A 113,939-nucleotide genomic window follows, 5' to 3' on the forward strand; every position below is an offset into this window, starting at 1 on the left:
GGCGTCGATCTGCTTCTGGCCGGCCAGGAACCGGCCGGTGTCGGTGACGTAGCCGAGCAGCTTGCCCGGGCTGTCGTCGGTGCCCAGCCAGTCGGCCGAGGCCACCTGCTCCGGGGTGAGGAACACGCCCTGCCGCAGCTGCGCCCCGGCGTCCGCGGCGCTGATGCCGAGTTCGGCCGCGACGGACTTGACGGAGCCGTCGGGGTCGGACGCGAGCAGGCGCAGCGCTTCGGCCTCCGCCTTGCGCCAGGCGTCGATGGCCTGCGGGTCCTCGGCGATCAGGTCGTCCGAGACGACGGCGAGGTCGAGGGTGGGTTTGCCCGCACCGCCGACCTCCTTGCTGCTGGTGAGCTGGGTGCCGGTCGCGCGCAGCTCGTCCAGGGTCGGCAGCCAGACGTAGGCGGCGTCGATGTCCCCGCGCTGCCAGGCGGCGAGGACGGCCTGCGGCTGCAGGTCGACGAGCTCGACGTCGGACGCCTTGAGCCCGGCCGTCTCCAGCGCGGCCAGCAGGCTGTAGTGCGAGGTGGAGGCGAACGGCGTACCGATCGTCCTGCCCTTGAGCCCGGCGACGTCGGAGATCCGGGTGTCCTTGCGCACCACCAGGGCCTCGTTCTCCCCGGCGACGTCGAGAATCCAGGCGACCTTGTACGGGATCGGCGAGCTGCCGGACACCCCGCGCGCGAACGGGCTGGAGCCGAGCGCGGCGATGTCGAGGGACTTGCCGATGAAGGCCTGGTTCACACTGGCGCCGGAGTCGAACCTGATCCAAGTGATCTCGTAGTCGGGGAGCGCCTTCTCCAGCAGCTTCTTGTTCTTCACGATCAAGTCGCCGCTGGGGAAGGCGAAGTAGCCGATGCGCAGCCGCTTGGAGCCGCCGGACGTGGCGGCCTCGCTGCCCAAGGAGCAGCCGGTGACGGCCGCGGAGACGGCGGCCAGGGCGCCGGCGAGGAGGAGACGACGCGACGGACTTTGCGTGACACGGGACATGGCGAAGCCGTTTCTGTGCACAGGGAGGTGAGGGGGTTCTACGCGCGACCGCGCCAGGGAACGACGGCGTGTTCCAGCCGCAGCAGCAGGCCGTCGATGATCAGGCCGGAGACGCCGATGGCGATGATGCCGACGAGCACGACGGGGGTGTTGTTGTAGTTGGCGGCGTCCTTGACCATGCCGCCGATACCGGGCAGGCCGTTGACCAACTCGGCGGCGACGAGGGAGGAGTAGGCCACACCGACGGCGAGCCGGACACCGGTGAGCGTCTCCGGCAGGGCGGACGGCACGATGACGTCCCGGACGACGTCCCACCGCGACGCGCCGAGTGCCCGGGCCGCCTCGATCAGGCTCCTCGGCACGGCGGCGACGGCGGTGGTGGTGGAGACCGCCACGGGCGGGAACGCCGCCACCGCCAGCAGGGTGACCTTCGGCTCCTCGTTGATGCCCAGCCAGATGACGAGCAGCGAGAAGTACGCCAGCGGCGGCAGCGTCCGCAGGAAGGTGATCCAGGGCTCGAACAGCGAGCGCAGCCAGCCGACGGTGCCCATGAGCAGCCCGGACACCACCCCGAGTGCGATGCCGAGGCCGGCTCCGATCGCGATGCGGCGCAGGCTGATGCCCAGGTGCTCGACGAGGGTGGTGCCGTTGTAGCCCCGCACGCCGTCATGGGTGGTGGACACGGCGACGAACGCGTCCCACACCTCGGCCGGTGACGGAACCAGTGTCCCGCTCCACGTCCCGCTCGCCGCCAGCAGCTGCCACAGGACGAGGAACAGCAGCAGCGAGCCGAACGGCAGCGCGACATGGCGCACGCGCGCCCACGCCCTCCCCGCCGGGAAGCGGCGTTCGGGCGGGACGCCGGCGGGTGCCGCGGAGGTATCGGGTGTGAGCAGGCGCGAAGTTGTGGACATGGGGCGTCCTCCAGGGGGGCGCCCGGGACGTGAGCAGCTGCCGTCGACGGACAGGGACGGCCGGCCCCGAGCGGAACGGGTGCTGGACGAAGCAGAGGGAGCACCCTGCGGCCAGGGTGCGGGAACGGCCCCCGCCGGGTGACATCACCGGACGACGGAGCGCGTCAGAATGGCTGGATCAACAACAACACGAGCCCGCGCGTCGGCACAGGTCGATGACCAGGCGTCGCACCAAGGGCTCGGGAATCATGGCCCAGTTCTACAACAGCCCCGGCGATGCACCAAGAGGCGTCCACGTAGTGGAACGGAGTGTCCATCGGGAGGTGACCGGCGGTGTGACCCCTTCTTCACCTCCAACAGCCCCCTGACAAGGGCGTGGACGTGGCGGCGGGCGATCAAGCAGACGGCGAGTCGGGGGAGGGCTTCGTGGCGGTCGTCGCGCCGCTCCCGTCGGGCGCCCAGGCGACGGAAACCCGTGGAGCCGGCCGTCTCACGGCACGGCTCGGCTCGAAGCCTTGGCATAGTGGCAAGTTCTTCACCGCGGCCGAGGAGGTGGCCCGGACGGTCATGCGGAAAGAGGACACGAACACGATGCGAGCCCACCAGGGGCTGGACGACCGCTCCTGGTGGGAACCGCTGAAGGAACGGGCCGCCCGGTGACCCGCACGCCCTCTGCCCCACCCGCTCCTCGCCCGCGGCGACCACTCAGCAGAAAGGTCCGACCAGATGAACTTCAGGGTCCAGCCGACCGCCCAGGTCGACGAGTCGGCCACGATCGGCGACGGGTCGACGGTCTGGGACCTGGCCCAGATACGGGAGGACGCGCGGCTCGGCAGCAACTGCATCGTGGGCCGGGGAGCCTATGTCGGCCCCGGGGTGCGGATCGGCGACAACGTGAAGCTCCAGAACTATGCGCTGGTCTACGAACCCGCGGTGCTCGGTGACGGGGTGTTCGTCGGGCCGGCGGCGGTGCTCACCAACGACCACTTCCCCCGGTCGGTGGACAGGGAGGGCCGGCTGAAGCGTGGCGGCGACTGGGAGGCCGTGGCGGTCGTGGTGGACGAGGGGGCGTCGCTGGGGGCCCGTTCGGTCTGTGTGGCCCCCGTGCGCGTCGGCCGTTGGGCGCTGGTCGCGGCGGGCGCCGTGGTGACCCGGGACGTGCCCGACTTCGCTCTCGTGGCAGGCGTTCCGGCCCGCCGGATCGGCTGGGTCGGCCGGGCCGGCGTCCGGCTGGTCGCGCGCGAGGGCGCGCCGGACGTCTGGGAGTGCCCGGAGACGGGGGCGCTGTACGAGGAGAAGGCCGGCCGGCTCGTGGAACGACCGTGACCTCTCGTGCCGACTGTCGTCTCCAGCTGTTTTCAGCTGTTTCCCTCAAAGGGCAAATGCTCGAACATCTACCGGCATAAGATGTGTGTGAAGTGTGCAGGCCAAGCACAGTAAGCACACAAGCCAGTGGTGCTCAGGGGGGTTACGGGGTGATGGGGACACCTGTGTCTGAAGCCGGGAGCGCCTGACGTCTGCCTTTCACCGTCCGGCCGGTCGTGGCCCGACGGACACCAGTCGGTTCAACACAGGACCCACAGGGGGGTTGGTGTGTCCGAAAGATGACCACTTCACGTCTCGCGACGCTCGGTCGTGACGAACCGTCGCTGCTCCCGCTGGCTCAACGACTGCTTTCCTTGGCGGAGTCGGGCCTGCCCGCGATGCTGTTACCCGGCCAGGAGGCCTTCGCCTTCACCATGGCCGGGACGAAGGCACCCGACGGTTCCTGGAGTCTGGAGCGGCGCGGGACCAGCACGCGGTACGCGGCCATCACCGCTCTCGGGGTCCGCCATCTGCCCGAGGACCGTCAGCGTGTGGTGCTCGCGGGGCGTACCGCCCAGGAGTTCACCGGCTCGCTGGTGGAGTCCCTGCCCTCGGTGACCAACCTCGGCGACGCGGCGCTCATCGCCTGGGCTGCCGCCGAGACCGGGCATCCCAAGCTCTCCGACGCCCTGGCCGGAGTCGAGGCGTTGGACGACCACGACCGGCCGCAGTACACCGTCGAGGCGGCTTGGGTGCTGTCCGCGCTCGCGGCGGCTCGTGACTCGGCCGACGTCGAGAGGCCTCTCGCCGCCGCGCGCGACCGTCTGCTGCGGGCCCGGATCGGAAACGGCCCGCTGTTCCCGCACGCCACCGGCCCCGGCCTGGTGCCCTGGTACCGGGCCCATGTGAGCTGCTTCGCCGACCAGACCTACCCGCTGCAGGCTCTGGCCCGGGCCCACGCCGGCGGCGACGGCGATCCCGAGGCGCTGGCCGCGTCCGAGGCCTGTGCGGCCCGCCTCTGCGAGCTGCAGGGCGAGGGCGGCCAGTGGTGGTGGCATTACGACGCGCGCACCGGGGGTGTCGTGGAAGGCTATCCGGTCTACAGCGTCCATCAGCACGCGATGGCGCCGACCGCCCTGTTCGACCTCGCCGATGCCGGCGGCAGCGACTTCGGGGCGTCGATCCGCAAGGGTCTGCGGTGGATGACGGACGTGCCGGAACTGGCCGGACACCCCGCCGCCCAGGAGCCGTTGATCGTCGACGGGCTGAGCGTCACCTGGCGCAAGGTCTACCGGGGCGATCCGAAGAAGGCCGTACGCGCCGCCCGCGGACTGTCCACGCGGGCCGTCCCGGGCCTCCGGTTGACGCCTCTGGACCGGGTGTACCGCCCGCTGTCCGTGGACCACGAATGCCGGCCGTACGAACTCGGCTGGATGCTCCACGCCTGGCAGGGGGGCCGGATATGAGCGAGCGGCAGTCACTGTTCGGGATCGAGCTGGACCCACTGACCATGGACCAGACCGTGGAGCGCTGCCTCGCCGCGGTGCGGGACGGCGGACAGCTGGAGATCGGCGTGGTCAACGCGGCGAAGCTGGTCACCATGCGGCGGGATCCGCGGCTCGCCGAGGCGGTGGCCGGCTGCGATCTGGTGCTCGCCGACGGGCAGGCCGTGGTCTGGGCCGGGCGCATACTGCGTGCTCCACTGCCGGAGCGGGTGGCGGGGATCGACCTGTTCCTGAGGCTGCTGGCGGAGGCGGAGTCGGCGGGCATGTCGGTGTACTTCCTCGGTGCCAGGCAGGAAGTGCTCCAGGAGATGCTGCGCCGGGTCGCCGACCGGTACCCCGGTCTGAAGGTGGCCGGCAGCCGCCACGGCTACTTCGACGACTCCGAGCAGGAAGCCATCGCGGACTCGATAGCCCGCAGTGGCGCCCAGATGCTCTTCCTTGGCATGACCTCGCCGAAAAAGGAGATCTTCACCGCCGCCTACGGCGCGCGTACGGGCGCCCGTGTCGTGCACGGGGTCGGCGGCTCCTTCGACATCGTGGCCGGGGTCACCCGGCGGGCCCCCGAGTCCTGGCAGCGCCGGGGACTCGAATGGCTCTACCGGGCCCTCCAGGAACCGCGCCGCTTGGGCCGGCGCTATCTCACCACCAATGCTGCCTTCGCCCTCATGACGGCGCGCGAGCGCATCCGGCTCACCCCGTCGATCGCTCCCGCGAACAGGAGTCGCTGATGCGCGTCGTCGTGGTCGGACAGGGATACGTCGGCCTGCCGCTGGCCATCCGGGCCGCCGAGGTCGGACACGAGGTGATCGGCTACGACGTCGACGCCCTGCGGATCAAGAGCCTCACGGCCGGCGAGTCCTTCGTGGAGGACGTCTCCTCCGAGCGGATCCGCGCGGCCCTGGACAACGGCACCTATCGCCCGAGCGAGTCTGCGCGTGACTGCGGCGGTTTCGACGTCGCCGTCGTGACGGTGCCGACCCCGCTCCACGAGGGCACCCCCGACCTGCGGTACATCAAGGAGTCGGCGGTCACCCTCGCCCGCTATCTGCGCCCCGGAGCCACGGTCGTCCTGGAGTCGACCACCTACCCCGGCACCACCCAGGACCTGTTCGCGCCGATCCTGGAGGAAGGTTCGGGTCTCACCGCGGGCAGCGACTTCCGGCTCGGCTACAGCCCGGAGCGGATCGACCCCGGTAACGCGGTGTGGGACTTCACGGCGACTCCGAAGGTCGTCTCCGGTGTCGACGAGTCCTCGCTGAGGGCGGTTCAGGACTTCTACGCGCAACTCGTCGACACCACCGTGCCGGTGAGCTCGCCCAAGGAGGCCGAGCTGGCCAAGCTGCTGGAGAACACCTTCCGGCATGTGAACATCGCGCTGGTCAACGAGATCGCGATGTTCGCCCATCACCTGGACATCGACGTCTGGCAGGCCATCGAGGCCGCCTCCAGCAAGCCGTTCGGCTTCATGAAGTTCACTCCCGGGCCGGGTGTCGGCGGCCACTGCCTGCCGATCGACCCCTCGTACCTGTCCTGGCGGGTGCAGCGCGAACTCGGCCAGAACTTCCGCTTCGTGGAGCTGGCCAACGACATCAACAACCACATGCCCGAGTACGTGGCACGGCGGATCGGCGACCTCTTCAACGCAAGACGCCGGTCCGTCAACGGTTCGCGCATCCTGCTGCTCGGGCTGGCCTACAAGAAGAACACGGGTGACGCCCGCGAGTCGCCCGCGCTGCGCATCTCCCAACTGCTGCTCGACATGGGGGCGCAGGTCAGGGCGGCGGACCCGCACGTCGTGGAGAGCCTGCCGGTGGACACCCGGCTGGTGCGGGTCGATCTCGAAGCCGAGGAGCTGGCGGCCGCCGATGTGGTGGTCCTGCTCACCGACCACGACTCCTTCGACTACGAACTCGTCGCCGAGCACGCCCCCGTCGTCCTCGACTGCCGGCGGCGGCTGCCGTCCCGACCCACGATCGAGGTGCTCTGAGAGATGCCGCGCATCATCTGTGTCGCCGGGGCGCGCCCCAACTACATGAAGGTCAAACCGGTCATGGACGCGCTGGAGCGCCGAGGCGCCGAGGTGCTCCTCGTCCACACCGGACAGCACTACGACCCGGCCATGAACGACGTGTTCTTCGCCGATCTGGGCATCCGGCCGCCGGACCGCTTCCTCGGCGTCGGCTCCGGCAGCCACGCCGAGCAGACCGGCCGGGTGATGACCGCGTTCGAGCCGTTGCTCGACGAGGTGTCCCCGGACCTCGTCGTCGTGTTCGGCGACATCAACTCCACGCTGGCCTGTGCCCTGGTCACCGCGAAGGCGGGCCCGTTGCTGGCCCATGTCGAGGCCGGTCTGCGCAGCCGTGACTGGAGCATGCCGGAGGAGGTCAACCGCGTCGCCACCGACCGGGTCAGCGACTATCTGCTGGCCCCCTCGCCCGACGCGGCCGAGAACCTGCGCGCCGAGGGCTACCGGGAGGACCAGATCCACCTGGTGGGCAACGTCATGATCGACACGTTGCTGGCCAACCTGGAGCGCGCCCGGGCCTCGGACGTCCTCGACCGGTTCGGTCTGACCAGGGGCGGGTACGGCCTGGTCACGCTGCACCGGCCCGCCAATGTGGACGACCCCGGGGTGCTCGCCGGACTGCTGAAGGCGCTGGGCGAGATCGCCGGCCGCTGCCCGCTGGTGCTGCCGGTGCACCCGCGCGCGGCCGGCCGGCTGGCCGAGCTGGGTGTCCCCGGAGGCATTCGACTCGTTCCGCCCGCGGGGTACGTGGACTTCATCGCGCTTCAGGACGCGGCGAGCGTCGTGCTGACCGACTCCGGCGGTGTGCAGGAGGAGACCACTGCGCTGGGCGTGCCGTGTGTGACGCTGCGGGACAACACCGAGCGGCCCATCACCGTGGAAGAGGGGACCAACGTGCTGGCCGGGCGGGATCCGGCACGCATCGTGAGCACCGTGAACGGGGTACTGGACGGCCCTCCCGCGCCGCGCCGGCCCGAGCTGTGGGACGGCCGGGCGAGCGACCGCATCGCCGACGTGCTGCTGCACGGAGGCACCGCGCGCACGCGGCCGAGACCGACCGACCGGCCGGGACCCGTCCATCGCCCGGACCTCATCGGCCGACCGGGGCGCACGGACCGCACGTTCCCCCTATGATCCGCTCGCCACACACGACCGTCGCACACTTGGTCGCCAGGGGGGACCGCCATGGATCTCGCTGAGATCTTTCGGGTCATGCGCAGACGCTGGTATGTCCTGCTGCCCGGACTGCTGCTGACCGCCGGCCTGATCGTCGGCGTGACCTCGACGGTTCCCGTCAGCTACCAGTCGCAGAGCACGGTGGTGCTGCTGAACTCCCAGAAGGCCACGCTGGCCTACGACGGCAACCCCTTCCTCAGCACGCAGACCTCGCTCACCGGCATGGCCGACAGCCTGGCCCGCAGTCTCAACTCCGACGACTCGCTGAAGGAGCTCAGGTCCCGCGGCGCCAGGGGTACGTTCGAGGCGAAGATCGCCGACAACGCGCAGGGGCCGCTGATGTGGCTCACGGTCACCGGCACCGACGAGGCCTCCGTCCTGGCCTCGGACAGGATCCTGACCACCTATGCCGAGGAACGGCTGGGGCAGTTCCAGGAACAGCAGTCGGTCGCTCCGAAGGCCATGATCCGGATGACGACGATCGTGCCGCCGCAGAAGCCGGTGGCGCAGACCAGGACGCGGATCCAGTACATGGTCATGGCCGGGGCCCTGGGCCTGGTGCTCACCCTGGTCACCGCCTTCTACGTGGAGGCGCGCAACAGGTCGCACCCGCCCGGGCCGGTGGCACGGCCCGTCGAGCCGGAGGAGGAGACGACCACCTCCACCCCGCCGGCCGGGGAATCGGTCCCGGACGAAACGCTCGCCATCCGGCGGCCACCGAGTTGGTCACAGTCCGCCGGGGACGGTCCGGTCGCCGCAGAGGCCGAAGCGCCACGGCCCGTCATGGCAGTGGCGTCCGCCGTGGAGCCGCTCGACGAGGAGTCGACTCATGGACATCACCCGCGCACCGGACAGCGGGACGGATGAGCCGGGCGACGCATCCGCTCCTCCCGCTCCCGCGGCCCCCGCTTCCGACTCCCTCGGCCGGAAGGTCCGTTCGGCGGCCCGGTGGAGCCTGATCAACACCGTCGTCCTGCGCCTGGGCAACTTCGCGACCGGCATCGTGCTGGCGCGCTTCGCCCTGGGCCCCGCGGAATGGGGTGTGTACGGCATCGCCCAGACCGTGCTGCTGGTCCTGCTGTCCGCGAACGAGCTGGGCGTGGGCCTGGCCATCGTGCGCTGGGAGGGGGACGCGCGGCGGTTCGCGCCGACCGTGCTGACCCTCAGCACCCTCTCCAGCGGCCTGCTGTACGTGGCACTGTTCGCGGTGGCTCCGACGGTGGGCGGTCTGCTCGGCTCGCCGGGCGCCACGGACGTGCTGCGGGTGATGTGTCTGTGCGTGGTGATCGACGGGGTGGCACAGGTGCCCGGCGGCTTCCTCACCCGTGAGTTCGCCCAGGGCAAGCGAATGATCATCGACGCCCTCAACTTCGTGCTCGGCACCGCGGTGACGCTGCTGCTGGCCTTCGAGGGCTGGGGCGCGATGAGCTTCGCCTGGGGAGCCGTGGCGGGTAACCTCGTGACGCTGATCGGCTGCTGGCTGGCGGCACCGGGCACCCTGAGATACGGATGGGACCCCGAACAGGCCCGGGCCCTGCTGAGGTTCGGGCTTCCGCTGGCCGGGGCGAGCATGCTGGCCCTGGCTGTGGTCAACGTCGACACCATGGTGCTGGGCGCGACGCTGGGTCACGTGTCGCTGGGCTTCTACGTGCTCGCCTTCAACATGTCCGGCTGGCCGGTGAGGATCATCTCCGAGGCCGCCCGCCGGGTCTCCTTCGCCGGATTCTCCCGTCTGGCCGACTCGCCGCGGGCGCTCGCCCAGGGTTTCGGCCGTGCCCTGGGCATGCTGATCACCGGCACCGTCCCGCTGTGCGTCCTGCTGGCCGGTTTCGCGGAGCCGGTCGTCCGGCTGGTCTACGGAAGCCAGTGGGCCCCCGCTGCCGCGGCACTGCCCTGGCTGATGGCCCTCGGTCTGATCCGTATCGGCAGCGAACTCGCCTACGACTGCCTGGTCGCCGTCGGACAGCGCCGCTCGCTCTTCCTGGTGCAGGGCCTGTGGCTGGTGGCCCTGATCCCGGTGCTTCTCGTCGCCGCCCGCCTGAACGGCATCGTCGGAGTCTCCCAGGGCCACGTCCTGGTCGCCGGCGGCCTCGTGGTGCCGGTCTTCCTGATCGCCCTCCGCCGTGGCGGCATCGGCCTCGGCCTGATCGCCAGGGCCTGCGCGTGGCCCTTCCTCGGCGGGGCCGTGATGGCGGCGATCGTCCTCGGCCTGCAACTCCCGTTCGGCGACGGGCCGCTCGCGCTCCTCGTCATCGGCACCATCGCCCTGGCCGGCTACACGGTGTGCGTACTGCCCAGCCGCGACTTCCTGCGCGGCGTCCGCCCCGACGACCGGCCTCACCGCGTCCGGCACCGGGCGTCCGCACCGGGTCGCCCTACCCGACAGGACATGAGGTGAGCCCGATGTCACGGCGTACCGGCCGGATCCCGCTCGCGGGGCTGCTGCTCGCCGCCCTGCTGGCGGTCATGGGGACGGCCTGCTCGGGGTCGGAGAGGTCCGCCGCTCCGGACTGCCCGGACGATGCGCCGACCTGCCCCGCGAGCGCCTCCCCGGCGCCACCGAGCGCCGCACCGTCACCGCCGGCGCAACCCACCGCGACGGCCGGCCCGAGCGGTGCGTCCGCAACACCCGCTGCCCGGGCCGCGTGCCCCTCTCCCAGCGCCTGCGGCTTCCCCGACGCCCGCACCACCGGACCCCGCATCGCCCTCAAGCCCTCCAAGACCGGCGACATGACCGTCCGTACCGACGGGATGGTCCTCCGGGGCCAGGACATCACCGGCTCGCTCGACATCTACGCCAACGACGTCACCGTCATCGACACCAGGATCACCTCGGCCAACTGGTGGGGCATCAACCTGCGCCCCGGTTACCACGGCCTGCGGGTCCTGCACTCCACCATCACCGCCGTGCCCGGCAAGGGGCCGGACAACGGCGGCGTGGACTACGCGGTGTCGAACATGGGGGTCAGCTCCATCGAGGTGGGCTGGTGCGACATCTCGGTGTTCGGCGACGCCCTGTCCATGGGGCAGGGCGATCTGCACGACAACTACGTGCACGACATCGCCCCGTTCGTCAACCAGGGCGGCGAGTGGCAGCACACCAACGCGGTGATCAGCGGCGGCGGCAACACCGGGCATCTGATCATCCGCCACAACACCCTGCTGAACCCGACCGGCCTGGAGCAGGGGGCTTCGGGGAGCATCGGCCTGTTCGCGGACTCCGGGGCGGTCCGCAACGTCACCGTCGACCGCAACTGGATCGCCGGCGGCGCGTACGCGCTGTACGCCGGTGGGACGGGCGCCACCGGAATCAAGGTCACGGACAACGTCTTCTCCACGCAGTACCACCCCGCCTCCGGCGGCTACAGCGTGGTCGCCCACTGGAACGCGGGCGGCGCCGGGAACGTGTGGCGGAACAACCGGATGTCCGACGGCCGCCCGGTCCGGCCGGAGCCGTCCTCGTGAGCGGCGTCATGACGCGTCGGGTCGCGCGGGCGCCCTGGTCGCTGCTCAAGGCGTTGTTCGGCTGGCTGGTCCTCTTCGAGGCCAGGAACAAGGTCGTGCTGGCCCCCACGGCGGTGCGGCTGCGCCGGATCGAGGACGCCGAGACCCGACGGCTGGCCGCCGGCCTGGCGTCGCCGCCGTCGGCGCTGGTCGCCACGGTGATCGCCACCCACCGACGTCCCGAGGCGCTGCGTTCCGCGGTGCGCTCGGCCCTGGACCAGACCGTTCGCGACCAGGTCGTCATCGTGGTCGACGACGGCGCCGGACTGCCCGAGCTGCCGCATGACCCACGACTGTTCGCCGTCTCACTGGCACGCAACACCGGGGTGGCCGGGGTGGTGCGCAATGTGGGCATCCGGCTGACGCGCTCGCGGTACGTGGCCTTCCTGGACGATGACAACCTGTGGGAACCCGACCACCTCGAACGGACGTTGGCTTTGCTGGAGTCCCCCGGCGGGCCCGACGGCGTCTACACGGCACTGCGCCGCGTCCTGCCCGACGGCAGCGAGACGGACGTCCTGTCGGTCCCCTACGACCGGCGCCGGGCCGCCCGCACGGCTTTCCTGGACACCAACGCCTTCGTCGCCCGCCGCAATCGCTCCCTGCACTTCAGCCGCCTGCGCCGGACACCCGAGGTGCTGCCCCGGGAGGACTGGGAGCTGATCCACCGGTACGGCCGCAGGCACCGGGTGCTCCATGTGCCGCACCCCACCGTCCGGTATCTGATGAACCCGGCCAGCTTCTACACGCGATGGCAGCAGCCCAGTTGAGGCTCACTCCCTTTCCACTCCGACCACAGGTGGTTGATCCCATGCCCCGCTCCCGCGCCCTGAGGAACAGATTCGTCGACGCGCCCGGCTCGCTGGGCGAACGGCTCCGCGTCGCCCGCTGGGAACGGTTGCGACGCTGCTTCCCGGGCATCGAGAACATGAGCGTCGTGGACCTGGGCGGGACGGCCGAGATGTGGTTGCGCGCACCGGTGCGCGCCAAGCACGTCCACCTGATCAACCTGGAGGAACACCCGGCCGAACTGCCCGACTGGATCACCGCGGAGAACGCCGACGTCACCGACCCGGCGGTCGCCGCCGAACTGGGCGGCAAGGGCGGCTACGACCTGGTGTTCTCCAACTCGACCATCGAGCACGTGGGCGGTCACGGCCAGCGCCGGAGGTTCGTCTCCGCCGTCGAGCGACTGGCGCCGCTGCACTGGATCCAGACGCCCTACCGCTACTTCCCCGTCGAACCGCACTTCGTGGCACCCGGCTTCCAGTTCCTGCCGCTGAGCGTCCGGGCGCGTCTGGTACGGCACTGGCCGCTCGTCCACAGCCGCCCCGACAGTCCGGAGTCGGCGATGAACGCCGTGATCAACATCGAGCTGCTCACCCGCGCGGAGATGCGCTACCTGTTCCCCCGGTCCCAGCTCCTCAGCGAGCGGGTGCTCGGTGCGCCGAAGTCGCTCATCGCCGTGAGAACGAGGCCGGCACGCTGAACAACCCGGTCGACGGACATGACGCGGCCGGCTGCCGCGCAAGGCGCGGAAGCCGGGCCGGACCCGGTGCAGCGGTACCGGCGGTACCGGCTGTACCGGCTGTACCGGCTGTACCGGCTGTACCGGCGGTGATCGAACGGACGGGACCTGCTGTGCGGCACCGGCGGACGAGCCGCTCCGGGCGAACGGTCCGCACCACCGCGGCGAACGCGGCGCCGTCGTGGCTGGTCGCGCCCACGCGGCGCCGCATACCGGCACAGGCCCGCGCCCTTCGGGGCGCCCCGAACCGCGTTCGCCGTCACGGTCCCGGTGTCGTGCGCAGGGCGCCCGGTCTGGCGAGCGCGGCCGCGGCCGCCCGGCTGGCCGGGCGGCCGAGGGCGGCGCGTGAGGTCTCGCGGAGCAGGACGGCGGCGCGGAAGGCGGCCGTGGCGAGGGCACCGTGCCGACGCCGGTACAGGCGGACGCGGTTGAGGGTGAGGAGAGTCCAGAGCCGGGGCGACACCTGGGAGTCGCCGCCCAGGTGAACGGCCTCGGCCGTCGGCTCCAGCTGTGTGACGTATCCCCGCTCTCGCGCACGCAGGCAGTACTCGGTCTCCTCCGAGTAGAGGAAGAAGGACTCGTCCCACCGACCGCAAGCGGCCAGGCACTCCCCCGAGATGGCCATGAGTGCCCCGGTCGCCCAGTCCGCGCGCGTGCGCCGCCGATATGCGGCGGGGTCGGTGACGAGCTCACTGAGGACCGGGAAGCGCCCGGCCCGGGTATTGCCGATGACGGCCTCACCGAGCGCCCGGAGCACACTCGGCTCGCGGCGCAGCGAGTGATGGGGCGTGTCCCTGCCTTCCTCATAGAGGAGGGGTACGGCGATCCCGACTCCGTCCCCCAAGCCGTCGACGAGACGTTCGGCGCAGCCCTGCCGCATGCGGATGTCGGGGTTGCAGATCAGAGCGGCCCGGTACTCACCGGCCGCACCCAGCGCCGCATTGACCCCGGCCGCGTACCCGGCGTTGCGGCCGGTGCGGACGAGGGTGGCGTCGGGGGCCAGCGCCCGGAGAACCTCGACGGTGTCGTCGCAGGAGTCGTTGTCGGCGACGACGAGCCGCCAGTCGAGGCCGGCCATGCCGTCGGGAAGCGCGGCGAGGAACCCGGGGAGCACCGGGGCGCTGTTCCAGGTGACGACGACGACGGCGACGGGGCTCATCGGGACCCCGCGAGTCGGGGAAGCCGGGCTTCGGATGCCTTACCGGGGGCGGGGACGGCAGCGGCAGCCGCCTCGCGGCGGATGAACCCGAGACAGCTGCCGCCTGCCCCCAGGATCAGGAAGAACATCCCCGCGTACATGGGGAAGCTGAGCGCGTCGAAGGTGGCACTGATGACCAGGGCGACCAGGGCCGAGGCGAGAAAGGCCTGCCCGAGTTCCCGGTCCGATTCGGTGCGGCCGAGTCGGCGAATGACACCGCCGGTGTGTATCCCGGTGACGAACAGGAAAAGCAGTGCGGTCAGTCCCACGATGCCCATTTCGGCCAGAGTCAGCATGTATTGGTTGTCCGTGAAGAAGTACAGGTCGGGGATGAAGGTGCCGAATCCGCGTCCGAACCAGGGGCGTTCGCCGAGATAGGGGACGATCGCGCCGTACTTCACGGTACGTGCCTGGGTGCTGCTGTCGGAGTCGGACAGGAAGCTGGCGAACAGGTTGGTGATGGTTCCGATCAGCCCGGGAACGATCACCTTGAAGCCGGCCACCGAACCCAGGATCAGTCCGATCGCGGCCCAGCGCCGCTGCGGCTTCCAGCGGGGCACCATCACCAGGATCACGATGAAGGCACCGATGATGGACGTCCTGGACACCGTCAGCGGAAGAGCGCCCGCCATGATCGCCACCGGGGCCCAGCGCCGCAGCGCGCCGGCGTGCCGGCGTGCCGGATCGAACGCCTGGTGGACGGCGAAGGGAACCAGGATGGCCAGCATCCCCCCGAACTCCAGCGGATGGGCCGTGGTGGAGCGCGGCCGGGTGAACGAGCCCCGGTCCATGGCACTGATCCCGGCGTTGCTCGCCTGCAGGCCGGGGATGTCGAGGGAGTCGGCGATGTTGGTCGCGGCGAAGAAGTCGTAGTAGCCGATCAGGGCGACCACCGTGCCCAGGACGACGAGCCGCCGCATCAGGGTCTCCAGCCGGCTGCGCTCCTGGATACCGGCCGAGGCCAGCACCACCAGCGCCACCCACACCAAGAGCCCGATGAGCCCCCGGTCGGCTGCGAGGGCCTCCTCGTGCGAGCTGTCGCGGGTCGCGGCCGCGAGGTACGACAGCAGCACCGCCGCGGCGAGCACGCACATCGCCACGCGCGGCAGCCTGGTGCCCTTCGCCGGAAGAACACGGCCGCCGAGCCAGGTCGCGAGGTACCAGAGAAGTCCCAGCAGGGCGAAGACGTTGGCCGGGGTACCGACGCCGCCCAGCGCGGGCAGGGTGAGGTTCGACGGGACGAAGACGGCCAGCACCAGATAGCCGGTGAGGATCGTCGTGGCGTCGAGTCTGCGTACCAGCAGGCCTCTGGGCCGCTCCGGGGCCCGGGCCCGATGGCGCCGGGGCACGTACCCGGCCAGGGCGCGTCCCCGGCGGCGGACCGTCGCGACGCCTTCGGCCAGGACGGACAGCAGGAACGCGCTGACGAGCCCGACGATGACGACCGCCGCTATCCCCTGGTACCGGCTCTTCGACTGCGGGACCGGTGTCTGCGGCAGGACGACCGGCGCGGTCTGCACCGTGTACACCGCCGGCACCTTGGAGGCGGCCTGCAGGGCCGTCAGCTGCTCCCCGGCGAACCGGGTGAGGGTGGTGGTCTCCCGGAGCACCTTCGCCCGGTCGGTTCCGGTGACGCTCAGGGTGAGCAACGGGCCGTCGGTGTCCGGCGCGAAGGCGACGGAGTACGGGTCCGTGACGCCGCGGGAGCGCAGTTCCCCGGCCGAGTCGCTCGACTGGAGCGTCCTGATCAGCACGTCGGCCGTGATGACCAGCGGACCGCCCGCGTTCGACAGGGGGTTGCCGAAGGCCGGCGCCAGTTCGACGGTCGCCGTGGAGTCGAGGAGCGTGACGGAGCTCTGCGACTCGTAGGACACCGGGATGGTCCGGTACAGGTATCCGCCCGCGAGAAGACTGAGCAGGGTGAGGGGCCCTATGAAGTACCAGCGCCGGCGCATGATCGCCAAGAGGTCGGCAAGGCTCATGAGGTCTCCCCCCGGCCCCGTGCGGCAGGACCTGGCGTCCGTGCCCGGGCCCAGCACGACCCGCGTGATGTGGTGGCGGCCGACCCCGGCGCCTGCGAGGATCGGTGCCGACGGAAGGAGTCCCTGTGTCGCCCCGTGACGTCGCCGAAGCGCTGCTGCGCCGCTGGTACGTTCTGCTGCTCGGGCTCCTGCTGACGGCCGCCGGAACATACCAGGTGCTGCGCCCGGCCCCGCAGTACGTGAGTTCGGCGGTGGTCGTCCTCAAGCCGCCGGTGACGGGGAACCAGCCGAACCAGCTGACGAATCTGCAACCGCCGCTCGCCACACTCTCCTACGGGGTCGTCCAGCAGCTCGAATCGCCCGCCGGGCGCGAGGAGCTGAACGCCGCCGGCGTGCGGGGGGCGTACCAGCTGATCCCGCGCAACAGCGGCACCAGTGCGACGCCGCGCTATCTGATCCCCTCGGTACAGGTGCAGGCGCGGCGGGCCGGCGCGGTCGAGGCCGACACGGCGGTCCAACGGGTCGTCGACGTCTACACCAGGCATGTGGCGGACTTGCAGGATGCCCAGGGGATCGCGCCCGGACTGCGGATCAGCGCGTCCGTCCTGGTCGCCCCGAGCGCCACCCCGGTGCAGGGCTCCCGAACCCGGGCACTGGCCGGTACGGCGCTGCTGGGCGGAACCGCCGCGATCCTGGGCGCGCTGTGGTGCGACCGGTACGCGCTGCGCCGCAGGGAGAGGAACGAGAGCTCGCCCGGCCTGCTCCGTCACGCCGACGGCACTCCGGTGACAGGCTGAGTCGCACTGACGGGGCATCAGATACCGCGCCGCTTCCACGACTCCCACCAGAGCCACTCCCGCCCGCGCTCGGCCACGGCGGACCAGACCAGCGGCTGGAGGTACGGCATGGCCCTCGGGCCGATCCGCCTGCGCAGCCGCAGCGCGCGGTACTCGGGCAGCGCCGCGTATCCGGGCAGGCACTGCTCGGCGAAGGCCACGCACTCCTCGACCGGGACGATCGCCGTGCGGCCCCGGTCGTAGGCGCGGTACGCGCGGCGCAGGGCGAAGCGGGCGAGCCGGGTGTGCACCTCGTCGGCCAGGCGGTCGGCGTGCGGCAGCCGGTCGCCGCACTTGGCGAGCACCGAGTCGAAGGCCACCAGCCGCTGGCGCAGGTCGTCGAGCTGGCCGCCGAAGTCGGTGGTCGACATGTTGTTGCCGTGGACCCGGTAGAAGGCCTGGTCCGCGCCGCGTACGTAGCCGACGTCGGCGTGGGCGGCGAGCCGCATCCACATCTCGATGTCACCGGCATGCGGCAGGGCCGGATCGTAGCCGCCGACCGTGCGCTGCAGGTCGGTGCGGACGACGACCTCCGGCGAGGTGATGCAGCCGGTGCCCTCGCGGAACCGTCGCCGAAGCCACCACTGCCCGGGGTAGACGACCGAGCCGGTGCCGCGCGTGCGGGCCTTGGGCAGCGGCCCGCCGTGCTGGAAGCGCAGGGGGCGCCCGTAGGCGAACCCCGCCTCGGGGTGGGCGTCGAGGAGCGCGGCCGCCCGGACCAGCGCGCCCGGCACCAGCCGGTCGTCGGCGGAGAGGAGGGTGACGTAGTCGCCGTCGGCCCACTCCAGGAGCCCCTCGTTGTAGGTGGCGATGTGGCCCTTGTTGGTCTCGTGGACCCGGACCTCGATGCGCGGGTCGGTGGCGGCCAGTTTGTGCGCGGTCTCCGCCGAGTCGTCGGGCGAGGCGTCGTCGATGACGAGCACCCGGACGTCGACGCCGTCCTGCTCGTCGAGGACGCTGCTCACACAGTCGGCGAGGAAATGGCCGTACTTGTAGCAGGGGATGACAACACTGACGCTGCTCATCGGTGGGAAAGCCAATCCCCGGTGATGGTCGTCGCCTTGGCCGGCTCGGGCCACCACCGGTGCGTCGGGACCGTTCAGTTCTTCGGGTGGCGGACGGTCTTGGCGGTCAGGGTCCAGCTGCGTGACGTCACCGTGTGCCGGTGCCGGTCCTTCGCCGTGACCGTGACCTCGAACCGGGTGCCGTCCGGCAGGGGCGCGGTCAGATGGACGGCCGCCTTGCGGGTGGCCCGGTCGTAATGGGTGACGGCCTTGACACGGAGCTTCTTCGCGGTGGCCGCCTCGGATCCGGGAAGGACGGTCAGAGTCGCCTTGACGGACGACGGCCCGGCTCCGTCCGGAACCCTCGCCACGAGCGGGCTCGCCGCGTCGGCGGTGTACCTCACCGTGGAGGTGGTCGGCTCCGAGGAGGTGACCGTCGCCGGGGAGGCGCTCGGATCGTCGGCGGTGAGGACGGGTCCCACCCAGTAGTTCGCGGATCCGTAGGAGCTGGTGGGGAAGGCCGGGTCGGAGCCGTACTGGTAGAGCCCGTTGTGGTGGGCGGTGGTGTCGGCCGTGGCGGTCAGCGGGTAGGACTGGTGGGCCGCGGCGAAGTAGCCGCCGTTCACCGCGTACCGGCCGTGGGGGGCGTGGTACGAGGCGACGTACGCCGTGCCGGCGGTGATCTTCACCGGGGTGCCGAAGACCAGCGTCTGCCAACCGGCCTCGGTCTCGTTGACGAACGTGCCACTGGCGAGCAGCGTGCCGGCGCCGGACCACAGGCTGCCGGTGTGGGTGCCGGTGTTGCCGGTGCCCTTGTAGAAGGTGATGCCGGTGACCCAGCCGTCCGCCGAGGAGGTGAAGCGGGTGCCCAGTTCCACGGAGTTGGTGTCGGTGGTCATGTCCGTGACGGCCGGCTCGGCGGAGGGCCTCCACAGCGTGCAGGGGCAGGTGACCGGGGGTGGTGTGGAACTGGTGGTGAACGACCAGGTCACCGGTCGCGCCATGGTGTTGCCCCAGACGTCGGAGCCCCGCACGGAGGCGGTGTAGGTGGTGCGCAGCGACAGTTGGCTCGACGGGGTGAAGGTCACCTTGTCCGCCGCGGGCACGGTCACCGTGCCCGGCACGGTGTTGCCGCTGGGGTCCTTCACGGTGAACGTCAGGTCGTCGGAGTCGACGGACGCGCTGAACACGGCCGACACCGCGGATGTGATCGACGTGTCGGTCGCCCCGGAGGTCGGGGAGGTGGAGGTGACGGTGGGCGGGGTGGTGGTGGCCGTGGAGGTGTCCAGCACCACGTCGACCCAGTAGTTGCTGCCGATGGACTGGGTGGACGGGAAGGCGCTGGTCGACGTGTACCGGTAGACGCCGTTGCCGCCGTCGGTTCCGGACTTCAGGGCGGTCAGCGGTGTCAGGCCGGCGTCGGAGCCGGCGAAGTAGGCGGCGTCGTAGGAGTATCCGCCGTGGGGCGCGAAGTAGGAGGCCACGTACGTGGTGTTGGCCTTGACGGTGACCGGGGTGGCGAAGTTGAGCTGCTGCCAGCCGGAGGCCGTCTCGTTGCTGAAGGTACCGGTGGCCAGCCGGGTGCCGGAGGCGCTCCACAGGCTGCCGGTGTGGGTCCCGGTGTTGGCGGGCGACTTGTAGAAACGCACCGCGGTGATGGAACCGGCGACCGTGGTACGGAACTTGACGCCGAGCTCGACCGAGCTGCCGTCGCCCGCGTTGACGGTGCCGGGCACGGCCGAGGCCGGCCAGACGGTGCAGGGGCAGGCCTGGGGGCCGACGGTCACCGGGATGGTGGTGACGGTGCCGATGTTGACGCTGTCGTCGACCGCGCGGACCTTGACGGAGGCGGAGCCCGGGGTGGTCGGGGTCCAGCTGTAGGTCCAGGAGGTCAGGCCGGTGGCGGCCCTCCAGGTCGCTCCGCCGTCGGTGGAGACCTCCACACGGGCCACCACACCGCCGCCGCGGTCGGTGGCGGTGCCCTTGATGGTGACCGGCTTCAGTGCCGGGACGGTCGTCCCGGAGGCGGGGGCGGTCACCGTGACGGCCGGACCGGTCGTGTCGGTGGAGGCCGTGGCGGCGACGAGGTCGCTCTGCGGGGTCAGCGGCTGGACGCCCATGTCGGCGAGGATGTTCACGGTCGCCTGCTGCATCCGGGCGTCCTCGGTGACCACGGTGTCCTCGGGGTCGTACGTCGGGATGTTGGTCAGACCCCATGCCCACTGCACGGTCCCCGCCCCGAACACCAGGGCACCGGAGTCCTGGTCGCGGAACTCGACGAGACTGTGCGTGGCCGTGCCGTTGCCGTAGACGTTGCCCCAGTCCATGCGCAGCTTGCCGTCGTTGATGTCCACGGTGGTGGACGACACGTCGATCGCCCCGGCGGGCCGGGTGCTGTTCTCGATGTCGCTGTCCCACTCGTAGCCGAGGGTGCCGGTCGGGAAGGTGGCGGTCCGGCCCGCGGTCAGGTCGGCGATCGAGGTGTCCCGCCAGATCCGGTTCCTGCCGTACGAACCGGGCACCGTGATGGCGTCGCTGCGGTAGCCGTTCACCGTGAACATGGAGCCGGTGAGGATGTTCGGCGGCTGGTAGTCCTGTCCGTACCGGGTGCTGGCCGGGTCCATCCAGGTGCCGGTCCAGGTGCCGCTGGGGTCGGCGACGCCGTTGTTCTGGGCCATCTTGGTCATCTTGTAGCAGACCAGGGTGCGGCCGTCGGTGTTCGTGCCGTCGATGCTCGGGGCCAGCCGGGTCTTCCAGAAGACCTCGTTGCCGCTGAAGTAGGCCTGCCGGACGCCGGCCTTCCGGGCCTCGAGGACGTGGGAGTACTGGCTCTGCGTCCAGTACTCGTCATGGCCGGAGGACATGTACACCTGGTGCTTCTTCAGCAGGGTGTCACCCTTGGCGGACACATCCACGCCGGACAGGTAGCTGACGTCGTATCCGTTGCGTTCCAGCCAGGACAGCATCATGAACTCGGAGCCGTAGATGCCGTTGTCGCCGCCGATGTCCAGCGGCCGGTTGTAGCTGACCTCGTAGGCCCGGCCGTCCGGTGCGGGTCCGGCGCCGCCGTAGAGGTCCTGGCCGCCGTAGTCGTTGTACGCCTGCCAGGTCTGGTCACTGGTCTGCACGACGATGTCGGAGGTGCTGTCGTCGTCGCGCACGACGAACGGGTACGGCATCATGCCGTCGCCGTCGGTCTGAGCGAGGTTCGCGATGTACAGGCCGGAGACGGCGTCGCCGGGCACGGTCCAGGTCACGGTCACCGGCCAGTTACCGCAGTCGACCAGGCCGGTGCTGCTCCTGGTCTCGCAGCCGGCCGGGCTCGTCGTGTAGTTGGCCGGGTACGTCACCGCCGCCTGGGCGGCGGTCGACATCAGGCGCGCGCCGTCGCCCCCGTACCAGCCCAGGCGGTAGACCTCCACGCGGTACGGGGCCGGCGACTGGATCTTGAACCGGACGGTGTCACCGGCCTGCACGCTCTCCTTGGTGGAGAAGCCCTTGATGTCGCCGTAGGCGTTCGGGGCGAACCACTCGGACGTCGGACTGCCCGTCTTGGAGTTCTCGCAGACGATCGGGTTGGCGCCGGGGCCGCACGGGTCGGATGCCGCCTGCGCGGCCCCGGACTGCGGGAGCACCGCCCAGATCAACGCGGCCGCGACGGCGAGGCGGGCGCCCCGGATCCGTCTCCTCCATCTGTTCATGTGTACCTCTCAGCGGTGCCGCGTCGGCCGCCGAGCGCGTGGGCGAGTACGTCCACGACACGCTGCTGCTGGTCCGGGGTGATCTGCGGGTAGAGCGGGAGGGACAGCATCCGGCCTGCCGCCTTCTCGGCGTGCGGGAAGTCACCCCGGGCGTGGCCGAGGTGGCGGTACGCCGGCGTGAGGTGCACCGGATCGGGGTAGTGCACCCCGGCGCCGATGCCTTCGGCGTTGAGCTTGCCGACGACGGCGTCGCGGTCCGCGCCGGTGATCTGGACGACGTACAGGTGCCATACGTGTGCGTTGCCCGGTGCCGTCGCCGGCAGGACGACCCGGCCTGCCGCCTCCAGGCCGGAGAGCAGCGCGTCGTAGCGGGCGGCGGCCGCGCGGCGGGCCGTGTTGGCGTCCGCCAGCCGGGTCAGTTTCGCCCGCAGGACGACGGCCTGGAGAGCGTCCAGCCGGCTGTTGAACCCGGGTACGTCGTGGCGGTACTTGGCGACACCGCCGTGGTTGGCGATGGCGCGCACCCGGCCGGCCAGTTCCTCGTCGTCGGTCAGTACGGCGCCCGCGTCGCCGTAGGCGCCGAGGTTCTTTCCCGGGTAGAAGCTGGTCGCCGCGACACCGCCGCCGCCGGGCGTGCGGCCGTCGCGGGTCGCGCCCTGGCACTGTGCCGCGTCCTCGACGACGTGGACGTGCGCGGGCAGCCGGTCGGCCAGTGCGGTGGCGTCGGCCATCTGCCCGTACAGGTGGACGGGGACGACCGCGCGGGTGGCCGGGCCGACCGCCGCGAGGGCCGCCTCGGGGTCGAGGAGGTGGCTGTCGGGCAGGCAGTCCGCCAGAACCGGGCGGGCTCCGATCCTGGCCACCGCGCCGGCCGTGGCGATGAAGGTGTTGGCGGGCACCACGACCTCGTCGCCCGGACCCACCCCGACGGCGCGCAGGGCGAGTTCGACGGCGTCGGTGCCGTTGGCGACGCCCACGCAGTGCGCGACGTCGCCGAAGTCCGCGTACTCGCGCTCGAAGAGGCGGACCTCCTCGCCGCCGACGAACGCGGTGTGGGCCAGGATCCGTTCGAATCCGGCCCGTACCTCGTCGGCGACCTCCTCGTGGGCCGCCCCGAGGTCCACCAGCGGTATCCGGGTCATCTGACAGGTCCCCCCGTTGTTCGCGTGTCCAGTTCGGCGAGCGCGGTCGCGTCCGCCGTGCGCAGCCGACGGGCCGGGCTCCCCACCCAGACCTCGCCCGGCGGCACATCGCCGAGCACGCTGCTCCCCATGCCGATCAGCGACCAGGCGCCGACCGTCGTGCCTTCCCTGATCAGGGCCCCGGACCCCGCATAGGCGCCCCGCTCCAGCCGTGCGCTCCCGCCGAGGCGGACACCCGAGGCGAGCGTGGCGAAGTCCTCGACCACGTCGTCATGGGTGAGCACGACCTGCGGCATCACCGCGACGTGCGCGCCCACCCGTACCGCCGCGGTCAGCACGCAGTGCGCGAGCAGGACCGTGCCGGGCCCGACCGTCGAGGTGGCGGACACCACGGCCGTCGGATGGACGACGGTGGCGTAGCGCTCCTCGGGCAGGCCGAGCCGGCGGACCAGGCGGGCGCGGGCCGCGTAGTCACGGGGGTTGCCCGCACAGATCACCACACGGGCCCCGGGCAGGGCGTGGACGAGGTCGCAGTCGCCGAGCACCGGCACGCCGTCCACCTCGGTTCCGTGCAGGGCCGGGTTGTCGTCGAGGTGCCCGAGCAGCGTGAACTCGCCCGTGTCGTGCGCCGCCCGGGCGGTCTCCCGGGCGAATCCGCCCGCGCCGACGATGACGAGCCCGGTCATCCAGGGGCCTGTTCGCGCAGCGCCGCCACGACCCGGTCCTGCTGGGCCTCGGTCATGGTGTGGAACAGCGGCAGGATCAGCGAGTCGCGGCTGATCCGTTCGGTGACCGGAAGCGGCGCGCCCGGGTGGTCCGCGTAGGCGGGTTCGAGGTGCGCGGCCATGATGCCGCGCCGGGCGGAGACGCCGGCGTCGGCGAGCGCGCCGAGCAGGCCGTCCCGGCCGCCGGGGAAGTCCTCGTCCAGCAGCAACCAGTAGGACTGGAAGTTGCTTCGCCCGTGCCCGGGGTCGCGCACCGGGGTGAGACCGGGCACGTCGTGCAGCAACTCCTCGTAGCGGGCGGCCAGTTCGCGGCGGCGGGCGATCATCGCGTCGAGTCTGCCGAGCTGGACGAGGCCGACCGCGGCCTGGATGTCGGTCATCCGGTAGTTGAACCCGACCTCCAGATAGCTCTCCAGGACGGGCCGGCTGCTCGCGTGGCGCTGGGCCGCCGACGTGTTCATCCCGTGCTCGCGCAGCCGGCGCAGCCGGGCCGCCCATTCGGCGTCGTCGGTGGTGACCATGCCGCCCTCGCCGGTGGTGACGAGCTTGCGGGGGTGGAAGGACCAGGCGGCGAGCAGCGCGCCGTGGCCGACGGGTTCACCGCCGACCGCGGAGCCGATCGCGCAGGCCGCGTCCTCCACCAGGGGCAGCTCCCAGTCGGCGCAGGCGGCGCGCAGGGAGTGCACGTCGGCCGGTACGCCGCCCTGGTGGACGGCGAGGACGGCCTTGGTGCGGGGGGTGCGGACCGCGTCCACGGTCGTCGTGGTCAGGTTGCCGGTGGCGAGGTCGACGTCGGCGAACACGGGCTCCGCGCCGGCGTACCGTACGGCGTTGGCGGTGGCGATGAACGACAGCGAGGGCACCACCACCTCGTCGCCGGGCCCGATGCCGAGCACGACGAGCGACAGGTGCAGGGCGGTGGTGCAGGAGCTGACCGCGACGGCGTGCTCGGCGCCCACCCGCTCGGCGAAGGCCCGCTCGAAGGCCGCGACCCTGGGTCCTTGGGCGACCCATCCGGACAGCACGGCGTCGGAGGCGGCCCGCGCCTCCTCCTCACCGAGCCACGGGATCATCACCGGGATGCGATCGGTGCTCACTTGACCGCCTCACGCTCCGCGCGCCACCACTGGACCAGGTCGCGCAATCCGGTGCGCAGGTCGATCCGTGCCGTGAACCCGAGTCGTTCGGTGGCCCGCGAGGTGTCCGCGAGCCGCCGTGTCACGCCGTTCACCGCGCGGGCCGGCCCGTGCTCCGGCTTCAGGCCCTGGACGCCCATCGCCTCCAGCAGGCCCTCGGCCAGCTCCTTCAGGGAGGTCTCCGTACCACTGGCGATGTTGAACACCTCGTCGGTGAGCTCCGACTCGGCGGCCAGGACGTTGGCCCTGGCGATGTCGCGGACGTCGACGAAGTCCATGGTCTGGGTGCCGTCGCCGAGGATCAGCGGCGGCTCGCCCGCCTCGATGCGTTCCATCCAGCGGATGAGCACCTCGGTGTAGAGGCCGTGGATGTCCATCCGGGGGCCGTAGACGTTGAAGTAGCGCAGCGCCACGTAGTCCAGGTCGTACATGGCGTGGAAGCTGCGCAGCATGCCTTCGTTGAAGGCCTTGGCCGCGCCGTAGAAGGTGTCGTTGTTGTAGGGGTGGTGGCGCTCGGTGGTGGGGAAGGTCTCGGCCATGCCGTAGACGGATGCCGAGGAGGAGGCGACGACCTTGGCCACGCCGGCCCCGGCCGCCGCCTCCAGGACGTTGAAGGTGCCGTCGACCAGGACCTCGTTGGCGAGCCGGGGTTCCTCCGCGCACTGGGTGATGCGGATCGCGGCGAGGTGGAACACCAGATCGGCGCCCTCGGTGACCTTCCGTACGGTGGCCGCCTCCCGGACGTCGCCCTCGACGATCTCCACGACGCCGCTGGGCAGGGGCCGGGCGAGGTTGGCCCGCCGGCCGCGCACGAAGTTGTCCAGCACCACGATCTCGCGGGCGCCGCCTTCTGCCAGAAGGTCGACGAGGTGGGAGCCGATGGTGCCCGCTCCCCCCGTGACCAGGATCTTCTTGTCTCGTACGCTGCTCAACTGCTGTGCCCTCCCAGTGTGGTGGAACCGTCAGCGCCCGGCGCGCAGGCCGACGACCGCGCCTTTGAACTCCAGGCTCCGGGACGCCGCCTCGAGGATGTCCAGCACCCGCAGGCCCGCCCGGCCGTCGGTCAGCGGCGCCCGGCGTTCCCGGATGGCGTCGGCGAACTCCTCGACCATGCTGCGCAGCGCCTCCTTCTCGCCGATGGCGGGCGCGACCATGTCCCCGGAGCGGTACGAGACGAGCATGTCGCGGCGCTCGTCCACGCCGATCTCCTGGGGCGAGGCGAGGTCCACGCCGCGGTCGTAGATCGCCACCCGCTGAAGGGGGTTGAGGTCGTCCCAGACCAGGGTGCGTTTCGCGCCGCCCACCATGGTGGTGCGGACCTTCGTCGGCGAGAGCCAGTTGACGTGCACGTGGGCGATGGCCCCCGTGTTGAGTCGGAGCGTCAGATAGGTGACACAGGCCTGTCCGGTGCCGATCGGGTCCGCGCCGTGAGCGGCGACGGCGACCGGCTCGACGTTGTCGGGGAGGATGAAGTCGAGGATCGACAGGTCGTGCGGGGCGAGGTCCCACAGGACGTCGATGTCCTTCTGGACGAGGCCGAGGTTGATACGGACCGAGTCGACGAAGTGGATGTCGCCGAGTTCGCCGGAGCGGACCGCCTCCCGGATGCGGCCCACGGCGGGTGTGTAGCAGTAGGTGTGGTCGCACATCAGGGTCAGGCCGCGCTCCTGCGCCTCGGTCACCAGGCGTGAGCCGTCGGCGTAGGTCGCCGCGAGCGGCTTCTCCACGAGGACGTGCTTGCCGGCGCGCAGGGCGGCCAGGGCGATGTCGAGGTGGGTCCCGGCGGGGGTGGCCACGGCGACGGCGGCCACCTCCGGGTCCGCGAGGACGGCCGCGTAGTCCGCGGTGGCCTGGACGGTCGAGTAGCCGCCGAGGACCCGCCGGGCCCGCTCCACGTCGAGGTCGCACAGCCAGCGCAGCCTGAACTCCTCGCCGGCCTGGAAGTTGCGCACGAGGTTGGGGCCCCAGTAGCCGGCGCCGACCACGGCGACCCCCAACGGCTGCTGCGTCACGGTTCTCCTTTTTCCCCGGTCCATCAGTAGGCCCCCGTTCCTCGCACCACCGCGGTCCCGGTGCGCAGCAGGATCGACAGGTCGAGGCTCATCGACCAGTTGTCCACGTATCCGAGATCGAGCCGGACGGCCTCGTCCCAGGGCAGGTCGGAGCGGCCGCTGACCTGCCACAGTCCGGTGAGGCCCGGTTTCACGAGCAGCCGGCGCTTGAGGTCCGGCGAGTAGTCCTCGACCTCCTCGGGCAGCGGCGGGCGGGGGCCGACGAGCGACATGTGGCCCCGGACGACATTGAGCAGCTGCGGGAGTTCATCGAGGGAGCTGTGGCGCAGGAACGATCCGACGCGAGTGATGCGGGGATCTTCCTTCACCTTGAACAGCAGGCCGTCGCTGTTCTGGTTGAGATGGGCGAGCTCCGCCCGCAGGGCTTCCGAATCCAGGCGCATCGTACGGAACTTGAGCATGGTGAAGTGGTCGCCGTAGCGGCCCACGCGCTGTTGGCGGAAGAACGCCGGCCCGGAGCTGTCCAGCCGGACGACGAGGGCGATGAGCAGCATGGGAAGCGCCAGCAGCAGCAGGAGCACGGCGGCGAGGGAACGATCCAGCAGTTCCTTGGGCAGCCGGGCGGACCGCGAGAGGTTGGGTGCCCGGATCCGCACCAGCGGCACTCCGTTGGTGGGGCGGACCGCCAGCCGTGCCGCGGAGACGTCGCAGAGCATGGGGACCAGCAGGAAGTCGACGCCCTGCGCGGCCACCGCCCAGGACATCCGGCGCAGGGCGAGGGCGTCCAGCTCGGGCGCGGGGAGCACCACCACGGTGGAGATGCCCATGGCCCGGACCACGTCGTTCATGTCGTCGACGCCGCCGAGCACGGGCAGCCCCGTTTCGCGTAACTCCGTGGCGTTCTCCGGATCGCTCAGGCACACTCCGGCGACCTGCATCTCCTCGACTCTCCCGCGCCGCAGCACGGCGACCAGGTCCAAGATGTCGCGCGCCGGGCCGACCAGGAGCGCCGAGCTGCGGTCCCGGCCCCGGCCCCATCGCCGGTGCAGTCGGTGGCGCAGCGTGTACCGGACCGGCAAGCCGATCGCGGCCACCGGTAACGCAGCCATGGCCATGTCATGGAAAAGGGCCGCATCACGGGTGAACAGCCAGTACCCGGCCGCGGCCAGAGCAGGCAGCGCCACGGCACCGCGTAACACCCGTCGGTACTCCTCGGTCCCCAGACCCAGCGCGCTGCGGTCGTAGGAACGATGCGCGAGCATGATCGCGATCCACGTCGGAGGCAGCACCAGGGCCACCGCCCACCGGCCGTACGCCCCGTGGATCAATAAGGCCGCGACAACGGCCACGAGGCCGTCCGCGACCAGCAGGACTGTCCGGTACCCTCGGTCCCAGGGTCTTCGGCGAGTTGTTGGACGCCGGTGTTCCACATCCGCCGGCTCGTGCGTGACCTCAATGGTCATGGCCCCCCACCACACGCGCAGCTACCCCCGACCGCGAGAATGCGGGACGCACGGTCACACAACCGCAGCCAGGGCTGGATCGGCGCCGACGTGTCTCCTCCACACAACGGCACCGACATACGAGAAAGCCGTCAGCGGTTCCCCAACCGCCTTATAGCGCTTGCATGTTGGTTACTACGTGCTGTCCGAACCGGCTTGCAGGGTCGCGCCTCGACATGACGTCAGCGGCACGTTCCCCTCCCTCACCACCGGCCCGGCGAACGTCAATCTAGACCATTGAACTCAGTCCCGGGAACAGTTGGACGAAACACACCTCACAAGGGTGACACCGACGGCATACTGCCCAGGTGACGAGCATCGTGATCCCGGCGCACAACGAGGCGCGTGTGATCGGCCGGCTCCTCGATTCCCTGCTGGCCGACTCCGCCGAGGACGAGACCGACATCGTGGTCGTGTGCAATGGCTGCACCGACGACACCGCGCGGACCGCCGCCGAACGCGGCCCACGCATCAGGGTCGTCGAGATACCCGTCCCCTCCAAACACGCCGCCCTGCGAGCGGGCGACGACCACGCCCTCGGCTTCCCCCGGCTCTACGTGGACGCCGACGTCGTGGTCACGGGCGCCGGCGTGCGGGCCCTGACCGAACCCCTGACCGACGACACCTCCGGCATCCTCGCCACCGCTCCCGAACGGCGGATCCCGCTGGCCGCCTGCGCCTGGCGGGTGCGGGCGTACTACCAGGTGTGGCAACGTCTGCCAGCCGTCCGTGAGGGGCTGTTCGGCCGGGGCGTCATCGCGGTCTCCCAGGCCGGACACGCCCGCGTCGCCGCACTGCCGCCGCTGATGGCGGACGACCTGGCCGCGTCCCTGGCGTTCACCCCGCAGGAGCGGCTCGTGATCGGCGCGGCCGAGGTCGTGATCCAACCGCCGCGCACCTGGCGGGACTTGATCAAGCGACGCGTCCGGGCCGCGGTGTCCACCGCCCAGGTCGAACAGCGGCAGGGTCCGCAAGGCGCCTCGGCGCGCACCAGCGTCGCCGATCTCCGGGCCGTGCTCCGCGAGGAACCGAAGCTCCTCACCAGCATGGCCGTCTTCGTCGCGGCGGCGATCGTCGCCCGCCGCAGGGCCGGGAAGGCCATCCGGGCGCGGGACTTCGGCACCTGGCTCCGGGACGACAGCAGCCGGCAGAACTGAGCGCACCGCACATGTACCTCACCGACCGCTCCGCGGCGCCGGCGGCGGACACCGGGCCGGGTCGAAGACGCGGCCCGCGGCCCGGGGTCACGCCGGTCGTGCTCGCCCTCGGCACGGTCAGCCTGATCACCGACATCTCCTCGGAGATGGTCACCGCCGTCCTCCCGCTCTACCTCGTCACCACGCTCGGCTTCAGCCCGCTGGCGTTCGGCACCCTCGACGGCGTCTACAACGGCGTCAGCGCACTGGTCCAGCTCACCGGCGGCCATCTCGCCGACCGGATGCGCGACCACAAGCTGCTCGCGGGACTCGGCTACGGCCTGTCCGCGCTGTGCAAGCCGCTGCTGCTGTTCGCCGGCGGCATCGGCACGCTCGGCGCGGTCCTGGCGCTGGACCGGACCGGCAAGGGCCTGCGCACCGCCCCACGCGACGCGATGATCTCCCTGTCCACGCCGACCGCGCACCAGGGCCGGGCCTTCGGTGTGCACCGGGCGATGGACACCACCGGCGCGATGCTCGGCCCGCTGGCCGCGTTCCTCGTCCTCGGCGCGGCCTCCGACGGCTACGACGCCGTGTTCGGCGTGAGCGCGTGCGTCGCAGCGCTCGGCGTGATCGTGCTGGTGCTGTTCGTGCCCGGCCGGCGACGGGACCCGTCCACGGACACGACGGGCGGGCCGAGCGGGGCGGGCGCGAGCGAGGCCAGGCCTCCCGTCCGCGTACGCGAGGCGCTGGTGCTGCTGCGCCTGCCGCGGCTGCGGGCCCTCACCTGCTGTGCCGCGCTGCTCGGTCTGACCACCGTCAGCGACGCGTTCGTCTATCTGCTCCTGCAACGCCGGGCGGGCGTCGGCGAGGAGTGGTTCGCCCTGCTGCCGCTGGGCACCGCCGCGATGTTCCTGCTGCTGGCCGTGCCCGCGGGCGCGCTGGCCGACCGGATCGGCCGGAACATCGTGTTCCTCGCCGGGCACCTGGGTCTGCTCACCGCCTACGCCCTTGTGCTGTGGGCCCCGGCCACCCCGCTGCTCGTCCCGCTCGTTCTCGCCCTGCACGGCACGTTCTACGCGGCCACCGACGGGGTGCTCCCGGCCGCGCTGGCCGGCATCGTGCCCGAGCACGTGCGCGCCAGCGGCCTCGCCCTCGTCGGCACCAGCCAGGCTCTGGCCCGGTTCTGCTGCTCGCTGGGCTTCGGTGCCGCCTGGACGATGTGGGGGGACGGTCCTGCGCTGGCCGGTGCGGCGATCGGCCTGCTGTGCTGTGCGACCGTCGCCGGCCTGGTGCTGCGGCCCGCCCGCAGGATCCGACGGCCACGATCGCGTCCCGACGAGCGGCAAGGACCCCTATGACATCGCTACGCCGCCGCCTGCTCGTACTCGTCGCGGCGGTCCTGGCGCTCGCGGGCGTGGCGACCGGCATGGTGCTGCACGCCGCCGACCGCGCGGAGCGCGCGGACCGGCCCCGGCCGGGCGACCCCGCCGTGGTGGCGGGCAAGGTGACACTCCGGCACGCGGACCGACTGGTGTTCGTCAACGGGGCCGCCGGCCCGTATCGCAAGGCGGTCGCCTCGGTGCCGTCCGCGGCCCCCGGAGACGGCCGGGTCGCCTCGGACCTCGAGTGCGTGCGCTTCCACGCGGCGGCCGGCACCGGCGTCTGCCTCCAGTCCGACCCCGGTGTGCTCAAGCAGAGCAACCGCGCCCTGCTGCTCGACTCCGACCTCCGCACCCAGCGCACCTTCGCGCTCGCGGGGACGCCCAGCCGGGCCCGGGTCTCGCCCAGCGGCCGCTTCGCCGCCTGGACCGTCTTCGTCTCCGGCGAGTCCTACGCGTCCGCCTTCTTCTCCACCCGGACCTCGATCCTGGACACCCGCACCATGCGGCTGATTCCCAGCCTGGAGACGTTCTCCATCGTGCTGGACGGCAAGCCCTACCGCGCCGCGGACGTCAACTTCTGGGGCGTCACCTTCGCGACCGACGACGACACCTTCTACGCCACCCTGAACACCGCCGACACGACCTATCTGGTGCGCGGGTCGGTCTCCGGGCGCTCGGTCACCACCCTGACCGAGAACGTGGAGTGCCCCTCGCTCTCCCCCGACGGAACCCGGGTCGTCTACAAGAAGCGGGTGCTGTCCCGGACCAACCTGTGGCGCGAGCACGTCCTCGATCTGCGCAGCCTGCGCGAGACGCCCCTCGCCGAGCGTCGCAGCGTCGACGACCAGGCCACCTGGCTGGACGACGACACCGTCGTCTACGCCCTGCCCACCAACGGCGAGGTCGGCAGCAGCGACCTGTGGAGCGTGCCCGCGGACGGTACGGGGAGCCCACGGCGGCTGATCACCGGAGCCTCGTCCCCCGCACCGCTGTAGAGCGCGGCACCGGCCCGGGACCGGAATGCCCCGGGCCGGGACGCATGGCTCCACGCCCTGAACCAGGGTGTCAGCGACCCCGTCGAGTCCGGGTCGACGAAACGGCTCAGGTCATCCCGCAGCGGATCGGCCACCCCGCCGTGCCAGCGGGGCTCGCCGACGACACTGCGGACATCCTCGGTTCGAGCCCGGCCGCGCTCCGCGTCAGTCCGGACGTCCAGCGGGTCCTCGGCCGCGCCCCGCGCCCCTTCGCCGACTGGGCCGCCCGCAAGGTCGCCGCGTTCCGCCGAGACTGGTCAGCGCCGCCGGCCACTGCTTTCGTGTTCGGCGATCCACTGCTGACGGTCGAGGAATCCGACCCGACGCCGACGCCGACATGACCCCCTGTCGGGCCGGGAACGACGCTGCAGCCGCGATGAAGAATGTCGCGGGGCCCTCTCGAATCCCACCCGCGAGCAGCCCGGATACAACCCTCGCGGCCTGTCGCGAGTCAATGATGCCGCGATGAGGTGAGGGCCTTGGCGCAACCGGACCACGGGAATGGCATACGATGCGCACGACCCTCATAAAGATCACGTAAGAGGATGTACACGTCATGGCATTCCATGCCTCGCATCGTTCCCTTCGCGGCATATCCGCCGTTGCCGCCCTGCTCGCGATCGGCGCGGTGGGATGCTCGGACGTCTCCGACGCCGTCGACAGCGCCAAGGACGGCGCGAAGAAGGTGGCTCGCCAGCAATCCGTGTTCTCGCTGGACATCGGCGACTGCTACAACCCGAACGGCAAGGCCGAGGGGACCGCGTACGCCGTCGAGGTCGTGCCCTGCGACGAGGCGCACGAGGGCCAGGTCGTGGGCGAGTTCGCGATCGGCGAGGGCAACGAGTACCCCGGCGACGACGGGGTCTCGACGATCGCGGACAACCGCTGCCCGGTCGAGGCGCAGAAGTACGCCCCGGACACCTGGGCGCTCCCCAAGGGCGTCGCCCTCTTCTACTACACCCCGACCAAGGAGAGCTGGGCGACGGGTGACCGCGCGGTGAGCTGCACCTACACCGTGGAGAAGGGCACGTTCAGCGGCTCGCTGGACACCGCGAAGTCCCTCGAGCCCGAGCAGACCACGTACCTCAAGGGTTCGAACGCGGTCTACGAGGCACTGTGGGCGAACCAGCCCGAGAAGGACACCGTCGAGGACGACCTGGCCGGCTACAAGGCGCAGGCCAAGGCCGTCGCGGCCGCCCTCGACGCACACGTCGAGGCTCTGGACGGCATCGAGGGCACCGAGGTCGGCAAGCTCCGCGCGACGCTGACGAAGGCGGCCGGGAACTGGAAGAAGGCCGCGAACGCCGCCGACGCCGACGCGTTCTACATCGCCTACGACCCGGCGTTCACCGACATCGACCCGAACAAGTCGGTCGCCGCCCGCAAGGAACTGGGCCTGGCCACCACCGTCCCGGCCGACGAGGCCGAGGTGTGGGCGGGCTGACGTCCCGTCGGATTCACGGGGCCGTGTCCGTCAAGGACCCGGCCCCGCTTCCCAGGGCGCCGGGGCGTACTCGAACCAGTCGAAGGCGACCGCGCCCTCGGTGGCGTACATACCGATCACACGGCCGGTGAAGCCGCAGGCGACCTCGGTGGAGAGGTAGCGCCCGTCCAGTTCGACGAGCGTCTGGGCGTCGGGGGCGTCGGGATCGCCGAGATGGAAGGCGACGGTGTCAGGGCCCGTGGTCCCGCCATCGGTGAGTTCGGGCGACGCGGGCACAAGGTCGGACGTGCGGATCGCCACGGTGAGGGTCAGCGGCCCGGACGGGACCGGTTGGCTGACCACGGTCTGGCGCAGCGGACCGATCCGGGCAACGACGCCTACCTCTCCGTTCCCGACCTCCAGTTCGTAGTGGTGGGCCTCGTCCAGACGCACGCACAGGCCGCCGCGTCCCGTGCCCGGGTCGATCGCAGCGGTGACGCGGCAGTCGTGGTGCTGCTGGCGGCGGCCGACGAAGGTGTACCCGGGGCGGTCGAGGGTGGGGCCGGTGGCGCTGAGGGTCAGCCAGCCAGGGCGCTCGGTGAGCGACCAGGAGTCCTTCGGGCGGGCGAACGGCGAGACCCAGTACGGCGCGAGAGCGGGCTCCTCGAAGTCGTCGCGGCCGGGCAGGGCCGGAACGGGGTGCCAGGCACCGCCCGGGGCCGCGTGGCTCTCGGGAACGGGCGCGACGACGGGCCAGCCGTCCTCGTCCCACTCCACGGGGGCCAGGAACGTCTCGCGGCCGAGCACATGCACGTCGGGCGTGAAGCCGCGGGGGCGGACGCCGAGCAGCACCATCCACCAACTGCCGTCGGGAGCCTGCACCAGGTCGGCGTGGCCGGTGTTCTGGATGGAGCGGGCGGTACCGCCGTGGGACAGCAGCGGGTTGGCAGGTGCGCCCTCCCAGGGGCCGCGCGGTGAGCGGCCGCGGGCGACGGACACGCTGTGGCCGCGTTCCGTGCCGCCTTCCGCTATCAGCAGGTACCACCAGTCGCCGATGCGGTAGAGGTGCGGCGCCTCGGGGTACTTGAGGCCGCTGCCCGACCACGTGACGAAGGGCCCCTCCAGCACCTCACCCTTGGCCGGGTCGATCCTGGCCATGTTGATGCCGCCTTCGGGCCCGGAGAAGGCGCACCAGCAGGTGCCGTCCTCCTCCCACGCCAGATCGGGGTCGATCCCGGACAGGTCGATCCACACCGGGTCGCTCCACGGCCCCTCGGGCCGCTCGGCCGAGACGACGAAGTTGCCGCCGCCGTCGATATTGGTGTTGATGACCCAGTAACGGCCGTCGTGGTGGCGGATCGTGGGGGCGTAGAGACCGCCGGACGCCTTGGCGCCGGGGAGAGGCAGTGGCAGTTGCTCGGGCCGGTCGAGCACGTTGCCGATGTGCTCCCAGTGCACGAGGTCCTTGCTGTGGAAGAGCGGCAGCCCGGGGAAGTACTCGAAGCTGGAACACACCAGGTAGTAGTCGTCACCGACCCGGCACACGCTCGGATCGGGGTGGAACCCGCTGATCACGGGGTTGTCGTACGTATGCACAGGAACGTGTTCCCTTCGAGCCGCCCGATGCCGTGAGCGAGTCTAGGCACGTTCCCACCGTGTGCCGGCAGGTGCCCGTCCCCACCGCACACGCGGAAGTGGCGCACACGGCCTCCGCAGCAACCGCTCCCCCACCTCCCGGCAACCTCAAGCGCATCGTCGCCGCGTCCCTCATCGGCACCACCATCGAGTGGTACGACAACTCATTCGATCAGCGCTGCGACCTGCGCATTTTCCGAGTCTGGCCCTTCGAAGCCAGCACCAAACCAGCACCGGGAGATCACGTTGGGCGCAGAACTGTGAGGAACCTGCCCGTACGAGCACCTGACCGCGCCAACGACCAACGCGAACGATCACTGCCAGTAATGAATGACATCTACCGCCGGCCCGCCCTCCGATTGGCGCGGCTGTACACCGAGGCGGTCCGCAAGGCACCCTCCGCGGGGCCAGGCCATCGGCCTGGCCCAACAAGCGCAGCTGCCTCGGCGTCGGCATCGACGACGCGGCCACCGGCCTCACCGCTCAACTCGATTACTCCCCACGCAGGGGCAATCGGTGGAGTGCGTGCGTCGGGCCGTGAACTTGATGCCCCGCCAGATGGACGATCTCGTTTCGAGAGCCGACGACCGCCTGCGTCCCCCACCCGCGGTGTTCATGAGGAGCCCGGTGGATCACGGAGAGCTGGGTAACCCGACCTCGATGAGGACGGCGACCATCTCAGGGGCGGGGAATGTTTCGCAGGTTGGCGCGGGCCAGGTCGAGCATCTTGCCGACGCCCCCGTCGAGCACGGTCCGCCCTGCGGCGAAGGCGAATCCCTTGACCTGGGCGGCCGAGATGTGCGGCGGGATCGACAGCGCGTTGGCGTCGGTCACCAGGTCTACCAGGAACGGCCCGTCGTGAGCGAGCGCCCGCTTGAGTCCCTCGACGACATCCCCGGGGTGCTCGATGCGGATCGCCTCGATGCCCGCGCTGCGGGCGATCGCCGCGTAGTCCACCGGCTCGTGGTCGGTCTCGTGCTCGGGCAGCCCCTCGACCAGCATCTCCAACTTCACCATACCCAGGGAGGAGTTGTTGATGACGATCGTCTTCACCGGCAGATCGTGCAGCTTCACTGTGAGCAACTCGCCCATGAGCATGCCCAGTCCGCCGTCACCCGACATCGAGATCACCTGGCGGCCGGCGTATGCGAACTGCGCGCCGATGGCGCGCGGCAGCGCGTTGGCCATCGTGCCGTGCAGGAACGAACCGATCACCCGGCGCCGTCCATTGGGGGTCAGATAACGCGCCGCCCAGACGTTGGACACGCCGGTGTCCACGGTGAACACTGCGTCGCCGGCCGCGAGTTCGTCCAGGACGGAGGCCGCGTACTCAGGGTGGATCGTCGCACGACCCAGGGTCACGTACGAGGGGTCGACGGACCTTCTTGGCCAGGAATACGACAGCCACGGAACAAGGTTCCCCTCTCTGTCCCGGAGCCTCTCCTGCCCTCACGCATCAAGCCCTTGACCACCGTCGTCATCGCCAGCCGCCTGCGCAAAGACTGGCTGGACCACCTGACCGCCGTGCACGCCAGCCTCGCCCGGCAGTCCGTACCGTGGGAGGCCGTGGCCGCACTCGACGGCGCCTCTCCCGACCGCCTGCCCACGCCGCTCGCGCAGGACCCCCGCATCCGCACTACTGGCACCTGCGGCCGGCTGTGCTTCGTAGGCTCCAAGAGCGTGCGCGAGCCTCTGCCTTCAGGCGACCGTGTCTGCAAGAACGGCCCTGGTACGACACGTGTTCCTCGATACGTGGTGTGAGGTCACGGACGGGGGCGCTTGGGTTTACGGCTTCTGGCGGCCGGTGCCGTACCGGGCGAGCATCGTCTCCACGGCCTCGTCGATGACGTAGTCCGTCTCCCGCGCGGTAGGGGCCCAGTCGGTGAGCAGCATTCGGGGCCACAGGACGAAGTTGGCGATCATGCCGAGGAACTGGTTTGCGGCACTCTCCGCATCGGGCACGCGGGCGGTGCCGGCCTCGCGCTCGGCCTGAAGGTAGAGCCGCACGGAGTCGAAGTAGGGCAGCTTGCCCAGCTGGAACTGCATCCTGCCCAGCTCGGGCAGGCGCGGCAGCTCGGCGATCACGATCCTGAACAGGGCCGTCATGCCGGGCCGGCCCATCAGCTCGGCGTACTGGCGGCCGATGGCCGCCAGGCCCGCACGCAGGTCGCCTGCCGGGGGCCGGACCGGCGCCTGGCCAGACCCCTGCTGCCAGGACTCGGTAACGATGGCCTCGAAGAGGGCCGCCTTGGTCGGGAACTGCTTGAACAGCGTCGACTTCGACACCCCGGCTGCCTCGGCGATCCGGGCCAGTGACGTCCCGCCGTATCCGCTCTCCAGGAACAGTGCGGTGGCGGACGAGGTGATCGCCTCCCGCTTCTGCTGGGCCAGCCGTCGGTGGTGGTCGGAGAGTCCTTCTGTCATGGGGACAGTATGCCTCTATGGCGAGGCGAGTCACTTGACTCGCCCCTGGGGTGGCCCTACGGTGAAGGAGGCGAGTCGGTCGACTCGCCATCCGCGCCGCAGCAGTGAGCCCGGCGGTCTCCCTCCCTTTCTTCGCCCGAGGAGCAGTTGCATGGACAGCAAGAAGATCGCGCTGGTCACCGGTGCCAACCGGGGGCTGGGCCGCAGTACGGCGGTGGCGCTGGCGCAGCGTGGAGCTGGGGTGATCGTCACATACCGGGGCGACGAGGCGGGGGCGCAGGAGACGGTTGAGGCGGTGCGGGCGGCCGGGTCCGCCGCTCTCGCGCTTCGCCTGGACATCAGCGACATCGCTTCTTTCCTCCCCTTTGCGGCGGAGCTCGGCGAGCATCTGCGGCTCTGGGACGCTACGCGGCTCGACATCCTGGTCAACAACGCCGGGGTGGGGATCTTCAGCCCCCTGGAACAGGTAAGCGTCGCGGACTTCGACGCGATGATGGATACCAACGTCCGCGGGACGTTCTTCCTCATCCAGGCTCTGCTGCCGCTGCTTGCCGACCCCGCCGGCGTCATCAATGTCTCCAGCTCCCTGACCCGCCACACCAGCCCTGCCACCGCCGTCTACTCGGCGTCCAAGGCCGCCATCGAGGCACTCAGCCGCACCCTCGCTCTGGAACTGGGTCCGCGCGGTATCCGGGTCAACTCCATCGCCCCGGGGCCGACCGCCACCGACTTCAACGGCGGAGCCATGCGCGACGACACCGACATGCGAGCGGGGCTGGCGGCGCAGACCGCTCTGGGCCGCGTCGGCGAACCCGCCGAAATCGGCGACGCCATCGCCACACTCGCCTCCGACAGCCTGCGCTGGGTCACCGCCCAGCGCCTCGAGGTCTCCGGAGGCGCCCTGCTCTAGCGGCATGGGCAAGCACCGGTGGTCGAGGGGGCGGCCGCATGCCCGGACCTGCCCGGCGAGTCCGGGCCGCAGAACCACTCACCTTCGGTAGCACTCGCAGAACATCTGCCCGAGTTTGAAACGAAGTTGGCCCGCGACGCCGCCCCGCTACCGGACTGGCCCGAACAACTCACCACCGCCCGCCTCCCGGTCCTGGCCGACCTGGCCAAAGCCATCCGCGAGGACCAACCCGCAGTCGTGCAGGGCATCACCACCCCGCTCAACTCCGGCGTCAACGAAGGCCGCATCACCGATCTGAAGCTCCAGAAGCGGATCACGGCCGGTCGCGCGGGGGTCCCGCTGCTCCGCCACCGCGTCGTCCTCATGGCCCTGCTCCGACGCGCAATCTTGCCAGGGCCGCGTTCACGTGTACGCCGACGCTGGTGTTAGCGTCGCCGCCATGGCGAACCGTTCCTACCTCTACTCCGCAGACTCGATGCCGAGCGAGACGGAGCTCCCCCAGCGAATTCGGTGCATATCCGAGCACAACTGGGACATCCCGCTCGCGCACAAGCTCCTGGCGGGCCGCGGGACGACGATCGTCCCGTCCATGATCTGGAACCCTCCGATCGGCATCGCCGCGGAGTACGCCGCCGGAGTGACCCTGCTGCTCGGTCTCCTACGTGCGGTCGGCGAGGGCCTGGAGGGCGACCCTGAGTTCACCGAATGCGTGGCCAGGACCACGGCCCACCTAGAGAAGCAGCGGGCGAAGTACTTCGTCCTGGAGACCGGGGAGATTGTCTCGATGGCGGGCGACGATCCGGCAGCGAGCGTGTGGCATCTGACGTCCGAGGACATCCCCGACACCGTCGCCAAGGCCGAGGCGGCGCTCGCCGGCCAGAACGACGCCTGGCTGGCCTCGGTCCGAGGTGACTGGCAGAGGCACTTCGCGTCCTTCTACAGCGAGGCGCTCTACTTCTCCTTCCCCGACTGACGAGGCTTGCGGTGCGGTGCCGGTCGATCCCGGCCTGCCCCCAAGGACACGACCCAGGCGTCTCAGCAGAGCAAGCACGCCAGGGAAGAGTCCGATGATCTGCTCACCGCGCACAAGCGCGAGTAGTAAGCGACAGGTCAGGCTGACCTGCTCCGAGGTCGCTGGAACCGCTGGACGAGCAGTTCCGATGTGACTCAGTGACCGTGGGCGATATGTGACCTGGTGGCGGGCGCCGTGAACGCCGCCCTCACGCTTCCGTACAGCAACGGCCCCACCGAGGGCGTCAACACCAAGACCAAGCGGATCGCGCGCCAGATGCACGGACGCGCAGGCTTCACCCTTCTTCGCCACCGCACCCTCCCCGGATAGCAGCACTCTCCGTCACCACCGAATGTGAGACAGGGCCACTCGGTTGACAGACCCCACTGACGCGACGAACGGAGATACGGCGAAACAGCCCAGATCGGGCTCGGCGAGGACTATCGTGCGCGCCAACTCGAATACACAACACGACAAGTCCAGTGCTCATCGAACAGATACAGTGCTCATCGAACAGATACAGTGCTCATTGAACAGATACAGTGCTCAGTCACATGCACGAGCGAGGTCGCTGAGATGGGGCTCACGACCAGATTCGATCACATGTTCGATTTCTTGCCATGTCCGGCCAGGCAACTTGTGACGTTCAGCGATAGTTGGCCATGTGCAGCGATAGTTGGCCATCCGTGTCCTGACTCTTGATCGATCCAGCTGCCGCGGTACCCCTCGGAATCGCGACATACCGGGGCCTCGCCAGCTGCTCACCCCAAGCGCCGGATGAATTCGGTTGTGGTGGGCCCGGTGAGGTACCTCCATGGGCGGTGCCACAGATCAGGAGCAACGGGCGAGGGCAGGAAGAAGCCACACGATCACGGGGCAACCGGCTCCGTGGCGGAGGCTGGCCGTGCTCGTGGCCCTGATGCTGGCCGCTTTCACCTTCAACCCCGACCTTGACCGTAGCCGGGCCAGGCCGCTGACCAGCGATCCCAGCATCCGACAAGCCGGCCGTCGGCCACTCCGTCTGACGTCCCACGGCCGACACCAGTCAGGTTGGAAAGGGCTCACTGACACCCGTAGGCTTTCCGAGATCAGCTCGGGTCGTAATCCGCTGACCAGCGTAGACGACAGGTTCGAGAGAGCTCAGCGTGGACTCCGCGCCGAATGGCGGCCGAGCCGGTGCGGTGTCAGACCTGGCCGATCCCTCCGTCGACAGGGAGGTCAATTCCGCTGACGAAGCTCGAGTCCACGGACGCGAGGAAGAGCGCCGCGGTGGCGATCTCCTGTTCGGCGCCAAGGCGGCCGAGGGGCACCAGCGAGGCGATCTGGTCCCTGAATCCCGGCGGGAGGTTCGCGAACGCCGGGGTGTCGATCGCGGCGGGACTGAGGACGTTGACGCGGATCCCCCGCTCCTTCAGGTCGGTGGTCCAGGTCCGCGCGAACGACCGCAGCGCAGCCTTGCTCGCCGCATAGATCGTGGTTCCCGGATCACCTTTCTCTGCGGCGCCCGACCCGATGAGCACGATCGAGGCGCCGTCGGACAGCAATGGCAGGAGTTTCTGCACGGTGAAAAACGTTCCGCGCACGTTCACGCCGAACACGGCGTCGAACGACTCCTCGGTCACGTCGCCGATGCGCTCGTTCCACGTCCAGGCCCCGGCACTCGCGACGAGGACGTCGACCCGGCCCAGTTCGGCCGCCACGACATCGGCCAGGCGGACCACGTGGGCGACCTCGCCGACGTCACCGACCACACCGGTCACATCGTGGCCGATCGCGGCCACCGCGGCGTCCAGCTGCTCTTGTCGCCGGCCGGTGATGACCACGTGCGCGCCCTCCGCGACGAACAACTTGGCGGTCGCCAGCGCCAGTCCCGAGGTCGCGCCGGTGATCACCGCGACCTTCCCGCAGAGCTTCGCCATGCCGGATCTCCTCCATAAAATGAGTACACCATCATTTTCGATACTTCACGACCGTAGCAAAGATGAGGCAGGGCTCAAAGTTGAGGCATGTCGCACTTTTGCTACCGTGATCTCATGTTTTCCCGAAAGAACCCACCGCCCGCGCGCAGGGATGCCCACCGCAACCGTCAGCGGCTTCTCGAGTGCGCCCGGCGCGCGTTTGCCGAACGAGGCGCGGAAGCCGCTCTCGACGGCATCGCCCGGGAGGCGGGCCTGGTGGTCGGCACCCTCTACCGGCACTTCCCCACGCGCCTGGACCTTCTGTGCGCTGTGCTCGAACCGAAGTTGCGCCGCGTGATCGACGAGGTGGCGGCCTCACTCGACCAGGAGGACCCGTGGGAGGCGTTTCGCGGCCTGCTGGAAGTTCTGTGTTCGGCCCAGGCCGGAGATCGGGCATTCGGTGACTTCCTGGCGCGGAGGTTCCCCGGCGACGACCGCACGAAGGCCGCACACAATGAGATCTGTGCACATGCACAACAGGTTCTGCTGCGCGCACAGGGTGCGGGCATCGTGCGTCCCGACGTCACCGGCGCCGACCTGCTCGTGTTGTTGTGGGCGAGCGACCGTGTCTCCGAGACCACGCAGCACGTCGCACCGTCGATGTGGCGTCGGCACCTGCACCTGGCGATGGATGGATTCCGGGCGTCGAACCGCCTCGACCTGCGGGAGCCTGCGTGGGACCTGGAGCTTTTGAACCGGGCGATGACCGTCCCGAGAGCACAGGGGCACTGAGGCTTTTCATCATCGGTCTGAGCTGGTCAGATGAAGGGTGAGGATGGCCTGGACGAGGCTGGTGATCCGGGTGGTCGAGCACCGGAGGTTGCGGAGGGACTCGGCGAGTGAAGTGACCCCTTGCGACCGCGTCGGCAGCAGCCGGGCCGACTTCTCACCCGGCGGGCAGGCTGCTGTGAATTCCGCCAGCACTGCCCGGCCGCACCCACCACCTGACCGCGGCCGGCACCCACCGCATCTTCCGAATCTGCGCACGCCAGGGGGGTTGCTGCTCATGATGTACCGCCAGCAGACGAAGTACCATTTGGGACCAACGTGCACCGCGCCCAAGCACAGCGCCTTTGCCAGTGCCGACGGCGGCTGAGCGGCAAGGCCGGACTCGGTCTCTCAGTCCGGTCGCCCAGCACCAAGTCAGCACGGGAGTCGGCACCGCGCCGTCGAATCACCCTGAACTGCGCGTCCCGGACGGCGCTCGTGTCGACCACCGCCGTTCCTCTGAGAGCCTTTCCATGAGTCGGCATGGTGGCCGCACGCATAGCCGACCCTCGAACTATGTTGCCCCGCCACATGTGCGCCTGACCTGCGGATTCCTACGGTGTGGCGACACGCAAACGTCCCCGTCACACCCCGGGAAGTGGTGCCGATGTCGTCGCCCGCAGCCGCTCCATGGCGGCCTTGCGGATGCGTGCGTTCACGCTCTCGATGGCGTTGGTCGTGCAGATGATCTTCCGGATCTCCATGTCGAAGGACAGGAAGGGCACGAACTCGGCCCACGCGTTCTCCCACAGCCGGATGGCCGCGGGATACTTCAGCCCCCATTCCTTCCGGAATTCGGCGAACCGCTCGACCGCCGCAGCCTCGGTCGGCGCCGTGTAGACCGGCTTGAGAGCCTTGGCCATCTCCTGCCAGTCCTGCCTGCCCGCATAACAGAAACTGTTCCGCAGGAAATGAACGATGCACGTCTGGACCACGGTCTGCGGCCACACGTTGTTCACCGCCGCGGGCAGCTCCTTCAGACCGTCGCAGACCAGCATCAGGACATCGCGCAACCCCCGGTTCTTCAGTTCGGTGAGAACCTGCTGCCAGTACTTCGCCCCTTCACCGCCCTCGCCGGCCCACAGGCCGAGGATGTTCCTCGTGCCCTCCGCCGTGACGGCCAGCACGATGTAGACGGGCCGGTTCGCGACCTGGCCGTCGCGGATCTTCACGTGCACGCAGTCGATGAACACGCCGGGTAGACACGGTCCAGCGGTCGGTTCTGCCACTCCGTCATCGCGTCGACCACGCTGTCCGTGATCGTGGAAATGGTCTGCTTCGACACCTCCGCGCCGTAGACCTCCTGGAGATGGGCGGAGATCTCCCCGTGGGTCAGGCCCTTGGCCGACAGCGACAACACCATCTCGTCCACCCCGGTCAGACGTCGCTGCCGCTTACGCACCAACTGCGGATCGAACGAGCCGTTGCGGTCCCTGGGCACCTTGATCTCCACCGGCCCGACCTCGGTCGTCACCGTCTTCGCGCGATGCCCGTTGCGGTAGTTCCCGCTGCGGCCCTCGTCGGCCCGCTCCCCGCTCTCCCGCCCAAGGTGATCGGTGAGCTCACCCTCCAGAGCTCCCTCGACCACGAGCTTCGTCAACTGCGCCAGCAGGCCGCCTTCACCGGTCATCCGGATCCCGTCGGCCTTCGCCTGGGCCACCAGCCTACCCACGAGAACCCGGTCCAGCTCTGACTCAACGGCCTCGGCCGCCGGCTCACTCGAACGCGCATTCTACTTCATGATGTTCCTCCCCGGGAGATTCACCAGCCTTAACTGTGCCATCTCATGACATTGGTTCCTCGCTGTCAGGCTTGGCGGGCGTAGGACGCGAGGCGATCGGCGAGCGCGGTGACGAGGTCGCGAAGTTCATCGGGGCGCTCGATGACGAACGGCCGGTCGAGTGAGGCGAGTACTGGAGGCAACCAGTCGAGCCGCTCCGCCCGCAGCTCGACGCGTAGCCAGCGCTGGGTCGCCCGGTCCTGGCCTGCCGCGGGCTCGTGCTCCTCCAGGCTCGCGACGCTGGCGGGAAGGTGGGCGCGGATCTGCTCGACCGTCCCGTGGATCCGCAAGGTCACCTCATGCCGGTAGTCAGCCGTGGCGAAGCCTGACAACACGCGCTGTGCCGGATCGGGGCCCGCCGGCGCTTCGAATGAACCGGGCAGGGTCCGCGCGTCTGCGATGCGATCGAGCCGGAAGGTTCGGTCCTCGCCGATCCGGGCGTCCTTGCCCGTGACGTACCACCGGCCCGCATGGGCGACGATCCCGTACGCGTGCAGCCTGCGTTCGCTGCGCCGTTCGTCGCGGTCGGTGTAGCGGATCGAGACCGGTCGGCGGTGGCGCACCGCATCGGCGATGGTGAGCAGGACCCCGGCGTCCGGGGTGTCGAACTCTCCGGGCTGGTCCGTGAAGGCGAGGGATTCCAGGAGTGTGTCGAGCCGGCGGGCGATGTGCTTGGGCAGCACCCTCCGGATCTTGGCCGATGCCGTCTCGCTTGCCGTGTGCTGCGTCGTTGTCAGCCCTGCCCGGCGGCCGGCGACCAGGCCGAGCAGCACGGCCAGCGCCTCGTCGTCGCTGAGCATGAGCGGAGGCAAGCGGTACCCGGGGGCGAGCCGGTACCCGCCGTAGCGGCCGCGCACCGATTCCACGGGCACGTCGAGGTCGATCAGCTGGTCCACATACCGCCGCACGGTGCGCCCTTCGACGCCGAGCCGGTCGGCGAGTTCGGCCACCGTCCGGGTGCCGCCCGACTGCAGCAGCTCCAGGAGTGTCAGCACGCGGCCAGCGGGTCGAGGCATGTGCACAACCTAACGCGAATACAGGACCGATTCTGTCCACTATTTCTCCTAGTCTGCGACGTGCACGACTCCACACAGCCAAGGAGATCCCCATGGACTTCGTCTCGATCCGCATCATCACCAGCGACGTAGCGCGTCTCGTCGAGTTCTACGAGCGAGCCACAGGAGTGCGGGCGACGTGGGCCACCGAGGACTTCGCCGAGCTCAAGACCCCGGGCGCCACCCTCGCGATCGCCGGCACCCGCACCGTTCCGCTGTTCGCCCCGGGCTCTGCCCGCCCGGCGGACAACCACAGCGTGATCACCGAGTTCCTCGTCGACGACGTGGACCGCGTTCACCGGAACCTGACCGGCTTCGTCACCGACTTCGTCAACGGGCCCACCACGATGCCCTGGGGCAACCGGTCGCTGCTGTTCCGTGACCCCGACGGCAACCTCGTCAACTTCTTCACCCCCGTCACCCCGGCGGCCATCGAAAAGTTCGCACGCTGACGCCACGCACAGCCGCTCACGCGGGAGCCCTGAAATCCCGGGGTTCCCGGTGAACGCGGCCGCCGAGTCCAGGAGCGCCACCAGCAGGGGGCACCGGAACGCACCGCTGACCCCCGAAGGACGTCTGCGCTTGTGCCTGCGGATCGACGCCGGACGTCCGATCGCGCACGTCGCTGCGGAAGCCGGGATCTCACGCCGCTGCCTGGCCAAGTGGTACGCCCGCTGGCGGGCGCACGGCGAGAACGGACTGCTCGACCACTCCTCCCGCCCCGCTACCAGCCCCGCCCGCACCCCCGAGGACATCGCCGACCTGGTGGAGGCACTGCGGCGGCGGACCAAGCACGGGCCAGCCCGGCTCGCCGCCGACCTACAGCGGCTGCACGGCGTCACACTCGCGCCGGCGACCGCCCACCGCATCCTGGTGAGGCGAGGACTCAACCGGCTCCGGGACCTCGACCCACCGACCGGCGAGCAGCTGCGCGAGGTCATCCGCTACGAGCACGACCGGCTCGGCGACCTGGTCCACGTCGACGTCAAGAAACTCGGCCGCATCCCGACCGGCGGCGGCTGGCGGATGCACGGCGTCGGCACCGAGTCCGCCCGCGCCTCCAAACGCACCGGCCCCGACACCGGCAAGGTCGGATACACGTACCTGCATTCGGCGCTCGACGACCACTCCCGGCTCGCCTACACCGAGGGCCTGGACGATGAGAAGGCCGTCACCGCGGTCGCCTTCTGGCACCGTGCCGTTGCCTTCTTCGCCGCCCGCGGCTCACACCGATCCGCCGCTGCCTCACCGACAACGGTGCGTCCTACCGGTCTACGACCTGGGCTGACGCGCTCGCCGCGACCGGCACGAAGCACAAGCGGACCAGGCCGTACACGCCGCGCACGAACGGGAAGGTGGAGAGGTATAAGGGGACGTTCTCCCGCGAGTGGGCGTACGTCCGCGACTGCACAACCGAGCGTGACCGACGCGTCGCACTCGTGGAGTTCGTGAACTACTACAACCACGAGCGGCCGCACGCCGCGCTCGGCGGCCGACCGCCCATCAGCCGGACCGCCGGGAGCGACTACCGGATCGTCTTTGACCAGCCGCCCGAACCACTCTCGGACATCCCGCAGCAGCTCACCTTCGAGGACTTCGTGTAACCAAGACCCCGAGCCACCACACTTAACTGGCTCTTCCTGCCCGGGAGTTACACCACTCACCGTACAGACCCGCACTCCGTCAGCGTCCCGCACCGCCTCACTGTGTGGGGCCGGTCAGGCGGCCGGCACGGTGCCGGGCTGGTCATGCACGTTTGCTACCGCGCTGATCTGATCTGTGCCCGCCTGGGTGAGGAAGACCCACGTCCCGTAGACGCCCCACATGAGGCCGAGCAGCGAACTCGCGGCGTAGAAGCCCATTCCGTTGGTGGAGCCGACGGTGGCGAACAGTCCGGCGGCGGCGATACCTGCCGCGAACACGACGAGCGCGACGACGAGGATGGGCCGCGCATGCTGGGACGTGCCACGGCGGGCTGCGTGGTCGAGCACCGAGAGCAGACTTGCGCTTGCTGCTGCGGCGACCAACAGTTCGACCCCGAGCGCCCAGGTTGGTTGTGGCAGGGTGACCAGCGATGCGGTGACTGTGGTTGTCAGGAACAGGGAGACGGTTTGCGCGGCGCGGTTGCGGTATTCCTGGGAGGTGGCGACGACGTCGAAGCGGAAGGCGACGACGATGAAGGTGAGGCCGGTGAGGCCGGCGGCGCTTCCGCCGACGGTTGCGGCGAACGTGGTCCACATGGCGGTTGCTCCTGTGCGATCCGTGCTGGGGTGGAAGGTCTCGGTGCGATGAAGTGAGGTGGGCGGCGGCCGTCGCGCCGCCGCCCACCTCGCGGAACTACCTTGTTTCGACCTTGGCCATCGGGTCTTCACCGTTCTCCAGGGCGTTCACCGCGTTCTTCCAGGACGGGTCGGCCGAGTAGAGCTGGCTGCGCAAGTAGGCCCACACGAGAGCCCGCAGAGTCGCCACGCGCTCGGGATTTTCGTCGTTCGTCTCTGCCGCGTCGTATCCGGATATGCCACCGAAGATGTGACCAGCGCCGTACATGGTCACCATGGTTTTGTTGCCGCCGGGGCTGGCCGAGTAAGCGTCAGCACGGTAGCTGAGCCGATTGGAGAAGTTGGGGTTGAGGTCCTGATCGCCCACGATGATCAGGCCGGTGCCTGTCATCTGCTCGAAGTCGGTGTAATACAGCACCGTGTAGTTCGTCTTGGCCCACTCGGCGAAGTGCTCGTCGTTGCCGATGCCGGGAGCTCCGATGAGCACTCCCGCCTTGACACGGGAGTCGGAGAGGTCCTTCGGCCGGTCGTCGTCCGGGTCCAGCATCTGGGCTCCGAGGAGGAGGGAGACGGTGTTGCCGCCCAGGGAGTGTCCTACGGCACCGACGCGGTCCCTGTCGATCCGCCGTTCGGCAAGACCAGGGACGGCGACCTCGATGTCGTCGAGGCGGTCGAGGATGTTGTGCATGTCGGTGGCGCGGTCACGCCAGAACAAGGGCGCGTCCTTGAGGTCGGTGTCGCGCAGACCGAGGGCCGTCGAGTCCAGGTGGGTCGGCTGGATGACCGCGAACCCGTGGGCGGCGAAGAAGTTCGCCAGCGGCCCGTAGCCGTTGTAGGAGGACAGGAAGTTCGCCAGCCCGTGCCCGTGGGACAGGAGGATGAGCGGCAGGTCGGTGCCGGTCGCGGGGATCGACACCTTGACCTCCAGCGGCACGGGCCGGCCGGGAACGTCGAGGGTGACCGGGTGGTAGGTGAGGACGGGTTGCGAAGCGTTGACCGGAATGTTGGCGGCGTCGCTGTACGGCTTGCTCATCGGAGCCCTTTCGAGATCGGTGTTGACATAGCGCCTGTCGTAACCGGCGGTAGGCATGGAATCGGGGGTCGTGGCCGCGAGCCTGATGGGCCAGGGACGGCCGCCCGGCACCTGGGTCGGTGTGGACGGCGATCTCCGCGGCGGTGCACAGATCTCGTCAGGTGTTCGTCCCGCGGTCTGACGGCAGGGGGAGGGCGACTGGCTCGACCATCGACTGTCATGCCTCCCTAGCCCGACGGGTGCACTTGTCTACCGGAAACTGTAAGATCAATCGAACAAACTGAACTAGGGCGAAAGTGACATGGCTGAGTCCGCAACCGATGGGCGTCGCAGAAGAGCACGGTTCGGAGTCGAGAGCCTGGTTGTGCGCGCTGCCGATGGTGACTTCCCGACCGTTGTGAACGGCGGGTACACCGTCAAGATCACGCATGGCGGCTCCGCACCCCCTTTTCAGTACCTCGGGCGGACCCAGAGCCCCCCTGTTCCTGGCGCGGTGACGGTGATCGAGCCCCATGAGGTCGTGAGCTGCCTCGAACAGGACAAAGCCGCCGCTGACGGCCAGGCCATTGTGCAACTGATGTTCCTCGACGCCGATCTCATGCCGGTCGGCACAGGCCGGCCGCGCTTTCACGAGGTGACCTATTCAGACCGCGGCCTCTTCGACGGCATCGCTGCGCTGCACAGGGATTTGGCGCACGGCGAGGACGAGTTGGATCTCGAGTCGTCGCTGATCCGCTTGCTGAACGTTCTGCTCGCCAGGCATGCGGATGCTCCCGGCGCAGCGAGTCCGGCACTTCGTCCTCGAGCGCTTCGTCAAGTACGGGAGATGCTCCACAGCCAACTGAACTCCAACATCAAGCTCGACGACCTCGCGGCAGTCGCCGGTTGCAGCAAACGCCACTTGATCAGGAGTTTCCGGCAGGCTTACGGGGTTCCACCCCACCATTACCGGACCCTGTTGCGCTTGGCACGCGCCAAGTCCATGCTGGCAGCGGGACGATCCGTGGCAGAGACCGCCGCCGAGCTTGGTTACTGTGACCAGAGCCAGCTCAATCGGCACTTCCGGCGGGAATTCGGCATGAGCGCAGGTGGCTATGCCAGAACCGTGCGGTAGGTAGACCTGCGATGTCTGGGCTCAACTGCCACCTTGCCGGCCCCCATGGGAAAGCGCTGACCGGTGGGCCGGGTCACGTCCGCTCCGCACAGGCGGAGGTGAACCGAACCCGTCGCCGGGCCATTCCGTCTCGTACTCGTCCGCTCCGCGCAGGCGGAGGTGACCCGGCCGGATCCAACACGGACGTGATCCCCCTCGTGTCCGCTCCGCGCAGGCGGAGGTGAACCGTTCTGCGATGCGCGGCAGCGTCGGGTCACGTCCGCTTGCTCCTATGTCAAGCAGCTGCTGCGAGGTGGGTCTGTGGCTCCTCGACAGGGCGAGCGTCGCGGCGCAAGGCCCGGTAGACGACGTCGGAAAGCCTGCGTTTGAGGGCGCGGATTGATTCGGTACTGGTGTCGCCGGCTTGACGGCGGCGCTGTAGGTAGTCGGGCCTTGACCCGGAATCTTGGACACGGGCTATGCGGCTTGGGCCAGGGTAGTTGATGTTGTGTCGAGTGCTGTCTCGTAGGCGATGGGACTGTGTTGTCCGAGGCGGGAGTGACGGCGTCGGGTGTTGTAGCGGTGCAGCCAGCGGAACGCGTCGAGGCGGGCCTCGCGCTCGCTGGGCCAGCGCTTTCGGCCCTGGAGCGTCTCGCGTTTGAAGGTCGCGTTGAAGGACTCGGCGAGTGCGTTGTCGGCCGAGCTGCCGATCGCGCTCATGGACTGACGGACGCCGGCTTGGCGGCAGGCGTCGGCGAAGGCCCGGCTGGTGTATTGGGCCCCGTGATCGGTGTGCATGACCACCCCGGTGAGGCTGCCGCGGGTTTGTTCGGCGGCGGCCAGGGCGTCGGTGACGAGGTCGGTGCGCATGTGGTCCGCGATCGCCCAGCCGGCCAGGCGGCGTGAGGCGAGGTCGATGACGGTGGCCAGGTAGAGGAACTTCCCGCCGTCCACGGGGAGATAGGTGATGTCGCCGACGTACTTCGTGTTCGGCTTGCGTTCCGTGAAGTCGCGGCCGATCGTCGCCTCGGGCCGCGACTGGTACAGCGCGACCGCGTCCGCCTTGAACTGCGGCGGATAGTTCTTCATGACCACGAGATGTCCGTTCTCAAATCCTCAGGATCCAGTGTCTCGTGTGTCCAGGATCAAGGGCCAAGGCCCGACGGGTGATGACGTGGGATTTTAGTCAGCACCAAACCAGCACGGGAGTCAGCACGGCACCGTCAAATCGTGCTGAACTACGCGTCCCGGACGGCACTCGTTTCGACCACCACCGGTCCCCTGAACCGCCTTTGCATGAGCTGGCATGGTGGCCGCGCGCATAGCCGACCCTCGAACTATGTTGCCCCGCCACATGTGCGCCTGACCTGCGGATTCCTACGGTGTGGCGACACGCAAACGTCCCCGTCACACCCCAGGAAGTGGTGCCGATGTCGTCGCCCGCAACCGCTCCACCGGCTCCGAACAACCTCAAGCGCATCGTCGCCGCGTCCCTCATCGGCACCACCATCGAGTGGTACGACTTCTTCCTCTACGGCTCCGCCGCCGCGCTCGTCTTCAACAAGCTGTTCTTCCCGGACTCGGACCCGCTCGTCGGCACGCTGCTGTCGTTCCTCACCTACGCCGTCGGATTCGCCGCGCGGCCGCTGGGCGCGCTGGTCTTCGGGCACTACGGGGACCGGCTCGGGCGCAAGAAGCTGCTGGTGCTGAGCCTGTTGATGATGGGCGGGGCCACGTTCGCGATCGGGCTGCTGCCCACGCACGCCACCATCGGCAGCCTCGCGCCCGTGCTGCTCACCGTGCTGCGGCTGGTGCAGGGTTTCGCGCTGGGCGGCGAGTGGGGCGGTGCCGTGCTGCTGGTGTCCGAGCACGGGGACGCGCGGCGGCGCGGGTTCTGGGCCTCGTGGCCGCAGACCGGCGCGCCGGCGGGGCAGTTGCTGGCGACCGGCGTGCTGTCGCTGCTGACCGCCGTGCTGTCGGACTCGGCCTTCGGGTCGTGGGGCTGGCGGATTCCGTTCCTGCTGTCCGGGGTTCTGGTGATCGTCGGTCTGTGGATTCGTCTGTCCGTCGATGAATCGCCGGTGTTCAAGCAGGCTCTTGAGCAGGCCGAGGCCCGCAAGGCGGACGCCGACGCCGAACGGATGCCGGTCGTGGCGGTCCTGCGGCACCACTGGCGTGACGTGCTGGTGGCGATGGGGGCGCGGATGGCGGAGAACATCAGCTACTACGTGATCACCGCGTTCATTCTCGTGTACGCCACCACCTCGGCCGGTGTGTCGAAACAGACCGCGCTCAACGCCGTGCTCATCGCCTCGGCGATCCATTTCGTCACCATCCCGGCCTGGGGTGCGCTGTCCGACCGGTGGGGCCGGCGTCCGGTGTATCTGATCGGCGCGGTGGGCGTGGGGCTGTGGATGTTCCCGTTCTTCGCGCTCATCGACACCGGCGGCTTCGGGAACCTGCTCCTCGCGGTGACCGTGGGCCTGGTGCTGCACGGGGCGATGTACGCGCCGCAGGCCGCCTTCTTCTCCGAGATGTTCGCGACCCGGATGCGCTACTCCGGTGCCTCCATCGGCGCCCAGTTCGCCTCCGTCGCGGCGGGCGCTCCAGCGCCGCTGATCGCCACCGCGCTGCTCTCGGACTACGGCAGCTCGACACCGATCGCGCTGTATGTCATCGCGGCGAGCCTGCTGACGGTCGTCGCCGTGGCGGCGGCCAAGGAGACCCGCCACCGTGACCTGGCGGAGGTCGCCCCGTCGGGTGACGCGGGTGGGCCGGCCGAGGCTCCGGCCCCGCAGGACGTGCGCACGGTCTGATCCGGTACGGCCCCGGCCCCCGTACGCCCCGCGTGTACGGGGGTCAGGTCCGTGCGGGTGGCCGGGTGCCCGCCGACAACCGGTGCAGGCGCAGGGCGAGCTGGATCTCCAGGGCCCGGGCCGGGCTCTGCCAGTCGTCGCCGAGGAGGCGGCCGACGCGTTCCAGCCGCTGGGCGACCGTGTTGACGTGCACGTGCAGTGCGTCCTTGGTGCGGGCGGGGCTCATGCCGCAGGAGAAGTAGGCGTCGAGGGTGCGCAGCAGTTCGGTGCCGCGTCGTTCGTCGTATGCCACGACCTGGCCGATGGTGCGGTCGACGAAGCCCGCGATGTCCCGCTCGCCGGCCAGCAGCAGCCCCAGGAAACCGAAGTCCTCGGCCGCGGAGCCGTCACCGGAGCGGCCGAGCAGCCGCAGGGCGTCGAGGCAGCGCCGGGCCTCCGCGTAGGCCGCCGCCACGGTGTCCGGGCGGGCGGTGAGGTGTTCGACCGGGGCGGACGCGCCGACCGTGACCGGTTCGTGGACGGACGTACCCAGCTGGCGGGCGGTGCGGCGGGCCAGGTCGGTGGCGGTGGCCCCGGCGGTCAGGGGCAGCAGCAGGACCGTGCCGCCGTCGCGTGCGGCGGCAAGGCCCTGCCGGGTCGCCGCGAGGTGCGAGGCCGCGGCCCACAGGCGTCTGCGGGCATCGGCCTCCTGGTCCGCGTCGAAGGTGCCGCCCTCCAGGCGGGCGGCGAGCACGACATGGGTGGCGTCGAGATCGGCGTGCAGCCGGGCCGCGCGCTCGCGCAGCAGGCGCGGGTCCCGGTCGCGGGCGTCGAGCAGGTCGTCGAGCAGTTCGCCGCGGACACGCTGTTCGGCCTCGGCGGCGGAGCGGCGGGCGAGCAGCAGCAGTGAGGTGACCATGGCCGCGCGTTCCAGCGTGCGCTGGTCGACGGGGTCGAGTCCGGGGTGGCCGCGCAGGACGAGCGCGCCGAGGAGTTCGTCGCCGGCGGCCACGGCTGCGATCCAGTCGTCCCGGTGCCGCACCGCGTGGCCCTCGGCCCGCGAGGATTGGAGTGCCTGGGCGGGCGCCGCGGTGGCCTCGGTGAACTCCACCGTGCCGTCCAGGACCTGGGAGACGGCGGCGGCCACGTCGTGCACTCCGCCGCCGCGCAGGACCAGCTCGGCCAGCCGGTCGTGGACGTCCGAGGCGCGTTCGATGACCGCGCTGCGGTCTCGGATGATCTCGTTGGCGCGCTCGAGGCCGGCGAGGGCCGAGCGGGTCTCGGCGAGCAGGTTGGCGGTGTCGATGGCGGCCGCGGCGAGGGCTGCGAAGGAGCCGAGCAGGGCGATCTGCTCCCGTTCGAAGACCCGGGCCCGCCGGTCCGCGGCGAACAGGACGCCGATGACATGGTGCCCGAGCATCAGGGGCACCCCGAGGATGGCGACGAGTCCCTCGTCCCGCACGCCGGTGTCGATGGTGTGGGTGTGCTGGAAGCGGTCGTCGCGGAAGTAGTCGTCGGTGACGTAGGGGCGGGCGGTCTGGGCGACGAGACCGCCGAGCCCTTCTCCCATGCCGAGGCGCAGCTGCTGGAAGCGGGCGGCGACCGAACCCTCGGTGACCCGCATGTAGGTGTCGCCCCTGGCCGGGTCGTTCAGGCTGAGGTAGGCGACGTCGGTGCCGAGCAACGAGCGGGCGCGCTGCACGATCGCCTGGAGCACGGCGTCCAGGTCGCGCAGTCCGGCGAGGTCGTGGGCGGTCTCGAAGAGCGCGGACAGTTCCGCTTCGCGGCGGCGCCGCCCCTCCAGTTCCGAGCGCACGCGCAGGGCGAGCAGCTTGGCCTGTTCGAGCTCGGTGATGCGCTCGGTGGGCAGTCCTTCGGCACGGGCGAGCAGCACCGGCTGCTCGTAGGCCTCGGCGGACGCGCCGCGGGCCAGCAGCTCCAGGAACGGCGCCTGCGCGCTGCCGGAACCGGGGCGGGTGTCGGGGCGTGCCCGGCCCGGCGCTCCTGCGGCGGGGGCGGTTCGCTCGGCGGACTGCACGTGATCGCGGGACATGCTCACAGGATTCCTCATCCCGCGGCCGTCCCGTCAGGCCTGTGGAGAACTCTCCCCGGCCGACGTCCGGCCGCTGACGGCCGGTGCCTCAGTGCGCGGTCCAGCCGCCGTCCAGGACCAGCGAGGTGCCGGTGACGAAGGACGCCCGTGGCCCGCACAGGTAGGCCACCGCCTCGGCGACCTCTTCGGGTTCGATGAGCCGCTTGACGGCGCTGTCCTGCAGGAGCACCTCGGACAGGACGCGTTCCTCGGGGAGGGAGTGCGCGCGGGCCTGGTCGGCGATCTGCTTCTCCACCAGTGGGGTGCGCACATAGCCGGGGTTCACACAGTTGGAGGTGACCCCGTGGGGCGCGCCTTCGAGGGCGGTGGTCTTGGACAGTCCCTCCAGGCCGTGTTTGGCGGCCACATAGGCGGACTTGTAGGCCGAGGCGCGCAGACCATGGACCGAGGAGACATTGACGATGCGGCCCCATCCCTGGCCGTACATGTGGGGCAGGGCGCCCCGGATGAGCCGGAACGGTGCCTCCAGCATCACGGTGAGCACCGTGTGGAAGACGTCGGGCGGGAATTCCTCGATGGGGCGGACCAGCTGGATCCCGGCGTTGTTGACCAGCACGTCGGTGCCGGCGGCGGCGAGTTCGGCGGCGTCCAGGTCGGTGAGGTCGAGGACGTGCGGCTCGACGGTGCCGCCCAGGTCCCGGGCCGCCTCGGCGAGCGACTCCAGTCCGGTCGCGTCCCGGTCGACGGCTCTCACCTTGGCGCCGGCGGCCGCGAGCCGCAGCGCGCAGGCGCGGCCGATGCCGCCGGCGGCGCCGGTGACGAGGGCGGTACGGCCACCGAGGTCGAGCGAGGAGGCGTGGGGGGCCGGAAGGGCACGGGGCACGGTCATGGGTCGACCCTAGGCAGCACCCACGGGTCGCCCCATGTGGTCGAACCCCACAGTTCAGCCGCTTCCAGTGGGGTCGAACCATGTGGGTGCGTCCGACATGGCCTGCTTGATGCGCAGGTGCGCGAACTCGTTCAGCTCCGGCAGCGCGTCCACGGCGAACCAGCCGACGTCCAGCGACTCGTCGTCGTTGACCCGCGCCTCACCGCCGACGGCTCGGCAGCGGAAGGTGATGTCCATGTACTGGCAGATGTCGCCGTTGCCGTACGTCACGGGGTCCAGCGCCTGCACCAGTACGACCCGCTCGACGACGCAGCGCACCGCGGTCTCCTCCTCGACCTCCCGCACGGCGCAGGCCGCGGGCTGCTCCCCGGGGTCGGGGATGCCGCCGAGCACCGACCACTTGCGGGTGTCGGACCGGCGGTTCAGCAGCACTCGGCCCTCGTCGTCGAAGACGAGCGCGGTGACCCCGGGAAGCCACAGCAGCTGATGACCGGCGGAGGCGCGCAGTGTGCGGATGAAGTCAGGAGTAGCCATGCCCCGACCCTAACCGGCACCTTCCGGCGCTCGCCCGCTCTTCGGCGGGCGTACGTCTACAGGTCACCGGCGCGGCGCCCGCGCACCCCGCTGCCGACGGCCCGGCCCAGGCCGCCCACGGCGACGAGCACCAGGGCGATCTCCGGGAGGACGCCGAGGCGGGTGGCGGGGGTCTGCGAGGTGCGCAGCGGCACCTCCTGCACCAGCGAGTCGGCGACGAACATGCCGGTCCGCTGCGTGATCCTCCCGTCGGGCATGATGATCGCGCTGACCCCGCTGGTCACCGGAACGGTGACGGCGCGGCTGTGCTCCACGGCGCGGACCCGGGACATGGCGAGCTGCTGGTAGGTCATCTCGCTGCGGCCGAAGGTGGCGTTGTTGCTGGGCACCGAGATCAGCTGGGCGCCGGCGGTGACGGGGTCGCGCACCGCCCAGTCGAAGGCCGCCTCGTAGCAGGTGACCAGGCCGATCCCGGCGCCGTCCATGCGGAACACGCCGGGCTCTTCGCCACGGCTGAAGTCCCGGCGGACCATCGACGTCCACTCCTCGTTGATCGCCCCCACGAGCGAGCGCAGCGGGAGGTACTCGCCGAACGGCTGGGTCTGCCGTTTGTCGTAGGTGTCGACGGGGCCCTTCACCGGGTCCCAGAGGATCTGCTCGTTGAGCAGCTTGCCGTCCCTGGCGACCACGCCGCCGACCGAGACGGGCGCCCCGATGGCCTTGGCCGCCTTGTCGATGACGGCGCGCGCGTCGTCATTGGCGAAGGGGTCGATGTCGGAGGAGTTCTCCGGCCACAGCACGATGTCCGGCCGCTCGGTCTCACCGGCCGCGACCTCGGCGGCCAGGCGCTCCGTCTCGCGCGCGTGGTGGTCGAGGACGGCGCGCCGCTGCGAGTTGAAGTCGAGACCCAGGCGGGGCACGTTGCCCTGGATGACCGCGACGGTCACGGTGCCGGTCTCGGCCTTGTCGCCGACCAGCGTCCGGGCCGCGAAGGCAGCCACCAGCGGGACGACGACACTCAGCACGCCTACGGCGGCCACGGCCCGCCGCACGGTCCCGGTGCGGCGGGCCGTCAGGACCAGCCGCACGCTCTCGAAGAGCCCGAAGCCGCACAGCACGACGGCGAAGCCGAGCACCGGAGTGCCGCCGAGCGCGGCGAGCGGCAGGAAGACACCGTCCGCCTGCCCGAACGCGATCTTGCCCCAGGGGAAGCCGCTGAACGGCACGCGCGCGCGTGCCGCCTCGCCGGCGATCCACAGCGCCGCCGCCCACACCGGCCACCCGGGCAGCTTCGACACCGCGGTGACCCCTGCGCCGACCAGCGCGACGAAGACGGCCTCGATCGCCACGAGGGCGATCCACGGCCCGGGGCCGACCTCCACGCCGGTCCACACCAGCAACGGCAGCAGGAAGCCGAGACCGAAGAGGTAGCCGAGACCGAGTCCCGCCTTCCAGCTCCGGCCGCGCAGGACCCAGCCGAACACGGCGAAGGCGGGCAGGGCCAGCCACCACAGGGTGCGCGGCGGGAAGCTGACGTAGAGGAGCAGGCCCGCGAGCGCGGCTGCGACGGCCGGGAGGAGGCGCACGAGCCGAGTGCGCCGCGCCGTGGGCGCGGTCTGCGGCGGCATCGGGTCCGACTCGCCGACGGAGGTTGCGGTGACGGTCACTCCGGGAGTCTACGGCGCGTGACCTGGCGGCCGACAGCACGGTGGTGCGGGTGCGGAGGAGGGAGAACGGCCCCGCTGGGCCCTCGGGCGGGGACCGGCGTGCCGCGTCGTTTCGGCGGGACTTGTCACCACCCGCCCCCGGCCCCGCCACCAGCCGTTACGGGTGTGCCGGTGCCTTGGTCGTGCGGCCCTCGCGGCGTCGGCGGCCGGGCCCGTCACACGCCGGGGGACGTGCGCCGTCCGAGTGAAGGACCCGGGCGTACGCGGCTTCCGGGTGGGTCAGTGGCTCGCTCCCGACCTGTGGGGGCGCAGTCGCTCGCGGATGACGTTCACCGCCGCCTCCGCATCGTCCACGGTGACCGTGAAGGTGTGGCCGTCCCACAGGCGCAGGATGACGCCCTCACCACGGCGCACGACGACCGCCGTGCCCTTCTCGGGCCGCCAGCGGTACCCCCAGCCGCCCCAGTGACGCGGGGTGACATGCGGGGCGAACTCCGCGCCGGCGACGTGCGACAGCGGGATGCGGCGGCGCGGCACGCCGATGTGGCCGCAGCGCACCTCCAGGTGCTCCTCGTCGACCCGCAGCGCGACATGGACGAAGGCGAGGGTGCCGAACAGGACCAGCAGCCCGGCGGCGATGCACCCGACGACGGCCATGACCAGCGGCGCGATGCCGGTCGTCCACGCGGAGTCGACGGCCAGCGCGATGCCGAGCGCCATGCAGGCGGCACCGATCAGCGCCAGCAGCCACTGGAAGCGACCGGTCGCGCGACCGGTCCAGACCTCGGAGTACGGGGCCTGCTCGCCGTGACGGTGGTCCCTCATACGGTCGAGGTTACTCAGGAATCGCTCTGCGGGGGCCGCGCGCAGCGGCGTCACTGCGCCGTCCGGGCGGGAGTGGCCCCCTGGAGCAGCCTGCCTTCGGCGTAGGTGAGGGCGGGCACCGGGAGCGTGCCCTCCCGTCCGCTCAGCAGCACCGTCAGGGTGCCGCTCGCCGGCGCCCCGGGGGCGGGCTGCTCACCGAGGCGGCGCAGCGCCTGGGCGGCCACCGCTCCGGCGGAACCACGCAGGGCGAGTTTCGGGTGACCGGGGCGCTGCACGGCGGCCCGGATCCGCTCGGCGACCAGTTCGTAATGGGTGCAGCCCAGGACGACGGTCGTCACGTCGTCCGGGGTGAGCTCGGCGGCCGCCGCGACCGCGGCGTCGATCGCCGTCTCGTCCGCCCGCTCCACCGCCTCGGCGAGCCCCCAGCACGGCACCTCGGTCACGGTCACGCCGTCGGCGAAGTTGTCGATCAGATTCCGCTGGTAAGGGCTGCCGGTGGTGGCCGGGGTGGCCCAGATCGCCAGCGGTCCGCCGCCGGCCGCGGCCGGCTTGATCGCCGGGACGGTGCCGATGACCGGCAGCTCGGGTTCGAGGCGGGCCCGCAGGGCGGTGAGGGCGTGCACCGTGGCGGTGTTGCAGCCGACGATCAGCGCGTCGGGCCGGTGTACGGCCGCCGCCTCCGCGACGGCGAGGGCACGCTCGGTGAGGTCCTCCGGGGTCCTGGGTCCCCAGGGCATCCCGTCGGGGTCGAGGGAGAGCACGAGATCGGCGTCGGGGCGGAGACGCCGTACCGCGGCGGTGGCCGCCAGCAGACCGATTCCGGAGTCCATGAGCGCGATCTTCACCCGGCCACGATAGACGATGAGCCGCTTCGGGCCGGTCCCGTGGGGCAGACTGCGGCACGTGAGCGCCATCGTGTGGAGTGCCGCCGGATCACTCGCCGCCTGGTTATGGCTGCTGCTCTGCCAGGGCTGGTTCTGGCGTACGGACGTGCGGCTTCCACCGCTGCGGGATCCGCGGGTCTGGCCGTCGGTCTGCGTCGTCGTCCCCGCGCGTGACGAGGCTGCCGTCCTGTCGTCGAGCCTGCCGTCGCTGCTCGCCCAGGACTATCCGGGGCGGGCCGAGGTCTTCCTCGTCGACGACGGCAGTACGGACGGCACGGGGGAGCTCGCCCGTGAGCTCGCGCGCCGGCACGGCGGACTGCCGCTCACCGTGGGCTCACCGGGAGAACCGCCCGCCGGCTGGACGGGCAAGCTGTGGGCGGTGCGGCATGGCATCGGACTGGCACGCGCGCGTGATCCCGAGTACCTGCTGCTGACGGACGCCGACATCGCGCACGCCCCGGACAGCCTGCGCCGGCTGGTGGCGGCGGCCGGTGCCGGGGGGTTCGACGTCGTGTCGCAGATGGCCCGGCTGCGGGTGGAGAGCCGCTGGGAACGACTGGTCGTCCCGGCGTTCGTCTATTTCTTCGCGCAGCTGTACCCGTTCCGCAGGGTCGGCAGGGAGGGGAGCCGGACGGCCGCCGCGGCGGGCGGCTGTGTGCTGCTGCGCGCCGAGACCGCCGAGCGGGCGCGGATCCCGGACGCCATCCGGCACGCCGTCATCGACGACGTGGCCCTCGCCCGCGCGGTCAAGCGCGGCGGCGGACGCGTCTGGCTGGGTCTCGCGGACCGGGTGGACAGCGTGCGTCCGTATCCGCGGCTGGGCGATCTGTGGCACATGGTCTCGCGCAGCGCGTACGCGCAGCTGCGGCACAGCCCGGTGCTGCTCGCCGGTACGGTCGCCGGGCTGGCGCTGGTGTATCTGGTGCCGCCCGTCGCGGCGGTCGTGGGCGCGGCGACGGGGAGCGCCGTGCCCGCGGTCCTCGGTGCGGCGGCATGGCTGGTGATGGCGGGCACGTACGTTCCGATGCTCCGCTACTACCGGCAGCCGCCGGGGCTCGCTGCCCTGCTGCCGTTCACCGCGTTCCTGTATCTCCTCATGACGGTGGACTCGGCCGTGCAGCACTACCGGGGGCGCGGTGCGGCCTGGAAGGGCCGCACCTACGCGCGTCCTGACGTCGTGCCGGACGAGGGCTGACCACTCCTCACTTCCGGCCCGGGGTCCAGTTCATGCCCCATCCGTAGGCGTGGTCGACGGTGCGCTGCGGGCTCACTCCCCGCTCCGGGACCAGGTAGCGGGCCTCTCGCTGGACGACGAGCTCGCCGCCTCCGGTGTTGGTGATCAGGGCGAGCGCGCACACCGTCGAGGGGACGTCGCACTCGTCGAGCGAGAAGTCGATCGGTGCGCCGTACTGCGGCTGGAGGGTGACCGTGGCGTGCAGGTCGGCGAAGGAGCGGGCGCCCTCGTAGATGGTGACGAAGACGAGGATGCGCCGGAAGTGCTGCTTGTGGTCGAGGTTGACGGTGAGGTTCTCGCCGGCCGCCATGGCACCGGTGCGGTCGTCGCCGTCCAGGTGGACGAACGGGGGCTGGTGCAGTGCTCCGAAGGCGTTGCCGAGGGCCTGGACGACGCCCTTCCTGCCGTCGGTCAGTTCGTACAGGGCGCACAGGTCCAGGTCGAGGTCGGAGTGCATGGCGACCGGGCGGCCCAGTTTCCCGGCCCATCCCGAGAACTGCTTGCGCACCTGCCAGTTGAGGTTCACGTGCAGGGTGCCCGACGTGCCGCCCTGCTTGGTCAGCGAGACCGAGGGGGCCGCCTTGGTGAGCGTCACCTTCGTCAGCCGGACCGGTGCGGGGGATGCGGACGGCGGGGGCGGGGCGACCGGCGGGGCCGCCGGGGGCCGGGGCGCCGTGACCGGGGGCGCGACGGGCGGCACCGTGGCGGTCGGTGCCGCGGGGGTGGCCGGGGCCGCCGGGGCGGCGTGTCGCGGTTCGTCCACGGTGATGCCGTAGTCGGTGGCGAGGCCCTCGAGGCCGCTGCTGTAGCCCTGGCCGACGGCGCGGAACTTCCAGGCGCCCTGTCGCCGGTAGAACTCGCCGAGCACGAACGCCGTCTCGCTGGTCGCGTCGGCGCTGTCGAAACGGGCCGCCACGGTGCCGTTGCCGGCGTCCTTGACCTCGATGGACAGATCCGGGACCTGTCCGAACACGCCACCGTCGCAGGAGGCGGCCAGGATCACGGTCTCGACACCGGGCTCCACGCGGGTGAGATCGACGAGCAGGGTGTCGGTGACCCTGCCTCCGGTGTCCCGTTTGCCCTCGTACCGGACGGCGCCGGAGGAGTGGGCGGGCTGGTTGTAGAAAACGAAGTCGCTGTCGGAGCGGACCTTCCCGCCGGCCAGCAGGAGCGCCGAGGCGTCCGCGTCGGGCACGCCGGGGCCGGAGCGCCAGCCCACCTCCACCCGCAGTGCCGTGGTCGGCACCGGTGTGTTCGATCCCTTCGGCATTGACATGTCCGCCCCCATCACGGGTCGTCGCGCCCAGGCCAGGCCCCGGCATCCGTCGGTGTTTCGTCCGCACAACCTATTCTCCCGGGCCCGCCACGCCCACGGGGAGTGCGCGGGAACGGTGGCCAACCGCCGGTAACCGGCCCGGAACTCGGCCTTTACACGAAATATGCTCGACAGAGTGCCCCGGTTGCACCCAGTTCGCTCACATTGGGGATCCCGGGTCACGGGGGGCACGGAAAACAACCCTCTTATCGGTCTCCCCAACCAACACATCGTGGGCTTAACTTATGTGCCATGACCTCCCCCCGCTCCAGCTATGGCGGCGGCTACTACTCCGCCTCCTTCCCGGACACCCCGATCTACGACTCGCTCGTGGCCGAGCGGGGCACCCCGCAGATCGCCCCGATCCGGGTCCCCGCCGCTTACGAGGCTCCGGCCAGTCATCTGCCCGCGCTTCCCTCGGCATTGCCCGCCCTCCCGGCGGCCCCGGCCCAGCACGCCTACGGCTATCCGCAGGCGCCGCAGCCCGCCCCGCTCCAGCACGCGCCCGCGGGGTACATCCCGCAGCAGGCCACCGCGCCGCGCGGCTACCCCGGCCCCCAGCCGCAGCCGCCGCGTCCGGCCCCGCCCGCCGGCTACGAGGCCATGCGCCCCGCGGCTCCCCGGCCGGGTCCCGCTCCCTACCAGGACCCGTACAACAACCAGCAGTACCGCGGATACTGAGCCGACCCGGGGCTGTCGGTGCCGGGTGGCACGATGGCCCCATGGGGAACGCTCGTCTGCACTCGATCCACATTTATCCGGTCAAGGCATTCCGGAGCCTGCCGCTCCGGGAGGTCGTCGTGGAGCCCTGGGGTCCGGCCGGAGACCGGCGCTGGATGCTGATCGACGACGGGGGAAAGGTCGTCACACAGCGCCGACATCCGCGCCTGGCGCTGGCCGCCGCCGAGCTGCTGCCCGGCGGCGGCGTCCGCCTGTCCGCACCCGGTGCGGCGCCGGTGACGGCACGCGTTCCGGCGCCCGGCAGAACGATCCCGGTGGAGCTCTTCGGCGACAAGGTCGAGGTGGTGCCGGCCGAGGAGGACGCCGTGCACGCCTGGTGCGGCGCCCACCTCGGCATCGATGTGCGCCTCGTACACCTGGACGATCCGGCCACGCGGCGGCCGGTCGATCCCGCGTTCGCGCTGCCGGGCGAGACGGTCTCCCTCGCCGACGGCTATCCCCTGCTGCTGACCACGACCGCTTCCCTCGACCATCTCAACTCCCTGATCGAAGAGGGAAAGAACCCGGCCGAGGGCCCGCTGCCGATGAACCGCTTCCGGCCGAACGTGGTCGTCGAGGGCACCGAACCCTGGGAGGAGGACCTGTGGACCCGCGTCACCATCGGTGAGGTGCCCTTCCGTGTCGCCAAGCGATGCGGCCGCTGTGTGGTGACCACCACGGACCAGGACACCGCCCGGCGCGGGAAGGAACCCCTGCACACGCTGGCCGTCCATCAGCGGCCCGGCGGCAGACTCGTCTTCGGGCAGAACCTGGTGCCCCTCTCCCCCGGCACGATCCGTGTCGGCGATCCCGTCGAGGTCGTGTGACGGCACCCGTGGAGGTCGTGTGAGGGCACCCCTCGTGGGCGCGGGAACCGGTCCCCTGCTTCACGCGTTTGCCTTTCATGAGAGGTTCATGAGAGACCTCGAGGGGAGGGGGTGCGCGGGGTGCGGGCGATCAGCGGACTCTGGCGTTGGCGGCACAATCCGCTGTGCCGCAGGACCGACCTGGCCGAGGCCTGGGTGGCGCTCGCGGCGCTGCTGCTCGTCCTCGTCGCCACCCCGGTGATCGGCCGTCTCGTCGGGGGCGCCACCCAGGACGTCCTGCAGCGGTCCGTCCGCGCACAGCACCAGGCCCGGCACCTGGTGGCGGCCACGGTGGTACGGAAGCTCGATCCGTCCCCGCTGGACGCCGACCCGGAGATCACCTCCGGCGTGGAGGTGCGCAACCGCGTCCTCGCCCGCTGGATCGCGCCGGACGGCACCGAGCGGAGCGGGCCGGTGCCGACGCGCCTGAAGGACCCGCAGCCGGGGGACGGCTTCAGGACGTGGACCGACGGACACGGCCGGTTGGTGGCCCGCCCCCTGGACACCGCCACCGCCACCACGCACGCCGTGCTCGCGGGCGTCGGCGCGGCCCTGGTGACCGCGGGCCTGATCGAGGGCGGCAGACGGCTGATCGTCTGGCGCATGCTCAGCCACCGGTACGCCCGTTGGGACCAGGCATGGGACAAGGCGGGCCCGGACTGGGGCAGGACAGGCGCCGGCAGCTGACCTGGTTCCGGCTCTGGTCAACCGGGTGCCCGCGCGCACGCTACGGTGGTCCGGCCGAACTGATCGGCGGCGACACGCGCACGAACGAGCCACAGGTACGACGAGGTGGGGGCACAGCTACGCCATGGCACAGGGCACGGTCCAGGTGACGCACACCGGTACATCGAGGTGGCGGCGCCGCACGGGTGAGTACGCATCGCTCGCCGCCGCCCTGGAGGCCGCGGCCGAAGGGGACGTCCTCACCATCGCTCCCGGCACCTACCGGGAGAACCTCGTCGTTCAGCGGGCGGTGACCCTGCGCGGACCCGAGGGCTCACCCGGCTCGGTACGCATCGCGCCCCCGGACGGCGTTCCGCTGACCGTGCGCGCCTCGGCGGTGGTGCAGGACCTGCACGTCGAGGGCCAGGACACCACCGCCCCGGCCGTGCTGGTCGAGGAGGGCACCCCGGAGCTGCGCGACGTCCGGGTGGTCACCCGGTCCGCGGCCGGCATCGAGGTGCGCGGCAGTGCCCGGCCCACGGTGCGCCGTTGCACGGTCGACAATCCGGCGGGTGTGGGCATCGCCGTACTGGACGGCGGGGGCGGGGTGTTCGAGGAGTGCGAGGTGGTCGCCGCGGGGCAGGCCGGCGTCGCGGTGCGCGGTGGCGCCCACCCCCGGCTGGAGCGCTGCCGGGTGCACCACGCCTCGGGCTCGGGACTGACCGCGACCGGGGAGAACTCGGCGCTGGAGGCGGTGGGGTGCGAGGTCTACGAGGTGCGGGGCAGCGGTGTACAGGTGACCGACCGCGCCACGGCACACCTCACGGACTGCGATGTGCACCGGACGACCGGAGACGGGGTCACGCTCGACACGGACGCGGTGCTGACGCTGGCCGACTGCCGGATCCACGACATCCCGGAGAACGCGGTCGACCTGCGGTCCCGCTCGGTTCTCACCCTGACCCGCACCAGCGTGCGGCAGTTCGGCCGCAACGGTCTGTCGGTGTGGGATCCGGGCACGCGCGTGGACGCCAACCAGTGCGAGATCTTCGACAGCACCGGTGACTACCCGGCGGTGTGGGTGAGCGACGGCGCCACCGCAGTCCTTGACTCCTGCCGGGTGCACGACGTGCCGGACGCCCTGTTCGTCCTCGACCGCGGCTCGCGCGCGGACGTCGTCGACAGCGATCTGTCGCAGGTGCGCAACACGGCCGTGTCGGTGAGCGACGGCGCCACCGCGCAGCTCGACGACTGCCGCATCCGGGAGGCGGCGACGGGCGCCTGGTTCCGGGACCACGGCAGCGGCGGCACCCTCAACAACTGCACCCTGGACGGCATACAGACCGGCGTGATCGTCACCAAGGGCGCCGACCCGACCGTCGAGCGCTGCACGATCGACTCCCCCGCCGAGGCCGGCGTCTATGTCTCGGCCGGTGGCCGCGGCACCTTCGACAACTGCCGGGTCACGGGCAGCGGCGGCTACGGCTTCCACGTGATAGACGGCAGCCGTACGACGCTGAGGAAGTGCCGTACGGAGCGCTGCGCGCGCGGCGGTTACGAATTCGCCGAGGGCGGCGCGGACGCGGCGTCCGGCTCGGGCGGCCCGGTCGTCGAGGACTGCACGAGCGACGAGAGCGGCAGTCTGAGGCCGCCCGCGGCACCGGAGCCGACCGTGCAGACGACGGGCCACTCCGCCGGCCTGCTGGGTACGGTCCCGGGGCCGCGCACCGAGCAGGTGCCGCCCGCCCCGGCCGCCGTCCCGGTCACCGGACCGGAGCGGGAGACCCGCTCCTCCAAGGCCGTCCTCGGGGAACTCGACGCGCTGGTGGGCCTGGAGAGCGTCAAGCGCGAGGTCCGCGCCCTCACCGACATGATCGAGGTGGGCCGGCGCCGGCAGCAGGCGGGACTGAAGGCGGCGTCGGTCAAGCGGCATCTGGTGTTCACGGGCTCCCCCGGCACCGGCAAGACCACCGTCGCCCGCCTCTACGGCGAGATCCTCGCCTCGCTCGGGGTCCTGGAGCAGGGCCATCTGGTCGAGGTGTCCCGGGTCGACCTGGTCGGCGAGCACATCGGCTCCACGGCGATCCGCACCCAGGAGGCGTTCGAGAAGGCACGCGGCGGTGTGCTGTTCATCGACGAGGCGTACGCGCTCTCCCCGGAGGACGCCGGGCGTGACTTCGGCAAGGAGGCCATCGACACACTGGTGAAGCTGATGGAGGATCAGCGGGACGCGGTGGTCGTGATCGTCGCCGGGTACACGGCCGAGATGGAGCGCTTCCTGTCGGTCAACCCGGGTGTGGCGTCCCGCTTCTCGCGGACGATCACCTTCGGCGACTACGGCCCCGAGGAGCTGCTGCGGATCGTGCAGCAGCAGGCCGAGGAACACGAGTACCGGCTGGCACCGGGCGCCGGTGAGGCCCTGCTGACGTACTTCACCGACATCCCCAAGGGGCCCGCGTTCGGCAACGGGCGCACCGCGCGCCAGACCTTCGAGGCGATGGTCGAGCGGCACGCCAGCCGCGTCGCCCAGCTCGACGAGCCGACCACCGACGACCTGACGCTCCTGTACTCCGAGGACCTGCCCACACTGCCGTAGGCAGTACGGCTGGGGCCCGTCCGATCATTGCCGTTGTTGCCCGAAGGGCGGCTCCGCGGCGCCGGGTGCGTGCTCTCGGCGTGCCGGCCCCTGGCCCTCGTCCCGGATGTACTCGGGTCAGGGGACGGTGCGGCGAGAGTGCGTGCATGGCGTCGCGGGGCAGTCGGGAATGGCCGGGCCGGCCCTACGCCGAGACCACCCCGGGGTCCGCGCCGGGCTCGCCCGTGTGCCGCGGTGCCGGTACGTCCGGGCGCAGGCGGGCGAGCAGCCGGCGGCGCTCCTCGGCGAAGGCCGGGTCGGCCTGGTAGTCGGAGTGGCCGAGGATCGGCGCGGGCAGCGGATGGGCCTCGGTACGGCCGTAGGCGAGGGGGTCCTTGAGGGCTGGGCGGTCCACGTCGGGGCCGCGGTCGCCGGGCAGCCTCATGGGTCCGCCGATGGGGTCGGTGAGCCGGTGGAGGTTGCGCCAGCAGTCGACCTCTTCGTGCAGGGAGCTGAGCGCGTCCGGCCCGAAGTGGGCGGGGAACCAGCGGCCGTAGAGCCGCTCCAGCGGGGAGCCGTAGGTCAGCAGGGCGACGCGTCTGCGGGTGGACGGCGCGAGCTGCCAGGCCGCGGCGGCGGCGAGGACGCTGCCCTGGGAGTGGCCGGAGATCACCAGCCGCCCGCCGGTGGCCCGGGTCCAGGTGGCGATCCGCCAGGTCAGGTCGGGCACCGCGCGCTCGGCGTAGCACGGCGGGGCGAAGGGGTGCGCGGCGCGCGGCCAGAAGGTGCCGACATCCCACAGGATGCCGATGGTGCGCCGCGCGGAGGGGTCCTTGTAGGCGCGGCGGCCCCAGGTGACGAGGAGGATGAAGCCGAGTCCGATCAGCCAGGAGCCCAACGCCTGCGCGGTCTCGGCCGCGCCGTGGACGACGGCGTACGACCCGTGGGCCGCCTCGCCGGGTGTCTTGTCGGTGGCCAGGGCACCGGCGAGGGCGCCGGCACCCAGCAGCAGGGTCGCGGTGGAGGTGACGGCCAGGATGCGCGGTCCCCGGTCGGTGAGCGCGGCCATGGCGCGTACGGAGGCGATACGGCGGGTGCGGCCGGGGTCGCCCGTCTCGCCGGCGTACTCGCGTTCCACGGCGGCGCTCTGCGCGCGGGCGATCCGCCAGGCGCGCCGGGCGAGCCAGCCGCACAGCACCAGCACCACGACGAGCAGCGGGGGGATCACGGACGCCTGCCAGGTGAGCAGCACCGGCGGCCCGGGCATCGAGGTCCCGGTGCCGTCCAGCCAGTCGGACACCCGCTGGGAGACACCGCCGGACATCACGCCGCCCAGCGCACAGGCGAGCATGGCGACCGCCGGCCCCGCCAGGCCCCGGATCGCGGCACGCCGGTCGGGGTCGCTGCGGTGCAGGGAGTGGGCGACCACGGCGAGGACGATCACCAGCAGGCCCTGCGCGAGCGCGAGGGCGCCGAAGGTGGCGTCGCCCGGCAGCCGGCCCGCCGACTCCCATCCGGTGCGCTCCCACCCGGCGTACAGCAGGCTGAGCGCGAGCAGAGCGGCGGCCGTGAGCGGCAGGTACCGCACCAGGCGCCGGTCGAGTCCGTCGTCCAGGCGGCGTTCGGCGCGGCCCCGGCGGCACACCACCCACACCACGACGCACGCCCCGACGGCCAGCGCCGCCTCCAGGAGCACACCGAGGACGGCGAGGGCGGCCGGGCCGCCCGGCTCGCGGTCCTGGCGGGCGGCGGCGGAGCCGACGGCGGTCGCGACCGTCAGCAGCCCGGCGGCGGTATGGGCGGCACGCAGCCGGGCGACCAGGCGGCGGCCGTACCAGAAGCCGGGGCGGCCCAGTGCGGTGCGGCCGCCCTCCTCCTCGGGCTCGGCGTCGTGGGTCATCGGCTGCTGGGACTCGTACGCGCTCCAGGTGCGCAGCGACAGGAACCACAGCAGGCCGGTGAGGGCGGTGGGCACCACGGCGGCCAGCGCGAGCCTGCGGCCCGGCAGGCTCCACCAGCCGCCGTCGGAGAGTTCGGGCGAGAGGAAACCGAGCCAGGAGTGCCGTTCGGCGCACGCGTGGGTGCCCGCGCACTGCCATGCGGCCAGGTCGAGGGCGACCTCGCAGGCGGCCGCGACGAGCAGCACCGTCAGGCTCAGTCCGGCGAGCCGTACCAGCAGCCCGTACAGCCGGACCGCGCGTCTGCGGCCACGGGCGGTGGGGCGCATCCAGTGGGCGAGGTTGACGACCATGAAGGGCAGGAGCAACAGCCACAGGGCGCGGGTGCCGTTCCCGGAGGTGAGGTTGCACCAGACGTAGGCCTCGGGGACGGGTCCGTCGCGGCGTTCGGCGCTGTGCCGCTCCGCGTCGGCGTCGTCGGCGCGGCGGAACATGGCGGCGGTGTCGTCACCGGTGATCCGGACCGTGCGCGGGTCGTCGAGCATCTCCTCGGGGGTGGTGCCGCCCACCCCGTGCACCAGGAGTTCCAGGGCGGTCCCGGACTCCCCGGGCCGGGTGGCGAAACCCTCCGCCGCCTCGGCCGGCCTGCGTCGCTGCGCGCTCTCCACTGATTCGCACTTCCCCCGTGACACTCCGTCGGCTCCGTCCGTGCGGGCACAGGATCTCCCGTGGCGGAGCGGCCCACACGCCTCGTCACGTAATCTCCCCGATCCGTGGGGCAAGCAAGCAACATACGGGAGGCCAATGACATGCGCGCGACGAGCCGCCGGTGGCGCCGCCCGGGTCCCGGCATGGGAGGATGGGACGTCCGCGCACCGGTGACGGACGGGAATCCGCTCGTCGCACTGGGCGCGCGGGGCGTGTCGGACGGCTTTGCGGCGAAAGGACCGGAGCGTACGTGAGCGAGAATCAGAACCTCCTCGCGGAGCAGCGGCGCACCCTGATCCTCGACGAGGTCCGGCGCCGGGGCGGAGTCCGGGTCAACGAGCTGACGCGCAAGCTCGGCGTGTCCGACATGACGGTCCGCCGCGACCTCGACGCGCTGGCCCGGCAGGGCGTGCTGGAGAAGGTGCACGGCGGCGCGGTCCCCGTGGTCGAGGCGAGCACGCACGAACCCGGTTTCGAGGCCAAGTCGGGCCTGGAGCTCACCGCCAAGGAGGACATCGCGCGGGCGGCGGCCGAACTGGTCTCCCCGGGCGCGGCGATCGCGCTCTCGGGCGGCACGACGACGTTCGCGCTGGCACATCGACTGCTCGACGTCCCCGACCTCACGGTGGTCACCAACTCGGTGCGGGTGGCCGATGTCTTCCACGCGGCGCAGCGCACCTCGGGGTCCCGGCAGGGCGCGGCCACGGTCGTGCTGACGGGCGGAGTGCGCACGCCGTCCGACTCGCTGGTGGGCCCGGTGGCCGACCAGGCGATCGCGGCGCTCCACTTCGACCTGCTGTTCCTCGGTGTGCACGGGATATCGGTGGAGGCGGGGCTGTCGACGCCGAACCTCGCGGAGGCCGAGACCAACCGCCGGCTGGTGCAGTCGGCCCGCCGGGTGATCGTGGTCGCCGACCACACCAAGTGGGGCACGGTGGGGCTGAGTTCGTTCGCCTCCCTGGAGCAGGTCGACACCCTCGTCACGGATGCCGGGCTGCCCGGGACGGCCCGCACGGAGGTGTCCGAGCATCTGCGGCGGCTGGTGGTGGCGGGCGGGCCCGAGGACGACGCGCAGGCCGCGGACCTCTGACGGTACGCCGGCCGGGGTCACCGCGGCTCGCGCCGGCCGGGACGGGTACGCGGGTGCGGCGGGCGTGCGCGGCCGACGGCACGGCACCGTTCCGGCTCACGCTCGAGGCCGCCCGGCCGGGACCGGCAAGGGCGCTGTGCGACGCGGTGACCTCACTGGGCCGACGGCTCGCCAGGCAGCTCACGGCCGGGCCAGACGCCGGTGCTCAGCAGGGACTCGATCGCCGCCGTGTAGGGCGCGATGTCCAGGTTCTGCTCGGCCAGCCAGGCGTCCGAGTAGTACTTGTCCAGGTACCGGTCCCCCGGATCGCACAGCAGGGTCACCACGCTGCCCCGGCGGCCCTCTGCCACCATCTCCGCCACGATCTTCAGCGCGCTCCACAGCCCGGTTCCGGTGGAGCCGCCCGCCTTGCGGCCGATGACCCGCTCCAGGGCCCGCACCGCCGCCACGCTGGCCGCGTCGGGCACCTTCATCATCCGGTCGATCGCGCCGGGCACGAAACTCGGCTCCATACGGGGCCGTCCGATGCCCTCGATACGGGAACCGCGGTCACAGGCGACGTCCGGATCCTGGGTGGTCCAGCCCTGGAAGAAGCACGAGTTCTCGGGGTCGGCGACGCAGACGCGGGTGTCGTACTGCATGTAGTGGACATAGCGCGCGAGGGTCGCCGAGGTGCCACCGGTACCGGCCGTGGCGACGATCCACGCCGGTTCCGGAAACCGCTCCAACTCCAGTTGACGGAAGATCGATTCGGCGATGTTGTTGTTGCCCCGCCAGTCCGTGGCCCGTTCGGCGTAGGTGAACTGGTCCATGTAGTGGCCGCCGGTCTCCACCGCGAGGCGGGCGGACTCCTCGTACATCTTCCGCGGGTCGTCCACGAAGTGGCACTGGCCGCCGTGGAACTCGATCAGGCGGCACTTCTCGGCGCTCGTCGTGCGCGGCATGACCGCGATGAAGGGAACGCCGATCAGCTTCGCGAAGTACGCCTCGGACACGGCCGTGGAGCCGCTGGACGCCTCGATCACCGGGCGGCCGGGGCGGATCCAGCCATTGCACAGCCCGTAGAGGAAGAGCGAACGGGCCAGCCGGTGCTTGAGGCTGCCGGTCGGGTGGGTCGACTCGTCCTTCAGGTAGAGGTCGATGCCCCACCGCTCGGGCAGCGGGAAGAGCAGCAGATGGGTGTCGGCCGAGCGGTTGGCGTCGGCCTGCACCCTGCGCACGGCCTCTTTCAGCCAGGCCCGGTAGGCGGGGTCGCTGTGGTCGACGTCGAGGGTGGTGCCGGTCAGGGTCTGTCGGGGAGTGCTCACGGCGGGGCTCCTTACACTGAGCGCCGACGGCGTCTCGCGCGGCCGACACCCCGATCATAAGCATCTTCTCCACCACGTCTCACCTGCATAAACACTCCTTTGGGGACCCCAAAGGCACCCCTGGGGAACCGAGGCGCGGGGGCGCGGGGCGCATGGGCGCGAGTGCTCCCCGCGCCCCCGGGAACGAGGCGTGCGTACTGGTGCTCGGCGGCCGGTGCGGGCAGACTGCACCGGCGGGAGCACGCTTCCGTACGGGGGGCACACTGGATCTGGACAGGAGCCGGCCCGCGGAGCGCGGTCCGGCACACCGACGCGCACAAGGGGGCGGGTGGCATGGCGGAGCCGGAGTTCACGGCCACGGGCGTGCGGATCGGCAAGTGGCTGCGTTCGCTCACCCGGGCCGGTCAGGTCCGGATCAGCGACGGCCGGCTGGAGTTGCTCACGAGCTACGGCAGTGAGATCGACAGCGCGCCGGTGCAGGCGGTACGCGCGTCGCAGCCCTGGTTCGCGCCCGAGGACCGGGCGTTGGCGGACCTCAACGGCAAGCGGTACCTGCTGACCCTCGGCGACCACGACCCCGCTCCGGGTGAGCCCGGTCCGCCCGCGGCCCGCCGGTTCATCGAAGCCGTCCGCCGGGCGTCGGGGCGTGGCGCCTGAGATGTCCGCGAGTTGCGCCACCCCACCCCCTGCGTCACGCTGTTCTCACGTCACTCTGGGTTTACCGGCGATAACGCTGCGAACCAGCCCGCCGGCCACGACAGCAGGCGGCAGCGTCACGCAGGCGCCCTGCTGGATCCGTACTCCGTGTTCTTCCGGACCTCACGTCGGGGAGTCGCAGCCGTGATCAGTCACCCAAGCAGGCACTGCGCGGTGGAGCTCCAAGCCCTGCCGTCGCGGATCGGCCAGGTCCGCAGAATCGTATCTGCGCAGTTGCGCTACTGGCACATGGATTCCCTGATAGACCGGGCCTCGCTCGGTGTGACGGAGCTGTTGTCCAACGTCCACCGGCACGCCCGGCCCGACAAGACGTGCACCGTCGAGATGGAACTGCAGCTCGACCGGCTCAAGGTCTCGGTGCGCGACCACGACCCACGACTGCCGGTCGTGGCGGACGCCGGTCCGCTCGCCACCTGTGGACGCGGGCTGGCGATGGTGGCCGCGATGAGCGAGAGCTGGGGCGTGGTGCCGGACGGCGAGTCCGGCAAGGTCGTGTGGTTCACCCTGCCGACGCCGTCCGCGACCGCCCCGGCGGCCTGGGACCGGCGCCCGCTGCTCACGGCCGGCGAACGCACCGATCACCGGTTCGCGGAGGTCGCGCTCGTCGAGCACGCCACCGAGGGCCACCGGCCCGAACCCGCTCCCGCCCGGTCCGCCGTTGCCGGCTGACCGGGCGGTGACGCTCCCCTTTCCTGGCGAGTGGAGCCCACGGCGCGCCCAAGCCGGCGTCGGGAAACCGAAGGTGCTCGGCCCGCCGGTCTCTGCCGCCATCCGACGGCGACAACCCGCCCGCAATACATCGAACGCGCCGCACCACCGGCCGGACACGGACTCGCCGGAGCCGCACGCCCGCCGCGCGCCCCGCCGCCGCCGTCACTCCGTGGCGGCGGCCCGCGGCGCACCCGGGCGGGCCACGCCCCGGATCGCGCGCAGGCCCCCCCGGGCACGCGCCTCGGCGGGCCTGCGCGCCCCCGTCACCGCGTGGCGACGGCGCGGAGCACGTCGAGACGGGCCGCACGGCGGGCCGGGCGCAGACCCGCGAGGACGCCCGCCGCGAGGCCGACCAGCGCCACCACCGCGAGCTGCACCGGCGGCATCGCGAAGGCGAAGGCGCTGTCGCTCGCGCCGTCGGAGGCCTCCACCAGAACCCAGCCGAGGAAGGCGCCCAGGGCGAGTCCGCCCGCGGTACCGAACGCGGCGACCAGGACCGACTCCCAGCGGACCATGGCCCGCAGTTGGGACCGGGTCTGGCCGACGGCCCGGAGCAGACCCAGTTCGCGGGTGCGCTCGTGGATCGCCAGGGTGAGGGTGTTGGCGATGCCGAGCAGCGCGATCAGCACGGCCAGGGCGAGCAGCGCGTAGACCAGGGTCAGCATCATGTCGATGCCGGCCGCCGAGGACTGCGCGTACTCGTCACGGGTCTGGACTTCCGGGTTGCCGTAGTCGTCGGCGACCGCCTGCACCGCTGCCTTGCCCGTCTCGCCGTCCACACCGTCGGCGAAGGTGACCGCGACGAGGGTGTCGGCGTCCTGGGTGCGGTGCGGAGCCCACGCCGCGCGGGTGATGACGTAGTCGCCGGCGAGTTCGGACTGCCCGTAGACGGCACGGACCGTGAACGTCCGCTCCTCGCCGTCGGTGAAGGTGAGCCGGGTCGTGTCTCCGGGGCCCACCCCGAGCCGGTCGGCCTCCTGTTCGGTGACCGCGATGCCGTCGGTGCCCAGCGCGGCCAGGGAGCCCTCGACCTCGCCGAGGTCGAAGGTGCGCCGCAGGGCGACCGGGTCGGTGACGGTCAACGCCCGTCCCTCCCCGTCGACTTCCGCGACGCCCCGGCCCAGCCCGACGGCGGTGTCCACCTCGGGCAGCTCCGCGACCGCGTCGGCCAGCCGCGGGCTCAGTCCGCTGCCGCCCGCCCCGTACGACGGGGCGCTGACGGCGACGTCGCCCGCGAAGGACCGTGCGACCGTCTGGTCCATCGTGGCCTTCAGCGACGCCCCGAACACCGTGAACAGGGCCACCACGGCCACGCCGATCATCAGCGCGCTCGCGGTGGCGGCCGTCCGCTTCGGGCTGCGCAGCGCGTTGCGCCGGGCGAGGGAGCCGGTGACGCCGCGCAGCCGGTCCAGCGGGCCACCGAGAACGCGCACGGCGGTCGAGCAGGCCACGGGGCCGAGGACCACGAAGGAGACCAGGGCCAGGACGGCGCCGGTTCCCGCCGGCCATACGGACGGGGACACCAGGACGCCGGTGAGCGTGACGGCGACGGCCAGGGCCGCGAGACCCGTGCCGGCGACCGCGCGGGTGCGGGAGGCACCGGAGGTGTCGACGGCCGTCTCGCGCAGCGCGGCCAGCGGTGCGGTGCGCCCGGCGCGTACGGCGGGCAGCAGGGCGGAGCCCAGACAGACCACCACGCCGACCGCGAGCGGAAGCAGCAGCGACACCGCGCCGATCACCAACGCACCCTCGGGGAAGGGAAAACCGATCGCCGGGAACAGCGCCTGGAGTCCCGCCGCGATGCCGATGCCGCCCGCCAGTCCGGCCGCCGACGCGGTCACGGCCACCACGCCCGCCTCCACGAGGGTGGCCGCGGTGACCTGGCGGCGCGAGGCGCCCAGCGCCCGCAGCAGGGCGTTCTCGCGGGTGCGCTGCGCGACGACGATCGCGAAGGTGTTGTGGATGGAGAAGGTCGCCACCAGCAGGGCGACACCGGAGAACACCAGCAGGAAGAGCGTGAAGATGCCCAGGAACTGGCCGGAGATCATCTCGTTGTTCTCCTCGGCCGACTGCCGGCCGGTGACGGCCTCGACGCCTTCGGGAAGTGCCGGGGTGAGCCGGTCGACCAGTTCGTCCTGGCTCACCCCGGGTCCGGCCCGCACCAGGATGCTCGCGGCCTCGCCGGCCCTGGCCGTCAGGTACTTCTCGGCGTCGGCCCGGGTCATACCGGTGAAGGTCACCTGTGCCATGCCGTCCTCCCCGCCGAAGGTGGCGAGCCCGACGATGGTCACCTCGACCGGGTCGGGGGTGCGCAGCACGGTCGTGTCGCCGATGTCCAGGCCGCCCCGCTCGGCGGTGCCGCGGTTCACCACGACCTCCCCGGACTTTCGCGGGGCGCGGCCCTGGGCGAGTCGGTACGGGTTGAGCGCGGGGTCGGCGATCCAGTTGCCGGCGACCGTGGGCGGCCCCTGCCCGCCGATCGGCTCGCCGTCCGCCGCGACGAGCTGTCCGGCGCCCTGGATGTCGGGGGCTGCCGCGGCGACGCCCGGGACCCGCTCGACGGTACGCACCAGATCCGCGGCGACCGGCTGACGTACCCCCTGGCTTTCCCCGGGTGTGGTGATGGCGTCGGCGCTGCGGACGACGGCGTCGGTGCCGGCGGCCGCGTTGCCGAACATGCTGTCGAAGCTCGCGCGCAGCGTGTCGCCCATGACGAGGGTCCCGGCCAGGAAGGCCACGCCCAGGAACACGGCGAGGAACGTCCCGGCGAAGCGGCGCTTGTGGGCGCGCAGGGAGGACACGCTCAGGCGTAGGGAGGTGTTCATGAGGGCACCTCGAAGGCTTTCATCCGGTCCAGGACCGCGTCGGCGGTCGGGACTTCCATCCGGTCGACCAGGCGCCCGTCGGCCAGGAAGACCACCTCGTCGGCGTGGGCCGCGGCGACCGGGTCGTGGGTGACCATGACGACGGTGCGACCGGTCTGCCGTACGGCGTTGCCGAGCAGCCCGAGCACCTCCTCGCCGGAGCGGGAGTCGAGGTTGCCGGTCGGCTCGTCGGCGAAGACCACGTCCGGCCGGCCGGCGAACGCCCGTGCCACCGCGACGCGTTGCCGCTGCCCGCCGGACAGCTCGGCGGGCCGGTGCCGCAGCCGGTCACGCAGGCCCACGACGTCGATCAGGGTGTCGATCCACTCGGGGTCTCCCCCGTCGCCCGCGAGATCGAGCGGCAGGGTGATGTTCTCGGCGACGGTGAGCGTCGGCACCAGGTTGTAGGCCTGGAACACGAAACCCACGCGGTCGCGGCGCAGCAGGGTGAGGCGGCGGTCGTCGAGGCCGCCCAGTTCGGTGGCGCCGATCCAGGCGGCTCCACGGGTGAGGGTGTCCAGTCCGGCCGCGCAGTGCAGCAGGGTGGACTTGCCGGAGCCCGAAGGCCCCATGACGGCGGTGAAGCGGGCGGCCGGGAAGGTCACGCTGACCCCGTCCAGGGCCCGTACGGCGGTGTCGCCGGCGCCGTACACCTTGACGGCGTCGACGACCCGGGCGGCGGTCCGGGTGCCGGTGGTCGTGGTGGTCATGCCGCACCGCCCCTGCCGTCGCGGCCGAACCGCTCGTCCAGGACGGACAGCCGGCGCCAGTACTCGTCCTCGTCGATCTCGCCGGAGGCGAAGCGGTGACCGAGCACCGCGAGGGGGGAGTTCTCCTCCACCGTGGGTCGTTCGGGTCCGCGGCGTCCGCGCCACACCGTGCGGCGCAGCAGCGCGATGCCGCCGCCGATGACCAGGGCCCAGATCACGGGCAGGAACAGGATCCACGGGCCGGGCCCGCCGTCGCCGAAGTGCGCCAGGGTCTGCATGATCGTCAACTCCTCGGGTGCGGTGTCTCGTCGCTCCTTGCGCGACACCTCGAGCGTCGTCCCGCGAGGGGTGTCCGGTCGTCGTACGGCCAGCGGCACTGCGCATACCTCCCGGGGAGTACGCGGAGGGCGGGGGCCTGCTCCCGCCCCGCTCCCGAACACCTCGACTTCTGTACCTACTGGTATGTACAGTGGGGGCATGAGCACTTCGGAGCGACTCATCGAGTCCACCCGCGCGCTGCTGTGGGAGCGCGGCTACGTGGGCACCAGCCCGAAGGCGATCCTGGAGCGGGCGGGCGCGGGCCAGGGCAGCATGTACCACCACTTCAAGGGGAAGCCCGACCTCGCGCTGGCCGCGATCCGGCGCACCGCCGAGGAGATGCGGGCCACCGCCGCGGGAGTACTCGACGGCCCGGGCACGCCGTACGAGCGCATCGAGGCGTATCTGCTGCGCGAGCGCGACGTGCTGCGCGGTTGTCCGGTGGGGCGGCTGACCATGGACCCGGACGTGATCGCCGACGACGCGTTGCGCGCCCCGGTGGACGAGACGCTGGACTGGCTGCGCGCGCGACTCGCCGGGATCGTCGAAGAGGGGCGGGAACAGGGCGAGTTCGCGCCCGGCCTGGACAGTGAGGAGATCGCGGCGGCCGTCGTGGCGACCGTCCAGGGCGGCTATGTGCTCGCCCGCGCCTCCGGCTCCCCCGCCGCCTTCGACGCGGGTGTGCGCGGCCTGCTCGCACTGCTCGCACCGCAGGATCGACAGCCCCGAACACGTCCCTGACTCCGGCCCGGGAGGCCCTCGTTGCACGCCCTGCAGTACGAACTCACCCTGCCCGCCGACTACGACATGCGGATCGTCCGGGACCGCGTGGCCCGTCGTGGACATCTGCTCGACGCGTGGCAGGGCCTCGGCGTCAAGGCGTATCTGGTGCGCGAACGCGGGGTGCACGGCTCGCCGGTCAACCAGTACGCGCCGTTCTACCTGTGGAACACGGCGGAGGGCATGAACGCCTTCCTCTGGGGCGGCGGTTTCCAGGGGATCGCCGACGACTTCGGGCGCCCCCCGGTACGCCAGTGGACGGGCCTGGCGCACGAGGACGGGGTGGCTGCGGATGCCCCGGCGGTCGCCGCCGTACGGCACCGGTGTCCCGTGCCGGACGGGGTGCGGGTGGGCGAGGTGGCCGAGGAGGCGGTCCGCGCGTGCGGGCGGCTGGCCGGGACGGACGGTGTGGTGCTCGCGGCGTCCGCCGTGGACACCGCCCGCTGGGAGCTGGTGCACTTCTCCCTCTGGCGGCATGACGCCCCGCGGACGGACGGCGAGGTCTTCCAGGTGCTGCACCTGTCGGCGCCGGAGCGGGACCGGCTGCCCCGGGGACGCCAGTGGTGAACGCGGTCCGCACCGTGCTCGGCGATGTGCCGCCCGGGCACCTGGGCGTGTGCGACGCGCACGACCACCTGTTCCTCAGCAGTCTCCGGCTCCCCGGTGAGGAGCTGCGCAGCCGTTCCGCGGCGCGCGCGGAGCCGGCGGCGTTCCGGGAGCGCGGCGGCGGGAGCGTGGTGCAGTGGACTCCGTACGGGATGGGGCGCCGGGCCGCCGATCTGCCCGCGCTGTCCCGCGGGACCGGAGTGCACGTGGTCGCCGCGACCGGACTGCACCAGGCGGTGCACTACGACGAGGAGACGCTCACGCGACTGCGTGGCCGGCTCGCGCGGCTCTTCGTGTCCGAACTGACCGAGGGCATCGGCACGTCGGGGGTCCGGGCGGGATTCATCGAAGTCGCGGGCGGTTTCCACGCCCTGGACGAGCACGCCCGCCGGACGCTGTCGGCTGCGGCCGAGGCGCACCACGCCACGGGGGCGACCGTCGCCGTGCACCTGGAGCTGGGCACCGGCGCGCTGGACGTACTGGAGCTGCTGTGCCGCCGGCTGGCGGTTCCCCCACACCGGGTGGTGCTGGGGCATCTCAACCGCTGTCCCGATCCGGTGGTGCACCGGCAGGCCGCGGAGAGCGGCTGCTATCTGGCGTTCGACGGCCCGTCACGCGCCCACCACACCACCGACTGGCGGCTGCCGGACGCCGTACAAGCCCTGGTCGAGGCGGGTTTCGGCGGCCGGCTGCTGCTGGGCTGCGACACCACGACCGCCACCGCCCGCTCGGTGGACGGCGGTCCCGGTATGCCGTATCTGCTCGACCGGCTGCGGCCCCGGCTGGCTCAGGCCGTCGGTGCGGAGGCGGTGGACCGCATCCTCACCGGGAATCCCGGCCGGGCCTTCGCCGTGGACTGGCGGTGACGTCCGGCCGGGCGCCCGCGGTCAGGTGGCCGCCTGGTCGCTGTCCCTCATCGCGCCCCAGCCGTGCCAGCGTTCGACCTCGACCCAGGCGCTGACCCGGGCACGCTTCCGGTCCGGGTACGGGCCACCGGTGTAGTGCCGGGCGAGGCGGTCGATGTCGGCCAGACCCGTGTCGTCGCGCAGGTCGACGACGCGGCCGAGCAGGGTGACGTGGGTGTACCAGTCGTCCTCGGCCAGGACGGTGAGGGTGACGCGCGGTTCGCGCCGCAGGTGCTGCAGACGGACCCGGCCCTCGTCGAGGTTGATCAGCGCGCGGCCGTCCTCCCACAGGTACCAGGTGGGCGTGGAGACGGGTGCGCCGTCGGAGCGGATCGTGGCCATGACGCAGGGGTTCGGCCGGCGCAGCAGGGCGTCGGCCTCGGGGGGCAGCGGGGGCTTGGACACTACGGACTCCTCGGTGTGCTCGACGGTGGTTGCGGTCCGGTGGTGTGCGGGCCGGTGGTGTGCGGGCCGGTGGTCAGGTGGTGGGGCCGTCGCCGAAGCTGGCGTAGTAGGCGGCGGCCATGTCCTCGTCGCCGTGGCCCAGGTCCGCGGCCCGCTCCAGTCGCTCGGCGCTCGCGGCGGCCACGTCCAGGCGGACGCCGTGCCGTTCGCCGGCCCGCACGATCAGTCCGGCGTCCTTGGCGGCGGTGGTCACCGCGAACTGGGCCGGGGACAGCCGCTCCTCCAGGATCAGAGCGGCCTTGGCCCGCAGATAGCCCATGTCGAGGGGGCCGCCGGCGATGAGGTCGAAGAAGGCGTCCGGTGCGACGTCGAGGGCCTTGGCCAGGGCGAGGGTCTCGCCGGCTGCGGCGGTGGCCGCGAGCACCCAGCTGTTGGCGACCAGCTTCAGGCGGGTCGCGCTGCCCGTCGCGCCGTCCTCCCCGGTCCACACGGTGCGGGCGCCGACGGCGTCGAACACCGGGGTCACCCTGTCCCGGCCCTCGGCGGGTCCGGCGGCGAGCACGGTCAGCTGTCCGGCCTCGGCGGGCTGACGGGTGCCCAGGACCGGGGCGTCGTAGAAGAGCAGGCCGTGCTCGTGGGCGAAGCCGGCCAGGTCGGCGACGCCCTCGATGCCCGCGGTGGTGGACTGCGCCCAGGCGGTCCCGGGGCGCAGCGCGGGGGCCGCCCCACGCATCGTCTCCAGGGTGGCGGGGCCGTCGTGCAGCATGGTCAGCACGACGTCGGCGGACTCGACGGCCTCGGCGGGGGTGTCGGCGATGTGCGCGCCGTCGGCGGCGAGCGGGTCGGCCTTCGCGCGGGTGCGGTTCCAGGCACGGACGGTGTGTCCGGCGCGGGCGAGGTTGCGCGCCATCGCGGCGCCCATGATGCCGGTGCCCAGGACGCTGACGGTGAGCTGGTGGGTCATGACGTCGGCTTTCTGTCGGTCGGGCTGTCATCCTGGGCGAGTGCCCCGAGAGGGTCGTCCAGCACCGGCTGCCAGGCGAGTTCCGCCGCGCCGACCAGGCTGTTGTGATCCAGGGTGCAGGCGAGGATCGGGACGCCGCCGCTGCGGCCCCACAGGCTGCGGTCGGCGACGACGGCGCGTAGCCGGTCCGGGTCGGCCTCCAGCAGGGTGCGGTGCAGGCCGCCGAGGATGATCCGGTCCGGGTTGAGGATGTTCACCAGGCCGGCCAGGCCGAGGCCGAGGCGGTCGATGAGGGCCGCGGTGGCGGTGCGTACGCCCGGGTCGTCGTACTGGCCGCGGATCAGGTCGTCGGCCTGCTTCAGCAGGGACATCTCGGGGCCGGGGGCGCGTCCCGCCGCGGTGAGGAGGGCCAGCGGGTCCGCCTCGACGTCCAGGCAGCCGCGGCTGCCGCAGTGGCAGGGCCGGCCCTCGGGGTTGACGGTGAGGTGGCCGACCTCCAGGGCGAGACCCGCACTGCCCGAGTGCAGGCGGCCGTCGAGCACCAGGGCGCCGCCCACACCCCGGTGGCCGGTGGCCACGCACAGCAGATCGCGGGAGCCGCGCCCGGCGCCGTGCCGGTGTTCGGCGAGGGCGGCGAGGTTGACGTCGTTGGCCGCGAAGGCGGGCCCTTGGAGGCCGGCCGCGCGCACCTGCTCGGCGAAGATCTCCCGGACCGGTGCGCCCGCGGGCCAGGCCAGGTGCAGGGGGTTGAGTGCCAGCCCTTCCGGTTCGGCCACCGCCGAGGGCACGGCGAGCCCGGCGCCCACGCACCGCCGCCCGGTCTCCCGCAGCAGCTCGGCGCCGGCCGCGACGACGGAACCGAGGACCTTCGCCGGGTCGGCGTCGACGACCTCGCAGCCGGGCGCCGTGGCGACGATCCGGCCGCCCAGCCCGACCAGGGCCGCCCGGAAGCCGTCGGCGTGCACCTGCGCGGCGAGCGCCACGGGGCCGTCCTCGGCGACGGACAGCCGGTGCGAGGGGCGTCCCTGCGAACCGGCCGCGGCACCGGGCCGGGCGTCCACCTTGATCAGCCCGAGCGCCTCCAGCTCGGCGGCGACCGCTCCGGCCGTCGCGCGGGTCACACCGAGCTCTGCGGTGAGCACCGCGCGGGTCGGGGCGCGTCCGGTGTGCACGAGCTCCAGCGCGGGCCCGAGCGCGCCGCGCCCCCGGTCCAACCGCGTCCTCGAGGTGGTCCCTTCCCCCGCCGGCCGGGGGTCCGCCTTCCCGCTCATGAAGGCGAGTCTCCCATGATCCGCAACCGGAGCGGGTCGGATCCGGTCCGGCGTGAGGGGCCCGGCCGGCCCTACAGCCCGCTGACCCGCAGCGTGATGCTGAGCCGTCCGGTCAGGCCCAACTCCGGGGGTGCCGTGCCCGCGTGCACCCGGGGAACGCCGTGGTACGCGAACCGGGACGGGCCGCCGAAGACGAACAGGTCGCCGCTGCGCAGCTCGACATCCGTCCAGGGGCGGGTCCGGGTCCGCGTGTTGCCGAAGCGGAACACGCACATGTCGCCGAGGCTCAGTGACACCACGGGCGCGTCGGCCTTCTCGTCGCTGTCGCGATGCATGCCCATGCGGGCGCCGGCGTCGTAGAAGTTGATGAGGGCGATGTCGTACGCGGCCCCGCGCGCGGACCCGGCCCCGAGCGCGTCGGTCACCGCGCGGCGGCCCAGTTCGCCGAGCCGGGCGGGGAACGGCTTCACCGGCGCGCCGTCGCCGTCGACGACGGTCGGGGCATAGCCGTACGGATACCAGTGGCGGCCGAGGCACACCTGCCGGGCGGTCATGGTGCCGCCGCCGGGCGTGCGGACGGTGCGCAGTCCGGCGGGCGGCCTGGCCCACTCCCGGCAGGCGGCCAGCAGCTCGCGCTGCTCTCGCGCGTCCAGCCAGTCCGGCACGTGCACCGCGCCGGGCGCGATCTCGCCGCGCGTCCTGGGAAACAGCTCGGCCTCCATGCCTCCCATCCTGCCGGACACACCGTGAGCTGGGGCTCGGCTAGCCTGGCAGCACGATGAACGACCGTATGACGACTCCGTGGGGCGAGCCGGTGCTGGCCCGGTTCCCCGAGGACCCGCGCGACAGGCTGCGCGCCTGGGACGCGTCCGACGCGTATCTGCTCAGGCATCTCGCCGAGCGGCGGGTCCCGCTGTCCGGGACGGTCGTGGTCGTCGGTGACCGCTGGGGCGCCCTGGTCACGGCGCTCGCGGCACACCGGCCGACGCAGATCACCGACTCCTGGCTCGGACAGGAGGCGACCCGCGCCAACCTCGCCCGCAACACCGTGGAGCCGGGCGCGGTCCGGCTGCTCACCACGCAGGACCCGCCGCCGGACCGGATCGACGTGCTGCTGCTGCGGGTACCGAAGAGCCTGGCGCTGCTGGAGGACCAGCTGCTGCGGCTGGCGCCGGCGGTGCACGCGGACACGGTCGTCGTCGGCACCGGCATGGTGAAGGAGATCCACACCTCGACGCTGGACCTCTTCGAGCGGATCCTCGGCCCGACCCGCACCTCGCTCGCCGAGCAGAAGGCCCGCCTCATCTTCTGCACGCCCGACCCGTCGCTGAAGCGCCCGGCCAACCCCTGGCCGTACCGCTACACGCTCCCCGACGGCATCGGCCCCGTCTCCGGCCGGACCGTCGTCAATCACGCGGGGGTCTTCTGCGCCGACCGCCTCGACATCGGTACCCGGTTCTTCCTGAAGCACCTGCCCGCGAGCCGGGGCGGCGGACGGGTGGTGGACCTGGGCTGCGGCAACGGCGTCGTCGGCACGGCGATGGCGCTGGCCGACCCGGGTGCGGAGGTGCTGTTCGTGGACGAGTCCTTCCAGGCGGTGGCGTCCGCCGAGGCCACGTTCCGGGCGAACGACGTCCCCGGACACGCCGAGTTCCGGGTCGGTGACGGCCTGGCGGGCGTGCCGGAGGGCAGTGCCGACCTCGTTCTCAACAACCCGCCCTTCCACTCCCACCAGGCGACCACCGACGCCACGGCCTGGCGCATGTTCACCGGCGCCCGGCGCACCCTGCGCCCGGGCGGCGAGCTGTGGGTGGTCGGCAACCGGCACCTCGGCTACCACGTGAAGCTGCGGCGGCTGTTCGGCAACAGTGACGTCGTGGCCTCGGATGCGAAGTTCGTGGTGCTGAAGGCGGTGAAGCGGTAGCTCAGGGCATCGCGGGGTCCGGGCCCAGCGCCTCGATGATCCCCGCCACGGCCCGGGTCATCGCCTCCCGGCCCACCGTGAGATAGCCGCGCGGGTCGACCGCCTCGGGGCGGGCGGTGAGGAACTGTCTGATCGCGCCGGTCATGGCGATGTTCAGGGCGGTCCCGACGTTGACCTTGGCGATGCCGCCCGTGACCGCCGCGGCGAGTTCGTCGTCGGGGAGGCCGGAGGAACCGTGCAGGACGAGGGGGACGTCCAGGACCGCGTTCAGTCGTTTGAGGAGGGCGTGGTCGAGGGCGGCGGTGCGGGTGGTCATGGCGTGGGTGGTGCCGATGGCGACGGCCAGCGCGTCCACGCCGGAGTCCGCGACGAACGCGCGGGCCTGGTCGGGGTCGGTGCGGGCGCCGGGGGTGTGGGCGTCCAGCGCACCCTGTCCGTCCTTGCCGCCGATCTCACCCAGCTCGGCCTCGATCCACAGCCCTTGGGCGTGGGCCCAGTCGACGGCGGCCCGGGTCGCGGCGAGGTTGTCGGCGTACGGCAGCCGGGCCGCGTCGTACATCACGGAGCCGAATCCGGCGTCCGGGGCCTGACGCAGCAGGGCGTCGCTCCGGACATGGTCGAGGTGCAGCGCGACGGGAACGGAGGCGCGCTCGGCGGCGGCGACGGCGGCCCGGGCGAGCGGGAGCAGCCGGCCGTGACGGAACGTGACGGCGTTCTCGCTGACCTGGAGGACGACGGGGGCGTTCACCGACTCGGCGCCGGCGATGACGGCCTCGACGTGTTCGAGCGTGATGATGTTGAACGAGGCGACCGCTGAGCGGTGCGCGGCGGCGCGGGCGACGAGTTCGCCGGTGGTCGTGAGGGGCACGGTCCGTCCTTTCCGACGGTGTCAGGGCGCGAGGACGACCGAGCGGGTGAGGTGGCGGGGCCGGTCGGGGTCCAGGCCGCGGGCCGCGGCGACGGCGACGGCGAGCCGCTGGGCGCGGACGAGTTCGGCGAGCGGATCGAGGGTGCCCTCGATCCACAGTCCGCCGGTGTCGCGGACCTGTCCGGCCAGCCCGTCGGGGGCCGCCCCGAACATCCACGTGGCCCTGCCGGGCGCCGTGATGCTGATGGGGCCGTGCCGGTACTCCATCGCCGGATAGGCCTCCGTCCAGGCCAGTGCGGCCTCGCGCATCTTCAGCCCGGCCTCGTTGGCCAGTCCGACGGTCCAGCCGCGGCCGAGGAAGGTGAACTGGGCGCAGTCCACGAGCCCCTCGGGCAGCGGTGCCGCGAGGGCCGTCCGACCGTCCTCCTCGACCGCCGCGGTGTGCAGGCCGAGGTGGGCGCGGAGCAGGGTGAGGGCCGTGGTCGCGAACCGGGTCTGGACGACGGAGCGTTCGTCCGCGTATGCGAGGACGACCGTCTCGTCGGCGAGCGACATCACGGGCGTGGCCGGGTCGGCGGTGACCGCGGTGGTGCGGATGCGGCCCTTCAGCCGGCCGAGCAGGTCCAGGACTTCGGTGGTGGTGCCGGAGCGGGTGAGGGCGACGACGTGGTCGTAGGCCCGTCGGTGCGGGAACTCCGAGGCGGCGAAGGCGTCGGTCTCGCCCCGGCCCGCGCCCTCGCGCAGGGCGGCGACCGCCTGCGCCATGAAGTACGAGGTGCCGCAGCCGACCACCGCGACCCGCTCCCCCGGCACCGGCAGCACCGGGCCGTGTGCCGCGGCCTGCGCGGCGGCGCGCCGCCAGCATGCGGGCTGACTGTTCAGTTCGTCCTCGACATGCGTCATGCGGCACCTCTGAAAGGCTCGATGATTGTTCTTGCAAGATAGAGCGAGATTTCGAGCAGAATCAAGCATCAAGTGCAAAGATCGGGTGCGTTAGGGCCACCGGAGATCGAGGGAACGGCCGGGAAGGGGAGGGGCGGATGTCGCGGGACGCCCGCTGGAAGGCGCTGCTGGAGCTGCTCGTCGAGCGCGGCCGGCTGGACGTCGAGGAGGCGGCCGCCGAACTGGCGGTGTCGGCCGCGACCATCCGGCGCGACTTCGACGGGCTCGCCGAGCAGCAGATGCTGGTGCGCACCCGGGGCGGCGCCGTGGTGCACGGGGTGTCGTACGAGCTGCCGCTGCGCTACAAGAGCGCGCGGCACGCCTCGCAGAAGCAGCGCATCGCGAAGGCGGTGGCGGATCTCGTCGCGCCGGGCGAGGCGGTCGGGCTGACCGGTGGTACGACCACCACGGAGGTGGCGCGGGCGCTGGCCGCACGCGGCGACCTGGCGTCCGGGTCCCCGGCGCTGACCGTGGTGACGAACGCGCTGAACATCGCCAACGAGCTGGCCGTACGGCCCCAGTTCAAGATCGTGCTGACGGGCGGGGTGGCGAGGGCCCAGTCGTACGAGCTGGTCGGCCCGCTCGCGGACGGAGTACTGGGGCAGATCACCCTCGACGTGGCGGTGCTCGGTGTCGTCGCCTTCGATGCCGCACATGGTGCGGCGGCCCATGACGAGGCGGAGGCGGCGATCAACCGGCTGCTGTGCGAGCGGGCCGAGCGGGTGGTCGTGGCCGCCGACTCCAGCAAACTGGGCCGGCGTGCCTTCGCCCGGATCTGTGCGGCCGACGCGGTGGACACCCTGGTCACGGACTCGGCGGCGGACCCGGACGGGGTACGCCGGTTCGAAGAGGAGGGGCTGCGGGTCGTCGTGGTCTGAGCCCGTGCGGCCGGACCCGCCCAGGGTCCGGCCGACCATTGCCGTCTGCCTCCGGACGACGGCAACATTCGTCGGACAGGCCCTAAACTGGCAGGTGAGGCGTGCCGGGCCAGGGAGGCTGCGATGGACGGGACGGCCAGGGACCGGGAGGCCGGGACACGCGGGTACGTGCCGATCGCCGACCACGGGCTCATCGGTGACATGCGCAGTGTGGCGCTGGTGGGCACCGACGGCACCATCGACTGGTACTGCTGCCCGTCCTTCGACGCGCCGAGTGTCTTCGCCGCGATCCTGGACGCCGAGCGGGGCGGCTGCTTCGAGCTGGCGGCTGCCGTGCCGGCCCGCACCAAGCAGTTCTACTTCCCCGACACCAACGTCCTGATCACCCGGTTCTTCACCGAGGACGGGGTCGGCGAGGTGCAGGACTTCATGCCCGTCGTCGGCGCGTCGGCCGAGGAGGGCCGGCACCGGTTGATCCGGCGGGTGCTGTGCGTGCGCGGCTCCCTTCCGTTCCGGACCCGGGTGGCGCCGCGGTTCGAGTACGGCACCCGGCCGCACACCCTGCGGCTGACCGGCGACCTCGCGGTCTTCGACTCCCGGGATCTGTCCCTCGCGCTCACCTCGACCGTCCCGTTGGAGGCCGACGGAGCGGATGCGCGGGCCGATTTCAAGCTGGCCGAGGGCGAGACGGCGGTGTTCGCCCTGGACCAGATCGGCGGCGAGGTGTCGCCGAGCCGGTGCGAGTGCGGGGAGGCGGAGAGGCAGTTCGCCGCGACGGTGGCGTACTGGCGGGGCTGGCTGTCCTCCTCGCGGTACCGGGGGCGCTGGCGGGAGATGGTGCACCGCTCCGCCCTCACCCTGAAGCTGCTCACCTACGCGCCGACGGGGGCGATCGTGGCGGCGCCGACGACCAGCCTGCCCGAGGAGTTCGGCGGGGAACGCAACTGGGACTACCGGTACGTGTGGGTGCGCGACGCGGCGTTCTGCGTGTACGCGCTGCTGCGACTGGGCTTCACCGAAGAGGCGAAGGCGTTCATGGGGTTCGTCTCCCGGCACATCAGCCCCGGCGACGGCAGCCCGTCCGGACCCCTGCAGATCATGTACGGCATCGACGGCCGCACCGAGCTCCCCGAGCGCGAAATCGGCCATCTGGAGGGTCACCGGGGCTCGGCGCCGGTACGCATCGGCAACGCCGCGGCCGACCAGCTGCAACTCGACGTCTACGGGGCGCTGATCGACTCCATCTACCTGTACGACAAGTGGGCCGAGCCCGTCTCCAGCGAACAGTGGGACCATGTGACGGCACTGGTGGACTGGGTGTGCGCGCACTGGGACCAGCCCGACGAAGGCATCTGGGAGACGCGCGGCGGACGGAAGAACTTCCTGTACTCGCGGCTGATGTGCTGGGTGGCGATCGAGCGGGCCGTCCGGATGGCCAACCGGCGCGGCCTGCCCGCCGATCTTCCCCACTGGCAGGCGAGCCGTGACACCATCTACCGGCGGATCATGAGCAGCGGCTGGTCCGCGTCACGACAGGCCTTCGTGCAGCACGAGGACGGTGATGTCCTGGATGCCGCCGTCCTGATGATGCCGTTGTCGAAGTTCATCGCGCCGACGGACCCCAAGTGGCTGTCCACACTGGACTCCCTCACCGAGGACCTGGTGTCCGACTCGCTGGTCTACCGCTACGACCCGCAGACGAGCCCCGACGGGCTGAACGGCGACGAGGGCACGTTCTCCATCTGCTCCTTCTGGTACGTCGAGGCGCTGACCCGGGCCGGACGGCTCGACGAGGCGTCCCTGGCCTTCGAGAAGATGCTGACGTACGGCAACCATCTCGGCCTGTACGCCGAGGAGATCAGCCACACCGGGGAGCAACAGGGCAACTTCCCGCAGGCGTTCACCCATTTCGCGCTGATCAGCGCCGCGTTCAACCTGGACCGGGCGCTCGGCTGAGGCTCAGTGGCCGTGACCGTCGTCGGAGTGCTCCGCGCCGCCGGCGTCCGGTGCGGTGGTGCCCGTCCCGGCCCGGACCGTGAACGCGGCGGTGCGGACGACTCCGTCGTGCTTGAAGTCGAGGAACAGCCGGTAGCTGCCGCCGCTGGGTGCCGTGGCCGTGAAGGAGACCTCCGGGCCGGACGGGGTCCTGCCGTCGCCGGGTTCGCCGTGCGGGTGGACGTGCAGGTAGGCGAGGTCTCCGGAGCGCAGGGCGACCAGATGGCCGTAGGCGCCGAGATAGGGCTGGAGGTCGGTGACCGGCTCGCCGTCGCGGGAGACGGTCAGCCGCAGTTCACTCGCCCGCCCCGGGCGCAGCCCCCCGGTCAGCCGGACCTCGTACCCGTCGACGCGGGCCGTGGCGCCGGCTCGCGGCAGTTCCTGCGGCCGGTAGGTGCCGGAGGCTGCGAGGTCGGCACCGAGGGTGAGGTTCCGCGCGCCCTTCCCGGCGGGGGTGAAGTCGGCGAAGACCCGGTAGCCGCCGGCCAGGGGCAGATCGACGGGCGTGCTCCAGGTGCCGTCGGCGGCGCGGCCGGGGTGGAGATGGCGGTAGGTGAGCAGGTCGCGCGAGACCACGATGAGGTGCAGTTCCTTGTCGTGCTCGCGACGGTACTCGGTCACGGGCCTGCCGCTCGCGTCCCGGACGGTGAAGCGCAGGTCGGCGCGCTGTCCGGCGGTGACGCGCGGGGTCTTGAGGTCCAGGCTGTAACCGTGCTCGGAGATCTGGAGTCCGCCGGCGGGGGTGGTGTCGTGCCCGGTGTCGCCGCCGCCCTCCCGCGCCGCCGGTGAGGACGCGTGCTGCTCGTCGTGCGCCGGCGCACGGTCCGCGACGACCGGGTCGAGTCCCCGGCCGACCCCGTAGGCCGTCCCGAAGGTGGCGGCCAGGGCGGCGGCGAACGCGGTGATCCTCAGGCCGGTGTGCATGGCCGTCTCTCCTCGGGAACAGGGGCCAGGCGGCTCACTGCGAGCCGATCGATACAGCTCACCATACCCTTAGGGGGTATCAAGTCAAGCCGTTGCACCCTTGTCGTGTGTACGGGCGGGGGGGAGGGGCGGGAGTCTTCGGCAGGTCCTGCTGGGGCAGGTCCGTCAGGGGCGCCTGCGCGGCTAGGCACGCGCAGGCGCCGGAGACCGCCGACGCCGCGAAGTGGACCGCGCCCAGAAGGTCCCGGGGCCGGTGGCCGCTAACTCCCCACTCCTGCGCACTTTCGGGCGGCCCGAACGGCCGTTGCCCCGGGGGCGGGCGGGCCTCCCGTGTGGATCATGCGTACCGTGGGCACCTGGTGATTCCCGCGCCATGGTGCGGGTACGCCACTCCACGATGCCACCGCGGGAGAGACAGATGAGCGAGCCGCCCACCACCGACCAGGACGTCACCCGTCCGCTCACCAGGCCCGTACCGCCCGCCGACGGACTGCGCAGGGTCGCCTCCGCCGTGCTCGGGGACCTCAGGGCCGTGGACGGCGCCCTGTACGCGGCGGTCGCCGCCACGCCCACGCCGACCCTGGACCGGGCACTGCGCCGGCTCTCCCACACGGCCGACCACTCCAAGATCTCGTTCGCCATCGCCGGTGCCCTGGCCCTGAGCGGGTCACGGCCGCGCCGGGCGGCGCTCGTCGGGGTCGGCGCCATCGCCGTGGCCTCGGCTTCGGCCAACCTGCTGGGCAAGCGCCTGGTCCGCAGGGCCCGCCCGGACCGGGAGGCGGCCCGGGTGACCATGGACCGGCACGTGCCCATGCCGACGTCGGCCTCCTTCCCCTCCGGGCACACCGCGTCGGCGGTCGCGTTCGCCACGGCGGTCGGTACGGTTCTGCCCGCCGCGTCGGTCCCGCTCGGGGCGCTGGCGGGCGCGGTCGGCTACTCGCGTGTCCACACGGGCGTGCACTACCCGGGGGACGTGGCGGCCGGCGCCGTGCTCGGGATCGCCAGCGCCGCTACCGCCCTCGCGGTGGCGACGGCGTATCTGCCCGCCTCGTACGCCCTCGGCCGCATGCGCTTTCCCCGGCGGTCGTGACCCTCGTGCCTCGTGCCTCCCGCACGCTCGCCGCAGGCCGCGTGTGACGGTGGTGGGCCGGGGCGGTTGCGCAGCCCGGCGTTTCGCGCGATGCCGCCGCGTCCACCCTCCCCCACCGTCATCGCCCTCGCCGTCGCCACGCCCCAGCGGCACGACGGCCCGCAGTCGGGCGCCGGCCCGCGACTGTCCGCAGTCAGCGACGCGTACGGCGTGAAGGGGACGGGGCGGGGGTGTCCGCCCGCAGTGGCCGGCGCGTCCGCGCCCGTACCCCGCCAAGTGACCCATTCCGCGCCAGGCCGAGGACGGGCACCCCCGACCCCGCCCCGACCCACCCATCACCCGCAGGCGCCACCCGCGGCGCGCGGCGGGACCCTCACCCGCCGGCGTACGGCACCGTGGCCCCCGGCAGCGCGTACTCGTCCCGCCGCCCGCACATGCCGTACCCGCCACGCCGACTGGGGCCGGCCGCGTACGCCGACGCCTCGCCGAGGTGGGCGGGGTCACCGACGGCCAGCGCGTCCAGGTGGGCACCCGTGCTCTCGGCAGCGGCCAGCGCACCGGCCCGCCACAACTCCCGCCAGACCGGCACCCGCTCCCGCACCAGCAGGGCGGCCGCGCGCTGGAACTCCAGACAAGGCCCCGCGTCCCCGGCGACGAGCGCCTCACGCAGCACGAGATACCCCTCGACGGCGAGGTCCCGCCGACGTCGCGCCGCCGCCTCCGTCTCCGCCCCCGTACCGGCCGGAAGCGTCGCGGCGGCGGCGTACCGGCCGGGGTCGGCCAGCACCTCGGGCGGGAAGGTGAACACGGCGTCCCCGGCCTCGGGCAGGCCGCTGTTCTGCATCAGCACCGTGACCCGCAGATCGCCGCCCTGCACCATCCGGTGCACGGTCCCCGGAGTGAACCAGGCCACCGTCCCCGGCTCCAGCGGGATGTCCCGGTAGCCGTCGGGACTCAGCGTCTGCACGGCGCCCCGGCCGCCGGTGACGACGTACGCCTCCGTGCACACCAGATGCAGATGCGGGCTGCCCCCGCACACACCGTCGGCGGCCTCCCAGTCGTAGGCACGGAGGTGCGACAGCCCGACGGCACCGGGCAACGGCGCGGCAGGCGGCGACGCGGGCCCGCTCACCACGGCAGCCCGTCCAGATACGCCCCCACCCGTTCCCGGTCCCACGCCCCGTCCGCGACCACGATCCGGTACCTGTAGGCGAACGACTCCCCCGGCGGCAGCGCGAACTCCTCGAAGAACGCCCAGGAGAACGCGACCGTCGGAATCGGCTCCGCGCGCACGAACCAGTGCGAGGGATGGATGGCGCTCCCCTCGTCGAGGTTCTCCGGCGCGTGCGCGAAAACGAGCGTGGAGTGGCCGTCGTACTCGTCGTGCTCGGCACTGAAGGCGAGCCAGGGACCCTGCGTTCCCATGAGTCCTCCGCCCTCGGCATCGGTGTCCGGGGCGAAGACCGTACCCCCGGTGAAGTCGCGCGGGCCGCGCCACTGGAGCCCGGTGTAACCGGCCATCTCACGCCCGGCGGTGGTCGGCGAGCCGAACCGCAGGGCGGAGTCACGGAGGTTGGTGAGCTGGAGCGACCAGTCCAGCACCCACGCGCCGGCCTCCTCGTCGACCGAGTGGACGCTCAGACCGCGCTCCTCCCGCGCCCACTCGGCGCCCCCGTTCTCCACCCAGGTGAGGTCCTCGGTGATGTCACAGCGGTCGTCTTGGACCGTGAAGGCGGAGAAGCCGTCGTGCCGCATCGAGCCGACGCGTTCGGGCAGCGGGAGGTAACCCCGGTCGTGGACATAGGAGTTGCCGCCCCAGAAGTTCTGGCCCGACAGATGACTGGCCGTCATCTGCAGCCCCTTGTGCCACCGGTGGTCGTTCGGGCGGTACCCGGTCACCGTACGCCCGCCGAGCGTGCGCACCGGGTGGGCGTACGGCTTGCGGGACTCGAACCGCTCGGGATCCGGCCGGTAGACGTAGCGGAGGATCTCCGTGCCGCCCGCGGCGGTCACCGTGACGGCCTCGCCATGGGTGTGGGTGACGCGGATGCCGCGGCTGCTCATGCGCGCTCCTCGGCTGCCCAGTCGGTACGGCCACCGTGCATGGCCTCGTGGAAGGGATCGCCGGGTGCGATCTCGCCGGCCCGCACCGGCCGGCCGGTGAACGCCGCCTTGTACAGGGCCGCCGCGAACTCGAGGGTGCCCCGGGCCTCCGGGCCGCTGCCCGGCGGTCGCCGGCCGGCGTCGTAGGCGTCGAGGAAGGTACCGAGCTGGGCCGTGTGCGAACTGGGCACGTCCTGCGCGGGCGTGCGCCAGGCGGCGGCGCGCTCGGCGGGGACGTGCCGGGCCGGGGTGTAGGTCCAGTCGTCGTTGACGTGCCCGTACAGGTGGGTGAGTTCGACCGTCGCGTCGGCACAGTCGATCCGGACGCGGCTCACCTCGTCCGGCGAGAGCACGCTGTTGACGACGGTCGCGAGCGCTCCGTTGCGAAAACGCACCAGAGCGGTGGAGACGTCCTCGCTCTCGGTGTCGTGGACCAGGCGTGCCGCCATGGCCCGTACCTCCTCCCACTCGCCGAGCAGGTGCAGCAGCAGGTCGTACTGGTGGATGCCGTGCCCCATCGTCGGCCCGCCGCCCTCGGTGGCCCACCGTCCGCGCCAGGGCACGGAATAGTAGGCGGCATCCCGGTGCCAGGTGGTCTGGCAGTGCGCGACCAGCGGGGCGCCCAGCTCACCGCGCGCGATCAGCTCGCGGGCGTGCACGGCGCCCGAGCCGTACCGGTGCTGGAAGACCACGGACGCGTACGCCCCCGACGCCTCCTCGGCGGCGGCGATCTCGTCGTACTCGGCGAGCGACAGGCACAGCGGCTTCTCGCACAGCACCCAGGCGCCCGCCTTGAGCGCGGCCACCGTCTGCTCGCGGTGGAGCGACGGCGGGGTCCCGATCAGCACCAGGTCCGGGCGTACGGCGTCCAGCATCGCGCTCATCGAGGTGAACCCGGCGACCCGGTCCCCGGCCGCCGCGCGGAAGGCGTCGAGCCGGCCCTGGTCCACATCGACGGCGGCGACCAGCTCGGTGCGGTCGCCGTGGGCGCGCAGCGCGGGCAGATGGCCGCCGCTGACGATGGCGCCGGTGCCGACGACGGCGACGCGACGGCGGGCGGGGGACAAGGACATGCGGCGCTCCTTGGAACGGTAGAGGCGGACACGCACTAGAAAGCGCTTTCCCTCGACCGATGACCCTAGGCCCGAGCGCAGGCCGGGACAACCCCCACATCTGCCTGTTCGAGATCCGGCGCCCCTACGGGCCCGCGCCCGCCGCGCCCACGTCGGAGCCCGTCCCAGGCACCCAGCGCCCTACGGGCCCGCCGCGCCCACACAGGTGATCAACCGCCCGCACAGGCCCGCTACGCCCGCACCTCACCCCCCGGCCGAAGCCCGCCGCTGCGTCCACCGACCGCCCGGCCACCCCCCGGCCCCAGAAACCGGTAACGCCGCTCCGGCCGCCCCGTCGCCCCGTACCGCAGCGACACCTCCACACTGCCGGCGGTGTGGAAGTACTCCAGGTACCGGCGGGCGCTGACCCGGGAGACGCCGGTCAGGCCGGCGCACTCGGTGGCCGACAGCGTGCCGTCGGCCTCGCGGAGGGTGCGTTCGATCAGCCCGGCGGTCTCCGCGCTCATCCCCTTGGGCAGCACCGGGGACACGGCCACCGCCGCTCCCGCCCCCGCCAGGACCCGGTCGACGTCCGCCTGACCGCGGACGACCGTGTCGAGCAGCCGGCCGCGCTGGACGGCGTAGCGCTCCAGACGGCCCCGCAGGTCCTCGAAGTCGAACGGCTTGAGCAGATAGTCGACGACCCCCTGCCGGACGGCCCCGCGCACCGCGTCCGCCTCCCGGGCGGCGCTGATGACCATCACGTCGCAGTCGTGCCCGGCGGTGCGCAGCCGGGGGATGACGTCGAGGCCGAAGAGATCGGGAAGATACAAGTCGAGCAGCACCAGATCGGGGCGGAGTTCGTCCACGGCTGCGATCGCCTGCTCACCGGTTCCGGCGACGCCGACGACCCGGAACACGTCGAGGCGTTCGACGTAGGCGCGGTGCACCCGGGCCACCCTGAAGTCGTCGTCGACGACGAGCACGTCGATCGTGTCGTCGCCCGCGGGCATGGGACGTTCGTCCCGCGTGCTGGTCATCGGTTCTGCTCCTTCCGCCACCGCGTCGGTGAGGTGGCCCGGCGGTCGTGCGCGCCGACCGTCCGCCCGGACCGCCACCGCGTCGGTGAGGTGGCCGGCGGCCGTGCGGGCGGACCGTCCACCCCGGCACACCCGCCGGACGGTCCGTCCCGGCCGCGACGGGCCGTCCACCCCGCCCGTGCGACACGGCGTCACACGGGTGGGTCCGGCACTGCCGGAGCCGCCATCATGGCGCTCACCTGCGGCCGGGGAAAGAGATGTACGCCACTGAAGCCCGCCGCTGACGCAATGACCACAACCTCCATTGGTTCCGCAAGCGCGACAGCCCGACGGTACGCGGGCACCATGTGGCCCGCGTCACCCTCCCCCCACAGGGCTTGGCGTGATCCCAGACGACCGACCGACAGGTGGTGGCATTCGTGCGCCTGCGCACACCCCTCGCCCTGCTCGGGGCCGCCGTGCTCGTACTCGTGGGCCCTCCGCTGCTCACGACCGGCAGCGGCGCCGAGAGCGGCACCCAGATCCCGGGCCTGCGTTTCATGGTTCCCAACACGCCCGGCGGCGGCTACGACATCACGGCCCGTACGGCCGCGAAGAACGCCGAGGACGCCGGGCTCACCCACACCGTCGAGGTGTTCAACCTGCCCGGCGCCGGCGGCACCGTGGGCCTGAGCCGGCTGGTGAGCGAGCACGGCAACGGCAAGCTCGCCATGTCGATGGGCCTGGGCGTGGTCGGCGCCGTCCGCTCCAACGACGCGCCCAAGACCCTCGCCGACACCACCCCGATCGCCCGGCTCACCGAGGAGCAGGACGTCGTCGTGGTCGCGAAGGACTCCCCGTACAAGACGATCGACGACCTGATCGGCGCCTGGAAGGACGACCCCGGCAAGCTTCCGGTGGGCGGCGGATCCTCCCCCGGCGGGCCCGACCACCTCGCGCCGATGCTGATGGCGCGGGCCGCCGGGATCCCGCCGAAGCAGGTGAACTACATCCCCTTCGACGGCGGTGGCGAACTGCTCGCCTCGATCCTCGGCAACAAGGTCGCTTTCGGCGTCTCCGGCGTCGGTGAGTACCTCGACCAGATCAAGTCGGGTGAGCTGCGGCTGCTCGCGGTCACCGGCCCGAAGCGCGTCGCGGGGCTCGACGCGCCCACGCTCGAGGAGGCGGGCTACGACGTGAGCTTCACCAACTGGCGCGGCATCGTCGCCCCGCCCGGCCTCACCGACGCCGAGCGCGACAAGCTCGTACGCCTGGTGGAGGCGCTGCACGACTCGGACGAGTGGCGGGAGTCGATGAAGCGGAACGGCTGGGACGACGCCTTCCTGACCGGCGAGGAGTTCGGCGCGTTCCTGGACGCCGAGGACAAGCGCGTGGTCTCGGTACTGAAGGAGCTGGGACTGTGACGACACCGACCACCGATGCGACCACGGCGCCCGCCGCCGAACGGCGCTCCTGGCTCCGCGACCACTCCGAACTCGGCGTCTGCGTCCTGCTGCTGGCCCTGGGCGTGCTCGTGCTGACCGACGCGCTCACCATGGACGTCGACATCGCCCAGCGCGGGCCCGTCGGCCCGACGACCGTGCCGATCGTCGTCGGCGGCGGACTGCTCGTCGTCGCCGCGCTGCTCGCGGTCGACGTGCTGCGCGGCGGCCGGGGGCAGGCCGAGACCGGCGAGGACGTCGACCTGTCCGAACCGGCCGACTGGCGCACGGTGCTGCTGCTGACCGGGGTGTTCCTCGGCACCGCCGTACTCATCGAGCCGCTCGGCTTCCCCGTCGCGGGCGCGCTGCTCTTCTGGGGCGCGGCCTACGCGCTCGGCAGCCGCAGTATCGACCGCGATCCCCTCATCGCGGCGGTGCTGTCCCTCGTCACCTACGCCGTGTTCAACAACCTGCTCGGAGTGCCGCTCCCCGGCGGTCCGCTGATGGGAGTGCTGTGACATGAACGCCCTCAACTCCCTCATGGACGGCTTCGGTACGGCCCTCACCCCGCTCAACCTGCTCTGGGCCGCCGTGGGCGTGCTGCTCGGCACGGCGATCGGCGTGCTGCCCGGCATCGGCCCGGCGATGGCGGTGGCGCTGCTGCTGCCGGTGACGTACGGGCTCGATCCGATCGGCGCGTTCATCATGTTCGCCGGCATCTACTACGGCGCGATGTTCGGCGGTTCGACCACCTCCATCCTGCTGAACACACCCGGTGAGAGCGCCGCCGTGGTCGCGGCCATGGAGGGCAACCCCATGGCCAAGTCGGGTCGCGGCGCCCAGGCCCTCGCGGCCGCCGCCATCGGGCACTTCGCGGGCGGCATGGTCGGCACGATCCTGCTGGTCGCGCTGGCCCCGACGGTCGCCGACCTCGCGGTGGACATCGGCGCCCCGGACTACTTCGCCATCATGGTGCTGGCGTTCATCGCCGTGACGTCCGTGCTCGGTTCGTCCCGGGTCCGGGGCCTGGCCTCGCTGCTGATCGGTCTGACGATCGGCCTGGTGGGCCTGGACCAGATGACCGGTCAGCAGCGGCTGACGTTCGGTTCGCTGCAACTGGCCGACGGCGTCGACGTGGTGATCGTCGCCGTGGGACTGTTCGCCATCGGCGAGGCGCTGTGGGTCGCCGCCCATCTGCGGCGCAGGCCGCCGGAGCCGATCCCGGTGGGCCGGCCGTGGCTGGGCCGCGCCGATCTGAGGCGCACCTGGAAGTCCTGGGCGCGCGGCCCGTTCATCGGCTTCCCCTTCGGCGCGATCCCGGCGGGCGGGGCGGAGATCCCGACCTTCCTGTCGTACGTCACGGAGAAGCGGCTGTCGAAGCACAAGGACGAGTGGGGCAAGGGCGCCATCGAGGGGGTCGCGGGTCCGGAGTCGGCCGCGTCGGCCTCGGCCGCGGGCACGCTGGTGTCGATGCTGACCCTGGGCCTGCCGACCACGGCGGTCGCGGCGGTGATGCTGGCCGCGTTCCAGCAGTACGGCATCCAGCCCGGCCCGCTGCTCTTCGAACGCGAACCCGACCTGGTGTGGGGCCTGATCGCCTCGCTGTTCGTCGGCATGGTGCTGCTGCTCGCCCTGAACCTGCCGCTCGCACCGGTGTGGGCGAAGCTGCTGCGCATCCCGCGGCCGTACCTCTACGCGGGGATCCTGTTCTTCGCCGCGGTGGGCGCGTACGCGGTCGGCGGTGAGGTGATCGACCTGGTGATCCTGCTGATCATCGGCCTGATCGGTTTCGGTATGCGGCGCTACGGACTGCCGGTGCTGCCCGCCGTGATCGGGGTCATCCTGGGCCCGGCCGCCGAACAGCAGCTCCGTCGTGCCCTGCAGATCAGCGACGGCAGCGTCACGGGTCTGGTGGACACACCGTTCTCGGTGACTGTTTACGCGGTCGTCGTGCTGCTGCTGGCCTGGCCGCTGGTGCGCAGGGCCCTGCCCCGGAAGGGCTCCGGGACCTGATCGAACGCCGAATTCGACTGTCGGGGCGCGGCATGCCGAGGCCGCGCCCCGCGGGCGTACGGCCCCTGGGCGCCCGGAACCGCAACGCGTCCAACCCCTTGACGCGTCAATGACAACAGTGGCTTGATGTCCGGCATGGGAGCGCTCCCACCTCATCCAGGGAAGGGGAAACCATGCGCGACACCCGCCTTCGGCGCTTACGCACGCTTCCGCTCCTCGGCCTGCTGGCCGCCCTGTTCCTCCCCCTCGGCGTGAGCCTCGCGCCGAGTGCGGCAGCCTCGTCCGCCGCCACCCCGGTGCGCATCATGCCGCTCGGCGACTCCATCACCGGTTCACCGGGCTGCTGGCGGGCGGTGCTGTGGAACCGGCTGCTGGAGGCCGGCCACACGGACATCGACTTCGTCGGCACCCTGCCCGAGCAGGGCTGCGGCGTGGAGCACGACGGGGACAACGAGGGACACGGCGGCGAGCTGGTCACCAACGTCGCGGACCAGGACCTGCTTCCCGCACGGCTGGCGGCGACCCGGCCGGACATCGTTGTCATGCACTTCGGCACGAACGACGTCTGGAGCAGTATCTCCCCCGACCGCATCCTCGCCGCGTACACCGAGCTGGTGACGCAGATGCGGGCGTCCAACCCGGACATGCGGATCCTCGTCGCACAGCTCATCCCCATGAACCCCGGCTCGTGCGCCGCCTGCGCCCAGCGCGTCGTCGACTTCAACGCCCGGATCCCGGGGTGGGCCGCGGCGACGAGCACCAGCCGCTCCCCGGTGACCGTGGTCGACCAGTGGGCCGGGTTCGACACGTCCACCGACACCTACGACGGCGTGCATCCGAACGCCGCCGGCGACGAGAAGATCGCCGCCCGCTGGTTCCCCGCCCTGGCCGCGCTCCTGGAGGAAGGTGTACCGGGCGGTCCCGGTGACCCGGGCGACGGCGACCTCACCTGCACCGCGTCCTTCCGGGCCGTCTCCGCCTGGCAGGGCGGTTACCAGGCCGAGGTGACGGTGCGCAACACCTCCGCCGCCCCCGTCGAGGGCTGGAGGGTGACGGTCGAACCGGCCGACGGCGCCCGTGTCGCCCAGGTGTGGAACGGCACCCTCACCACGGCCGCCGACGGCACGGCCACCGTCACCGACGCGGGCTGGAACGGCGCCCTCGCCCCGGGTGCGAGCGCCGGCTTCGGCCTCATCGCCACCACCCCCGCGACATCCAGCGCCCCGGCCGCGACCGTCGACTGCGCGGCCACGGCCTCCTCCTGACGCACGGGCCGAGCACGCCCGGGCTCCGGCACCGCGACGGCGGTCGCCGGCACCGACCGAGATCCCCTCCCCTCCACTGGAGCCGCCATGAGCTTCCCCGAACGCCCCTTCCCACGAGCGGCCGGCCTCGTCGCCGCCCTCCTGGGACTCCTCCTCCCGCTCCTCGCCCTCACCACTCCGGCCCATGCGGCACCCACCGGCTTCCGCGTCGAGAACGGCCGCCTCCTCGAGGCGTCCGGGAACGACTTCGTGATGCGCGGTGTCAATCACGCGCACACCTGGTACGCCGACCGGATCAGCTCACTGGCGCACATCAAGGCCAAGGGCGCCAACACCGTGCGCGTCGTCCTGTCCAGCGGCGACCGCTGGACCCGAAACGACGCCGCCGACGTGGCAGACGTCGTCGCGCAGTGCAAGCAGAACCGGCTGATCTGCGTCCTGGAGGTGCACGACACCACCGGCTACGGCGAGCAGAGCGGGGCGGTCACCCTCTCCCGCGCCGCCGACTACTGGATCGGCGTCCACAGCGCGCTGGCCGGCCAGGAGGACCACGTCATCGTCAACATCGGCAACGAGCCGTACGGGAACACCAATTACACGAACTGGACGGCCGACACCAAGGCGGCGATCAAGAAGCTGCGAGACGCCGGGTTCGACCACACCCTGATGGTCGACGCCCCGAACTGGGGCCAGGACTGGGCGTTCACCATGCGCGACAACGCGGCCTCGGTCTTCGCCGCCGACCCGGACGCCAACACGGTCTTCTCCATCCACATGTACGGAGTGTTCGACACCGCCGCCGAGATCAGCGACTACCTCGGCCGCTTCGTCGCCGCGAGACTCCCCATCGTGGTCGGGGAGTTCGGCCACGACCACTCCGACGGCAACCCCGACGAGAACACCATCCTGGCCGTCACCCAGCAGCTCCGCCTCGGCTACCTCGGCTGGTCCTGGAGCGGCAACGGCGGCGGGGTCGAGTACCTGGACATGGTCACGAACTTCGACCCGAACCAGCTGACCAGCTGGGGCGAGCGCCTCTTCAACGGCGCCAACGGCATCGCCGCCACGTCCGAGGAAGCCGCGATCTACGGATCCGGCTCCGGCGGCGACACCACCGCCCCGACCGCTCCGGGCACCCCGGCCGCCTCGGCGGTGACCGCCTCGTCCGCCACGCTCACCTGGGGTGCCGCCACCGACGCGAACGGCGTCACGGGCTACGACGTCGTGCGGATCAGCGGTGGCACGGAGACCGTCGCCACCACGACGACCGGCACCTCCGCCACCGTCACCGGACTCACCGCGGCCACCTCCTACACCTTCGCCGTCTACGCCCGGGACGCCGCCGGCAACCGCTCGCAGCGCTCCGCCACGGTGACCGTCACCACGCCCTCCGGCGGAACGACGGGGGCCTGTGAGGTCGGCTACCGGGTGACCGGCGAATGGCCGGGCGGCTTCCAGGGCGAGGTCACGGTCCGCAACACCGGAAGCTCGGCGGTCAACGGGTGGACGCTGCGCTGGAGCTTCCCCGCCGGCCAGCGCATCACCAACATGTGGGGTGGCACGCCGGCCCAGAGCGGTTCCGAGGTCAGCGTCACCTCCGCCTCGTACACCGCGGCGATCCCCGCGTCCGGCTCGGTGACCCTCGGCTTCACGGGCACGCGGACCGGCACGAACCCCAGCCCCACGGCGTTCAGTCTCAACGGCGCGGACTGCTCCGTGGCCTGACGGACGTGCTGCCCGGAAGGTCCCTCCCCCTTCCGGGCAGCCACCCGGCCGGGTCAGACGAGATGGGCGAAGACCACCAGGTTCTCGGTGTAGTCCTTGGCGGCACGGTCGTAGTCCCCCGCGCAGGTGATGAGCCGGACCTGGGCGTCGGGGGTGTCGGCGTACACGCGCGCGTCGGGGAAGTCGTCCTTGTCGTACGACTCCGTCTCGTCCACCACGAACGTCGCCTTGCTGCCGTCCTCGCGCAGCACCCGGAACCGGTCCCCCTTCTTCAGTTCGCTCAGGCGCGCGAACACGGCCGGGGACGTCGCCGTGTCCACGTGCCCGGCGATGATCGACGTACCGCGTTCGCCCGGGGAGACGCCCTTGGCGTACCAGCCGACCAGGTTGGTGTTGTGGGCCGGCGGCGGCTCGAGCTGGCCCTTGCCGTTGATGGCGAGATCGGTGAAGGGAGCGTCGACGTCGATGGCGGGGATGAGGAGCCGGGTCGGCTCGGACCGCGGCAACCGCTTGGCCGCCGGCTCACGGGCAGCCGGCTCACGGGGAGCGGGCTCACCGGCGGCAGGCCGGTCGCTCGCGGCGGGGCCGGACGGCGCCGTGGACACCGCGGGGGGCGCGTGCGGTCCGTGGGCGTCGTCCGGGGGATCCTCGGTTCCGCCCAGCAAGGTCGTGGCCAGCACCAGGCCGACCCCGCTCCAGAAGACGGCCGTCATGACGGCGCGCAGTCTCCGCCTCAGCGGTGACGCCGGATCGGTTTCGAGGGGGGTGGGGGGACTGGCCGGCATCGGGGAACCACCTCATTCGGGCACGGCAGCGGGTAAGACACGCGGCAGAGCGGGCGGGGCCGCCGGGACGCGCGAAGCGCGTACGACGGCCCCGGCCGCTATGACGCCGGGCATGGCTCAGGCCACGTCCCCGGAGACCTTCTTGCGGCGCAGCGCGTACGCACCGGTGCCGAGGACCGCGAGTGCGGCCAGACCGCCGGCCGTGACACCGGGGTCGGCGAGACCGCCGCCGCCGGTGTGCATCCCGCCGCGCGGCTTCTCGTGCTTCCACTCCTTGCCCTGCTTGCCGCTCCAGGACTCCTCGCTCTCGGAGTCGCCCTTGTCCTTGTAGGTCTCGGGGTCGTACTTCGGGTCCTTGGCGGTGCCCCAGTCCTCCTCGCTCACGGCGGCAAGAGCCCCGCCGCCCGTGTGCATCCCACCGTGCGGCTTGTCTTGCTTGCTGTCCTTGTCGTGCTTGCTGTCCTTGTCGTGCTCCTTGTCGGCGGTGCCCCAGTCCTCCTCGCTCACGGCGGCAAGAGCCCCGCCGCCCGTGTGCATTCCGCCGTACGGCTTGTCGTGCTTGCCGTCCTTGTCGTGCTCCTTGCTGTAGGAAGAGTCCTGCTCCTTGCTGTAGGAAGAGTCCTCCTCCTTGCTGGAAGAGTCCTCCTCCTTGCTGGAAGTAGAGTCGTGCTCCTTGCTGTAGGAAGAGTCGTCGTGGCCCCCGTCACCCGTGTGGTCGGCGTAGGCTGCGGGCGCGGCGATGGCGAGGGCCGCCGTGGCCGTTGCGGTGGCGAGCACCATGCGGGCAGAACGCATCTGAGAGTCCTTCCGCAGGAGACCGAGCAGCTGACTCCGCGTCAGCACGGTTGTCCCGTTCTCCGGCATGATCCACCGTTAGTCATGTCGGCCGGTCCCACCATCCGGGACGTTCACACGGGTTAACGCGGCCACTCCCGCGGAGACGCCCCGGCCTCCCCGCCGCGACTCCCGCCACCGCTCCCGACCCCCGCCCGCCACCACCCCGCTCCCGCCCTCCGGCGCCCTTGCCCCGGGCTCCGTGCCCACCTAGCCTCACTTTGTGTCGCTGATAAACAAAACCCGTTCGCACAGTGTGGTGCCGGGTCCCGACCTCGTCCGACTCCGTCTCGCCCTGACCGCCTTCTTCGCCCTCGACGGCTTCGTCTTCGCCGGCTGGGTCGTCCGCATCCCGGCCATCAAGGAACAGACCGGCGCCTCCGCGAGCACCCTGGGCCTCGCCCTGCTCGGCGTCTCCGCCGGGGCCGTCATCACCATGACGCTCACCGGCCGCCTGTGCCGCCGCTACGGCAGTCACCTCGTCACCGTCGTCTGCGCGGTCCTGCTCTGCCTCGGCGTCGGCCTGCCGCCGCTGACCCATTCGGTGCTCGCGCTCGGCGCCGTCCTGCTGCTGTTCGGCGCGGCGTACGGCGGCATCAACGTCGCCTTCAACAGCGCCGCCGTCGATCTCGTGGCCGCGCTGAAGCGGCCCGTCATGCCCAGCTTCCACGCCGCGTTCAGTCTGGGCGGCATGATCGGCGCGGGCCTGGGCGCCCTGGTCGCCGGCTCCCTGTCACCGACCCGGCACCTGTGGGGGCTGGCCGTCGTCGGTCTGCTGGTCACGGCCGTGGCGGGGCGGGTGCTCATGCGGTGCGAGCCGCTGACGCCGGCGGACGGGCGGAGGAGGCCCGAGCAGGGCGCCCCGCGCCGGCTGGACCGCCGCACCCGCGCGCTGGTGATCGTCTTCGGACTCATCGCGCTGTGCACCGCGTACGGCGAAGGGGCGCTGGCCGACTGGGGTGCGCTCCATCTCGAGCAGGACCTCGGCGCCTCGCCGGGCGCGGCGGCCGTCGGGTACTCGTGTTTCGCGCTCGCCATGACGATCGGGCGGCTCACCGGTACGACGCTGCTCGAACGGCTCGGCCGGACCCGCACCGTGCTCGCGGGCGGCTCCACCGCGGCGGCCGGAATGCTGCTCGGCGCGCTCGCGCCCTCCCTGTGGGCGGCCCTGCTCGGCTACGCGATCACCGGCATCGGCCTGGCCAACCTCTTCCCCGTGGCCGTCGAGCGGGCGGGCGCCCTCGCGGGCCCCGGCGGGGTGGCGACCGCCTCCACCCTGGGATACGGCGGCATGCTGCTCGGACCGCCCGCGATCGGATTCATGGCGGACTTGTTCAGTCTCCCGGCCGCCCTGACCAGCGTGGCGGTGCTGGCCGCACTGGCCACGCTCATCGGCTTCGCGACGCGCCATGTGAACGCCGACTGAGGAAGTCCCCGTCCGCGCGGTCTCCCCCGTTTCCCGGGATCACCGGATCAATGGTCCGAGGTCGGGGTACCCGGAGTCGCGCGTCCGCCGGTCCGTCGTCGGCGGGCGCGGCAACCGCCCCCGGAACCTGGGAGAGACCGTGACCGAGCAGCAGAACCCCGCCGAGCGGCATCCGACGCCCGATTTCCCGTCCCAGGACCAGCCGCATCCCGGCTGGACCGGTCCCATGGATCCGCCGCCGGACCACGGCGAGGACAGCTACCGGGGCAGCGGGCGGCTGGCGGACCGCAAGGCCGTGATCACCGGTGGGGACTCCGGGATCGGACGGGCGGTCGCCCTGGCGTTCGCCCGTGAGGGGGCCGACGTGGTCTTCACGCACCTGGACAGCGAGAAGGACGACGCCGCCGAGACCGTGCGGTGGGTGGAGGAGGCCGGCCGGCGGGCCGTGCCCGTCGAGTGCGACGTGCGGGAGGAGGAGAACTGCCGGGCGCTGGTCGACCGCGCGGTCTCCGAGTTCGGCCGGATCGACATCCTGGTGAACAACGCGGCGTACCAGATGTCGCAGCCCGACGGCATCGAGGCGATCTCCACCGAGCAGTTCGACCGGGTGATGCGCACCAACCTGTACGGCATGTTCTGGCTGTGCAAGCTGGCCCTGCCGCACATGCCGGAAGGCGGCAGCATCATCAACTCGACGTCCGTCCAGGCCTACAAGCCGAGCCCGCACCTGCTGGACTACGCGACCACGAAGGGCGCCATCGTCACGTTCACCCAGGGGCTGGCGCAGATGCTGATCGAGCGGGGCATCCGGGTCAACGCGGTGGCGCCGGGCCCGGTGTGGACGCCGCTGATCCCGGCGACCCTGCCGGACACCCAGGAGTTCGGCAAGCAGGCGCCCATCGGGCGGCCGGCCCAGCCGGCCGAGATGGCGCCGGCGTACGTCTTCCTCGCCTCCCAGGAGGCGTCGTACATCACCGCCGAGATCGTGAACGCGACGGGCGGGACCCCGCTGCCGTAGGTCCGGGCGGGCGGTCCCGTACGGCACACTCCTGTGCATGGACACTGCCTCGTTCCTGGAGATCCTGGAGACAGAGGGCCGGTTGCCGGCGGACGCCGCGGCGGAGGCCGGAATGAACGCCGTGGTCCCCGCCTGCCCGGGGTGGCGGACACGGGACCTCCTCCGGCACACCGGCGTGGTGCACCGGTGGGCCGCCGCCTTCGTCGCGGACCGGCACGTCGCGCCGCGCCCGATGGGCGGGCATCCCGAGCTGGACGGCGCCGAGCTCGTGGCCTGGTACCGCGACAGCCACCGCCGCCTGCTGGACACCCTGGCCGGCGCGGCACCCGATGTGGAGTGCTTCACTTTTCTGCCCGGACCCCCCTCCGCGCTCGCGTTCTGGGCCCGCCGTCAGGCGCACGAGACGACCGTCCACCGGGTCGACGCGGAGTCGGCCCGCGGGGGCGCGTCGGCCCCGATCGCCACGGAGTTCGCCGTGGACGGCGTCGACGAGCTGCTACGGGGCTTCCACGCACGGCCGAAGAGCCGGGTGCGCACCGAATCGCCCCGGGTCCTGCGGGTGCGCGTGAGCGACGCGGACGCGGCGTGGACCGTACGTCTGTCCCCGGAACCCCCGGTGACCACACGGGACGCGGATACGGAAGCGGAGTGCGAACTGGCCGGACCGGCCGAGGAGGTGTATCTCGCACTGTGGAACCGGCGGCCGGTCCCGGCGATGTCGGGCGATCCGGTACTCGCCACGCTCTGGCGGAACACTTCCGCCGTGATCTGAGGCTGCGCACGGCAAGCGCTCGGTATCGCGCGGGGATCGCTCAGCAGGCGCGAAGAGATCGCACGGGATCGCGCGGGGATCACACAGGGATGCGAGGCCCCGGCCCGGCTGCTCAGCCGTCGGAGAGCATCCGGGCCAGCACCGCGCGCTGCACCGGCAGCACTCCGCCGTGCAGCACGCGCCCCTTCTCCGAGAGCGACACCCGGACCCCCCGCCGGTCCTCCGGGCACATCCGGCGCTCGACCAGGCCCTCCTTCTCCAGCCGGGCGAGCAGCCGGGACAGCGCGCTCTGGCTCAGATGGATGCGCTCGGAGATCTCCTGGACGCGGTAGGAGAAGTCGCCCGATCCGGCGTTCTGCGCGAGGATGTCGAGAACCTCGAAGTCGCTGGCGCACAACCCGTGTTCATGCAGGGCGCGGTCGATCTCGCATTGGGTGCGCGCATGCAGGGCGAGCACGTCACGCCACCGTTCCACGAGCGCCTGTTCGGCCTGCTTCGCCGCCATGGGCGCACCGTAGCAGAGAACCGAGTTCATTGCACCGGCATTAAATGCACCCGCATTTTATGCATGCGCCTGCAAATCTCCCGGCCATGACCGCTCCGCTCACCACCTCCGTGCCCGACGGGCACTGGATCCCCCGGTTGTGGGGCACCCGACCGGCCTGCTCCGCACGCTCACGGGACTGCGCGGCGACCGCCGCGGGGGCGGGTCCGTGGTCGTGGCCAGGTCGCCTGTGCCGCGGATGGAGGCGGAGCGCGTCGGCGCCCGCGACTGGGGAGTGTCTCCCCCCGAGTGCGCCCGGCGGGTTGCTTGCCCGCCGGGCGCACGCCTGTTTGACTCCCGGTGTGACCGAATGCAAGGGGGCGGGCGTGACGGGTTACGGAGGGCGCAGGACTCAGGCCGAGCGGGACGCGATCACCGTCGAGATCGGGTACGCGCTGTGCAGCGCGGTCTTCGCCGCGGCGGTCGTCCTCGGGGCGGTGGCGGGGCCGGCCCTCCTCTTCGAACTGCCGCCCGTCGTCGGGACATTGCTGCTCGGCACCGGGTCGGCGCTCGCGACGGTCCTGTTCGCCGTCCGCACGGTCGCCGTGCTGGTCCGGTTCCGGCGGGCCGGTCAGCCCAGCCAGCCCGGCCGCACCAATCCCGATTCGTAGGCCAGAACCACCAGTTGGGCCCGGTCGCGGGCGCCCAGTTTCACCATGGTGCGGCTGACGTGGGTCTTGGCGGTGAGCGGACTGACGACCAGGCGGCGGGCGATCTCCTCGTTGGACAGCCCGATGCCGACCAGGGCCATGACCTCCCGCTCCCGCTCGGTGAGCTCGGCCAGGGCGTCCGCCGCGGCCGGTTCCCTGGAACGGGCCGCGAACTCGGCGATCAGCCGGCGGGTCACCCCGGGCGAGAGCAGCGCGTCACCGTGGACCACCGCCCGCACCGCGCGCAGCAGTTCCTCCGGCTCGGTGTCCTTGACCAGGAAACCCGAGGCTCCCGAGCGGATCGCCTCGAAGACGTACTCGTCCAGCTCGAAGGTGGTGAGCATGACCACCTTCACGTCCCCCAGCTCCGCGTCCCCGGTGACCCGGCGGGTCGCGGCCAGGCCGTCGAGCGCGGGCATGCGGATGTCCATCAGCACGACGTCGGGCCGCAGTGCGCGGATCAGGCGCACGGCCTCCTCACCGTCGGACGCCTCCCCCGCCACCTCGATGTCCGGCTGAGCGTCCAGCAGCGCTCGGAATCCTGCCCGGACCAGTGACTGGTCGTCGGCGAGCAGTACGCGGATCACCGGTCCTCCTCGACGTCGAGCGGCAGTACGGCGAGCACCCGGAACCCGCCGTCGGGACGCGGGCCCGCCTCGATGGTGCCATCCAGCGCGGCGGCCCGCTCCCTCATCCCGGCGAGCCCGTTCCCGCTGCCTCCCGCGTCGGCTCCGGTGGCGGGCCCGTCGTCGTCGACGCGCAGCCGCAGCCGCCCCTCGCCCTGTTCGATGCGCACACGCGCCTCGCGCGAACCCGAGTGCCGTACGACGTTGGTGAGGGCCTCCTGGACGATGCGGAAGGCGGCCAGGTCCGCGCCGGGCGGCAGTGTGGGCGGCTGCCCCTGCACCGTCACCGTGAGGCCCGCGCTCGCGGCCTGTTCCACCAGCTCGGGCAGCCGGTCCAGACCGGGTGCCGGGGCGCGCGGCGCGGCGCCGGGCGCGCGCAGGGTGTCGAGCACCTGCCGCACCTCGCCGAGCGCCTCCCTGCTCTGGATCTTGATGGTGGTGAGCGCGGTGCGCGCCTGCTCCGGGTCGGTGTCCAGGAGCGCGAGCCCGACGCCCGCCTGCACATTGATGACGGAGATGCTGTGCGCGAGCACGTCGTGCAGTTCCCGGGCGATCCGCAGCCGCTCCTCGTCCGCGCGCCGCCGCGCCGCCTGGGCCCGCTCGGCCCGCTCCCGCGCCCACTGCTCACGGCGGGCCCGGGCCAGTTCCGACACCGCCACGAGCGCCACCACCCAGGTGGCACTCACGAGCTCCTGGTTCCAGGAGGCGGGCCCGTCACCGGACGGCGGCAGCCACCGGTACAGCACATGGGCGATCAGTACGTGCCCCGCCCACAGCGTCCCCATCGCCGCCCAGGCGGCATGCCGGCGCCCCGAGACGATGGCACCGAAACACGCCACGGCGACGGTGAGGAACACCGGTCCGTACGGGTAGCCGGCCCCCACATAGACCAGGACGGCGGCAACCGTGCCGAACACCACGGGCACGGGGTGACGCTTCCGCCACAGCAGCATCGCCCCCGTCACGAACAGCAGCACCCGCCCGAAGGGGTCCAGGGCGACCCGCTCGCCCTCCTGGGCCTGGTCCGCGAAGTGGGAACCGAACAGCACGAACGCCGTGAGCAGCATGGTCGAGCGCCAGGGCCACCGGGGAGGCCGCACCGCGCCGCCCTCGTCGTCACCGTCGGGGGCCCCATGGCCCTCGTCGCTCCAGCGGCTCCCTGCGGGCGGGCCGTGCCGCCACCACCGGGGCGGCCACCCCTGGCGCCACCACCCCGGCGGCCCGCCACCGGGTCCACGCTGCTCGTCCATGCCCGCCACGCTAGACGCCGGACACCCCGGGTGACGTCAGCCCGACGTGGTGATCACACGTACTCCCGGTGAAGTACGTCCGTCGGCGTCGCGGCCTGCCTTGTCCTCACCCGGCGCAGCGGTCGCGAACCCCACCGGTGAGGGCGGCGTCCACCACATCGGCACCGGGACGCCGGGGCTCGACCGGCCCGGCCGGGGTGAAGCCGAGCGGTGCGGACAGGTGACCGAGCAGGGCCGGACGAGTCCTTCGACGTGCCGGACCGTGTGCCCGCCCACGCCCACGGGGCGATGCCGCCCCTCACGTCGCGGGCGGCCGACGACGAGCCGCCCGGGGCCGGCCGGCCTTCCGGATCACGGTCAGGAGCCGGCCTCTTCGGCCGCGTCCGCGGGACGCCGGTCCAGCGCCATCAGGGCGCGGTGCGCCAGCGGGTGGGTGCGGACCAGTTCGCCGAGCGTCGTCGAGCCCTGCGTGATGTCCTTGAAGGCCTTCCAGGCCGGGCGGAAACCGGTGAGGACCGCGTGGAACACCCCCGGGCGCCGTTCGAACGCCGCCAGCATCCGCTTGCCCACGCTCATCTCCACGCCGAGCCCCGCCTTGACGGCGAAGGCGTAGTTCAGCGCCTGCCGGCGCGTCTCCACGGCATCGTGCGCCTCGGCGATCCGCACCGCCCACTCCCCCGCCAGCCGGCCGGAGCGCAGCGCGAAGGAGATGCCCTCCCGGGTCCACGGCTCCAGCAGCCCGGCCGCGTCCCCGCACACCAGCACCCGCCCGCGCGACAGCGGCGAGTCGTCGGCGCGGCAGCGGGTCAAGTGGCCGGAGGAGATGCTCGGTTCGAAGCCGGCGAGGCCGAGCCGCCCGATGAAGTCCTCCAAGTACCGCTTGGTCGCGGCGCCTTCACCGCGCCGCGAGATCACACCGACGGTCAGCGTGTCGCCCTTGGGGAAGACCCAGCCGTAACTGCCCGGCATGGGACCCCAGTCGATGAGCACCCTGCCCTTCCAGTCCTCCGCGACGGTCTCCGGCACCGGGATCTCCGCCTCCAGACCCAGATCGACCTGGTCGACCTTGACCCCGACGTGCGCGCCTATCCGGCCCGCGCTGCCGTCCGCGCCGACCACGGCGCGCGCGAACACCGTCTCACCGCCCTGCAGGACGACGGCGACCGTGCGCCGGTCCGGTACGGCCGAGCCGTGCTGCTCCACCCGCTGCACGGCGACGCCGGTGCGCAGCTCGGCGCCCGCCTTCTGCGCGTGCTCCACCAGCTGCTGGTCGAACTCGGGCCGGTTGATCAGCCCGAACATCATCTGCCGGGACCGGCGGGTGCGGCTGAAGCGGCCGTTGTTCGAGAACGTCACCGCGTGCACCCGGTCCTTGAGCGGAAGCTCGAAGCCGGGCGGCAGCGCGTCGCGCGAGGGGCCGATGATGCCGCCGCCGCACGTTTTGTAGCGCGGCAGCTCCGCCTTCTCCAGCAACAGCACGCGCCGCCCCGCGACCGCCGCCGCGTAGGCGGCCGAGGCCCCCGCGGGTCCCGCGCCCACCACGACGACGTCCCACACCTGCCGCACGTCGTCCGCCGAAGAGTTCTCGCTGCTCACGATGGTCTACTGCTCCCGATCCAGCCGCCTGCCGCTCTTGTCCCCCGCATCCTACGGCGGCGGTCACCGTGGGCCACTGTGGGAGGATCGGCGGCGTGAGTGCCTCGTACGCGGGTCCTCACGCTCACCGCACGATCATCTCGCACAAAGAAGTACGCAGAAGTACAACGTCGCACCCACAAGGAGCGTGCCCATGCCGTCGAATCCGGTCGCCGCGACCGTCGCCTCGCTGATGCCCAGGGCGAAGGAAGAGCTCACCGAACTGGTGGCCTTCAGGTCGGTGGCGGACTTCGGCCAGTTCCCGCGCGAGGAGAGCGCGGGCGCCGCACGCTGGATCGCGGACGCGCTGACCGCCGAGGGTTTCCAGGACGTGGCGCTGCTGGACACCCCGGACGGCACGCAGTCGGTGTACGGCTACCTGCCGGGCCCGGAGGGTGCGAAGACCGTGCTGCTGTACGCCCACTACGACGTGCAGCCGCCGCTGGACGAGGCGGGCTGGGCCACCCCGCCCTTCCAGCTGACCGAGCGGGACGGCCGCTGGTACGGGCGCGGGGCCGCCGACTGCAAGGGCGGCGTCATCATGCACCTGCTGGCGCTGCGCGCGCTGAAGGCCGACGGCGGCGTCCCGGTGCACGTCAAGGTGATCGTGGAGGGTTCGGAGGAGCAGGGCACCGGCGGCCTGGAGCGGTACGCCGAGGACCACCCCGCGCTGCTGGCGGCCGACACCATCGTCATCGGCGACGCGGGCAACTTCCGCGTCGGTCTGCCCACGGTCACCTCCACCCTGCGCGGCATGACGCTGGTGCGCGTGCGGATCGACACCCTCGAGGGCAACCTGCACTCCGGCCAGTTCGGCGGGGCCGCACCCGACGCGCTGGCCGCACTCGTGCGCGTACTGGACTCGCTGCGCGCCGAGGACGGCAGCACGACCGTCGACGGGCTGAGCGGTGACGGCGCGTGGGACGGACTGCAGTACGACGACGCGCAGTTCCGCAAGGACGCCAAGGTGCTCGACGGTGTGGAGCTGATCGGTTCCGGCACGGTCGCCGACCGCATCTGGGCGCGCCCTGCGGTCACCGTGCTCGGCATCGACTGCCCGCCGGTGGTCGGTGCCACGCCGTCCGTGCAGGCGAGCGCCCGCGCGCTGATCAGCCTGCGGGTGCCGCCGGGCGTCGACGCCGCCGAGGCGACCAGACTGCTCCGGGCGCACCTGGAGACGCACACGCCGTGGGGTGCGCAGGTGAGCACCGAGCAGATCGGTCAGGGCCAGGCGTTCCGCGCGGACACCACCAGCCCGGCCTACCAGGCCATGGCGGAGGCGATGGCGGACGCGTACCCGGGCCAGGAGATGCAGTACGCCGGTCAGGGCGGTTCGATCCCGCTGTGCAACACCCTCGCCGCCCTCTACCCGAAGGCGGAGATCCTGCTCATCGGCCTGAGCGAGCCGGAGGCCCAGATCCACGCCGTGAACGAGAGCGTGTCCCCGGACGAGCTGGAGCGTCTGTCGGTCACGGAGGCGCTGTTCCTGCGCAACTACGCGTCCGGCGCGAGCTGACCTCGGACGGTCCGCCGCTCTGCTCTCGGCAGAGCCCCCGTCCACGGGCGGGGGCCCGGCCCTACGGTCGTGCCATGGACGTCATCGAACTCCTCCCCCGTCTCCACCTCCTGCGCTTCCCGGTCGGCCAGGCCTACCTGTGGCGCGACGGCCGCGAAGGGCATGACGACGGGCTGACCCTGATCGACGCCGGCCCGGCGGGCTCCGGTACGCCGATCGCCCGGGCCCTGGCCGCCCTCGGCCGGCACCCGCGGGACGTACGCCGCATCGTCCTCACCCACTTCCATGAGGACCACGCGGGCGGAGCAGCCGAGGTGGCGGCGCTCACCGGTGCCGAGGTGCTGGCCCACCGGCTGGACGCTCCGCACGTGCTCGGTGACGTGCCGGGTCCGCCACCGGTGTTCGAGGACTGGGAACGCCCGCTGCACGAGCGGGCGGTGCGGCTCCTGCCCCCGCCCGACTTCGAACACCCCGGCCAGGTCACGGAGTTGCTCGACGGTGACGTCCTCGACCTGGGCGGCGGAGCGCACGTCGTGCACGTCCCGGGGCACACGCACGGCAGCATCGCGCTCCATCTGCCCCGGCACGGTGTGCTGTTCACCGGGGACACGGTCGCCGCCTCGCCCGTGGACGGCACCGTGATGCCGGGCGTGTTCAACCTCGACCGGCGCCAGGTCGTCACCGCCTGCCACCGGCTGGCCGCGCTCGACGCGGAAGTGGCCTGCTTCGGCCACGGCGACCCGGTGACCGCGCGGGCGGCCCGCGCTCTGCGGGCGGCGGCCGATGGAGCGGACGAGGCGGCCGCGGAGGGGACACACGACGGGCCGGATGAGGGCGGGCCGGTCGGCCGCTGACCGGCGACCGCCGGCCGGGCCTCACTCGACCGGCACTCCCGCCTCCAGATACATCGCCTTCCCGCGTTCCCGTGCCCGTAGCGCCCTGCGCAGCCGTTCGTAGCGGACGGGGGGCAGCAGTTCGGCCGCCTCGGCCTCGGACGCGAAGCGCCAGCCGCGCAGTTCCGGCCCGGGCAGCAGCAGCCGCGCGGCGTCCGCGGAGTCGAGCCGGCCACCGTCGAAGAGCAGCCGCAGGCCCCCGTATCCGGGCGGCGCCGGCGGCTCCCAGTCGACGACGAGGAGCGACGGTACGTCGTCGAGGCGGATCCCGGTCTCCTCGGCGACCTCGCGCATGCCCGCGCGCGCGGGGGCCTCACCGCGTTCCACGACCCCGCCCGGGAATTCCCAGCCCGCCTTGTAGGTCGGGTCGACGAGCAGTACCCGGTCCTGCTCGTCGAAGAGCAGGACGCCGGCGGCGACCGTCTCGGCGGTCGGCTCGGGCGTCTGTACGATGTCGCAGGCGGGCACCTCCCCCCTGCCGACCGCCCCGGCGATGCGCAGGGCGGCGGCGTACGGGGTGAGGGCACCGGTGTCGATCGGGTAGGCGTCGGCGGTGAGCCAGGCGGCGAGGGCCGCCTTGTACGGCTCGATGTGGTCGTACGACCACTGGCGGACGCGTATGTCGCCGTCAGGGAGGTCCGCCGGTATCTCGCGGCCGGCTATGCGCTCCCGCAGGATCGTTTCGGCCGGGGCCAGGAGGACGTGCCTGACCGGTATCCGGCGAGCGGCGAGGCCGCCGAAGATCTCGTCGCGGTACTCCTGGCGCAGCAGGGTCATGGGGACCACGAGGGTCCCGCCCAGCTCGGCGAGCATCGCGGCCGCCGTGTCGATCACGAGTCGTCGCCAGATCGGAAGGTCCTGGAAGTCGCCGACCTCGGCGAGGCGCTTGGGCGGAAGCAGCTGGTCCAGTGCTCCGCCGATGACCTCGGGGTCGAAGAGCGTGCTGTTCGGGATCAGCTCGATCAGTTCGCGCGCGGTGGTGGTCTTTCCCGCACCGAACGCGCCGTTGATCCAGACGATCACGGTTCCCCCTCTTCTGTTGGCCCCCTGTGGCTTGCCCGCTCCACCCTGCCACGGAAACCAGCTCCCGTTGAGAACGCATGAGAGCGGCGCCGGTGCCCTCCCGTCGAGGACTCCGGCGCCGTGTGCGTCCGCCGTGGGACGCGTCAGTCCTCGTCCTCCCGGTCGACGTCCAGGGCCAGGGTGTTGCCCTCGGCGACGGTCCGGTCGAGGGTGTCGAGGGTGTCGTCGACGCTGAGACCGCCGATGCCCTCACCGAGCGCGTGGGACGGGGTGATCGCCGCGACGACGAAGCCGGTGGCGAGGGAGGCGATGGCAAGCATGCTGCGCTTCTTCATGCCCGGC

100 protein-coding genes and 7 pseudogenes (1 of these 107 running past the window's edge) are annotated in these 113,939 nt (G+C 71.8%); 54 read left to right on the plus strand and 53 right to left on the minus strand.

The annotated features are described in order from the left end of the window. Both IE178_RS03420 and IE178_RS03425 read right to left on the minus strand, forming a co-directional pair. Positions 1–987: the 5' portion of a taurine ABC transporter substrate-binding protein gene (locus IE178_RS03420; protein ID WP_193511237.1), read on the minus strand. The gene continues 66 nt to the left of window position 1, outside the view; 987 of the gene's 1,053 nt are visible here — the first part of the coding sequence; its start codon is at positions 985–987; its stop codon lies beyond the left edge, outside the window. A gap of 38 nt (positions 988–1,025) precedes the next feature. Next, entirely contained in the window at positions 1,026–1,901 is an 876-nt protein-coding gene (locus IE178_RS03425; RefSeq protein ID WP_318279820.1) for an ABC transporter permease, read from the minus strand. Between the two features lie 426 nt (positions 1,902–2,327). On the opposite strand from IE178_RS03425, the gene IE178_RS03430 reads away from it, so the two are divergent. From IE178_RS03430 to IE178_RS03480, 11 genes are all read left to right on the plus strand, one after another. Continuing rightward, complete coding sequence (locus IE178_RS03430; protein ID WP_193511238.1) at positions 2,328–2,561, plus strand: hypothetical protein; 234 nt, start codon at positions 2,328–2,330, stop codon at positions 2,559–2,561. A 66-nt stretch (positions 2,562–2,627) separates the two neighbouring features. Then, positions 2,628–3,227 carry an acyltransferase gene (locus IE178_RS03435; RefSeq protein ID WP_184762015.1) on the plus strand — a complete coding sequence of 200 codons (600 nt, stop codon included), beginning with the start codon at positions 2,628–2,630 and terminating at the stop codon, positions 3,225–3,227. A 278-nt stretch (positions 3,228–3,505) separates the two neighbouring features. Further along, complete coding sequence (locus tag IE178_RS03440; protein WP_193511239.1) at positions 3,506–4,672, plus strand: hypothetical protein; 1,167 nt, start codon at positions 3,506–3,508, stop codon at positions 4,670–4,672. Then, a complete protein-coding gene (locus IE178_RS03445) occupies positions 4,669–5,439 on the plus strand; it encodes a WecB/TagA/CpsF family glycosyltransferase (RefSeq protein WP_193511240.1) in 771 nt (256 codons plus the stop codon). Before IE178_RS03440 ends, IE178_RS03445 begins: the two co-directional genes overlap by 4 nt. Beyond that, on the plus strand, positions 5,439–6,698 hold the full coding sequence (locus tag IE178_RS03450) for a nucleotide sugar dehydrogenase (RefSeq protein WP_193511241.1): 1,260 nt from the start codon (positions 5,439–5,441) through the stop codon (positions 6,696–6,698). Before IE178_RS03445 ends, IE178_RS03450 begins: the two co-directional genes overlap by 1 nt. A gap of 3 nt (positions 6,699–6,701) precedes the next feature. Further along, entirely contained in the window at positions 6,702–7,871 is a 1,170-nt protein-coding gene (gene wecB / locus IE178_RS03455; protein WP_318279821.1) for a non-hydrolyzing UDP-N-acetylglucosamine 2-epimerase, read from the plus strand. A gap of 78 nt (positions 7,872–7,949) precedes the next feature. Then, positions 7,950–8,780 (plus strand): YveK family protein, encoded by an 831-nt coding sequence (locus IE178_RS03460; protein ID WP_318279822.1) that lies wholly within the window; start codon positions 7,950–7,952, stop codon positions 8,778–8,780. Further along, positions 8,743–10,311: an oligosaccharide flippase family protein gene (locus tag IE178_RS03465; RefSeq protein WP_193511243.1), complete on the plus strand. Its 1,569-nt coding sequence runs from the start codon at positions 8,743–8,745 to the stop codon at positions 10,309–10,311. The genes IE178_RS03460 and IE178_RS03465 overlap by 38 nt, the downstream gene beginning before the upstream one ends. A gap of 5 nt (positions 10,312–10,316) precedes the next feature. Beyond that, positions 10,317–11,378, plus strand: a complete 1,062-nt coding sequence (locus IE178_RS03470) for a right-handed parallel beta-helix repeat-containing protein (RefSeq protein ID WP_318279824.1) — start codon at positions 10,317–10,319, stop codon at positions 11,376–11,378. An 8-nt stretch (positions 11,379–11,386) separates the two neighbouring features. Further along, positions 11,387–12,187: a glycosyltransferase family 2 protein gene (locus IE178_RS03475; RefSeq protein WP_184762022.1), complete on the plus strand. Its 801-nt coding sequence runs from the start codon at positions 11,387–11,389 to the stop codon at positions 12,185–12,187. A 41-nt stretch (positions 12,188–12,228) separates the two neighbouring features. Beyond that, the gene (locus IE178_RS03480; RefSeq protein ID WP_184762023.1) at positions 12,229–12,906 is read left to right on the plus strand and encodes a class I SAM-dependent methyltransferase; all 678 of its coding nucleotides are present in this window, start codon (positions 12,229–12,231) and stop codon (positions 12,904–12,906) included. A 298-nt stretch (positions 12,907–13,204) separates the two neighbouring features. Here the strand turns inward: IE178_RS03480 and IE178_RS03485 are convergent, their stop codons facing one another. Beyond that, a complete protein-coding gene (locus IE178_RS03485) occupies positions 13,205–14,104 on the minus strand; it encodes a glycosyltransferase family 2 protein (RefSeq protein WP_193511245.1) in 900 nt (299 codons plus the stop codon). Further along, positions 14,101–16,125 carry an O-antigen ligase family protein gene (locus tag IE178_RS03490; RefSeq protein ID WP_193511246.1) on the minus strand — a complete coding sequence of 675 codons (2,025 nt, stop codon included), beginning with the start codon at positions 16,123–16,125 and terminating at the stop codon, positions 14,101–14,103. Before IE178_RS03490 ends, IE178_RS03485 begins: the two co-directional genes overlap by 4 nt. A gap of 125 nt (positions 16,126–16,250) precedes the next feature. Here IE178_RS03490 and IE178_RS03495 point away from each other — a divergent pair, with 125 nt between their 5' ends. Then, entirely contained in the window at positions 16,251–16,922 is a 672-nt protein-coding gene (locus tag IE178_RS03495; RefSeq protein WP_193511247.1) for a hypothetical protein, read from the plus strand. 17 nt (positions 16,923–16,939) lie between these two features. Here the strand turns inward: IE178_RS03495 and IE178_RS03500 are convergent, their stop codons facing one another. The 8 genes from IE178_RS03500 to IE178_RS03535 form a co-directional block, all read right to left on the minus strand. After that, positions 16,940–17,986 (minus strand): glycosyltransferase family 2 protein, encoded by a 1,047-nt coding sequence (locus tag IE178_RS03500; RefSeq protein ID WP_184762027.1) that lies wholly within the window; start codon positions 17,984–17,986, stop codon positions 16,940–16,942. 74 nt (positions 17,987–18,060) lie between these two features. Further along, complete coding sequence (locus tag IE178_RS03505) at positions 18,061–21,666, minus strand: DUF4082 domain-containing protein (protein ID WP_193511248.1); 3,606 nt, start codon at positions 21,664–21,666, stop codon at positions 18,061–18,063. Continuing rightward, positions 21,663–22,808, minus strand: a complete 1,146-nt coding sequence (locus IE178_RS03510) for a DegT/DnrJ/EryC1/StrS family aminotransferase (RefSeq protein ID WP_193511249.1) — start codon at positions 22,806–22,808, stop codon at positions 21,663–21,665. Before IE178_RS03510 ends, IE178_RS03505 begins: the two co-directional genes overlap by 4 nt. Next, positions 22,805–23,494 (minus strand): acetyltransferase, encoded by a 690-nt coding sequence (locus IE178_RS03515; RefSeq protein WP_184762030.1) that lies wholly within the window; start codon positions 23,492–23,494, stop codon positions 22,805–22,807. Before IE178_RS03515 ends, IE178_RS03510 begins: the two co-directional genes overlap by 4 nt. Further along, positions 23,491–24,630: a DegT/DnrJ/EryC1/StrS family aminotransferase gene (locus tag IE178_RS03520; protein WP_318279826.1), complete on the minus strand. Its 1,140-nt coding sequence runs from the start codon at positions 24,628–24,630 to the stop codon at positions 23,491–23,493. The genes IE178_RS03515 and IE178_RS03520 overlap by 4 nt, the downstream gene beginning before the upstream one ends. After that, positions 24,627–25,601 (minus strand): NAD-dependent epimerase/dehydratase family protein, encoded by a 975-nt coding sequence (locus tag IE178_RS03525; RefSeq protein WP_193511250.1) that lies wholly within the window; start codon positions 25,599–25,601, stop codon positions 24,627–24,629. Before IE178_RS03525 ends, IE178_RS03520 begins: the two co-directional genes overlap by 4 nt. 30 nt (positions 25,602–25,631) lie before the next feature. After that, positions 25,632–26,681 carry a Gfo/Idh/MocA family protein gene (locus IE178_RS03530; RefSeq protein WP_318279827.1) on the minus strand — a complete coding sequence of 350 codons (1,050 nt, stop codon included), beginning with the start codon at positions 26,679–26,681 and terminating at the stop codon, positions 25,632–25,634. 23 nt (positions 26,682–26,704) lie between these two features. After that, positions 26,705–28,030, minus strand: coding sequence for a sugar transferase (locus tag IE178_RS03535; RefSeq protein WP_318279828.1), 1,326 nt, complete (start codon positions 28,028–28,030; stop codon positions 26,705–26,707). 461 nt (positions 28,031–28,491) lie between these two features. Between IE178_RS03535 and IE178_RS03540 the strand changes: the two genes are divergently transcribed. The 5 genes from IE178_RS03540 to IE178_RS03560 all read left to right on the plus strand — a co-directional run bounded on the left by IE178_RS03540 (position 28,492) and on the right by IE178_RS03560 (position 33,182). Beyond that, positions 28,492–29,340: a glycosyltransferase family 2 protein gene (locus IE178_RS03540; RefSeq protein ID WP_193511253.1), complete on the plus strand. Its 849-nt coding sequence runs from the start codon at positions 28,492–28,494 to the stop codon at positions 29,338–29,340. An 11-nt stretch (positions 29,341–29,351) separates the two neighbouring features. Next, positions 29,352–30,680, plus strand: a complete 1,329-nt coding sequence (locus IE178_RS03545; protein ID WP_193511254.1) for an MFS transporter — start codon at positions 29,352–29,354, stop codon at positions 30,678–30,680. After that, positions 30,677–31,699, plus strand: coding sequence for a TolB family protein (locus IE178_RS03550; RefSeq protein ID WP_193511255.1), 1,023 nt, complete (start codon positions 30,677–30,679; stop codon positions 31,697–31,699). The genes IE178_RS03545 and IE178_RS03550 overlap by 4 nt, the downstream gene beginning before the upstream one ends. Before the next feature lie 140 nt (positions 31,700–31,839). Continuing rightward, on the plus strand, positions 31,840–32,079 hold the full coding sequence (locus IE178_RS36870) for a hypothetical protein (RefSeq protein ID WP_438874344.1): 240 nt from the start codon (positions 31,840–31,842) through the stop codon (positions 32,077–32,079). A 215-nt stretch (positions 32,080–32,294) separates the two neighbouring features. Next, the gene (locus tag IE178_RS03560; protein ID WP_193511256.1) at positions 32,295–33,182 is read left to right on the plus strand and encodes a septum formation family protein; all 888 of its coding nucleotides are present in this window, start codon (positions 32,295–32,297) and stop codon (positions 33,180–33,182) included. A gap of 30 nt (positions 33,183–33,212) precedes the next feature. Here the strand turns inward: IE178_RS03560 and IE178_RS03565 are convergent, their stop codons facing one another. Both IE178_RS03565 and IE178_RS03570 read right to left on the minus strand, forming a co-directional pair. Further along, positions 33,213–34,757 (minus strand): glycoside hydrolase family 43 protein, encoded by a 1,545-nt coding sequence (locus IE178_RS03565; RefSeq protein ID WP_193511257.1) that lies wholly within the window; start codon positions 34,755–34,757, stop codon positions 33,213–33,215. A gap of 717 nt (positions 34,758–35,474) precedes the next feature. Further along, a pseudogene (locus tag IE178_RS03570) lies at positions 35,475–36,137 on the minus strand (thiamine pyrophosphate-dependent enzyme); the annotation flags it as partial. A 123-nt stretch (positions 36,138–36,260) separates the two neighbouring features. On the opposite strand from IE178_RS03570, the pseudogene IE178_RS03575 reads away from it, so the two are divergent. After that, positions 36,261–36,434: pseudogene (locus IE178_RS03575) on the plus strand (glycosyltransferase); the annotation flags it as partial. A 147-nt stretch (positions 36,435–36,581) separates the two neighbouring features. Here IE178_RS03575 and IE178_RS03580 read toward each other — a convergent pair. Then, positions 36,582–37,220 carry a TetR/AcrR family transcriptional regulator gene (locus IE178_RS03580; protein WP_193511258.1) on the minus strand — a complete coding sequence of 213 codons (639 nt, stop codon included), beginning with the start codon at positions 37,218–37,220 and terminating at the stop codon, positions 36,582–36,584. Positions 37,221–37,371: 151 nt separating this feature from the next. Here IE178_RS03580 and IE178_RS03585 point away from each other — a divergent pair, with 151 nt between their 5' ends. The 4 genes from IE178_RS03585 (at position 37,372) to IE178_RS03600 (ending at position 39,472) form a co-directional block, all read left to right on the plus strand. Next, positions 37,372–38,130 (plus strand): SDR family NAD(P)-dependent oxidoreductase, encoded by a 759-nt coding sequence (locus IE178_RS03585; RefSeq protein WP_193511259.1) that lies wholly within the window; start codon positions 37,372–37,374, stop codon positions 38,128–38,130. Positions 38,131–38,148: 18 nt separating this feature from the next. Continuing rightward, entirely contained in the window at positions 38,149–38,559 is a 411-nt protein-coding gene (locus tag IE178_RS03590; protein WP_318279829.1) for a hypothetical protein, read from the plus strand. A 10-nt stretch (positions 38,560–38,569) separates the two neighbouring features. Continuing rightward, complete coding sequence (locus IE178_RS03595) at positions 38,570–39,103, plus strand: DUF7822 domain-containing protein (protein ID WP_193511260.1); 534 nt, start codon at positions 38,570–38,572, stop codon at positions 39,101–39,103. 234 nt (positions 39,104–39,337) lie between these two features. After that, on the plus strand, positions 39,338–39,472 hold the full coding sequence (locus IE178_RS03600; RefSeq protein WP_318279857.1) for a hypothetical protein: 135 nt from the start codon (positions 39,338–39,340) through the stop codon (positions 39,470–39,472). An 854-nt stretch (positions 39,473–40,326) separates the two neighbouring features. On the opposite strand, the gene IE178_RS03605 is transcribed toward IE178_RS03600, so the two are convergent. Further along, positions 40,327–41,061, minus strand: coding sequence for an SDR family oxidoreductase (locus tag IE178_RS03605; protein WP_193511261.1), 735 nt, complete (start codon positions 41,059–41,061; stop codon positions 40,327–40,329). Between the two features lie 114 nt (positions 41,062–41,175). On the opposite strand from IE178_RS03605, the gene IE178_RS03610 reads away from it, so the two are divergent. Beyond that, on the plus strand, positions 41,176–41,832 hold the full coding sequence (locus IE178_RS03610; RefSeq protein WP_193511262.1) for a TetR/AcrR family transcriptional regulator: 657 nt from the start codon (positions 41,176–41,178) through the stop codon (positions 41,830–41,832). A 9-nt stretch (positions 41,833–41,841) separates the two neighbouring features. Here the strand turns inward: IE178_RS03610 and IE178_RS03615 are convergent. Continuing rightward, positions 41,842–41,928: pseudogene (locus tag IE178_RS03615) on the minus strand (IS5/IS1182 family transposase); the annotation flags it as partial. Between the two features lie 83 nt (positions 41,929–42,011). Here IE178_RS03615 and IE178_RS03620 point away from each other — a divergent pair. Continuing rightward, positions 42,012–42,095, plus strand: a pseudogene (locus IE178_RS03620) (IS5/IS1182 family transposase); the annotation flags it as partial. A 396-nt stretch (positions 42,096–42,491) separates the two neighbouring features. Here the strand turns inward: IE178_RS03620 and IE178_RS03625 are convergent. Both IE178_RS03625 and IE178_RS03630 read right to left on the minus strand, forming a co-directional pair. Beyond that, a pseudogene (locus tag IE178_RS03625) lies at positions 42,492–43,555 on the minus strand (IS256 family transposase); the annotation flags it as partial. A 119-nt stretch (positions 43,556–43,674) separates the two neighbouring features. Next, positions 43,675–44,664 (minus strand): helix-turn-helix transcriptional regulator, encoded by a 990-nt coding sequence (locus tag IE178_RS03630; RefSeq protein WP_193511263.1) that lies wholly within the window; start codon positions 44,662–44,664, stop codon positions 43,675–43,677. A gap of 92 nt (positions 44,665–44,756) precedes the next feature. Here IE178_RS03630 and IE178_RS03635 point away from each other — a divergent pair, with 92 nt between their 5' ends. Both IE178_RS03635 and IE178_RS03640 read left to right on the plus strand, forming a co-directional pair. Beyond that, entirely contained in the window at positions 44,757–45,155 is a 399-nt protein-coding gene (locus IE178_RS03635) for a VOC family protein (protein WP_193511264.1), read from the plus strand. Positions 45,156–45,204: 49 nt separating this feature from the next. Next, a pseudogene (locus IE178_RS03640) lies at positions 45,205–46,307 on the plus strand (IS481 family transposase). Between the two features lie 114 nt (positions 46,308–46,421). On the opposite strand, the gene IE178_RS03645 reads toward IE178_RS03640, so the two are convergent. Both IE178_RS03645 and IE178_RS03650 read right to left on the minus strand, forming a co-directional pair. Then, complete coding sequence (locus tag IE178_RS03645) at positions 46,422–46,943, minus strand: hypothetical protein (protein ID WP_193511265.1); 522 nt, start codon at positions 46,941–46,943, stop codon at positions 46,422–46,424. 97 nt (positions 46,944–47,040) lie between these two features. Further along, entirely contained in the window at positions 47,041–48,015 is a 975-nt protein-coding gene (locus IE178_RS03650; RefSeq protein ID WP_193511463.1) for an alpha/beta hydrolase family protein, read from the minus strand. A 301-nt stretch (positions 48,016–48,316) separates the two neighbouring features. Here IE178_RS03650 and IE178_RS03655 point away from each other — a divergent pair, with 301 nt between their 5' ends. After that, entirely contained in the window at positions 48,317–49,129 is an 813-nt protein-coding gene (locus tag IE178_RS03655; protein WP_229875384.1) for a helix-turn-helix domain-containing protein, read from the plus strand. A gap of 456 nt (positions 49,130–49,585) precedes the next feature. On the opposite strand, the pseudogene IE178_RS03660 reads toward IE178_RS03655, so the two are convergent. After that, positions 49,586–50,128, minus strand: a pseudogene (locus tag IE178_RS03660) (IS3 family transposase); the annotation flags it as partial. Between the two features lie 410 nt (positions 50,129–50,538). Between IE178_RS03660 and IE178_RS03665 the strand changes: the two are divergent. Beyond that, positions 50,539–51,924, plus strand: coding sequence for an MFS transporter (locus IE178_RS03665; protein ID WP_193511267.1), 1,386 nt, complete (start codon positions 50,539–50,541; stop codon positions 51,922–51,924). A 43-nt stretch (positions 51,925–51,967) separates the two neighbouring features. Here IE178_RS03665 and IE178_RS03670 read toward each other — a convergent pair whose 3' ends face one another. The 6 genes from IE178_RS03670 to IE178_RS03695 all read right to left on the minus strand — a co-directional run bounded on the left by IE178_RS03670 (position 51,968) and on the right by IE178_RS03695 (position 58,716). Further along, the gene (locus IE178_RS03670; protein WP_193511268.1) at positions 51,968–53,956 is read right to left on the minus strand and encodes a helix-turn-helix domain-containing protein; all 1,989 of its coding nucleotides are present in this window, start codon (positions 53,954–53,956) and stop codon (positions 51,968–51,970) included. Between the two features lie 88 nt (positions 53,957–54,044). Beyond that, positions 54,045–54,845 (minus strand): 3-hydroxybutyrate dehydrogenase, encoded by an 801-nt coding sequence (locus tag IE178_RS03675; protein WP_193511269.1) that lies wholly within the window; start codon positions 54,843–54,845, stop codon positions 54,045–54,047. A gap of 54 nt (positions 54,846–54,899) precedes the next feature. Then, positions 54,900–55,379 carry an NUDIX hydrolase gene (locus IE178_RS03680; RefSeq protein ID WP_184762060.1) on the minus strand — a complete coding sequence of 160 codons (480 nt, stop codon included), beginning with the start codon at positions 55,377–55,379 and terminating at the stop codon, positions 54,900–54,902. Positions 55,380–55,435: 56 nt separating this feature from the next. Continuing rightward, on the minus strand, positions 55,436–57,046 hold the full coding sequence (lnt, locus tag IE178_RS03685) for an apolipoprotein N-acyltransferase (protein ID WP_193511270.1): 1,611 nt from the start codon (positions 57,044–57,046) through the stop codon (positions 55,436–55,438). Positions 57,047–57,325: 279 nt separating this feature from the next. After that, positions 57,326–57,871 carry a hypothetical protein gene (locus IE178_RS03690; RefSeq protein ID WP_184762062.1) on the minus strand — a complete coding sequence of 182 codons (546 nt, stop codon included), beginning with the start codon at positions 57,869–57,871 and terminating at the stop codon, positions 57,326–57,328. A 50-nt stretch (positions 57,872–57,921) separates the two neighbouring features. Further along, positions 57,922–58,716, minus strand: a complete 795-nt coding sequence (locus IE178_RS03695; protein ID WP_193511271.1) for a glutamate racemase — start codon at positions 58,714–58,716, stop codon at positions 57,922–57,924. A gap of 16 nt (positions 58,717–58,732) precedes the next feature. Between IE178_RS03695 and IE178_RS03700 the strand changes: the two genes are divergently transcribed. After that, positions 58,733–59,950 carry a glycosyltransferase gene (locus IE178_RS03700; RefSeq protein WP_193511272.1) on the plus strand — a complete coding sequence of 406 codons (1,218 nt, stop codon included), beginning with the start codon at positions 58,733–58,735 and terminating at the stop codon, positions 59,948–59,950. A gap of 7 nt (positions 59,951–59,957) precedes the next feature. Here IE178_RS03700 and IE178_RS03705 read toward each other — a convergent pair whose 3' ends face one another. Further along, positions 59,958–61,259 carry a TerD family protein gene (locus IE178_RS03705; protein ID WP_193511273.1) on the minus strand — a complete coding sequence of 434 codons (1,302 nt, stop codon included), beginning with the start codon at positions 61,257–61,259 and terminating at the stop codon, positions 59,958–59,960. A 297-nt stretch (positions 61,260–61,556) separates the two neighbouring features. On the opposite strand from IE178_RS03705, the gene IE178_RS03710 reads away from it, so the two are divergent. From IE178_RS03710 to IE178_RS03725, 4 genes are all read left to right on the plus strand, one after another. Then, positions 61,557–61,985, plus strand: a complete 429-nt coding sequence (locus IE178_RS03710) for a DUF6643 family protein (RefSeq protein ID WP_184762066.1) — start codon at positions 61,557–61,559, stop codon at positions 61,983–61,985. A gap of 41 nt (positions 61,986–62,026) precedes the next feature. After that, positions 62,027–62,851, plus strand: a complete 825-nt coding sequence (locus IE178_RS03715) for an MOSC domain-containing protein (RefSeq protein ID WP_193511274.1) — start codon at positions 62,027–62,029, stop codon at positions 62,849–62,851. 120 nt (positions 62,852–62,971) lie between these two features. Further along, complete coding sequence (locus IE178_RS03720) at positions 62,972–63,577, plus strand: Rv1733c family protein (protein ID WP_193511464.1); 606 nt, start codon at positions 62,972–62,974, stop codon at positions 63,575–63,577. A 124-nt stretch (positions 63,578–63,701) separates the two neighbouring features. Then, positions 63,702–66,152, plus strand: a complete 2,451-nt coding sequence (locus tag IE178_RS03725; RefSeq protein ID WP_184762068.1) for a right-handed parallel beta-helix repeat-containing protein — start codon at positions 63,702–63,704, stop codon at positions 66,150–66,152. Positions 66,153–66,336: 184 nt separating this feature from the next. On the opposite strand, the gene IE178_RS03730 is transcribed toward IE178_RS03725, so the two are convergent. Further along, the gene (locus IE178_RS03730; RefSeq protein ID WP_193511275.1) at positions 66,337–68,697 is read right to left on the minus strand and encodes a hypothetical protein; all 2,361 of its coding nucleotides are present in this window, start codon (positions 68,695–68,697) and stop codon (positions 66,337–66,339) included. Positions 68,698–68,987: 290 nt separating this feature from the next. Between IE178_RS03730 and IE178_RS03735 the strand changes: the two genes are divergently transcribed. After that, entirely contained in the window at positions 68,988–69,827 is an 840-nt protein-coding gene (locus tag IE178_RS03735; protein WP_193511276.1) for a DeoR/GlpR family DNA-binding transcription regulator, read from the plus strand. A 152-nt stretch (positions 69,828–69,979) separates the two neighbouring features. Here the strand turns inward: IE178_RS03735 and cds1 are convergent, their stop codons facing one another. Next, positions 69,980–71,134 carry an L-cysteine desulfhydrase Cds1 gene (gene cds1, locus IE178_RS03740; RefSeq protein ID WP_184762071.1) on the minus strand — a complete coding sequence of 385 codons (1,155 nt, stop codon included), beginning with the start codon at positions 71,132–71,134 and terminating at the stop codon, positions 69,980–69,982. A gap of 333 nt (positions 71,135–71,467) precedes the next feature. On the opposite strand from cds1, the gene IE178_RS03745 reads away from it, so the two are divergent. After that, on the plus strand, positions 71,468–71,791 hold the full coding sequence (locus IE178_RS03745) for a hypothetical protein (RefSeq protein ID WP_193511277.1): 324 nt from the start codon (positions 71,468–71,470) through the stop codon (positions 71,789–71,791). Between the two features lie 183 nt (positions 71,792–71,974). Further along, positions 71,975–72,520, plus strand: a complete 546-nt coding sequence (locus IE178_RS03750) for an ATP-binding protein (protein ID WP_184762073.1) — start codon at positions 71,975–71,977, stop codon at positions 72,518–72,520. Between the two features lie 305 nt (positions 72,521–72,825). On the opposite strand, the gene IE178_RS03755 is transcribed toward IE178_RS03750, so the two are convergent. Genes IE178_RS03755 through IE178_RS03765 form a run of 3 tightly spaced genes read right to left on the minus strand, consistent with a single transcriptional unit; the run spans position 72,826 to position 76,414 of the window. Next, positions 72,826–75,387: an ABC transporter permease gene (locus tag IE178_RS03755; RefSeq protein WP_193511278.1), complete on the minus strand. Its 2,562-nt coding sequence runs from the start codon at positions 75,385–75,387 to the stop codon at positions 72,826–72,828. Continuing rightward, positions 75,384–76,136 (minus strand): ABC transporter ATP-binding protein, encoded by a 753-nt coding sequence (locus tag IE178_RS03760; RefSeq protein WP_193511279.1) that lies wholly within the window; start codon positions 76,134–76,136, stop codon positions 75,384–75,386. Before IE178_RS03760 ends, IE178_RS03755 begins: the two co-directional genes overlap by 4 nt. After that, positions 76,133–76,414 (minus strand): SHOCT domain-containing protein, encoded by a 282-nt coding sequence (locus IE178_RS03765; protein WP_193511280.1) that lies wholly within the window; start codon positions 76,412–76,414, stop codon positions 76,133–76,135. The genes IE178_RS03760 and IE178_RS03765 overlap by 4 nt, the downstream gene beginning before the upstream one ends. 199 nt (positions 76,415–76,613) lie before the next feature. Between IE178_RS03765 and IE178_RS03770 the strand changes: the two genes are divergently transcribed. Genes IE178_RS03770 through IE178_RS03780 form a run of 3 tightly spaced genes read left to right on the plus strand, consistent with a single transcriptional unit; the run spans position 76,614 to position 78,706 of the window. Continuing rightward, a complete protein-coding gene (locus IE178_RS03770) occupies positions 76,614–77,195 on the plus strand; it encodes a TetR/AcrR family transcriptional regulator (RefSeq protein WP_229875381.1) in 582 nt (193 codons plus the stop codon). Between the two features lie 21 nt (positions 77,196–77,216). Next, complete coding sequence (locus IE178_RS03775; protein WP_193511282.1) at positions 77,217–77,801, plus strand: DUF4865 family protein; 585 nt, start codon at positions 77,217–77,219, stop codon at positions 77,799–77,801. Continuing rightward, positions 77,798–78,706, plus strand: a complete 909-nt coding sequence (locus IE178_RS03780) for a phosphotriesterase family protein (protein WP_193511283.1) — start codon at positions 77,798–77,800, stop codon at positions 78,704–78,706. Before IE178_RS03775 ends, IE178_RS03780 begins: the two co-directional genes overlap by 4 nt. Before the next feature lie 21 nt (positions 78,707–78,727). Here the strand turns inward: IE178_RS03780 and IE178_RS03785 are convergent, their stop codons facing one another. From IE178_RS03785 to IE178_RS03800, 4 genes are all read right to left on the minus strand, one after another. Beyond that, complete coding sequence (locus tag IE178_RS03785; protein WP_193511284.1) at positions 78,728–79,150, minus strand: PPOX class F420-dependent oxidoreductase; 423 nt, start codon at positions 79,148–79,150, stop codon at positions 78,728–78,730. 73 nt (positions 79,151–79,223) lie between these two features. After that, on the minus strand, positions 79,224–80,114 hold the full coding sequence (locus IE178_RS03790) for an NAD(P)-dependent oxidoreductase (protein ID WP_184762080.1): 891 nt from the start codon (positions 80,112–80,114) through the stop codon (positions 79,224–79,226). Next, positions 80,111–81,385 carry an ROK family protein gene (locus IE178_RS03795; RefSeq protein WP_193511285.1) on the minus strand — a complete coding sequence of 425 codons (1,275 nt, stop codon included), beginning with the start codon at positions 81,383–81,385 and terminating at the stop codon, positions 80,111–80,113. Before IE178_RS03795 ends, IE178_RS03790 begins: the two co-directional genes overlap by 4 nt. A gap of 71 nt (positions 81,386–81,456) precedes the next feature. Beyond that, on the minus strand, positions 81,457–82,107 hold the full coding sequence (locus tag IE178_RS03800) for an alpha-ketoglutarate-dependent dioxygenase AlkB family protein (RefSeq protein ID WP_193511286.1): 651 nt from the start codon (positions 82,105–82,107) through the stop codon (positions 81,457–81,459). Positions 82,108–82,175: 68 nt separating this feature from the next. On the opposite strand from IE178_RS03800, the gene IE178_RS03805 reads away from it, so the two are divergent. Then, a complete protein-coding gene (locus IE178_RS03805) occupies positions 82,176–83,309 on the plus strand; it encodes a methyltransferase (RefSeq protein WP_193511465.1) in 1,134 nt (377 codons plus the stop codon). A 1-nt stretch (position 83,310) separates the two neighbouring features. On the opposite strand, the gene IE178_RS03810 is transcribed toward IE178_RS03805, so the two are convergent. Further along, positions 83,311–84,177 (minus strand): class II fructose-bisphosphate aldolase, encoded by an 867-nt coding sequence (locus IE178_RS03810; RefSeq protein ID WP_193511287.1) that lies wholly within the window; start codon positions 84,175–84,177, stop codon positions 83,311–83,313. A 21-nt stretch (positions 84,178–84,198) separates the two neighbouring features. After that, complete coding sequence (locus IE178_RS03815) at positions 84,199–85,080, minus strand: SIS domain-containing protein (protein WP_184762085.1); 882 nt, start codon at positions 85,078–85,080, stop codon at positions 84,199–84,201. A gap of 137 nt (positions 85,081–85,217) precedes the next feature. Here IE178_RS03815 and IE178_RS03820 point away from each other — a divergent pair, with 137 nt between their 5' ends. Continuing rightward, positions 85,218–85,997, plus strand: a complete 780-nt coding sequence (locus IE178_RS03820) for a DeoR/GlpR family DNA-binding transcription regulator (protein ID WP_184762086.1) — start codon at positions 85,218–85,220, stop codon at positions 85,995–85,997. Positions 85,998–86,120: 123 nt separating this feature from the next. Beyond that, on the plus strand, positions 86,121–87,953 hold the full coding sequence (locus tag IE178_RS03825; RefSeq protein WP_193511288.1) for a glycoside hydrolase family 15 protein: 1,833 nt from the start codon (positions 86,121–86,123) through the stop codon (positions 87,951–87,953). Positions 87,954–87,956: 3 nt separating this feature from the next. On the opposite strand, the gene IE178_RS03830 is transcribed toward IE178_RS03825, so the two are convergent. Further along, positions 87,957–88,916, minus strand: a complete 960-nt coding sequence (locus IE178_RS03830) for a DUF8832 domain-containing protein (RefSeq protein ID WP_193511289.1) — start codon at positions 88,914–88,916, stop codon at positions 87,957–87,959. Positions 88,917–89,334: 418 nt separating this feature from the next. Here IE178_RS03830 and IE178_RS03835 point away from each other — a divergent pair, with 418 nt between their 5' ends. Then, a complete protein-coding gene (locus IE178_RS03835) occupies positions 89,335–90,006 on the plus strand; it encodes a phosphatase PAP2 family protein (protein ID WP_184762089.1) in 672 nt (223 codons plus the stop codon). A gap of 373 nt (positions 90,007–90,379) precedes the next feature. Here the strand turns inward: IE178_RS03835 and IE178_RS03840 are convergent, their stop codons facing one another. From IE178_RS03840 to IE178_RS03855, 4 genes are all read right to left on the minus strand, one after another. After that, the gene (locus IE178_RS03840; RefSeq protein ID WP_193511290.1) at positions 90,380–91,141 is read right to left on the minus strand and encodes a cupin domain-containing protein; all 762 of its coding nucleotides are present in this window, start codon (positions 91,139–91,141) and stop codon (positions 90,380–90,382) included. After that, positions 91,135–92,070: a DUF6807 domain-containing protein gene (locus IE178_RS03845; protein ID WP_193511291.1), complete on the minus strand. Its 936-nt coding sequence runs from the start codon at positions 92,068–92,070 to the stop codon at positions 91,135–91,137. The genes IE178_RS03840 and IE178_RS03845 overlap by 7 nt, the downstream gene beginning before the upstream one ends. Next, positions 92,067–93,182, minus strand: a complete 1,116-nt coding sequence (locus IE178_RS03850) for a Gfo/Idh/MocA family protein (protein WP_184762092.1) — start codon at positions 93,180–93,182, stop codon at positions 92,067–92,069. Before IE178_RS03850 ends, IE178_RS03845 begins: the two co-directional genes overlap by 4 nt. Positions 93,183–93,412: 230 nt before the next feature. After that, positions 93,413–94,201, minus strand: coding sequence for a response regulator (locus tag IE178_RS03855; protein WP_193511292.1), 789 nt, complete (start codon positions 94,199–94,201; stop codon positions 93,413–93,415). Positions 94,202–94,620: 419 nt separating this feature from the next. On the opposite strand from IE178_RS03855, the gene IE178_RS03860 reads away from it, so the two are divergent. The 5 genes from IE178_RS03860 to IE178_RS03880 all read left to right on the plus strand — a co-directional run bounded on the left by IE178_RS03860 (position 94,621) and on the right by IE178_RS03880 (position 100,625). Beyond that, positions 94,621–95,604, plus strand: a complete 984-nt coding sequence (locus IE178_RS03860) for a Bug family tripartite tricarboxylate transporter substrate binding protein (RefSeq protein ID WP_193511466.1) — start codon at positions 94,621–94,623, stop codon at positions 95,602–95,604. Beyond that, on the plus strand, positions 95,601–96,140 hold the full coding sequence (locus tag IE178_RS03865) for a tripartite tricarboxylate transporter TctB family protein (protein WP_184762094.1): 540 nt from the start codon (positions 95,601–95,603) through the stop codon (positions 96,138–96,140). Before IE178_RS03860 ends, IE178_RS03865 begins: the two co-directional genes overlap by 4 nt. A gap of 1 nt (position 96,141) precedes the next feature. Further along, positions 96,142–97,635, plus strand: coding sequence for a tripartite tricarboxylate transporter permease (locus IE178_RS03870; protein WP_193511293.1), 1,494 nt, complete (start codon positions 96,142–96,144; stop codon positions 97,633–97,635). A gap of 173 nt (positions 97,636–97,808) precedes the next feature. Continuing rightward, positions 97,809–98,900 carry a GDSL-type esterase/lipase family protein gene (locus IE178_RS03875; protein ID WP_193511294.1) on the plus strand — a complete coding sequence of 364 codons (1,092 nt, stop codon included), beginning with the start codon at positions 97,809–97,811 and terminating at the stop codon, positions 98,898–98,900. A gap of 87 nt (positions 98,901–98,987) precedes the next feature. Further along, a complete protein-coding gene (locus IE178_RS03880) occupies positions 98,988–100,625 on the plus strand; it encodes a cellulase family glycosylhydrolase (RefSeq protein WP_193511295.1) in 1,638 nt (545 codons plus the stop codon). 53 nt (positions 100,626–100,678) lie between these two features. On the opposite strand, the gene IE178_RS03885 is transcribed toward IE178_RS03880, so the two are convergent. Next, positions 100,679–101,410, minus strand: coding sequence for a class F sortase (locus IE178_RS03885; protein ID WP_184762098.1), 732 nt, complete (start codon positions 101,408–101,410; stop codon positions 100,679–100,681). A 117-nt stretch (positions 101,411–101,527) separates the two neighbouring features. Beyond that, positions 101,528–102,205: a hypothetical protein gene (locus IE178_RS03890; RefSeq protein WP_193511296.1), complete on the minus strand. Its 678-nt coding sequence runs from the start codon at positions 102,203–102,205 to the stop codon at positions 101,528–101,530. A gap of 298 nt (positions 102,206–102,503) precedes the next feature. On the opposite strand from IE178_RS03890, the gene IE178_RS03895 reads away from it, so the two are divergent. From IE178_RS03895 to IE178_RS03905, 3 genes are all read left to right on the plus strand, one after another. Then, positions 102,504–103,670: an MFS transporter gene (locus tag IE178_RS03895; protein ID WP_193511297.1), complete on the plus strand. Its 1,167-nt coding sequence runs from the start codon at positions 102,504–102,506 to the stop codon at positions 103,668–103,670. A 139-nt stretch (positions 103,671–103,809) separates the two neighbouring features. Beyond that, positions 103,810–104,688: an SDR family oxidoreductase gene (locus IE178_RS03900; protein WP_184762100.1), complete on the plus strand. Its 879-nt coding sequence runs from the start codon at positions 103,810–103,812 to the stop codon at positions 104,686–104,688. 37 nt (positions 104,689–104,725) lie between these two features. Further along, positions 104,726–105,460 (plus strand): maleylpyruvate isomerase family mycothiol-dependent enzyme, encoded by a 735-nt coding sequence (locus IE178_RS03905; protein WP_193511298.1) that lies wholly within the window; start codon positions 104,726–104,728, stop codon positions 105,458–105,460. A 112-nt stretch (positions 105,461–105,572) separates the two neighbouring features. On the opposite strand, the gene IE178_RS03910 is transcribed toward IE178_RS03905, so the two are convergent. Beyond that, positions 105,573–105,965 (minus strand): MarR family transcriptional regulator, encoded by a 393-nt coding sequence (locus IE178_RS03910; protein WP_193511299.1) that lies wholly within the window; start codon positions 105,963–105,965, stop codon positions 105,573–105,575. A gap of 365 nt (positions 105,966–106,330) precedes the next feature. On the opposite strand from IE178_RS03910, the gene IE178_RS03915 reads away from it, so the two are divergent. Further along, positions 106,331–106,615, plus strand: coding sequence for a DUF6332 family protein (locus IE178_RS03915; RefSeq protein ID WP_184762102.1), 285 nt, complete (start codon positions 106,331–106,333; stop codon positions 106,613–106,615). On the opposite strand, the gene IE178_RS03920 is transcribed toward IE178_RS03915, so the two are convergent. From IE178_RS03920 to IE178_RS03930, 3 genes are all read right to left on the minus strand, one after another. Continuing rightward, a complete protein-coding gene (locus tag IE178_RS03920; RefSeq protein ID WP_184762103.1) occupies positions 106,576–107,241 on the minus strand; it encodes a response regulator in 666 nt (221 codons plus the stop codon). The two genes, IE178_RS03915 and IE178_RS03920, sit on opposite strands and share 40 nt — an antisense overlap. Next, the gene (locus IE178_RS03925) at positions 107,238–108,530 is read right to left on the minus strand and encodes a sensor histidine kinase (protein WP_193511300.1); all 1,293 of its coding nucleotides are present in this window, start codon (positions 108,528–108,530) and stop codon (positions 107,238–107,240) included. Before IE178_RS03925 ends, IE178_RS03920 begins: the two co-directional genes overlap by 4 nt. 357 nt (positions 108,531–108,887) lie before the next feature. After that, on the minus strand, positions 108,888–110,126 hold the full coding sequence (locus IE178_RS03930; protein WP_193511301.1) for a geranylgeranyl reductase family protein: 1,239 nt from the start codon (positions 110,124–110,126) through the stop codon (positions 108,888–108,890). Positions 110,127–110,319: 193 nt separating this feature from the next. On the opposite strand from IE178_RS03930, the gene IE178_RS03935 reads away from it, so the two are divergent. Further along, positions 110,320–111,681: a dipeptidase gene (locus tag IE178_RS03935; RefSeq protein WP_193511302.1), complete on the plus strand. Its 1,362-nt coding sequence runs from the start codon at positions 110,320–110,322 to the stop codon at positions 111,679–111,681. Positions 111,682–111,755: 74 nt separating this feature from the next. After that, the gene (locus IE178_RS03940) at positions 111,756–112,535 is read left to right on the plus strand and encodes an MBL fold metallo-hydrolase (RefSeq protein ID WP_193511303.1); all 780 of its coding nucleotides are present in this window, start codon (positions 111,756–111,758) and stop codon (positions 112,533–112,535) included. A gap of 21 nt (positions 112,536–112,556) precedes the next feature. Here the strand turns inward: IE178_RS03940 and IE178_RS03945 are convergent, their stop codons facing one another. Continuing rightward, entirely contained in the window at positions 112,557–113,597 is a 1,041-nt protein-coding gene (locus IE178_RS03945; protein ID WP_184762108.1) for an NUDIX hydrolase, read from the minus strand. A gap of 143 nt (positions 113,598–113,740) precedes the next feature. Then, a complete protein-coding gene (locus IE178_RS03950; RefSeq protein WP_193511304.1) occupies positions 113,741–113,932 on the minus strand; it encodes a hypothetical protein in 192 nt (63 codons plus the stop codon). Between the last annotated feature and the right edge of the window lie 7 nt (positions 113,933–113,939).

The organism is Streptomyces griseoloalbus (assembly GCA_014650015.1).
Classification (GTDB): Bacteria; Actinomycetota; Actinomycetes; order Streptomycetales; family Streptomycetaceae; genus Streptomyces; species Streptomyces griseoloalbus.

What these genes read in the sequence shown, in the direction of transcription:
- IE178_RS03425 (WP_318279820.1), bottom strand. Translation starts at nt 1,901, where the DNA reads ATGTCCACAACTTCGCGCCTGCTCACACCCGATACCTCCGCGGCACCC.
- IE178_RS03435 (WP_184762015.1), top strand. Translation starts at nt 2,628, where the DNA reads ATGAACTTCAGGGTCCAGCCGACCGCCCAGGTCGACGAGTCGGCCACG.
- IE178_RS03440 (WP_193511239.1), top strand. Translation starts at nt 3,506, where the DNA reads ATGACCACTTCACGTCTCGCGACGCTCGGTCGTGACGAACCGTCGCTG.
- IE178_RS03445 (WP_193511240.1), top strand. Translation starts at nt 4,669, where the DNA reads ATGAGCGAGCGGCAGTCACTGTTCGGGATCGAGCTGGACCCACTGACC.
- IE178_RS03450 (WP_193511241.1), top strand. Translation starts at nt 5,439, where the DNA reads ATGCGCGTCGTCGTGGTCGGACAGGGATACGTCGGCCTGCCGCTGGCC.
- wecB (WP_318279821.1), top strand. Translation starts at nt 6,702, where the DNA reads ATGCCGCGCATCATCTGTGTCGCCGGGGCGCGCCCCAACTACATGAAG.
- IE178_RS03460 (WP_318279822.1), top strand. Translation starts at nt 7,950, where the DNA reads ATGCGCAGACGCTGGTATGTCCTGCTGCCCGGACTGCTGCTGACCGCC.
- IE178_RS03465 (WP_193511243.1), top strand. Translation starts at nt 8,743, where the DNA reads ATGGACATCACCCGCGCACCGGACAGCGGGACGGATGAGCCGGGCGAC.
- IE178_RS03470 (WP_318279824.1), top strand. Translation starts at nt 10,317, where the DNA reads ATGTCACGGCGTACCGGCCGGATCCCGCTCGCGGGGCTGCTGCTCGCC.
- IE178_RS03475 (WP_184762022.1), top strand. Translation starts at nt 11,387, where the DNA reads ATGACGCGTCGGGTCGCGCGGGCGCCCTGGTCGCTGCTCAAGGCGTTG.
- IE178_RS03480 (WP_184762023.1), top strand. Translation starts at nt 12,229, where the DNA reads ATGCCCCGCTCCCGCGCCCTGAGGAACAGATTCGTCGACGCGCCCGGC.
- IE178_RS03485 (WP_193511245.1), bottom strand. Translation starts at nt 14,104, where the DNA reads ATGAGCCCCGTCGCCGTCGTCGTCGTCACCTGGAACAGCGCCCCGGTG.
- IE178_RS03490 (WP_193511246.1), bottom strand. Translation starts at nt 16,125, where the DNA reads ATGAGCCTTGCCGACCTCTTGGCGATCATGCGCCGGCGCTGGTACTTC.
- IE178_RS03500 (WP_184762027.1), bottom strand. Translation starts at nt 17,986, where the DNA reads ATGAGCAGCGTCAGTGTTGTCATCCCCTGCTACAAGTACGGCCATTTC.
- IE178_RS03505 (WP_193511248.1), bottom strand. Translation starts at nt 21,666, where the DNA reads ATGAACAGATGGAGGAGACGGATCCGGGGCGCCCGCCTCGCCGTCGCG.
- IE178_RS03510 (WP_193511249.1), bottom strand. Translation starts at nt 22,808, where the DNA reads ATGACCCGGATACCGCTGGTGGACCTCGGGGCGGCCCACGAGGAGGTC.
- IE178_RS03515 (WP_184762030.1), bottom strand. Translation starts at nt 23,494, where the DNA reads ATGACCGGGCTCGTCATCGTCGGCGCGGGCGGATTCGCCCGGGAGACC.
- IE178_RS03545 (WP_193511254.1), top strand. Translation starts at nt 29,352, where the DNA reads ATGTACCTCACCGACCGCTCCGCGGCGCCGGCGGCGGACACCGGGCCG.
- IE178_RS03550 (WP_193511255.1), top strand. Translation starts at nt 30,677, where the DNA reads ATGACATCGCTACGCCGCCGCCTGCTCGTACTCGTCGCGGCGGTCCTG.
- IE178_RS03560 (WP_193511256.1), top strand. Translation starts at nt 32,295, where the DNA reads ATGGCATTCCATGCCTCGCATCGTTCCCTTCGCGGCATATCCGCCGTT.
- IE178_RS03580 (WP_193511258.1), bottom strand. Translation starts at nt 37,220, where the DNA reads ATGACAGAAGGACTCTCCGACCACCACCGACGGCTGGCCCAGCAGAAG.
- IE178_RS03585 (WP_193511259.1), top strand. Translation starts at nt 37,372, where the DNA reads ATGGACAGCAAGAAGATCGCGCTGGTCACCGGTGCCAACCGGGGGCTG.
- IE178_RS03595 (WP_193511260.1), top strand. Translation starts at nt 38,570, where the DNA reads ATGGCGAACCGTTCCTACCTCTACTCCGCAGACTCGATGCCGAGCGAG.
- IE178_RS03605 (WP_193511261.1), bottom strand. Translation starts at nt 41,061, where the DNA reads ATGGCGAAGCTCTGCGGGAAGGTCGCGGTGATCACCGGCGCGACCTCG.
- IE178_RS03610 (WP_193511262.1), top strand. Translation starts at nt 41,176, where the DNA reads ATGTTTTCCCGAAAGAACCCACCGCCCGCGCGCAGGGATGCCCACCGC.
- IE178_RS03630 (WP_193511263.1), bottom strand. Translation starts at nt 44,664, where the DNA reads ATGCCTCGACCCGCTGGCCGCGTGCTGACACTCCTGGAGCTGCTGCAG.
- IE178_RS03635 (WP_193511264.1), top strand. Translation starts at nt 44,757, where the DNA reads ATGGACTTCGTCTCGATCCGCATCATCACCAGCGACGTAGCGCGTCTC.
- IE178_RS03645 (WP_193511265.1), bottom strand. Translation starts at nt 46,943, where the DNA reads ATGTGGACCACGTTCGCCGCAACCGTCGGCGGAAGCGCCGCCGGCCTC.
- IE178_RS03650 (WP_193511463.1), bottom strand. Translation starts at nt 48,015, where the DNA reads ATGAGCAAGCCGTACAGCGACGCCGCCAACATTCCGGTCAACGCTTCG.
- IE178_RS03655 (WP_229875384.1), top strand. Translation starts at nt 48,317, where the DNA reads ATGGCTGAGTCCGCAACCGATGGGCGTCGCAGAAGAGCACGGTTCGGA.
- IE178_RS03665 (WP_193511267.1), top strand. Translation starts at nt 50,539, where the DNA reads ATGTCGTCGCCCGCAACCGCTCCACCGGCTCCGAACAACCTCAAGCGC.
- IE178_RS03670 (WP_193511268.1), bottom strand. Translation starts at nt 53,956, where the DNA reads ATGTCCCGCGATCACGTGCAGTCCGCCGAGCGAACCGCCCCCGCCGCA.
- IE178_RS03675 (WP_193511269.1), bottom strand. Translation starts at nt 54,845, where the DNA reads ATGACCGTGCCCCGTGCCCTTCCGGCCCCCCACGCCTCCTCGCTCGAC.
- IE178_RS03680 (WP_184762060.1), bottom strand. Translation starts at nt 55,379, where the DNA reads ATGGCTACTCCTGACTTCATCCGCACACTGCGCGCCTCCGCCGGTCAT.
- IE178_RS03690 (WP_184762062.1), bottom strand. Translation starts at nt 57,871, where the DNA reads ATGAGGGACCACCGTCACGGCGAGCAGGCCCCGTACTCCGAGGTCTGG.
- IE178_RS03700 (WP_193511272.1), top strand. Translation starts at nt 58,733, where the DNA reads ATGAGCCGCTTCGGGCCGGTCCCGTGGGGCAGACTGCGGCACGTGAGC.
- IE178_RS03705 (WP_193511273.1), bottom strand. Translation starts at nt 61,259, where the DNA reads ATGCCGAAGGGATCGAACACACCGGTGCCGACCACGGCACTGCGGGTG.
- IE178_RS03710 (WP_184762066.1), top strand. Translation starts at nt 61,557, where the DNA reads ATGACCTCCCCCCGCTCCAGCTATGGCGGCGGCTACTACTCCGCCTCC.
- IE178_RS03715 (WP_193511274.1), top strand. Translation starts at nt 62,027, where the DNA reads ATGGGGAACGCTCGTCTGCACTCGATCCACATTTATCCGGTCAAGGCA.
- IE178_RS03725 (WP_184762068.1), top strand. Translation starts at nt 63,702, where the DNA reads ATGGCACAGGGCACGGTCCAGGTGACGCACACCGGTACATCGAGGTGG.
- IE178_RS03745 (WP_193511277.1), top strand. Translation starts at nt 71,468, where the DNA reads ATGGCGGAGCCGGAGTTCACGGCCACGGGCGTGCGGATCGGCAAGTGG.
- IE178_RS03755 (WP_193511278.1), bottom strand. Translation starts at nt 75,387, where the DNA reads ATGAACACCTCCCTACGCCTGAGCGTGTCCTCCCTGCGCGCCCACAAG.
- IE178_RS03760 (WP_193511279.1), bottom strand. Translation starts at nt 76,136, where the DNA reads ATGACCACCACGACCACCGGCACCCGGACCGCCGCCCGGGTCGTCGAC.
- IE178_RS03765 (WP_193511280.1), bottom strand. Translation starts at nt 76,414, where the DNA reads ATGCAGACCCTGGCGCACTTCGGCGACGGCGGGCCCGGCCCGTGGATC.
- IE178_RS03770 (WP_229875381.1), top strand. Translation starts at nt 76,614, where the DNA reads ATGAGCACTTCGGAGCGACTCATCGAGTCCACCCGCGCGCTGCTGTGG.
- IE178_RS03790 (WP_184762080.1), bottom strand. Translation starts at nt 80,114, where the DNA reads ATGACCCACCAGCTCACCGTCAGCGTCCTGGGCACCGGCATCATGGGC.
- IE178_RS03795 (WP_193511285.1), bottom strand. Translation starts at nt 81,385, where the DNA reads ATGAGCGGGAAGGCGGACCCCCGGCCGGCGGGGGAAGGGACCACCTCG.
- IE178_RS03800 (WP_193511286.1), bottom strand. Translation starts at nt 82,107, where the DNA reads ATGGAGGCCGAGCTGTTTCCCAGGACGCGCGGCGAGATCGCGCCCGGC.
- IE178_RS03805 (WP_193511465.1), top strand. Translation starts at nt 82,176, where the DNA reads ATGACGACTCCGTGGGGCGAGCCGGTGCTGGCCCGGTTCCCCGAGGAC.
- IE178_RS03815 (WP_184762085.1), bottom strand. Translation starts at nt 85,080, where the DNA reads ATGACGCATGTCGAGGACGAACTGAACAGTCAGCCCGCATGCTGGCGG.
- IE178_RS03820 (WP_184762086.1), top strand. Translation starts at nt 85,218, where the DNA reads ATGTCGCGGGACGCCCGCTGGAAGGCGCTGCTGGAGCTGCTCGTCGAG.
- IE178_RS03825 (WP_193511288.1), top strand. Translation starts at nt 86,121, where the DNA reads ATGGACGGGACGGCCAGGGACCGGGAGGCCGGGACACGCGGGTACGTG.
- IE178_RS03830 (WP_193511289.1), bottom strand. Translation starts at nt 88,916, where the DNA reads ATGCACACCGGCCTGAGGATCACCGCGTTCGCCGCCGCCCTGGCCGCC.
- IE178_RS03835 (WP_184762089.1), top strand. Translation starts at nt 89,335, where the DNA reads ATGAGCGAGCCGCCCACCACCGACCAGGACGTCACCCGTCCGCTCACC.
- IE178_RS03845 (WP_193511291.1), bottom strand. Translation starts at nt 92,070, where the DNA reads ATGAGCAGCCGCGGCATCCGCGTCACCCACACCCATGGCGAGGCCGTC.
- IE178_RS03850 (WP_184762092.1), bottom strand. Translation starts at nt 93,182, where the DNA reads ATGTCCTTGTCCCCCGCCCGCCGTCGCGTCGCCGTCGTCGGCACCGGC.
- IE178_RS03855 (WP_193511292.1), bottom strand. Translation starts at nt 94,201, where the DNA reads ATGACCAGCACGCGGGACGAACGTCCCATGCCCGCGGGCGACGACACG.
- IE178_RS03870 (WP_193511293.1), top strand. Translation starts at nt 96,142, where the DNA reads ATGAACGCCCTCAACTCCCTCATGGACGGCTTCGGTACGGCCCTCACC.
- IE178_RS03875 (WP_193511294.1), top strand. Translation starts at nt 97,809, where the DNA reads ATGCGCGACACCCGCCTTCGGCGCTTACGCACGCTTCCGCTCCTCGGC.
- IE178_RS03880 (WP_193511295.1), top strand. Translation starts at nt 98,988, where the DNA reads ATGAGCTTCCCCGAACGCCCCTTCCCACGAGCGGCCGGCCTCGTCGCC.
- IE178_RS03885 (WP_184762098.1), bottom strand. Translation starts at nt 101,410, where the DNA reads ATGCCGGCCAGTCCCCCCACCCCCCTCGAAACCGATCCGGCGTCACCG.
- IE178_RS03890 (WP_193511296.1), bottom strand. Translation starts at nt 102,205, where the DNA reads ATGCGTTCTGCCCGCATGGTGCTCGCCACCGCAACGGCCACGGCGGCC.
- IE178_RS03905 (WP_193511298.1), top strand. Translation starts at nt 104,726, where the DNA reads ATGGACACTGCCTCGTTCCTGGAGATCCTGGAGACAGAGGGCCGGTTG.
- IE178_RS03910 (WP_193511299.1), bottom strand. Translation starts at nt 105,965, where the DNA reads ATGGCGGCGAAGCAGGCCGAACAGGCGCTCGTGGAACGGTGGCGTGAC.
- IE178_RS03925 (WP_193511300.1), bottom strand. Translation starts at nt 108,530, where the DNA reads ATGGACGAGCAGCGTGGACCCGGTGGCGGGCCGCCGGGGTGGTGGCGC.
- IE178_RS03935 (WP_193511302.1), top strand. Translation starts at nt 110,320, where the DNA reads ATGCCGTCGAATCCGGTCGCCGCGACCGTCGCCTCGCTGATGCCCAGG.
- IE178_RS03940 (WP_193511303.1), top strand. Translation starts at nt 111,756, where the DNA reads ATGGACGTCATCGAACTCCTCCCCCGTCTCCACCTCCTGCGCTTCCCG.
- IE178_RS03950 (WP_193511304.1), bottom strand. Translation starts at nt 113,932, where the DNA reads ATGAAGAAGCGCAGCATGCTTGCCATCGCCTCCCTCGCCACCGGCTTC.